General features: G+C 62.6%; 99 protein-coding genes, 1 pseudogene and 2 riboswitches (1 of these 102 running past the window's edge). Of the genes and pseudogenes, 66 read left to right on the top strand and 34 right to left on the bottom strand.

Annotation, left to right across the window (positions count from 1 at the left end; genetic code table 11):
- Positions 1-104, bottom strand: the 5' end (the start) of a protein-coding gene (locus ACS5Q0_RS14315) for a DUF1236 domain-containing protein (protein ID WP_473127317.1). It extends 1,066 nt beyond the left edge of the window; the window shows 104 of its 1,170 coding nt (coding positions 1-104); its start codon is at positions 102-104; the stop codon falls past the left edge of the window.
- 76 nt (positions 105-180) lie between these two features.
- The gene (locus tag ACS5Q0_RS14310) at positions 181-1,209 is read right to left on the bottom strand and encodes a S8 family serine peptidase (RefSeq protein WP_473127316.1); all 1,029 of its coding nucleotides are present in this window, start codon (positions 1,207-1,209) and stop codon (positions 181-183) included.
- A 399-nt stretch (positions 1,210-1,608) separates the two neighbouring features.
- Between ACS5Q0_RS14310 and ACS5Q0_RS14305 the strand changes: the two genes are divergently transcribed.
- Positions 1,609-2,055, top strand: a complete 447-nt coding sequence (locus ACS5Q0_RS14305; RefSeq protein WP_473127315.1) for a hypothetical protein — start codon at positions 1,609-1,611, stop codon at positions 2,053-2,055.
- 858 nt (positions 2,056-2,913) lie between these two features.
- Here the strand turns inward: ACS5Q0_RS14305 and ACS5Q0_RS14300 are convergent.
- The gene (locus ACS5Q0_RS14300; RefSeq protein WP_473127314.1) at positions 2,914-3,561 is read right to left on the bottom strand and encodes a Crp/Fnr family transcriptional regulator; all 648 of its coding nucleotides are present in this window, start codon (positions 3,559-3,561) and stop codon (positions 2,914-2,916) included.
- Between the two features lie 266 nt (positions 3,562-3,827).
- Here ACS5Q0_RS14300 and ACS5Q0_RS14295 point away from each other — a divergent pair, with 266 nt between their 5' ends.
- The 29 genes from ACS5Q0_RS14295 to ACS5Q0_RS14155 all read left to right on the top strand — a co-directional run bounded on the left by ACS5Q0_RS14295 (position 3,828) and on the right by ACS5Q0_RS14155 (position 37,702).
- A complete protein-coding gene (locus ACS5Q0_RS14295) occupies positions 3,828-5,582 on the top strand; it encodes a thiamine pyrophosphate-dependent enzyme (protein WP_473127313.1) in 1,755 nt (584 codons plus the stop codon).
- A gap of 10 nt (positions 5,583-5,592) precedes the next feature.
- Positions 5,593-6,816, top strand: a complete 1,224-nt coding sequence (locus ACS5Q0_RS14290) for an alpha-hydroxy acid oxidase (RefSeq protein WP_473127312.1) — start codon at positions 5,593-5,595, stop codon at positions 6,814-6,816.
- 29 nt (positions 6,817-6,845) lie between these two features.
- Positions 6,846-9,839: an FAD-binding and (Fe-S)-binding domain-containing protein gene (locus tag ACS5Q0_RS14285; RefSeq protein ID WP_473127311.1), complete on the top strand. Its 2,994-nt coding sequence runs from the start codon at positions 6,846-6,848 to the stop codon at positions 9,837-9,839.
- An 11-nt stretch (positions 9,840-9,850) separates the two neighbouring features.
- Positions 9,851-10,225 (top strand): sensory rhodopsin transducer, encoded by a 375-nt coding sequence (locus ACS5Q0_RS14280; protein WP_473127310.1) that lies wholly within the window; start codon positions 9,851-9,853, stop codon positions 10,223-10,225.
- A gap of 32 nt (positions 10,226-10,257) precedes the next feature.
- Positions 10,258-12,048, top strand: a complete 1,791-nt coding sequence (locus ACS5Q0_RS14275; protein WP_473127309.1) for a glycoside hydrolase family 15 protein — start codon at positions 10,258-10,260, stop codon at positions 12,046-12,048.
- A 53-nt stretch (positions 12,049-12,101) separates the two neighbouring features.
- Complete coding sequence (locus ACS5Q0_RS14270) at positions 12,102-13,163, top strand: SDR family oxidoreductase (protein WP_473127308.1); 1,062 nt, start codon at positions 12,102-12,104, stop codon at positions 13,161-13,163.
- A 144-nt stretch (positions 13,164-13,307) separates the two neighbouring features.
- Entirely contained in the window at positions 13,308-13,970 is a 663-nt protein-coding gene (locus tag ACS5Q0_RS14265; RefSeq protein WP_473127307.1) for a cytochrome c3 family protein, read from the top strand.
- The gene (locus ACS5Q0_RS14260; protein WP_473127306.1) at positions 13,967-16,945 is read left to right on the top strand and encodes a TAT-variant-translocated molybdopterin oxidoreductase; all 2,979 of its coding nucleotides are present in this window, start codon (positions 13,967-13,969) and stop codon (positions 16,943-16,945) included. Before ACS5Q0_RS14265 ends, ACS5Q0_RS14260 begins: the two co-directional genes overlap by 4 nt.
- Positions 16,946-16,949: 4 nt before the next feature.
- Positions 16,950-18,350 (top strand): NrfD/PsrC family molybdoenzyme membrane anchor subunit, encoded by a 1,401-nt coding sequence (gene nrfD, locus ACS5Q0_RS14255; RefSeq protein ID WP_473127305.1) that lies wholly within the window; start codon positions 16,950-16,952, stop codon positions 18,348-18,350.
- The gene (locus tag ACS5Q0_RS14250; RefSeq protein ID WP_473127304.1) at positions 18,343-18,915 is read left to right on the top strand and encodes a DUF3341 domain-containing protein; all 573 of its coding nucleotides are present in this window, start codon (positions 18,343-18,345) and stop codon (positions 18,913-18,915) included. Before nrfD ends, ACS5Q0_RS14250 begins: the two co-directional genes overlap by 8 nt.
- Complete coding sequence (locus tag ACS5Q0_RS14245) at positions 18,912-19,496, top strand: c-type cytochrome (protein WP_473127303.1); 585 nt, start codon at positions 18,912-18,914, stop codon at positions 19,494-19,496. The genes ACS5Q0_RS14250 and ACS5Q0_RS14245 overlap by 4 nt, the downstream gene beginning before the upstream one ends.
- Complete coding sequence (locus ACS5Q0_RS14240; protein WP_473127327.1) at positions 19,493-20,608, top strand: hypothetical protein; 1,116 nt, start codon at positions 19,493-19,495, stop codon at positions 20,606-20,608. Before ACS5Q0_RS14245 ends, ACS5Q0_RS14240 begins: the two co-directional genes overlap by 4 nt.
- Positions 20,592-21,233: a hypothetical protein gene (locus tag ACS5Q0_RS14235; protein WP_473127302.1), complete on the top strand. Its 642-nt coding sequence runs from the start codon at positions 20,592-20,594 to the stop codon at positions 21,231-21,233. The genes ACS5Q0_RS14240 and ACS5Q0_RS14235 overlap by 17 nt, the downstream gene beginning before the upstream one ends.
- Entirely contained in the window at positions 21,230-22,027 is a 798-nt protein-coding gene (locus ACS5Q0_RS14230; RefSeq protein ID WP_473127301.1) for an SCO family protein, read from the top strand. Before ACS5Q0_RS14235 ends, ACS5Q0_RS14230 begins: the two co-directional genes overlap by 4 nt.
- On the top strand, positions 22,024-22,971 hold the full coding sequence (gene coxB, locus ACS5Q0_RS14225; protein ID WP_473127300.1) for a cytochrome c oxidase subunit II: 948 nt from the start codon (positions 22,024-22,026) through the stop codon (positions 22,969-22,971). The genes ACS5Q0_RS14230 and coxB overlap by 4 nt, the downstream gene beginning before the upstream one ends.
- Positions 22,968-24,599: a cytochrome c oxidase subunit I gene (gene ctaD / locus ACS5Q0_RS14220; protein WP_473127299.1), complete on the top strand. Its 1,632-nt coding sequence runs from the start codon at positions 22,968-22,970 to the stop codon at positions 24,597-24,599. Before coxB ends, ctaD begins: the two co-directional genes overlap by 4 nt.
- On the top strand, positions 24,592-25,227 hold the full coding sequence (locus ACS5Q0_RS14215) for a cytochrome c oxidase subunit 3 (RefSeq protein ID WP_473127298.1): 636 nt from the start codon (positions 24,592-24,594) through the stop codon (positions 25,225-25,227). The genes ctaD and ACS5Q0_RS14215 overlap by 8 nt, the downstream gene beginning before the upstream one ends.
- 5 nt (positions 25,228-25,232) lie before the next feature.
- On the top strand, positions 25,233-25,520 hold the full coding sequence (locus ACS5Q0_RS14210; RefSeq protein ID WP_473127297.1) for a cytochrome C oxidase subunit IV family protein: 288 nt from the start codon (positions 25,233-25,235) through the stop codon (positions 25,518-25,520).
- A gap of 515 nt (positions 25,521-26,035) precedes the next feature.
- Positions 26,036-26,686, top strand: a complete 651-nt coding sequence (locus tag ACS5Q0_RS14205) for a TRAP transporter small permease (RefSeq protein ID WP_473127296.1) — start codon at positions 26,036-26,038, stop codon at positions 26,684-26,686.
- 14 nt (positions 26,687-26,700) lie between these two features.
- The gene (locus tag ACS5Q0_RS14200; RefSeq protein WP_473127295.1) at positions 26,701-28,005 is read left to right on the top strand and encodes a TRAP transporter large permease; all 1,305 of its coding nucleotides are present in this window, start codon (positions 26,701-26,703) and stop codon (positions 28,003-28,005) included.
- A 31-nt stretch (positions 28,006-28,036) separates the two neighbouring features.
- The gene (locus tag ACS5Q0_RS14195) at positions 28,037-29,014 is read left to right on the top strand and encodes a TRAP transporter substrate-binding protein (RefSeq protein WP_473127294.1); all 978 of its coding nucleotides are present in this window, start codon (positions 28,037-28,039) and stop codon (positions 29,012-29,014) included.
- A 251-nt stretch (positions 29,015-29,265) separates the two neighbouring features.
- Positions 29,266-30,006: an aspartate/glutamate racemase family protein gene (locus tag ACS5Q0_RS14190; RefSeq protein WP_473127293.1), complete on the top strand. Its 741-nt coding sequence runs from the start codon at positions 29,266-29,268 to the stop codon at positions 30,004-30,006.
- 82 nt (positions 30,007-30,088) lie between these two features.
- The gene (locus ACS5Q0_RS14185) at positions 30,089-31,360 is read left to right on the top strand and encodes an NAD(P)/FAD-dependent oxidoreductase (RefSeq protein ID WP_473127292.1); all 1,272 of its coding nucleotides are present in this window, start codon (positions 30,089-30,091) and stop codon (positions 31,358-31,360) included.
- Between the two features lie 221 nt (positions 31,361-31,581).
- Positions 31,582-32,151, top strand: a complete 570-nt coding sequence (locus ACS5Q0_RS14180; RefSeq protein ID WP_473127291.1) for a pyridoxamine 5'-phosphate oxidase family protein — start codon at positions 31,582-31,584, stop codon at positions 32,149-32,151.
- 537 nt (positions 32,152-32,688) lie between these two features.
- Positions 32,689-33,462, top strand: a complete 774-nt coding sequence (locus ACS5Q0_RS14175; protein WP_473127290.1) for a glucosamine-6-phosphate deaminase — start codon at positions 32,689-32,691, stop codon at positions 33,460-33,462.
- 52 nt (positions 33,463-33,514) lie between these two features.
- Complete coding sequence (locus ACS5Q0_RS14170; RefSeq protein WP_473127289.1) at positions 33,515-34,705, top strand: extracellular solute-binding protein; 1,191 nt, start codon at positions 33,515-33,517, stop codon at positions 34,703-34,705.
- Between the two features lie 81 nt (positions 34,706-34,786).
- Positions 34,787-35,830 (top strand): N-acetylglucosamine-6-phosphate deacetylase, encoded by a 1,044-nt coding sequence (locus ACS5Q0_RS14165; protein ID WP_473127288.1) that lies wholly within the window; start codon positions 34,787-34,789, stop codon positions 35,828-35,830.
- Between the two features lie 71 nt (positions 35,831-35,901).
- Positions 35,902-37,098 (top strand): ABC transporter substrate-binding protein, encoded by a 1,197-nt coding sequence (locus tag ACS5Q0_RS14160; RefSeq protein ID WP_473127287.1) that lies wholly within the window; start codon positions 35,902-35,904, stop codon positions 37,096-37,098.
- A 343-nt stretch (positions 37,099-37,441) separates the two neighbouring features.
- Positions 37,442-37,702: a hypothetical protein gene (locus ACS5Q0_RS14155; RefSeq protein WP_473127286.1), complete on the top strand. Its 261-nt coding sequence runs from the start codon at positions 37,442-37,444 to the stop codon at positions 37,700-37,702.
- A 262-nt stretch (positions 37,703-37,964) separates the two neighbouring features.
- On the opposite strand, the gene ACS5Q0_RS14150 is transcribed toward ACS5Q0_RS14155, so the two are convergent.
- Positions 37,965-39,356 (bottom strand): amidase, encoded by a 1,392-nt coding sequence (locus ACS5Q0_RS14150; protein WP_473127285.1) that lies wholly within the window; start codon positions 39,354-39,356, stop codon positions 37,965-37,967.
- 220 nt (positions 39,357-39,576) lie between these two features.
- Here ACS5Q0_RS14150 and ACS5Q0_RS14145 point away from each other — a divergent pair, with 220 nt between their 5' ends.
- From ACS5Q0_RS14145 to ACS5Q0_RS14125, 5 genes are all read left to right on the top strand, one after another.
- Positions 39,577-40,767 carry an ABC transporter substrate-binding protein gene (locus tag ACS5Q0_RS14145; RefSeq protein ID WP_473127284.1) on the top strand — a complete coding sequence of 397 codons (1,191 nt, stop codon included), beginning with the start codon at positions 39,577-39,579 and terminating at the stop codon, positions 40,765-40,767.
- Positions 40,768-40,888: 121 nt separating this feature from the next.
- Complete coding sequence (locus ACS5Q0_RS14140; protein ID WP_473127283.1) at positions 40,889-41,773, top strand: branched-chain amino acid ABC transporter permease; 885 nt, start codon at positions 40,889-40,891, stop codon at positions 41,771-41,773.
- Entirely contained in the window at positions 41,770-42,723 is a 954-nt protein-coding gene (locus tag ACS5Q0_RS14135; protein WP_473127282.1) for a branched-chain amino acid ABC transporter permease, read from the top strand. The genes ACS5Q0_RS14140 and ACS5Q0_RS14135 overlap by 4 nt, the downstream gene beginning before the upstream one ends.
- Positions 42,701-43,417, top strand: coding sequence for an ABC transporter ATP-binding protein (locus tag ACS5Q0_RS14130; protein WP_473127281.1), 717 nt, complete (start codon positions 42,701-42,703; stop codon positions 43,415-43,417). The genes ACS5Q0_RS14135 and ACS5Q0_RS14130 overlap by 23 nt, the downstream gene beginning before the upstream one ends.
- Positions 43,417-44,133 carry an ABC transporter ATP-binding protein gene (locus ACS5Q0_RS14125; RefSeq protein ID WP_473127280.1) on the top strand — a complete coding sequence of 239 codons (717 nt, stop codon included), beginning with the start codon at positions 43,417-43,419 and terminating at the stop codon, positions 44,131-44,133. Before ACS5Q0_RS14130 ends, ACS5Q0_RS14125 begins: the two co-directional genes overlap by 1 nt.
- 377 nt (positions 44,134-44,510) lie before the next feature.
- On the opposite strand, the gene ACS5Q0_RS14120 is transcribed toward ACS5Q0_RS14125, so the two are convergent.
- Complete coding sequence (locus ACS5Q0_RS14120) at positions 44,511-45,836, bottom strand: serine hydrolase domain-containing protein (protein WP_473127279.1); 1,326 nt, start codon at positions 45,834-45,836, stop codon at positions 44,511-44,513.
- 183 nt (positions 45,837-46,019) lie between these two features.
- On the opposite strand from ACS5Q0_RS14120, the gene hdhA reads away from it, so the two are divergent.
- Positions 46,020-46,787: a 7-alpha-hydroxysteroid dehydrogenase gene (gene hdhA / locus ACS5Q0_RS14115; protein ID WP_473127278.1), complete on the top strand. Its 768-nt coding sequence runs from the start codon at positions 46,020-46,022 to the stop codon at positions 46,785-46,787.
- A gap of 151 nt (positions 46,788-46,938) precedes the next feature.
- On the opposite strand, the gene recD2 is transcribed toward hdhA, so the two are convergent.
- Positions 46,939-49,137 (bottom strand): SF1B family DNA helicase RecD2, encoded by a 2,199-nt coding sequence (recD2, locus tag ACS5Q0_RS14110; protein ID WP_473127277.1) that lies wholly within the window; start codon positions 49,135-49,137, stop codon positions 46,939-46,941.
- A gap of 301 nt (positions 49,138-49,438) precedes the next feature.
- On the opposite strand from recD2, the gene ACS5Q0_RS14105 reads away from it, so the two are divergent.
- On the top strand, positions 49,439-50,536 hold the full coding sequence (locus ACS5Q0_RS14105; protein ID WP_473127276.1) for an NAD(P)H-dependent flavin oxidoreductase: 1,098 nt from the start codon (positions 49,439-49,441) through the stop codon (positions 50,534-50,536).
- A gap of 128 nt (positions 50,537-50,664) precedes the next feature.
- Here the strand turns inward: ACS5Q0_RS14105 and ACS5Q0_RS14100 are convergent, their stop codons facing one another.
- On the bottom strand, positions 50,665-50,802 hold the full coding sequence (locus ACS5Q0_RS14100) for a hypothetical protein (RefSeq protein ID WP_473127275.1): 138 nt from the start codon (positions 50,800-50,802) through the stop codon (positions 50,665-50,667).
- A 147-nt stretch (positions 50,803-50,949) separates the two neighbouring features.
- Here ACS5Q0_RS14100 and ACS5Q0_RS14095 point away from each other — a divergent pair, with 147 nt between their 5' ends.
- The gene (locus tag ACS5Q0_RS14095; RefSeq protein ID WP_473127274.1) at positions 50,950-51,378 is read left to right on the top strand and encodes a YybH family protein; all 429 of its coding nucleotides are present in this window, start codon (positions 50,950-50,952) and stop codon (positions 51,376-51,378) included.
- A gap of 93 nt (positions 51,379-51,471) precedes the next feature.
- Here ACS5Q0_RS14095 and ACS5Q0_RS14090 read toward each other — a convergent pair whose 3' ends face one another.
- From ACS5Q0_RS14090 to ACS5Q0_RS14065, 6 genes are all read right to left on the bottom strand, one after another.
- Complete coding sequence (locus tag ACS5Q0_RS14090; RefSeq protein ID WP_473127273.1) at positions 51,472-52,194, bottom strand: L,D-transpeptidase; 723 nt, start codon at positions 52,192-52,194, stop codon at positions 51,472-51,474.
- A 351-nt stretch (positions 52,195-52,545) separates the two neighbouring features.
- Positions 52,546-52,634: riboswitch (glycine riboswitch) on the bottom strand.
- A 227-nt stretch (positions 52,635-52,861) separates the two neighbouring features.
- On the bottom strand, positions 52,862-53,002 hold the full coding sequence (locus ACS5Q0_RS14085) for a hypothetical protein (protein ID WP_473127272.1): 141 nt from the start codon (positions 53,000-53,002) through the stop codon (positions 52,862-52,864).
- Between the two features lie 186 nt (positions 53,003-53,188).
- Positions 53,189-53,530, bottom strand: coding sequence for a cupin domain-containing protein (locus ACS5Q0_RS14080; protein WP_473127271.1), 342 nt, complete (start codon positions 53,528-53,530; stop codon positions 53,189-53,191).
- Positions 53,531-53,667: 137 nt separating this feature from the next.
- Positions 53,668-54,312: a trimeric intracellular cation channel family protein gene (locus ACS5Q0_RS14075; protein ID WP_473127270.1), complete on the bottom strand. Its 645-nt coding sequence runs from the start codon at positions 54,310-54,312 to the stop codon at positions 53,668-53,670.
- A 28-nt stretch (positions 54,313-54,340) separates the two neighbouring features.
- Positions 54,341-55,978: a peptidoglycan D,D-transpeptidase FtsI family protein gene (locus ACS5Q0_RS14070; protein ID WP_473127269.1), complete on the bottom strand. Its 1,638-nt coding sequence runs from the start codon at positions 55,976-55,978 to the stop codon at positions 54,341-54,343.
- 16 nt (positions 55,979-55,994) lie between these two features.
- Positions 55,995-58,412 carry a penicillin-binding protein 1A gene (locus ACS5Q0_RS14065; RefSeq protein WP_473127268.1) on the bottom strand — a complete coding sequence of 806 codons (2,418 nt, stop codon included), beginning with the start codon at positions 58,410-58,412 and terminating at the stop codon, positions 55,995-55,997.
- Between the two features lie 480 nt (positions 58,413-58,892).
- Positions 58,893-58,981, bottom strand: a riboswitch (glycine riboswitch).
- Positions 58,982-59,252: 271 nt separating this feature from the next.
- On the opposite strand from ACS5Q0_RS14065, the gene ACS5Q0_RS14060 reads away from it, so the two are divergent.
- Positions 59,253-59,483, top strand: coding sequence for a hypothetical protein (locus tag ACS5Q0_RS14060; protein ID WP_473127267.1), 231 nt, complete (start codon positions 59,253-59,255; stop codon positions 59,481-59,483).
- Positions 59,484-59,584: 101 nt separating this feature from the next.
- Here the strand turns inward: ACS5Q0_RS14060 and ACS5Q0_RS14055 are convergent, their stop codons facing one another.
- The 3 genes from ACS5Q0_RS14055 to acnA all read right to left on the bottom strand — a co-directional run bounded on the left by ACS5Q0_RS14055 (position 59,585) and on the right by acnA (position 64,312).
- Positions 59,585-60,505, bottom strand: a complete 921-nt coding sequence (locus tag ACS5Q0_RS14055; RefSeq protein ID WP_473127266.1) for a GntR family transcriptional regulator — start codon at positions 60,503-60,505, stop codon at positions 59,585-59,587.
- A gap of 121 nt (positions 60,506-60,626) precedes the next feature.
- A complete protein-coding gene (locus ACS5Q0_RS14050; protein WP_473127265.1) occupies positions 60,627-61,592 on the bottom strand; it encodes a Bug family tripartite tricarboxylate transporter substrate binding protein in 966 nt (321 codons plus the stop codon).
- The gene (gene acnA, locus ACS5Q0_RS14045) at positions 61,589-64,312 is read right to left on the bottom strand and encodes an aconitate hydratase AcnA (RefSeq protein ID WP_473127264.1); all 2,724 of its coding nucleotides are present in this window, start codon (positions 64,310-64,312) and stop codon (positions 61,589-61,591) included. Before acnA ends, ACS5Q0_RS14050 begins: the two co-directional genes overlap by 4 nt.
- 367 nt (positions 64,313-64,679) lie before the next feature.
- Here acnA and ACS5Q0_RS14040 point away from each other — a divergent pair, with 367 nt between their 5' ends.
- A complete protein-coding gene (locus tag ACS5Q0_RS14040) occupies positions 64,680-65,123 on the top strand; it encodes a nuclear transport factor 2 family protein (protein ID WP_473127263.1) in 444 nt (147 codons plus the stop codon).
- Positions 65,124-65,213: 90 nt separating this feature from the next.
- On the opposite strand, the gene ACS5Q0_RS14035 is transcribed toward ACS5Q0_RS14040, so the two are convergent.
- The 8 genes from ACS5Q0_RS14035 to ACS5Q0_RS14000 all read right to left on the bottom strand — a co-directional run bounded on the left by ACS5Q0_RS14035 (position 65,214) and on the right by ACS5Q0_RS14000 (position 72,374).
- Positions 65,214-65,759 carry a hypothetical protein gene (locus ACS5Q0_RS14035; RefSeq protein WP_473127262.1) on the bottom strand — a complete coding sequence of 182 codons (546 nt, stop codon included), beginning with the start codon at positions 65,757-65,759 and terminating at the stop codon, positions 65,214-65,216.
- A gap of 106 nt (positions 65,760-65,865) precedes the next feature.
- Entirely contained in the window at positions 65,866-66,465 is a 600-nt protein-coding gene (locus ACS5Q0_RS14030; protein ID WP_473127261.1) for a hypothetical protein, read from the bottom strand.
- 136 nt (positions 66,466-66,601) lie between these two features.
- Entirely contained in the window at positions 66,602-67,309 is a 708-nt protein-coding gene (locus tag ACS5Q0_RS14025; RefSeq protein WP_473127260.1) for a hypothetical protein, read from the bottom strand.
- An 885-nt stretch (positions 67,310-68,194) separates the two neighbouring features.
- Positions 68,195-68,506 (bottom strand): SorB family sulfite dehydrogenase c-type cytochrome subunit, encoded by a 312-nt coding sequence (sorB, locus tag ACS5Q0_RS14020; RefSeq protein WP_473127259.1) that lies wholly within the window; start codon positions 68,504-68,506, stop codon positions 68,195-68,197.
- A gap of 14 nt (positions 68,507-68,520) precedes the next feature.
- On the bottom strand, positions 68,521-69,735 hold the full coding sequence (sorA, locus tag ACS5Q0_RS14015) for a SorA family sulfite dehydrogenase catalytic subunit (RefSeq protein ID WP_473127258.1): 1,215 nt from the start codon (positions 69,733-69,735) through the stop codon (positions 68,521-68,523).
- Between the two features lie 214 nt (positions 69,736-69,949).
- The gene (locus tag ACS5Q0_RS14010; protein ID WP_473127257.1) at positions 69,950-70,678 is read right to left on the bottom strand and encodes an anti-sigma factor family protein; all 729 of its coding nucleotides are present in this window, start codon (positions 70,676-70,678) and stop codon (positions 69,950-69,952) included.
- On the bottom strand, positions 70,678-71,157 hold the full coding sequence (locus ACS5Q0_RS14005) for an RNA polymerase sigma factor (protein WP_473127326.1): 480 nt from the start codon (positions 71,155-71,157) through the stop codon (positions 70,678-70,680). Before ACS5Q0_RS14005 ends, ACS5Q0_RS14010 begins: the two co-directional genes overlap by 1 nt.
- Before the next feature lie 206 nt (positions 71,158-71,363).
- The gene (locus ACS5Q0_RS14000; RefSeq protein ID WP_473127256.1) at positions 71,364-72,374 is read right to left on the bottom strand and encodes a YeiH family protein; all 1,011 of its coding nucleotides are present in this window, start codon (positions 72,372-72,374) and stop codon (positions 71,364-71,366) included.
- Between the two features lie 400 nt (positions 72,375-72,774).
- Here ACS5Q0_RS14000 and ACS5Q0_RS13995 point away from each other — a divergent pair, with 400 nt between their 5' ends.
- From ACS5Q0_RS13995 to ACS5Q0_RS13925, 15 genes are all read left to right on the top strand, one after another.
- On the top strand, positions 72,775-74,721 hold the full coding sequence (locus tag ACS5Q0_RS13995) for a methyl-accepting chemotaxis protein (protein WP_473127255.1): 1,947 nt from the start codon (positions 72,775-72,777) through the stop codon (positions 74,719-74,721).
- A gap of 4 nt (positions 74,722-74,725) precedes the next feature.
- Complete coding sequence (locus ACS5Q0_RS13990) at positions 74,726-76,195, top strand: chemotaxis protein CheW (protein WP_473127254.1); 1,470 nt, start codon at positions 74,726-74,728, stop codon at positions 76,193-76,195.
- On the top strand, positions 76,192-77,289 hold the full coding sequence (gene cheB, locus ACS5Q0_RS13985; RefSeq protein WP_473127253.1) for a chemotaxis-specific protein-glutamate methyltransferase CheB: 1,098 nt from the start codon (positions 76,192-76,194) through the stop codon (positions 77,287-77,289). The genes ACS5Q0_RS13990 and cheB overlap by 4 nt, the downstream gene beginning before the upstream one ends.
- A complete protein-coding gene (locus tag ACS5Q0_RS13980) occupies positions 77,286-78,143 on the top strand; it encodes a CheR family methyltransferase (RefSeq protein WP_473127252.1) in 858 nt (285 codons plus the stop codon). The genes cheB and ACS5Q0_RS13980 overlap by 4 nt, the downstream gene beginning before the upstream one ends.
- Positions 78,136-80,130 (top strand): chemotaxis protein CheA, encoded by a 1,995-nt coding sequence (locus ACS5Q0_RS13975; RefSeq protein WP_473127251.1) that lies wholly within the window; start codon positions 78,136-78,138, stop codon positions 80,128-80,130. The genes ACS5Q0_RS13980 and ACS5Q0_RS13975 overlap by 8 nt, the downstream gene beginning before the upstream one ends.
- A complete protein-coding gene (locus ACS5Q0_RS13970; protein ID WP_473127250.1) occupies positions 80,127-80,396 on the top strand; it encodes a hypothetical protein in 270 nt (89 codons plus the stop codon). The genes ACS5Q0_RS13975 and ACS5Q0_RS13970 overlap by 4 nt, the downstream gene beginning before the upstream one ends.
- A gap of 100 nt (positions 80,397-80,496) precedes the next feature.
- Positions 80,497-80,880, top strand: coding sequence for a response regulator transcription factor (locus tag ACS5Q0_RS13965; RefSeq protein ID WP_473127249.1), 384 nt, complete (start codon positions 80,497-80,499; stop codon positions 80,878-80,880).
- A gap of 4 nt (positions 80,881-80,884) precedes the next feature.
- On the top strand, positions 80,885-81,520 hold the full coding sequence (locus ACS5Q0_RS13960) for a chemotaxis protein CheX (protein WP_473127248.1): 636 nt from the start codon (positions 80,885-80,887) through the stop codon (positions 81,518-81,520).
- Positions 81,521-81,568: 48 nt separating this feature from the next.
- A complete protein-coding gene (locus tag ACS5Q0_RS13955; protein WP_473127247.1) occupies positions 81,569-84,334 on the top strand; it encodes a hybrid sensor histidine kinase/response regulator in 2,766 nt (921 codons plus the stop codon).
- A gap of 577 nt (positions 84,335-84,911) precedes the next feature.
- Complete coding sequence (locus ACS5Q0_RS13950; protein ID WP_473127246.1) at positions 84,912-85,403, top strand: (2Fe-2S)-binding protein; 492 nt, start codon at positions 84,912-84,914, stop codon at positions 85,401-85,403.
- Positions 85,403-86,428: an FAD binding domain-containing protein gene (locus ACS5Q0_RS13945; protein ID WP_473127245.1), complete on the top strand. Its 1,026-nt coding sequence runs from the start codon at positions 85,403-85,405 to the stop codon at positions 86,426-86,428. Before ACS5Q0_RS13950 ends, ACS5Q0_RS13945 begins: the two co-directional genes overlap by 1 nt.
- Position 86,429: 1 nt before the next feature.
- Entirely contained in the window at positions 86,430-88,706 is a 2,277-nt protein-coding gene (locus tag ACS5Q0_RS13940) for a xanthine dehydrogenase family protein molybdopterin-binding subunit (protein ID WP_473127325.1), read from the top strand.
- A gap of 237 nt (positions 88,707-88,943) precedes the next feature.
- Positions 88,944-89,186 (top strand): hypothetical protein, encoded by a 243-nt coding sequence (locus tag ACS5Q0_RS13935; protein ID WP_473127244.1) that lies wholly within the window; start codon positions 88,944-88,946, stop codon positions 89,184-89,186.
- Between the two features lie 205 nt (positions 89,187-89,391).
- Positions 89,392-90,489: a carboxynorspermidine decarboxylase gene (locus ACS5Q0_RS13930; RefSeq protein ID WP_473127243.1), complete on the top strand. Its 1,098-nt coding sequence runs from the start codon at positions 89,392-89,394 to the stop codon at positions 90,487-90,489.
- 42 nt (positions 90,490-90,531) lie between these two features.
- Positions 90,532-91,824 carry a saccharopine dehydrogenase family protein gene (locus ACS5Q0_RS13925; RefSeq protein ID WP_473127242.1) on the top strand — a complete coding sequence of 431 codons (1,293 nt, stop codon included), beginning with the start codon at positions 90,532-90,534 and terminating at the stop codon, positions 91,822-91,824.
- Positions 91,825-92,077: 253 nt separating this feature from the next.
- On the opposite strand, the gene ACS5Q0_RS13920 is transcribed toward ACS5Q0_RS13925, so the two are convergent.
- Together ACS5Q0_RS13920 and ACS5Q0_RS13915 are read right to left on the bottom strand one after the other, a co-directional pair.
- Complete coding sequence (locus ACS5Q0_RS13920) at positions 92,078-92,509, bottom strand: DUF1801 domain-containing protein (protein ID WP_473127241.1); 432 nt, start codon at positions 92,507-92,509, stop codon at positions 92,078-92,080.
- A 126-nt stretch (positions 92,510-92,635) separates the two neighbouring features.
- Complete coding sequence (locus ACS5Q0_RS13915; RefSeq protein ID WP_473127240.1) at positions 92,636-93,118, bottom strand: nucleoside deaminase; 483 nt, start codon at positions 93,116-93,118, stop codon at positions 92,636-92,638.
- 572 nt (positions 93,119-93,690) lie between these two features.
- Between ACS5Q0_RS13915 and ACS5Q0_RS13910 the strand changes: the two genes are divergently transcribed.
- Both ACS5Q0_RS13910 and ACS5Q0_RS13905 read left to right on the top strand, forming a co-directional pair.
- Positions 93,691-94,128 (top strand): GreA/GreB family elongation factor, encoded by a 438-nt coding sequence (locus ACS5Q0_RS13910; RefSeq protein ID WP_473127239.1) that lies wholly within the window; start codon positions 93,691-93,693, stop codon positions 94,126-94,128.
- Positions 94,129-94,510: 382 nt separating this feature from the next.
- Entirely contained in the window at positions 94,511-95,320 is an 810-nt protein-coding gene (locus ACS5Q0_RS13905; protein WP_473127324.1) for a bestrophin-like domain, read from the top strand.
- A gap of 125 nt (positions 95,321-95,445) precedes the next feature.
- Here the strand turns inward: ACS5Q0_RS13905 and ACS5Q0_RS13900 are convergent, their stop codons facing one another.
- Positions 95,446-96,384: a LysR substrate-binding domain-containing protein gene (locus ACS5Q0_RS13900; RefSeq protein WP_473127238.1), complete on the bottom strand. Its 939-nt coding sequence runs from the start codon at positions 96,382-96,384 to the stop codon at positions 95,446-95,448.
- Positions 96,385-96,540: 156 nt separating this feature from the next.
- On the opposite strand from ACS5Q0_RS13900, the gene ACS5Q0_RS13895 reads away from it, so the two are divergent.
- From ACS5Q0_RS13895 to ACS5Q0_RS13865, 7 genes are all read left to right on the top strand, one after another.
- The gene (locus tag ACS5Q0_RS13895; RefSeq protein ID WP_473127323.1) at positions 96,541-97,578 is read left to right on the top strand and encodes an aromatic ring-hydroxylating dioxygenase subunit alpha; all 1,038 of its coding nucleotides are present in this window, start codon (positions 96,541-96,543) and stop codon (positions 97,576-97,578) included.
- 88 nt (positions 97,579-97,666) lie between these two features.
- Positions 97,667-98,815, top strand: coding sequence for a 2Fe-2S iron-sulfur cluster-binding protein (locus ACS5Q0_RS13890; protein ID WP_473127237.1), 1,149 nt, complete (start codon positions 97,667-97,669; stop codon positions 98,813-98,815).
- Positions 98,816-98,967: 152 nt separating this feature from the next.
- Positions 98,968-100,518, top strand: coding sequence for an ABC transporter substrate-binding protein (locus ACS5Q0_RS13885; RefSeq protein WP_473127236.1), 1,551 nt, complete (start codon positions 98,968-98,970; stop codon positions 100,516-100,518).
- A gap of 9 nt (positions 100,519-100,527) precedes the next feature.
- Positions 100,528-101,589, top strand: a complete 1,062-nt coding sequence (locus tag ACS5Q0_RS13880) for an ABC transporter permease (protein ID WP_473127235.1) — start codon at positions 100,528-100,530, stop codon at positions 101,587-101,589.
- A gap of 1 nt (position 101,590) precedes the next feature.
- Positions 101,591-102,448: an ABC transporter permease gene (locus ACS5Q0_RS13875; RefSeq protein WP_473127234.1), complete on the top strand. Its 858-nt coding sequence runs from the start codon at positions 101,591-101,593 to the stop codon at positions 102,446-102,448.
- 28 nt (positions 102,449-102,476) lie between these two features.
- Positions 102,477-104,099: an ABC transporter ATP-binding protein gene (locus tag ACS5Q0_RS13870; RefSeq protein ID WP_473127233.1), complete on the top strand. Its 1,623-nt coding sequence runs from the start codon at positions 102,477-102,479 to the stop codon at positions 104,097-104,099.
- Positions 104,100-104,136: 37 nt separating this feature from the next.
- Complete coding sequence (locus ACS5Q0_RS13865; protein WP_473127232.1) at positions 104,137-105,531, top strand: FAD-binding oxidoreductase; 1,395 nt, start codon at positions 104,137-104,139, stop codon at positions 105,529-105,531.
- A 25-nt stretch (positions 105,532-105,556) separates the two neighbouring features.
- On the opposite strand, the gene hutC is transcribed toward ACS5Q0_RS13865, so the two are convergent.
- The 7 genes from hutC to hutI all read right to left on the bottom strand — a co-directional run bounded on the left by hutC (position 105,557) and on the right by hutI (position 113,434).
- Positions 105,557-106,291 carry a histidine utilization repressor gene (gene hutC, locus ACS5Q0_RS13860; protein ID WP_473127231.1) on the bottom strand — a complete coding sequence of 245 codons (735 nt, stop codon included), beginning with the start codon at positions 106,289-106,291 and terminating at the stop codon, positions 105,557-105,559.
- Between the two features lie 139 nt (positions 106,292-106,430).
- Positions 106,431-107,552 carry an aminotransferase class I/II-fold pyridoxal phosphate-dependent enzyme gene (locus ACS5Q0_RS13855; protein ID WP_473127230.1) on the bottom strand — a complete coding sequence of 374 codons (1,122 nt, stop codon included), beginning with the start codon at positions 107,550-107,552 and terminating at the stop codon, positions 106,431-106,433.
- A gap of 1 nt (position 107,553) precedes the next feature.
- A complete protein-coding gene (locus ACS5Q0_RS13850; protein ID WP_473127229.1) occupies positions 107,554-108,138 on the bottom strand; it encodes a HutD/Ves family protein in 585 nt (194 codons plus the stop codon).
- A gap of 10 nt (positions 108,139-108,148) precedes the next feature.
- Positions 108,149-109,813 carry a urocanate hydratase gene (gene hutU, locus ACS5Q0_RS13845; protein ID WP_473127228.1) on the bottom strand — a complete coding sequence of 555 codons (1,665 nt, stop codon included), beginning with the start codon at positions 109,811-109,813 and terminating at the stop codon, positions 108,149-108,151.
- The gene (hutG, locus tag ACS5Q0_RS13840) at positions 109,810-110,664 is read right to left on the bottom strand and encodes an N-formylglutamate deformylase (RefSeq protein ID WP_473127227.1); all 855 of its coding nucleotides are present in this window, start codon (positions 110,662-110,664) and stop codon (positions 109,810-109,812) included. Before hutG ends, hutU begins: the two co-directional genes overlap by 4 nt.
- Before the next feature lie 17 nt (positions 110,665-110,681).
- Positions 110,682-112,229 carry a histidine ammonia-lyase gene (gene hutH, locus ACS5Q0_RS13835; protein WP_473127226.1) on the bottom strand — a complete coding sequence of 516 codons (1,548 nt, stop codon included), beginning with the start codon at positions 112,227-112,229 and terminating at the stop codon, positions 110,682-110,684.
- Entirely contained in the window at positions 112,226-113,434 is a 1,209-nt protein-coding gene (gene hutI / locus ACS5Q0_RS13830; RefSeq protein WP_473127225.1) for an imidazolonepropionase, read from the bottom strand. The genes hutH and hutI overlap by 4 nt, the downstream gene beginning before the upstream one ends.
- 279 nt (positions 113,435-113,713) lie before the next feature.
- Between hutI and ACS5Q0_RS13825 the strand changes: the two genes are divergently transcribed.
- Positions 113,714-115,084 (top strand): formimidoylglutamate deiminase, encoded by a 1,371-nt coding sequence (locus ACS5Q0_RS13825; protein WP_473127224.1) that lies wholly within the window; start codon positions 113,714-113,716, stop codon positions 115,082-115,084.
- A gap of 124 nt (positions 115,085-115,208) precedes the next feature.
- Positions 115,209-115,343: pseudogene (locus ACS5Q0_RS13820) on the top strand (S-(hydroxymethyl)glutathione dehydrogenase); the annotation flags it as partial.

The raw sequence follows: 115,343 nt of genomic DNA, 5'->3' as shown, positions 1-115,343 counted from the left end.
GTGGTCGTGCCTGAGGAGCCGGATTCCTGAGTTTGCGCGAGGACGGGGGCAGCCCCAAGGCTCAGGGCAATCGCGGCAGCCGTCGAAAGCAGGGTTATACGCACTGAACATGCTCCTTTAGATCGATTCCGATGTGGAAAGGTCTAACGGAGCTTGACGGCTTCCGTTCCCTGATAACCGTCAAGGTGCTGCACCCGCTTGCGCGCCCACGGGTGAAACACCCAAGGTCTCGCGGACAGTCGCCATGGCTGGCGGTTCGGCCGGCTGTGCGCACAGGCCAGCCATCTGGATGAGGCCGTAGCCGAAGGTCGGATCCCGCCCCGGCTGGCCCAGATCGCGGGCACTCTCCTCCAGGCGGGCTCGGACGGCTTCGGCATCCAGTTCCGGGTTGGACGCAAGCACAAGACTCGCTGCCGCTGATACGAAGGGAACTGCGTAGGAGGTTCCTGTCCTCAACAGGCCCGCACCCTGAGACGCCGCCGTCCAGACACTCACCCCGGGAGCAGACAAATCGATATACGAACCACGGGTGGCGCGTCTGTACACGTTCAGGTCGCGATCGACAGCTGTGACCGCGATAACACCAGGGTAAGCTGCCGGGTAGGAGGGTTCGGCCCCTGCACCATTGTTGCCCGCAGCGGCAACGATCACGATGCCCTTGGCCTGGGCCGCTGCAACGGCCTTCTGGAGAACCTCGTTGGAGGGTCCCGACAGGCTCATGTTTATGATCCTTACCCCGCGCTCCGCCAAGGCCTCGACGGCAGCCACGAGCGTCATCACGTCGGTCCGGTCGGCTGTGCCACCGTCGCGATAGAATGCATCAACCGCGATGATCTTGGCCTGCGGCAGGAGGCCCGGCGTTCGGCTTGCAGGGCGGCCGACAAGCAAAGCCGCAACGGCCGTGCCGTGCTCCTGCAGCGAGACGACGGTATGACGAACGGGCAGGGGTATGATCTCGACCGCTTGCCCTTTCAGGGCTGCATGCTCGACATTCACGCCTGTGTCGATCAGGCCGATGAGCGGAGGCGGGCCGCATTGCAGGGGGTGGGCCTCGGTCCAATTCACGAGGGCGGACCAGTCGATCGGGGAAGGATCCTTGCATGCGGCGCCCGTGCAGGCCGTCGGGGCTTCATCAAGGTAGTAGAACTGGTCGAAATCCACTGAGGCCTGTGCATCGATGAGGCGGACTTCTCGCCGGGCCCGTGCCACTGAAGTGCCACTTGGGATCCGAAGCCGGACCACCTGGGGTGCTATGCGACCCTGCGAGCGAGCCTCGAGGCGAAAGCCCTGGGCCGTCAGCCTCGCCAGATTCTCTTGAGACAGTCCCGAGGCTACGATAAAGCGCGTGGAGCGTCGCGGCCTGGGACGGCGGTCGATTTCTTCGGCGGCCGAAGCAGCCCCCGTGGGCTGCGTTCCGACGGAAGCCGCTGGTTCTGCCCCTGGCGTCCGTGCGGGAGCCTTGCCGGTGCGTGCTTGCGCCGTGCCTTTCGCGCGCTGGCCTTTGCCGCTTGATGCTTTTCCGGAATGGCCCGCGTTTGCTCCGTGGCTGGAACCGGCCTTCCCGCTCTTGCCAGAGCTGGCCTTGCTGCGGCCGCCTCCAGCATTGTCATGGCTGTGTCCAGCTCCAGCGCTGGTCCCGCGGCCAGCTCCGCCCCTGCCGCCGCCGAGGCCGCCAGCGTCGGAATTGCCTCTGCCGCCGTTGGCATTCCCGTTTCCTGTACCCCCACCGGCCGCTCCACCGCTCCTTCCGCCGCCATGCCCGTTGCCGCCTCCATTCCCGTGCCCCCCATTGTTGCCATTGCCGTTCGCGCCACCACCTCCCTTGGCAAGCGCGGACCCATTGGTAATGGGCAGAGTGGATCCATAGCCGAGATCAAGTTGAATCCGGACGGGAACGGCGGCCGCAAGGCCCGCCAGCGCGATGAGGATATGTCGCAACCCCTGTGCCATGGTTTCCTCTCGAGCCGGCAACTCGCCCGTGAACTCGACCGTTGCAGCGTGGTCGAATCGTCAAAGCAGCACCCGGCCTGGATGGCTGATCGCACAATGTCCTGAAACACAGGTCTCCAGCGTATCCGAGATGAGCCCTGGCGGGCCAATCACGAAATGTGTCCGATCTTAAGCCTGGCAATGACGGGAGGTTATTCTCGAAAACGCGACAGTATCGTCTTCGTTGCGCCGGAGGTGAATGCCCTGAATGCGGGAAGCTCAAGACCAGGAAAACCGTTCTCGATCAGACAGATTTGATCTGCGTTTCAAGGACGACGACTTCAGCGCCGCACGAGAGGCCCCAAATCCGGTACTGAGGTTCATGGGAGTTCTCGGACAGGATCTGCACAATCCGGTATGTATCTGGATGGGTCCGCCGAGGGTGGGCCGGTTGAACGATCTGGCCCAGCTGATACTTGGCTCTCATCGAAAGCCTCCACTCACTCTTTATCGGGCTCGCCCAGGCGAGCGCCTCCGACGCAAGGGGCATCTCTCCGTCCCGCTTGGGAACGGGAATAATCCGTTTTGTCTGGGCATAATGGCATAGCAGGATCTCCGAACAGTCCGGTGGAGACGATCATCTGGTGCAGACGGGCTAGGTGTCGCACGTCAAGCTGAGGGTCTTGGGGAGCGGCCCCAAGATCCGAACCTGTTATTCTGCTCTGCTCTTGCATCGCACAGTTCAGCCTATGTCCGGTCGATGCGCGACATCTTCAAAGTATCACATACGATCGGCTGCAGTCTTTCACAGTCACCGATTGGCGAAACTTGGTACGGCTCCGAGCCAAGTTGTGGTGGACGGCCCCGAGCAGCACCGCCACTTTCGACGTTCTTTCAGAAGGGTCGGTGTGACGAGCATTCCAAGCGGCCTGATCCCTTCACCCGGGCCAACCCTCTGCGCAAGGCGGCCAGCCATATGCTGATCTACCTGATCAGACGCCGATACTCGCTTCTGATGAGGGCATGGCAGCCGCACGCCAAGCTCTCCAATCTCCCTTGGTCGATCACACAAATCAGCGCCCGAGCGTTTTCGAGGGCTCCCTCCTCTTCGAGCGAGCGCAGGCAATCCGTTATACTTGCGCGCCTGACCCCGAGCAGCCGTGCGAGCATCTGGTGGGTGAGGGGGATATCTTCACCGTCCAACGCATCATGGGCCAACAGAAGCCATCGGCACAGCCGTTGCCTCAAGGAGTGGTGAGCCTCGCAAATAGCGGATTGGGATGTCTGCAGCAGAACGAACTGGGTATATTTGAGCAGCGTGGCGCGCAGCGAGGGCGCGTTCTCGATTGCATCCAGAAAATCGGCTCGAGAGATCCGATAGGCACTGCCGCCGACCTGGACTACGCGACGGAACGGAGGCTCATCAGGATCGCCCAGCAGGGCCGGGATGCCAGTCATTCCCTCGGAGCCGATCAGCCAGACTTCAACCCATTTGCCGGGCGATGCCTTTGCCGAGACCGCAACAAGCCCGCTTTCGAGAAAGTAAATCGCCTCCATCGGCGTGCCGGAGTGATGGATCATTTGCCGCGGCTTCAGTTCGACCCGCGCCAGACGAGGCCAGAGCGTCTGCATATCACGGGGCGAAATGGCCTGTAGGAGTCGGTTCCGGACCGGAACCTGTCGCAGCTCGGCTGCGCTACGGCTTTCAGTCAAGGTGACACTCCAGCTTCACCATGTCCAATCTTATGCCGCCTCAGTTCGTCCCACAACCTTGGTACGGCAGCGGACAAACCTTTACCGGTTCTGGAACCGTGGGGCTGCACCTCCTTTTAGTCATCAGCGTCCGACGAGCAGGAAGGCTGCTACTGGCCAGTCCTTGTCCGGCAAAGGAGACGATCATGCCGATGACTGCGGGTGACATCCTGGTTGAAACATTGATCGACTGGGATGTCGACACGGTGTTCGGGATCCCAGGCGATGGGATCAACGGCATCATCGAGTCGCTCCGCAAAGCCGAGGATCGGATCCGATTCATCCAAGTCCGGCACGAAGAGGCCGCCGCCTTCATGGCCTGTGCCCATGCCAAATGGACCGGAAGGCTCGGCGTCTGCCTCGCCACCTCCGGGCCGGGGGGAATTCATCTTCTCAACGGGCTCTACGATGCCAAGCTCGACGGTCAGCCGGTGCTCGCCGTGACAGGCCTCCAGTTTCATGACCTCCTGCATACCTACACGCAGCAGGATGTCGAGCTGGACAAGCTCTTTATGGATGTCTGTGTCTACAACTCACGGATCATGGGCGCAGCCCATGTGCAGAACGTAACCGAGCTGGCCTGCCGCACGGCTCTGGCCTATCGAGGCGTCGCTCATATCACGGTGCCGGTGGATCTGCAGGATCAGACCGTAAAGGAAGATCTGAGGTCGAAGCGCAATCGCCCGGATCACGTCTCGTCACTGATGGCCGAAAGCGCTCATGTGCCGACCGAAGATCAACTCGCACAGGCTGCAGCGATCCTGAACGAAGGCCGCAAGATCGTGGTCATGGCAGGGCGGGGTGCCCTCGGCGCGCGAGGTGAGGTCGAGGCCGTGGCAGAGCGGCTCGGCGCTCCTGTCGTGAAGCCGCTTCTCGGGAAGGGCGTCCTGCCGGACGAGCATCCCCATAGCACGGGTGGTACCGGCCTGCTGGGGACGCGGCCTTCACAGGAAGCCCTGGAGGATTGCGATACGCTTTTGATCGTCGGCTCCAGCTTCCCGTATATCGAGTATTATCCGAAGCCGGGCGAGGCCAAGTGCGTCCAGGTCGAGCTCGATCCTAAGCGCATTGCTCTGCGCTATCCCGTCGACGCGGCCCTTGTCGGCGATTCTGCGCGGGTTCTCCGGGCACTTCTGCCCAAGCTCGACCATCATCAGGACCGCTCGTTCCTGGAAAAGGCGCAGGCCGGAATGGCCGAATGGCGCGACCTCATGCGGGAGCGTGGAACCCGAACCGACACACCCATGAAGCCGCAGGTCGTTGCCCACGAACTCAACAAGCTCCTGTCCGATGACGCGATCGTCGCCACCGATTCCGGAACGATCACGAGCTGGGCCGCACGGCACATCGACATGCGCGGCAACATGATGTTCTCGTGCTCCGGAAATCTCGCCACCATGGCATGCGGCTTGCCCTATGCGAACGCCGCGGCCCTTGCCTATCCCGGTCGGCAGGTTATCGCCTTCGTGGGAGACGGCGGGCTCACGATGCTGATCGGAGAGCTTGCAACGGCCGTGAAGTATAATCTCGACGTGAAGATCGTCGTGATCAAGAACAATACGCTCGGCCAGATCAAATGGGAGCAGATGGTCTTCCTGGGCAATCCGGAATACGCGTGCGAGCTTCAGCCGATCGACTTCGCCACCATCGCCAAGGGCTTCGGCTGCACCGGATTTACCATCGAGGATCCTGCGACCTGCGCCGACATCCTGCGCCAAGCGCTCGCTGCGCCCGGACCCGTCGTGATTCAGGCGGTTGTCGATCCGAACGAACCTCCCATGCCACCGAAGGTCGATCTCAAGCAGACGGCCCGTCTCGCCGAGGCGCTTGCGCGCGGCACACCGAATGCCGCCTCCATCGCGCTCACGATTGCATCGGACAAAGTGCGGGAGATCATCTGAGAGGTCCATCATGGCACTCGCCCATTCTACCCTCGATTCGAAGGAGATCGGGGCGGCGACGGCATCCAGGACAGAGGCCGTTCCGGGATGGGACACGATTGCCAATATCGAAGACCTTCGCGAGATTGCCAGGAAGCGGGTTCCGAGAACATTCTTCGAATATGTCGAAGCCGGCTCCTACGAGGAGCTGACCCTGCAGGCGAACAGGGCTGCTCTCGATGCGCTGGAATTGCGTCAGAGGGTGATGGTGGACGTTTCCGCCCGCGTCCAAGCGACCACCATCGTCGGCGAGCCGGTCTCGATGCCCGTCGCGCTCGCACCCGCAGGCTTGACGGGAGCCGTCTATCCGAATGGCGAAATCCATGCTGCACGGGCAGCGGAGGCGTTCGGCGTTCCCTTCTGTCTGAGCACGATGTCCGTCTGCTCAATCGAGGATGTGGCGGCTGCTGTCGCGAAGCCGTTCTGGTTTCAGCTCTACCTGATGAAGGACCGAGGTTTCAGCCAGTCGCTCATCGAGAGAGCCCACGCGGCGCGGTGTCCTGTGCTGGTCCTGACCATGGATCTGCACGTGGAGGGGCAGCGCACGGTCGATGTGCATAATGGCCTTGGCATTCCGCCACGGCTGACGCTCGGCAATGTCCTCGATGTCGCCATGCATCCGCGCTGGGCACTGGGAATGCTGCGGAGCAAGGAATATACGTTCGGCAATCTGAAGGACGCGATCCGGAATTCGGGCAATCTCGGCATCCTATCGGAATGGGTGAAGCAGCAGTTCGACCCGTCTTTCGACCGGCGCGACGTGGAATGGGTGCGCAAGCTCTGGCCGGGCAAGCTCATCGTGAAGGGGATCCTCGATCCGCAGGATGCCGAAATCGCGGTCGCCGCAGGCGCGGACACGATCCTCGTTTCGAACCATGGCGGGCGTCAGCTCGACGGTGCTCCCTCCACGGTAGAGGCATTCCCTGCAATACGAGACGCCATGGGAGATCGGACAGAGCTCCTGTTCGATAGTGGGATCCGCTCGGGACTCGACCTTTTGAAGGCGCTCGCCCTGGGGGCACGGGCGTGCTTCATCGGGCGGGCCTATCTCTATGGACTCGGAGCCCGCGGAGAGGCAGGCGTCCGCAAGGCTCTGTCACTGATATCGGAAGAACTCGACACCGGAATGGCGCTCACGGGCGTGACGGATGTGAAGGCAGTACCGCGCGACGTCATCATACAGCCTGCCGGATAGTGTGAGACCGGCAATCGGAGGAACCTGAGATGGCCAATGTGGCCGTAACCGAGGCCGAGAAGCTGTCATTGGAAAATCGCAGAAGGCATCCTGACCGACGTATCGAACTGGCGCCGGATGGACGCATCAGAACTGCCTACACGGAGGTTCCCGATCTCGATGCGAATGCGCTGTTTAAGGAACTCGAGGCTGCACTCGATGGCGAGGTCCGCTTCGACGATGGCAGCCGGGCACTCTATGCGACGGATTCCTCCAATTACCGGCAGGTGCCGATCGGGGTGGTCATTCCGAAGACGCGCAGCGACGTCGTCAAGGCTGTTGAAATCTGCCGGCGACATCGCGCGCCTGTTCTGCCGCGCGGCGGCGGAACGAGCCTTGCTGGCGAATGCTGCAATACCGCCGTCGTCATCGACTTTTCGAAATACCTGAACAAGGTGCTCGACATCGATCCCGAGCGCCGCTTGGCCCGTGTCGAGCCGGGCTGCATCCTCGATCACCTGCGGGAGGAGGCCGCTAAGTACGGTCTCACCTTCGGTCCCGATCCGGCCACGCACGACCACAACACCCTCGGCGGCATGATCGGCAACGATTCCGGCGGCGTTCATGCGGTGATGAACGGGATCACGGTGCATAACGTGCATGCGCTGGACGTTCTGACCTATGACGGCCTGCAGCTGAGCGTCGGGCCGACGGACGACAAGGCGTTCCGCTCGATTCTGCGTTCAGGCGGACGTCCCGCCGAGATCTATCGCCGGCTCGACGAACTGCGCCAACGATACGGCGACCTCATCCGGGCGAAATTTCCGGATATCCCGCGCCGGGTATCCGGTTATGAGAACCTTGATCAGCTTCTATCCGAGAAGGGCATGAACGTCGCCCGCGCGCTCGTCGGAACCGAGGGCACGTGCGTGACTGTCCTCGACGCGACCCTCAACCTAATTCACAATCCACCTGAACGGGTCATCGTGATCATCGGTTTCCCAGACATCTATCAGGCGGCCGATGCCGTGCCCCGCGTTCTGGGACACCGTCCGGTCGGTCTCGAGGGCTTCGACGAGACCCTGGTCGACCGGTACAGAACGAAAGGGCTGCATGCCGACGATCTGAAGGTCCTGCCAGGAGGCCAGGGATGGCTCCTGGTGGAATTCGGCGGCGAGACGGAGGACGATGCTGCTGCGAGAGCACAGAGGCTCGTGGACGAGTTCAAGAGCATGAAGGGTGTCGACCCGAAGCTCATCCGTGACAAGGAGCAGCAGAAGCGAATCTGGAATGTGCGCGACGATTCTCTCGGGGCGGAATCCTACGTGCCGAACCATCCCGATACTTGGCCGGGATGGGAGGACAGCGCGGTCGCGCCCGACCGGCTCGGCGATTATCTCCGGCAGCTGAAGGCGCTCTTTCGCAAATATGGGTATGATCCCGTCATTTATGGTCACTTCGGCGGGGGCGTCGTTCATTGCGCCATCGCGTTCGATCTCTACGATGAGCCGGGAATCGAGCATTGGCGCCGGTTCCTGGATGAGGCGGCGGAGCTCGTCGTGAGCCATGACGGCTCTCTGTCCGGCGAGCATGGGGACGGTCAGGCGCGGGGAGCCCTTCTCGAGAAGATGTACGGGCCGGAATTGGTCCAGGCATTCCGTGAGTTCAAGGAAATCTGGGATCCCCAATGGCGCATGAATCCCGGCAAGGTGATCGACCCTTATCCGATCACCTCGGATCTTCGACTCGGGCCGGGCTATCATCCCCGCAAGCTCAAGACCTATTTCCGCTTCCCGAACGAAGGAGGCTTCGAGCGCGCGGTTCAGCGCTGCGTCGGCGTGGGAAAGTGCCGCCGGCACGACAGCCATGATGAGGTGATGTGCCCGAGCTACCTTGTGACCCATGAGGAGGAATACACGACGCGCGGGCGCGCCAGGCTGCCCTTCGAGATGCTGCATGGGGGGCCACTCAAGGGCGGTTGGCGCAACAAGTCCGTCGAGGATGCGCTCGGCCTCTGCCTTGCCTGCAAGGGATGCAAGAGCGATTGTCCGGTCGGTGTCGACATGGCGAGCTACAAGGCCGAGTTCCGCGCTCATCATTATGCCTGGCGTCTGCGGCCGCGACATGCCTATGCCATGGGGCGGATCCATTGGATCGCTCGCGAAGCGTCGCGCATGCCCGCGCTCGCCAACCTGATCACGCAGACGCCGGTTCTGCGCAGCCTCGCCAAGGCGGTCGGCGGAATTGCGCAGCAGCGTTCGATCCCTCCCTTCCCTCGTGAGACCTTTACCGATTGGTTCCATCGTCGCGAGCCGCCGCGGACAACAGGGCAGCGGGTCCTCCTGTGGCCCGATACCTTCAACAATTACTTCCGACCCGACACAGCCATCGCCGCAACGAAGGTTCTCGAAGAACTCGGCTTCCAGGTCGTCATTCCGGATCAGCCATTGTGCTGCGGGCGTCCCCTTTATGATTGGGGATGGCTCGGAACCGCCCAGAGGCTGTGGCGGCAGATCATGACCACGCTGTATGACGAGATCCGGGCCGGCACGCCGATCATCGGGCTCGAACCCGCCTGCGCGTCCGCGTTCAAAGATGAACTTCTCAACCTCTTTCCAGAGGATGACCTTGCCAGGCGTCTCTCTGATCAGAGCGTCTTCTTCAGCGATTTCGTGAGCCGGCACATCGATGACATTGCGCTGCCAACGAACGGGCAGGGCAAGGCGCTGGTGCAGATCCACTGCCATCAGCATGCGGTTATCAAGGCCGATGGCGAGCGCAAGCTGCTCGACCGGACCGAGATTCCCTACGATATCGTTCCATCAGGCTGCTGCGGCATGGCGGGCGCCTTTGGTTTCAACACTGAGACCTATGATGTCGCGGTCGCCGTCGGCGAACGGGTGTTGCTGCCAGCGGTGCGGGCGGCGGATCCCGAGACCCTCATCCTGGCGAACGGCTACAGCTGCCGGGAACAGATCGAGCAAGGCACGGGACGGGGCACGCTCCATGTTGCTGAGTTCTTGGCCCGGCGCATGGGCCTGTAAGGAGACGGTCGATGCGCTCGGTGGGAAAGACGATCTGGGCCATTGCGGAAGGGTATATTCCATCCCACAGCACGAGCCAGGACAGGGCTCTCGTGTCCCATGAGACGGCCTGCATCCTCAATGCCGGGCCATCCGATGCACAAGTCAGGATCACCGTGTTCTTTTCGGATCGGGATGCGATCGGCCCTTACCGCGTGAGGGTGCCGGCGGGGCGCACGTTGCACCTGCGCTTCAATGATCTCGACGATCCCGAACCCATACCGCGGGATACGGACTACTCGTCGCTGTTTGAATCCGATGTGCCCGTCGTCATTCAGCACACGCGGCTCGATTCGAGAAAGGCAGAGCTCGCCCTCCTCACCACCACTGCCTACGGCCAGGACTGAGCGAGGGCGAGAGGGAACAGAATGGTAGCGGCATGCGGCGGATCGAGGATTACGCCCTGATCGGTGATTGCGAGACGGCGGCGCTCGTTGCAAAGGACGGCTCGATTGACTGGCTGTGCTGGCCTCGGTTCGATTCGGAGGCGTGTTTCGCAGCCATCCTGGGAACGCCCGAGCATGGGCGCTGGCTCATTGCCCCCTCCTGCACCGTTCGTCGGGTTTGGCGGCGTTATCGGGAATCCACACTCATTCTCGAAACGATGTTCGAAACAGACCAAGGCGTCGTCACGCTCACCGACTTCATGCCCATCCGAGACTCAGGATCGGATCTCGTCCGCATCGTCGGTTGCGAAAAGGGTGAAGTATCGATGAGAGCAGAGTTCGCCCTCCGTTTCGATTATGGTCGGTTCGTGCCCTGGATGGAACGACACGATGAACGGTGCTGGCAGGCCATCGCGGGACCGCATTCGGCGGTTCTTCGCACGGACGTTCCGCTCAACGGGCATCATTGTGGATTGGCGGCCGAGTTCACGATCCGGGAGGGGCAAAGCATCCCGTTCGTACTGACCTATCACGCATCTCACCTGCCAATCCCTGAACCTGTGGATGCCGAAGACGCTTTCCGTCGGACAGAGAAATGGTGGCGTAGCTGGATAAGCCAGTGCTCATACTGCGGAGACTGGCTGGAGGCGGTCAGGCGCTCTCTCATCACGATCAAGGCCATGACCTATCGTCCCACAGGAGGGATCGTTGCTGCCCCGACTGCGTCGCTTCCAGAGTGTCAAGGTGGAAAGCGAAACTGGGATTATCGTTACTGCTGGCTGAGGGATGCCACCTTCATGGTGGCCTGTCTGCTCAAGGCCGGCTTCCGCGACGAGGCGCGCGCCTGGCGCGCGTGGCTGCTGCGTGCCGTTGCCGGCATGCCGTCGCAGATCCAACCAATATACGGCATTGGCGGTGAGCACAGGATGAACGAGTGGGAGGCATCATGGCTGCCGGGCTTTGACGGCGCCAAGCCGGTTCGGGTCGGAAACGCGGCGTTCACGCAGTTTCAGCTCGATGTTTTCGGCGAGGTGATGAATGCGCTGCATCTCGCCCGACAGGCGAAGATCGATCCGAGCGAAGTCGGGTGGAATCTTCAGAAGGCTCTTCTCGATCATCTCGGCAAGGTCTGGGATGAGCCGGACGAAGGAATCTGGGAGGTCCGAGCAGGGCGACAGCATTTCGTGCACTCAAAGGTCATGGCCTGGGTGGGGCTCGATCGTGCGATAAAGGCGACCAGGACCTTCGGGCTTGACGGGCCGGTCGAGCAGTGGGAGTCGCTGCGCGACAGGATCCACGCGGAGATCTGCGAGCGCGGATTTGATCGCCAGAGGGGAGCGTTCGTTCAGGCGTTCGGGTCGAAGCATCTGGACGCGAGCACGCTCATCATTCCGATCGTCGGCTTTCTCCCGGCGACGGATCCGAGAATGCAAGGAACGGTCGCGGCAATTGAGCGCGAGCTCATGCGGGATTGTTTCGTACTCCGTTACGACACGAGCAAGATGGATGACGGTTTGCCGCCTGGCGAGGGAGCTTTCCTCGTCTGCAGCTTCTGGCTTGCGGAGAACTACTCTCTTCAGGGACGGCATAGCGAAGCAAGGGACCTGTTCGAGCGCCTCCTCGCCTTGCGCAACGATGTCGGCCTTCTGGCCGAGGAATATGAACCGGAAGCGAAGACATTCCTGGGAAACTTTCCACAGGCGCTGTCTCACCTCGCCTTGGTCAACATGGCTCATAGGCTTTCGTGCGAACCCCATGCGACGCGTGCGAGCCTCAATCCCTAAGAGCTGGGTCAAAGATTCCGGGGCGCGCGGTTTATGATTGGGAGAACGGATTGATGAGTGGACCGAAAGCACAGGATCCAGGCAGGAACGGAGGCGGTTACAAAGCGAAACCGGTCGCCGTCGTGACCGGCGCTTCCGCCGGCGTCGGGCGCGCGACAGCGATCGAATTCGGCCGGCGCGGTTACGCTGTCGCCCTTCTGGCGCGCGGACAGGAGGGTCTGGAAGGCGCCCGCAGGGACGTGGAGGAAGCCGGTGGCGAGGCGCTCGTCATCCCGGTCGATACGGCGGATGGTGCCGCCATGTTTTCGGCCGCCGATACCGTTGTAGCGCGCTGGAAGCGGATCGACGTCTGGGTCAATAACGCCATGGCGACCGTCGTCGCTCCGGTGGACCGGATTCCACCATCCGAATACAAGCGGGTGACGGAGGTGACGTATCTCGGTGCCATCCATGGCACGCTGGCTGCTCTCCGGCATATGCGCTCGCACGACCACGGGGCCATCGTCCAGATTGGCTCGGCCCTTGCCTACCGGTCGATCCCTCTGCAATCGGCCTATTGCGGGGCGAAGGCGGCTATTCGAGGCTTTACGGATTCCCTCCGAACCGAGTTGCTGCACGATCACAGCGCCGTCCGTCTGACAATGGTGCAACTCCCCGGCGTCAATACTCCCCAGTTCGACTGGTCCCATACTCACGAGAAATATCATCATCAGCCGGTCGGGCCCTGCTATGAGCCCGATGTCGTCGCACAATCCATCGTCGATGCGGCGGAGCAGGGGCCACGTGAACTCTGGATCGGAACTCCGGCCATCATGGCAATTCTGGGTAATATGGTCGCTCCCGGCCTGCTCGATCGGTATCTCGCAAGAACAGCTTACGACCAGCAGCTCTCGTCGAAGCCCGTGCGTCCCGGCGATCCGGATATTCTCTTCGAGCCAGCCCACGAAGACCATGGAGCACGCGGGCGGTTCGGCTCCCGTGCCAGGTCCCGCCTGATCGACGCCGACCCGGCCCATCTGCATGCCGGTCTCGCGGTGGCAGCCTTTGGCATCGCAGCCACCCTGGTCCTGTTGGGCGCCCGCTCCGCCGGGAGGCATCTGCAGCGTGCAGCCTGATGGTCAGCCAACAGCTTTCGACGGAACTTCGGTATGGCGGCTGCCCAAGCTTGGCGGAACGTTAGATAGCTGAAGCCGTTGATCTAGGCTCTTCGCGTGAGGGCATCTCGCGCCACACGGAGCAGCCAGACTTGGCGGGATGCGATGCCTCAAATTTTCACGGCGAGCGCGGACACCTGGTTGAGGATAGCGGCTCTCATGCTCGGCGTTGGTACCGCGGGCGCGCTCCTGCTCGGAGGAGGGTACGTCAACTCCGCTTATGTCACCCGCGTCGGGTGGACACGTCACCAGCCGGTTCCGTTCAGCCATAAGCACCACGTCGGTGATGACGGCATCGATTGCCGCTATTGTCACGATAAAGTCGAGGTGAGCTCCGAAGCAGGACTGCCCCCGACCCATACCTGCATGACATGCCATTCACAGCTCTACACCGGGGCACCGGTTCTCGCCCCGGTGCGCCAGAGCTTCGCAAGCGGCGAGCCGATCCGTTGGAACCGGGTGGCGAAGGTCCCGGACTATGTCTTTTTCAATCACGCGATTCATATCAATCGTGGCGTTCCATGCGTCACATGTCATGGCCGAGTCGATCAAATGGCTCTCACGTACCAGGCTCAGCCCTTCCAGATGCAGTGGTGCCTTGATTGTCATCGCGACCCGGCACCGCACCTTCGCCCGCCCGAGATGGTCACACGCATGGACTGGTCGGATTGGGATCCCGAGGCGCACAAGGATTTTGGTCGCTTGGCCGTAAAGGCCTACGGCATCGACCCGAAGCGCCTCGATACCTGCACGGTGTGCCACCGATGAGATCGCGCGAGTCTTATACCGATGGTGCGGATTGGATTCGTCGGCGTCTGGACGGCAAAAGCGGCCGTGCATTTTGGCGCGGGCTCGAGGAGCTGAGCGAAACTCCTGAATTCAAGCGCCTGCTGGGGAACGAGTTTCCTTCCCTGGCCCGAGGGTCGATGGATTTCGCTCGGCGCGACATTTTGAAGTGCCTTGGCGCCTCTCTCGCTCTCGCGGGACTTGCCGGGTGCTCGGAAGACTTGACCTACAGCGTTCCCTATGTGGAAGCGCCCGAAACCGTCGTTCCCGGACGACCGAAATACTATGCGACGGCAGCGCTGATGGGGGGCTATGCGCAACCCGTTCTGGGAGAAACTCATGTGGGGCGCCCGACGAAGCTCGAGGGGAATCCGGACCATCCCGCGTGCCTCGGCGCGACGGATGCCTTCACCCAGGCGGCGGTCATCGGCCTCTACGACCCGGATCGCTCGCGCTCTCCACGCTACATGGGACGCCCCACGGCCTGGTCCGGGCTCGATGCGATGCTGGTCTCCCAGGCCGCTCGCCTCGACGCGACGGAAGGACAGGGATTCTGCCTGCTGACCGGGGCTACAAGTTCGCCGACCATGGGCCGTCAGTTGGCAGCGCTGACGCAGCGCTGGCCCAAGGCCCGCTGGTACATCCATGAACCCGCGGGGGAGGAGCGTCGTATCGAGGCGGCGCGGCTCATCTTCGGCCGAAGGCTGGAACAACGCCTCCATCTCGAGAAAGTCGAGGTCCTCGTCTGCCTCGACGACGATGTCTTGGGCCCGGGGCCGAAGCAGACCTATCACGGGCGCGGCTGGGCGGCGCGACGTCAGTCGGCGCAGCGTGGCGAAGGGCGCTGCATGGTCTGGGTGGCCGAGCCCACGCCCTCCTTGACGGGCGTCATGGCGAGCCGGCGTATCATCGTCGCGCCTGAGAGGATCTCCAGGCTGGTTGCGGCGCTTGCCACGAAGTTGGATGTTTCTTCCGGATCGGCGCCCTCACTCACCGAAGACGAGCACAGGTGGATCGAGCACGTCGTGACGGCTCTCGAATCCTATCGCGGGCGGTGCCTCCTGGCCGTCGGGCATCAGCACGATCCAGCCGTGCAGGCCTTAGGACTGCTCATCAACGCAAAGCTCGGGAATATCGGAGCGACTCTCGCTCTTGCCGAACCGAGCCTCTTTCAGCCGCCGGACGAAGCAGCAACCTTCCAAGATCTCGTCCGGAGAATGAATTCCGGAGAGATCTCGTCTCTTGCGGTCCTCGATTGCAACCCGGTCTATACGGCTCCGGCCGATTTGGATTTCGCAGGAGCCATCAATCGGGTCGAGATGCGCTTCCATGCAGGTCTCTATTTCGACGAGACTGCGGGTCTGTGCCAGTGGCATGCCCCGCTGCAGCATGAGCTTGAGACCTGGAGCGATGCGCGTGCGGCCAACGGGCTCGCCACGATCCTCCAGCCGCTGATCGGTTCCCTCTTCGGCGGGCGTTCCCGGCACGTCATCCTGCAGAACTGCCTCGGCGATGTTTTCGCCGAGGACCGCGAGGTGGTGGCCGAGACCTGGCGCAAGGCATGGGGTGAAGCGTTCGAGGACCGCTGGTACTCCGCGCTGGTCGCCGGGTTCATTCCGGACAGCGCCCCGCCGGAGACTGCGCCTCAGCCTGTCCTCGAAACCGCTCCATCGATGGCGGATATCTCCGGAGGCGAGGGCCTGACGGTCGTCGTCAGGCCCGACCCCACCATCTGGGACGGACGCTTCACAAATCTGGCTTGGCTTCAGGAACTGCCGAAGCCTCTGACGAAGGTAACATGGGACAACGTGATCCTGGTGAGCCCGGCGCTCGCGAAGGAACTCCATATCGAGACCGCGGACGAGGTCAGGCTCGAGGTCTCAGGCCGCTCGGTGACCGGCCCTGCATGGGTCATGCCCGGACAGGAGCCGCGAACAGTCACCGTTTTCCTCGGCTACGGCCGTGGGCCGATCGGGCGCGTGATGGAGGAGGCAGGCTACGATGCTTACCGGATTCGCACGGCCACGGAGCCATGGCAACTGAGCGGGGCAAGGCTCGTGCGGACCGGCAAGGCGCTGCTGCTGGCGTCCACGCAGCTCCACTTTGCGCTCGAAGGCCGCGACATGGTGCGCTTCGTGACCTTGGAGGACGTGATCGCCAGCGAGCTCCATAGTGAAAGACCGAAGCCGAGAGAGGCGCGCAACGAGACCATCTACCCGGTCTATCCCCCTGAAAGTCCATCCTGGGGCATGTCGATCGACACGGATCTGTGCATCGGTTGCAATGCCTGTGTCGTGGCCTGCGTGGCGGAAAACAACATACCGATGGTCGGGAAGGAGCAGATCGCCAAGGGCCGGGAAATGTTTTGGCTGCGGGTCGACCGCTATTATGAGGGTTCACCCGAAGATCCAAGAACCGTCTTCCAGCCGGTGCCGTGCATGCATTGCGAGAAGGCGCCTTGCGAAATGGGCTGTCCCGTCAACGCGACCACCCACAGTCCCGATGGCCTCAACCAACAGGTCTACAACCGCTGCATCGGCACGAGGACATGTTCGTCGTTCTGTCCTTACAAGGTGCGCCGGTTCAACTGGTTCGACCTGACCGGCAGCGATCCGCCGGAGATCCAGGCCCAGCGCAATCCCAACGTGACCGTCCGCGACCGGGGCGTCATGGAAAAGTGCACCTACTGCGTCCAGCGGATCCGGTCCGCCGAGATTCAGGCCAAGATCGAAGGGCGTCCCATCCGCGAAGGGGAGGTTCAGACCGCCTGCCAGCAGGCCTGTCCGACGAGCGCCATCGTCTTCGGCGACGTGGCGGGGTCCGAAACGGCCGTGAGCCGGCGCAAGGCATCGTCCCGCGACTACAGCCTGCTCGAGGAGGTCAACACATGGCCGAGAACGACCTACCTGGCCCGGATCGAAGACGAGCCGCCGGGTGATGGCTCCGGGAAGGGGTAGGGCCATGGCCCAGGATGTCTCCATCCGAACGGCAGCGCCGCACAGCCGCTACGCCGAAATCACCCAGGAGGTCGTCGGCATCCCGCTGGACAACCGGCGCTGGCGCAACTGGTGGATCGCCTTCGGCATCGCCTCCGCGCTTCTGCTCCTGTTCTTCATCTCGGCCGGCGTGCTCTTCTGGAATGGCGTCGGAGTCTGGGGCAACAACATCCCGGTCAATTGGGGCATCGCGATCTCGAATTACGTCTGGTGGCTCGGGATCGGACATGCCGGCACGCTGATCTCCGCCATGCTGCTTCTGCTGAACCAGCCCTGGCGCAACGCCCTGAACCGGTTCGCCGAGGCCATGACCCTGTTCGCCGTTACCTGCGCGGGGCTGTATCCGATCCTTCACCTCGGACGCCCCTGGCGGTTCTACTGGATGGCGCCTTATCCGAACACGATGAACATCTGGCCACAGTTCAGGAGTCCCTTGACCTGGGACTTCTTTGCGGTGCTCACCTATCTCACGGTGTCAATCCTGTTCTGGTACATCGGGACCATTCCGGATCTCGCGGCGTCCCGAGATCGGGCCAGGACCCGCTTCTGGCAGGTGTTCTATGGCCTTCTGGCGCTCGGCTGGCGCGGATCGGCGATCCATTGGGCCCGGTGGCGCCAGACCTACCGGCTGACCGCGGCCATTGCGGTTCCGCTCGTCGTTTCCGTGCACTCGGAGATCTCTCTCCTGTTCGCGGCCGGACCGATCCCCGGCTGGAACTCGACGGTATTCCCCCCCTATTTCGTTCTTGGTGCCGCCTTCTCGGGCTTTGCGGTCGTATCGATGATTGCGGTCGTTCTGCGGCACGCATTCCACCTGCAGAACCTGGTGACCGACCGGCATCTGGATCTTCTGGGCAAGCTCTTGCTCATGACGGGTCTGATGACCGCCTATGGCTATGTGGTCGAGATCTATGCCGCGTATTACGGCGGAGAGCGTTATGAAATGGAAACGCTCTGGGACCGCTTCACGGGCGTGTACGCGTTCAGCTACTGGGGGGCTGTCGCCTGCAACTTCGTCCCCTTGCAGCTTCTCTGGCTGCGCGGTGCGCGCACGAGTCCGTTGCTTCTCTTTCTCGTCAGTTTGTCGGTTGCAGTCGGCATGTGGTTCGAGCGTTACATGTTGCTCGTGACGGCGCTCTATAAGGATTACCTGCCGTCCTCCTGGGGCATTTACGACGTCAGCGTCTGGGAGTGGACGCTCTATGCGGGTATGATGGGCGTGTTCTTCGTGCCTTTCCTGCTTCTGGTCCGGCTTCTCCCGATGATCTCGGCCTTCGAGGTCAAGGAAGCGCTTTACGAAACTCGGGCCGAGGATCGCCGGGCCGCCGTCCAGGCCGATGTGGAAGGGAGCTCGCGCCATGCGTGAACCTCCATCATCCCGCGAGACATCACGAAACCTCTACGGGGTCATGGCGGAATTCAAGAATCCGGACGCGCTCAAGCAGGCCGTGCGACAGGCGCGCAGGTGCGGGTATCGTCATCTGGATGCGTTCACGCCCTTTCCAGTGGAAGGCCTCGCGGAAGAGATCGGCTTCACGGATCGGCGCGTTCCGCTCGCCACCCTTGCGGGCGGCATTTTCGGGGCGGCCTTGGGATATGGCATGCAGGTCTACACGAATCTGGACTATCCCTTGAACGTCGGCGGACGTCCGATCGTGGCTTCCACGGCGTTCATGCTGATCACGTTCGAGCTGCTCGTATTGTTCGCGGTCCTGTTCGGCATCGGCGCGATGCTCATCCTCAACCGGCTGCCGCGCCTGCACCACCCGCTGTTCGGTGCCGACCGGTTCGACACGGCATCCCTGGACCGCTTCTTTCTCGTCATCTTCAGCACCGACGAGCAATTCGATGTCCGCCGCACGCAGGATTTCCTCCGGGGGCTCGACCCCGAGCGGGTTCAAGACGTTCCTTTCACGGGAGCGCCCGAATGAGAAATCTCCGCACTCTTGTCATCCTTGGCCTATATGCGGGTTTCGCCGGCCTGATAACCGGATGCCGGGACGAGATGGCCGATCAGCCGCGCTACGACCCCTATGGCGAAGCGAAGCTGTTTCCGGATGATAAGGTGATGCAGACGCCGCCTTCCGGGGTGGTCGCGCGGGACGATCCTGCGTGGCGTCTCCCGTACCGGGAACGGCCGCCGCTGACAGCTGCGTTGCTCACGCGCGGACAGGAGAGATTCGATATCTATTGCTCGCCCTGTCACGGCTATGCCGGAGACGGGCGCGGCTTGGTGCCGAGCCGCGGCTTTCCTCAGCCGCCGAGCTTTCATTCCGAACGCCTGCGCAGCCTGCCTTCCCGACATGTCTTCGACGTTGTCACCAATGGATACGGCGTGATGTACGCCTATGCCGATCGCATCCCTCCGGCGGACCGATGGGCGATTGCCGCTTATGTTCGCGCTCTGCAGGTGAGCCAGGGTGCCCGCGCCGATCAGCTTCCGCCCGAGGATCGCGAGGCGTTGAGGCGGCGCTCTCAGACAATGCCCGCGGGGCCGGGAGGCGCAGGATGAGTCATGCGGTGCCCCATATGTCCCCTCATCGGCCCGGCGGCGGCCCGGCTACCCGCGTGCTGGCCATAGCGGGCGGCCTGATCTGCATTCTTGTCTTGGCCGTTTCCTGGTTCGCTCCCGAGACCGCAATGCGCGCGTGGCTGGCAGCGGCATTCTTCTGGACGAGTGTGCCGGTGGCTGCTCTGATGCTTCTGATGATGATGCGTCTCATTCCAGGCGCATGGGATATCGAGATGACGGTCGCAACCGAGGCCGCCTGTCTGTTGGCCCCTCTTGCCGCGCTCGCATTCGTCCCTGTTCTCATTGGCCTGCCTAACCTTTACCCTTGGATGGGCCAGGAACAGGAGACGGCATTCCGGGCTGTCTATCTCTCGCCCGTGTTTTTCATTGGAAGGACCGTGCTGTGGTTCGCACTCCTCTGCGGCTTGACGGCTCTGCTCATCCTTCGGCGAACCTGGTCCGTCCCCGTATCCTGTCTCGGGCTGATTTTCTTCACGCTGGGCGCGACCATCGTCACGACCGATTGGCTGATGACGCTCGAGCCGGGTTTCCGCTCATCCGGCTTCGGTCTGTATGCCTTGTCCGTCCAGGCGTGCATCGCCGTCGCCGGCATCGTCGTCGCGACGCTGGTTTCCGCAGATGATCGGGTTCGTACGCCTGCGATCCTGGGTGGCGTTCTGCTCACGGCTGTCCTGCTGTGGGCCTATCTCTCGTACATGCAGTACGTCATCATCTGGTCGAGCGATTTCCCGCCACTGATCCACTGGTATCTCGAACGGGCGAAGGGCTTCTGGGGTGGCGTGCTCTGGAGTTTCGCCCTCGTTCATGGGCTCGCCGCGGCGCTTCTGATTCTGCCTCCGATCCTGCGGCGACCCCGCATCCTGCGTGTCCTTGCGTTTGGGATCCTCGGGGGCAAGGCTCTCGAATGTGCTTGGCTCGTTCTTCCGGCCGGCGGCCGAGGGGCAAGCCTCCTTGCTTGCAGCCTGTTCCTGGTTGCAGTTGGCGGACTCGGCGCCATCTTCGTGGTTGCGTGGTCTGCGGCACTCCGCCTGCGGATCGTTGGGAGAATGCCGAAGGGATCTTGGAGCAGGCGCCATGCAAGAGCCTCCTGATCGCGCCTTCAACCCAGGTGACGCCATCCGAACCCGCGATGAGGAACGTCACGGGGTGTCGTCCGATCAGAGCGAGCGCCGAACCGAGGTCGGACGGGTCAGAACGCAACGGGGCGCGCCGGACGAGATCCCCGAAGATGTGCGCCGTCACGGATACGAGCCGACGGACGTCCGTGTTCGGAGCATCGCCTACGCGATTCTCGGTCTGATCGCAGCGATTGCTGTATCGGGCGCCTTCGTTGGGGGTGTCCTGTCCGCAATCCAGGATCACGAAGACACAATGCCTGCTCCGGCGGTTTCGCGCGCAACCCTGCTCCCGCCCGAACCTCGCCTGGAGATTGCCCCGCAGGCTGATCGAAAGGCCCTGGAGGAGGGGGCGCGCGCGAAACTCGGCGGCTATGACTGGACGCAGGAGCATGGGCGGGCCCGGATCCCGATCCAGCGCGCCATGGAGTTGCTGGCCGGTCACGGATGGCCCGATCCCGATGAACCGGAGTCAGGCGTCCATGATCGAACAGGCGACGGGTTATCTCAGCGATCTGGATCGCAGCCTCGGATATTGCGACAGGCGCCGCCGCAGGAGCCTTCCGAGCCTGGCGCTCCTTCATTCAAAGCACCACCATGAGACAGTGGACCGGCCTTCTCGTCATCCTTCTCGTCGTCTGTCTCGCGCCCTCGGCCGGAGGGGCCGCACCGTTCGATCCGTTCACCGCCGTGGCAATCGATTCCGAGCCGGGCACGCCGGTGCCGCTCGATCTGACCTTTCAGGATGAGGGAGGACGCACCAAGAGCCTGCGCGCCCTCGGAGGCGGACGCCCCATCGTCCTCGCTCCCGTGCTGCATAAATGCCCCAACCTTTGCGGTGTCACGCTGGGAGGATTGGCCGATGCGGTTGCAGCTCAGCCGCATGATCCCGATTTCGTCGTGATCGCTCTGAGCATCGACCCGCATGAAACCCCGTCCGACGCTGCAGCCTCCCTCGCAGCGCTCGAAGCGCGGCAGACAGGCGGCTGGTCGAGGAGCGTCCACGCCCTGACGGGCACGGCGGAGGCGGTTGCGTCACTGACGAATGCACTGGAATATCGCTATGCCTATGATCCCGGCATCCGCCAGTTCGCTCATGCGGCCGCCACTGCCGTGTTGACTCGGGACGGGCGCCTTGTGCGATGGATCTACGGTCTCGCACCTGATTCCGATGAACTCGGAGCGGCCATCGTTTCCGCGCAGAGCAACAGGATCGACAGCCTTGGAGAGCGGCTGATCCTCCTCTGCTATCACTACGACCCGCGCACGGGGCGTTATACGCTCCTGGTGAATCGCCTCGTGCAGGTGGCGGGAGCCGCAACCGCGCTGGTTCTGGCTGCCTTCATCGCGGCTGCATACCGCCGCGAGCGGACGAATCCGAGGGGAGGTCCATGAACGGCTCCCTGCAATTCTGGCCGCAACAGGCCTCAGGCCATGCCGTACAGCTCGACACATTCATCGCAGCTTTCACAGTCTTTGTGATCTTGCTCGCCGTCCCGGTCGGGCTCTTGATCTTCGTATTCGCTGTCAAGTACCGGCGCGGCAAGCCGGTGGATCGCCGTCATGCGCCGAACCGCAAGGTTTGGCTCGAAGTCTCCTGGTCGGCTCTGCCGTTCCTGGCTGCGCTGGGTTTTTACATCTGGTCAACCGCGCTCTTCTTCGGCCTCAATCATCCTCCACCCGGGACCCTCGACATTTACATCGTTGCCAAGCAATGGATGTGGAAGGCGCAGCATCCCGGCGGCGAGCGCGAGATCGACGAGCTGCATGTTCCGGTCGGCCAGCCCGTGCGGCTGGTCATGAATTCGCAGGACGTGATCCACAGTTTCTATGTCCCGGCCCTGCGCGTCAAACGGGACGTCGTACCAGGCAGGGTCGCATCGCTGTGGTTCGAGGCGGAAAAGCCGGGGGTCTACTGGATGACCTGTGCGGAATTCTGCGGCACCGACCATTCGGTGATGGGCGGCAAGTTCTACGTGCTGACCGCAGACGAATATGCCGCCTGGCTCGCGCGTTCCGGTGTCGACGCCTCGCTTGCCGCGTCAGGGGAGATCCTCTTTCGCAAATACGGCTGCAGTGGTTGCCATGCGGCTTCATCAAAGGTTCACGCACCCGATCTCGCCGGGCTCTACGGCCGCGCCGTCGCGCTCGCGAATGGCGAGACGGTCATCGCCGACGAGCAATATATCCAGGACAGCATTCTCCTGCCTCAGAAGCAGATTGCTGCCGGATACGAGCCCATCATGCCGACGTTCAAGAACATTGTGGGAGAGGATGAGGTGATCCAGCTGGTGGCCTACATCAAATCCCTTCGGCAAGCCTCGGGGAGAGTGAAGTGACTGCGGACGCCATTCTGGAGACATCGCATGAGCGGACCAGCTACTTGAGGGCTGGATACACTCTGCGGTCCTGGCTGACCACGACCGATCACAAGCGGATCGCCGTTCTCTATCTTTTCTCGATCACGTTCTTCTTCTTTATCGGAGGTCTCGCGGCCGCTCTGATGAGGCTCGATCTCGCGACCCCGGGTGGGGATCTGCTGTCGAACGATGGCTATAACCGTGCTTTCACGCTGCACGGTATCGTCATGGTGTGGTTCTTTCTCATTCCATCGATCCCGGCCACGTTCGGCAATTTCCTTATCCCGCTCATGATCGGCGCTCAGGACCTTGCCTTTCCCAGGATCAACCTGGCGAGCTGGTACCTGTATGTTCTGGCCGGCCTGTTTACGCTCTATGCCCTGATCGCAGGAGGCGTGGATACGGGCTGGACATTCTATACGCCGCTCTCGACTCTCTTTGCCAACGGCTACGTCGTTGCCGCTCTCCTGGCTGTCATCGTGGTCGGATTCTCGTCGATCTTCACGGGCCTGAACTTCATTGTCACGGTGCACAAGCTGCGCTGCCCGGGGATGACGTGGTCGCGCCTTCCGCTCTTTGTCTGGTCTCTATACGCGACGGCTATGATCCTGGTCCTGGCGACGCCCGTGCTGACCATGCTGCTGATCCTGGTCTGCGTGGAACGCGTCTTCGGGATCGGAATCTTCAACCCGGATTTAGGGGGCGATCCGCTTCTCTATCAGCACCTCTTCTGGTTCTACAGTCATCCGGCCGTCTATATCATGGTGTTGCCGGCATTCGGGGTGTTGAGCGAACTCGTGACTGCCGCTGCCCACAAGCGCATCTTCGGATATTGGTTTATCGCCTATTCGAGCGTGGCGATCGCGGTCATCGGGTTCCTCGTCTGGGGGCACCACATGTTCGTTGCCGGCGAGTCGATGTATGCGAGTGCAGTGTTCTCCTTCCTGAGCATCGCGGTTGCGGTGCCATCCGGAATCAAGGTCTACAACTGGATCGCAACGCTCTACAAAGGGTCGATTTCCCTCGACCCGGCTTTTCTCTTCGCCATGGGCTTCATCGGCCTGTTCGTGATCGGCGGCCTCACCGGCCTGATGCTCTCCATGCTTGCCGTCGACGTGCATGTTCACGACACCTATTTCGTGGTGGCCCATTTTCACTACATCATGGTTGGTGGAGCGGTCACGGCGTTCTTTGGCGCTCTGCACTTCTGGTGGCCCAAGATCACGGGGCGGATGTACAACATTACCTGGGGCAGGATCACGGCGGCGCTGATTTTTCTCGGCTTCAACCTGACATTCTTCCCGCAGTTCATTCTTGGTTATCTTGGAATGCCACGGCGCTACCACGTGTATCCGCCGGAGTTTCAGGTTCTCAACGTGCTCTCGTCGGCAGGGGCGAGCATCCTTGCCATAGGCTACCTGATACCCTTCATTTATCTTCTCTATTCCCTCCGGCACGGTCAGCCCGCAGGTCCAAATCCCTGGGGCGCGACCGGTCTCGAGTGGACGGTTCCGTCGCCGCCACCGAAGCAGAATTTCACCGAGATGCCCGTTGTGACGAGACCACCCTACGATTATCCGATCAGGGACCCGATGAGTCGTGAGTGACCACGCATCTGCCCATTCTCCCTACGCTGAGGCCGCACAGCGGCGCGAGGCCGATTTTCTCGGCATGTACATCTTTCTCGTAACGGAGATCATGCTGTTCGGCGGCTTCCTGACCACCGTGTACGTGGTGCGGGTCCTGCACCCTCAGGAGGCCTCGTCAACGGCGCACCATCTGAACTTGTGGCTTGGGAGCATCAACACCGCCGTGCTCCTGACGTCCAGTCTTTCGATGGCGCTGGCCGTTCTGCTCTCCCGCGAAGGAGAGCAGCGCAGGGCCGTCGTTCGGCTCTGCCTGACAGCCGCTCTCGGCATCGTGTTTCTGATGATAAAGGGTACCGAGTACTATCAAGAGTACCGCGAGGGTCTCATGCCGTTCGCCGGCGGGCCGAAGTCGCTGTCGAAGCTGGGCGAGCAGCTTTTCTTCAACCTCTACCTCGTGGGCACAAGCCTGCATGCGCTCCACCTTACGATCGGAATCGTCCTTGTTTCCGGGTTGGCGTGGCGCATCGCGCACTCAGAAACACCTCTTCCGCGAAGAGCCGTGACTGTAGAGCTCGTGGGACTCTACTGGCATCTCGTCGATGTGGTTTGGGTCTTCATCTACCCGATCTTCTACCTTGCCCGGTGACTGCGATGCGCGCTGATACTCGCACCCTCGTTCTCGTATGGATTGCGCTCATGGGGCTTCTGGGGCTTACGCTCGGCGTGAGCTTTCTGCCGCTCGGCGCGTTCAAGCCTTTCGCTAATATCGGCATCGGGTTTGCCAAGGCAATTCTCATCTTCTGGTTCTTCATGCACCTGAGAGAGGTGAGCGGAGTGATTCGGCTCGCTGCGTTCGCAGGAGCAGTCGGGATTATCATCATGATCGCCTTGATTTCGAGCGATTACCTGACGCGGGTCCGGTTCACTTTGGCGCCTTAAGCGATCCTGCCGCGCGTTATGGACAGGACCTTCAGAGCATGAGGACCACCTGAAACGCGACCGCACATTATGCAACTTTGTGACCGCTGAAGACCCCGCTGAGCAGGGCCCTTCTCAGGCGCGGTCTGTGCTTCCTGTCGTTCAATGCCGCTGAGGTCGAGCAGGAGTTCGTGCCATTGATCGAACCGATCCTCGAGGTTTTGGTGCGGACCAGCGTGGTGACATCAGACTCAGCCCCTCGTCATCCTCAGCAATGCTCGCAGCGGTGTCGGCGAATTGGGATCTGTCGCGAATTCGGACACGCGCCGACGACATGGGAGCGGCCCCCAAGAGCCCTCAAGGCACTCAGCGGTCGGGGGCGTTTCGTTCACGCAGACCGGAGCCACCCAATTGATAGATTGACAGTCAACGCACCTCTGACTTAGCCACGGGAAGGTGGGTGGCGAGATATGAAGAAGAGAGCGGGGAATGCTCCTGTCTAAGCCTAAACCATCTCGAAGAGGGAACGCGACAGCATGACCAAATTTTCTGATGGCCCCGAAGAAGATCAGCGAGGGTCCAGCTTTCCCAAAGCCAGAGGACATTCCTTGAGTGGACAAGTAATTTCAGCCAAGAAGTCACACATCCGGTCTTTCCTTGATGGCATTTACCTTCTTTCAGGATGGCTCGCCGGATTTTTCCTGTTCCTCATCTTCCTCATCATGATGAGTTTGTCACTCGGACGGTATGTCGGGGTCAACATCCCCGCGGGCGACGACTTCGCCGCATGGTCGATGGCGGCGTTGGGTTTCCTGGGCCTCGCCCACACTTTCAAGTCGGGTGATTTGATCCGCGTTGGGCTCATTCTCGATCGGCTTTCTCCCTCTGCGCGGCGCCTGATCGAGATTCTTTGCCTCGGCATCGGCACCGCCGTCGTCGGCTTCTTTGCGTGGCACGCAGTTCAGATGACTTATGACAGCTACCTCTTCAATGATATCTCCGGCGGCGTTGTCGCTGTCCCGCTTTGGATACCGCAGATCGGATATTCCCTCGGATTGACGATCCTCACCATCGCCTTCGTCGACGAACTCGTCCATGTGCTGAAAGGTTACCAGCCGCGGTATGAGAAGCCGAAGGCTGAAACTCCTGAGGAGATCGTTGATCGCGCAGCAGAAGGCGGGCTTTGACGATGTTCGCAGACATGAATCTTGTCACCGTCGCCGCCCTGCTCCTGGGGCTTCTGATCTTTCTGCTCGCCCTGGGCAACTGGATCGGCATTGCGCTGCTGATCGTGGGCTTTGCTGCCGTCACCATCAGCGCCTCCGTGCCTATCGGATCCGTCCTGGCGACGACGGTGTGGGCAAGTTCCGCCTCTTGGACGCTGGCCGCCTTGCCACTCTTCATCTGGATGGGCGAAATTCTGTTCCGGACGCGCCTGTCGGAGCAGATGTTCCTTGGCCTTGCGCCTTGGCTCAACTGGCTTCCCGGGCGATTGCTCCACGTGAATGTGGTCGGGTCAGGACTATTCGCTGCAGTGTCGGGCTCATCCGCAGCGACATGTGCGACCGTCGGCAAGATTGCGCTGCCGGAGCTGAGGAAACGCGGGTACAACGAGTCTATGAGCCTGGGAAGTCTCTCCGGCGCCAGCACGCTCGGCCTGCTTATTCCCCCGTCGATTCCGCTCGTGGTCTATGCCGTCGCAGCGAACGTCTCAGTCATTCAGGTCTTCCTCGCGGGCTTTCTTCCCGGGCTCCTCGTCATAGCACTGTATTCCGGTTACATTGTGATCTGGTCGCTTCTCAATCCGATCAAGTCACCCCTGCCTGAGCCGAGAACGAGTTTCATCTTCAAATTGCGGCAATCGTCCAAACTGCTGCCGGTGCTAATCCTCGTGGTCGCGATCTTCTCGGCGCTGATCTTCGGCTTGGCGACGGCCACAGAATGTGCGGCCTGGGGCGTGACAGGCGCTCTCGTCCTCGCCTGGTGGTCCGGCACCCTGACCTGGAAGACGTTCGTGGAAAGCCTGATGAGCGCGGCCCGCTTGTCGGCAACTATCATGTTGATCCTTGCCGGCGCCGCGTTCACGACCGCCGCCATGGCTTACACCGGCATTCCGGCGGCACTTGCCGCCTGGGTGGAGGCGCTGCACCTGTCGCCCTACGTGCTGGTCGCGGCGCTCGCTGTCATGTACATCATATTGGGATGCCTGATCGACGGCATCTCGATGATCGTGCTCACCACCGTCGTGGTCCTGCCGATGGTGAAGCAGGCGGGTTTCGACCTCGTCTGGTTCGGGATCTTCCTTGTCATCCTGGTGGAGATGGCGCAGATTACGCCACCGGTCGGATTCAACCTGTTTGTTCTTCAGAACATGAGCGGACGCGACAGCTTAGTCATAGCGAAGGCATCCTTCCCGTTCTTTCTGCTGCTTGTGGCGGCGCTGGCCATTATCACAGCTTTCCCGGATATCGCGCTGTACCTGCCAAGGCTCGCTTTCCCGGAATAGAACCCATCGAAAACCAGAGGGAGAAATATCGATGAAGTATCTGACTCGAGTTGGCCTCGGACTTGCGGGTGCGCTGATTGTGAGTGTCACGGCGCAGGCGCAGACGAAGTGGAATCTGCCCGCGGCCTATCCGACCGACAATTATCACACCGAGAACCTGAACCAGTTTGCCAAGGACATCTCGGAGGCCACCGGCGGGAAGCTGCAGATCACCGTGCATCCGAACGCATCCCTGTTCAAGGCGCCCGAGATCAAGCGCGCAGTGGCGACGGGCCAAGCGCAGATCGGCGAAGTGCTGATGTCGATCCATGAGAATGAGGATCCGCTGTTCGGGATCGACATCATCCCCTTCGTCGCGACGAGTTTCGATGCATCGGTGAAGTTGTGGAACGCCGCCAAGCCGCATCTCGAGAAGAAGCTCGAGAGCCAGCGTCTGAAGCTGCTCTACGCGGTTCCATGGGGGCCGCAGGGACTTTACTCCTCGAAGGAGCTGAAGTCCGTCGAGGACATGAAAGGCCTCAAGTTCCGTGCATACAACGTCGGAACCGCACGCATCGGTGAAGCCGTGGGCGCTCAGGCGGTGACCGTTCAGGCGGCGGAGCTGCCCCAGGCGCTTGCGACGGGCGTCGTCAATGCCTGGATGTCGTCCGGCTCCACCGGATATGACTCGAAGGTCTGGGAATCGCAAAAGTACTTCTATGATGTCCAGGCCTGGTTGCCGCGCAACATCGTCATGGTCAACAAGGCCGCCTTCGATGCGCTCGACAAGGGCACCCAGGACGCCGTGCTGAAGGCCGCTACCGCCGCGGAGGAGCGCGGTCTGAAGATCGCGAAGGAGAAGTCCACCTGGTATCTCGATCAGTTCAAGGCGAAGGGCATGACGGTCTCTCCGCCCTCGCCCGAACTCGAAGCCGGTCTCAAGAAAATCGGCGAACAGCTCGCGGCGGATTGGGTCAAGAGAGCCGGCCCCGCTGGTGAGGCCATCATGAACGATTACAAGAAGATGTAATCCTCCGGATGGGGACCGCCCCGTCCAGAGCGAAACCGACACGGAGGGGATGCAAAACTCCCCTCCGTGGTCGCATGATAGATTATGTGCGCTTTACCCTCTGTCGAGTATCACGGAATGCCGCAACCGGAGAGCCTCGTCGGGTTGTTCTTGCCGATCCTGGTCCTGCGGAATGAAATGGAGGAAAAGCTGGTGAGTGCCTATGACCGCGCAGCGGTGTCCTCCCTCTCGGTGCCCCGATGACGCGAAGAATGGCAAAGGGAGGTCGCGCCATATATGGAGAGGCGATCGGCGTCCTCGTGCTTGACACCTCGTTCCCTCGTATTCCGGGCGATGTCGCCAACGCCACGACGTTTGATTTTCCTGTCCGGTATCACGTCATCGACGCCGCAACGCCGGAGAAGATCGTCTCGGAGGCCGATCGCGCACGTGCCCTGCTCCCTGCCTTCATCGAGGGCGCGCGGCTGCTGGAGAAGCAGGGGGTGCGGGCCATAACGACGACCTGCGGCTTTCTCACGATCATGCAGAAGGAAATCGCGGCGGCAGTGAGTGTTCCGGTTGTGACCTCAAGCCTGTTTCTCGTTCCCCTGTTGCATGCGATGTTTGCGGCCGGACGGCCGATCGGTGTTCTGACCGCTCACTCCGTGAGGTTGTCCCCGGAGCATCTGATTGCCGCTGGCGTGAAGCCGGATTGGGCCATCCATGTGCGAGGGCTGGAGGAAAGCCCTGCCTTCAGACGTGCCATCTTCGGTAAGGGAGAGGAGTGCATCGCGATGGATGTCGATCAAGTGGAGACGGAGGTCGTCGCCGCCTGCCGAAAGCTGGTCGACGATGTTCCGGACATCGGGTGCATCGTCTTCGAGTGTACCAACCTGCAACCATACGCGGCCGCTGTTCAGGCAGAGATCAGCCTGCCGATCTTCGGTATCTATCACTTGGTCAACCTTCTTCAGAGCGGGATCGTCAGCCCGAGATTCTCGGGCTACATGTGATATGATGAGTTTAGAGCTGCCGCGTCCGTTTCCTGGGCGCGACTTTTCATCCATGAGTTCCTTACGTTAATTCGGTCATTCCATGAGCTTACATGTCGTCGTGATAGGAGCTGGCATCGTCGGAGCCACGACTGCCGTTCATCTGCTGCGGGAAGGCCATAGGGTGACCATCCTCGATCCCGACGAGCCGGGGAGGGAGCAGGCTGCGAGCTACGGCAACGGCGCATGGATCAGCCCTGCATCAGTGGTTCCGATGTCCATGCCGGGCCTCTGGAGGAAGGTGCCTGGCTATCTGCTCGACTCTCTTGGACCGCTGACGATCCGATGGACCGCATTGCCGAGACTGTCTCCCTGGTTGGTACGCTTTCTCTATGCGGGAGCAGCGGTCCACCGGGTGGAGGCGACCGCTCGTGCTTTGTCGGCTCTTCTGGGGGATGCCCCGCACCGGCATGCGGAGCTTGCGGCCGAAGCCGGGATTCCAGAGTTCATCAAGCAAAGCGGGCTGCTCTACGTCTACCCCGATCGCGCGGCCTTCGAAGTTGAGGCTTTGTCGTGGCGGTTGAGGCGGGATAATGGGGTGCGGTGGGTCGAGCTGGACGCAGACGAATTGCGTCGAAGAGAGCCTGCTCTCGACCGGCGATACATGTTCGGGGCCTTGGTGGAAGCCGGAGCTCATTGCACGGATCCGGGAGGCTATGTCGCAGCCCTCGTTCATTACGCTCATGGCAAGGGAGCAAATGTCGTCCGGGCAAGGGCGACGGGATTCGACACTGAGTCAGGCCGCCTGCGTGCCGTTCAAACGGACGCGGGCACAATCGAATGCGACCGTGCCATCGTCTCCGCAGGAATTCACTCGAAAGCACTGGCTCGGGCCGCGGGCGACCGGATCTGCCTGGAGAGCGAGCGCGGCTATCATGTCATGATCTCCGATCCAGAAGCTGCTCCTAGCATTCCCTTGATGCCCAGCGATGGAAAAATGGCAAACACCCTGACGAGGCAAGGTCTGCGCGTCTCCGGGCAGGTAGAGCTGGCGAGTGTGGTTGCCGCGCCGAACTGGAAGCGTGCGGCCATCCTTCTGGACCATGCCCGCCGCACGTATCCAGGGCTTCCCGGCCACATTCCAGAGGAGCGGATTTCGCGCTGGATGGGCCATCGGCCTTCAACGCCTGATGGGCTTCCCGTGATCGGCCCAGCCTCTGCGTCCCGTGACATCATCTATGCGTTTGGTCACGGGCATGTCGGACTTGCCTCGGGCCCTGCCACGGCGAGCGCCGTTGCCGACATCCTCGCGGGGAGGCAATCCCCGCTTCCGTTGACCGCCTACGCACCCGCACGATTTCGAACCTGGGCATGAGTGGAGGCCGCTTCAACGCAGCTCCAGATTATCCGGTACCGCTTACAGGCTTTTTTGAAGGCACCATTCCTTGACAAGGCCGGATTCCCGGCCGGTTCGCCGCTCACGAATGCGGCGAGCCCAAGCAGAGCGATGATCTCACGTGAGTGGAAACGGCTCTAGGTTCCTTCCCCCTCCAGGTGCTATGCGTCGGCAGACGGATCTACGTGCAGGCGGCTCACATGATGGACACCATTTATCACAAGCTCTGGCGCAGCCTCGACCCTGCGACGAGGGGCCGATCCACTTTCGCCATGATGCAGTTGGCCACCATCGGACTGGATGGCGCTCCGAGGGTCCGCACCGTCGTCGTCAGACAGGCGAGCGAGGCGCATTCCACGCTCTCCTTCGTCACGGATGTTCGTTCCCCGAAGATTGCCGAGATCCGCCGCGACCCGCGTGTCTCGCTCGCGGGCTTCAATCCTGATGAAGGTCTTCAGATCAGGCTCGAAGGCGACGCGTCGATCATCGATCGGGTGGCGGACAAGAAGCCGTTCTGGGACATGTGCCGGTCCCACACACGCGCTCTTTTCCGGATGCCCTTGGTGCCCGGCGTCGACATCGCTTCACCTCATGATGCGTACGACGCCATGAAGCATCCCGACGGCGACGAGAACGCGTTTCTCAACTTCTGCGCGGTCACCGTCGAACTCTCGCGGCTGGAGTGGCTCGACCTTTCACAGGAGCGGCATCAACGCTGCTCCTTCCGGCGTACCGGCGCTTCATGGGCAGGCACCTGGATCGCACCCTAGAGCATCGTGCAGATCCAGGGGGCCGCGTCGAACGATGCTCTCGTCTCAGGAGAAAGCATCGGATGGGTCCCTGCTCCCCATGACTGCGCCAGCGGGCCGGCTGCCGCGGAAGGGTACGAAAATCGGCTTGTAGCCGAACTCTCGGCATCGGCAAAAGCCGATCCGGATCCGGTCCATGTTCGTGTTCAAGCAACGAACATCGCTCGGGTGATTCTGAGCAACATTGAAACGGTGCACATGCTTCAGCACCGGCCACGTTGTGCGTTATGGCGGCTTGATCGGGCTTTGAATCCTAGAAGTTCACTTGACAAGCTCCTTCTGCAACCGATTACATAGAGGCTTAGTCCAGGAGCTGCGGTTTGACAGGCCCCCAAAGGGAATGCCTACGATCAGCCAAGTGGCGAAAGCTGCTAGCGTTTTTCCGTGCACCGGTTTCTCGGACCTTTTCCCCACCAGAACTCTTGAGTGCAGAGACAATGGAACGTGTCCGCACCACGGCCGAAAGCTCGCAACAAAAGCTGAACGGATAGGACGCCCATGGAACTTCACCTTTGGTCGACAAAGTCCGCCCTCGGAGAAGCCGCCGCCGCGATGGGCGCCCAGGCGATCCGCGATGCGATCGCAGCAAAGGGCCGAGCACACATCATCGTCGCAACCGGCGCAAGTCAGTTTGAAATGCTCGATGCCCTCGTGCGGGAGCCAGGTATCGACTGGTCGAAGGTCACAGGATTCCACCTCGACGAGTATATCGGCATGTCGGATACCCATCCGGCGAGCTTCCGGCGCTATCTGCGGGAGCGGTTCACGTCGAAGCTCCCGACCCTCGGCGCCTTTTATTTTATCGAAGGGGATGCGCCTGATCTCAAGGCGGAGATCTCACGGATCAGTGACTTGATCAAAGCGAACCCAATCGACGTGACCTTCGCCGGCATAGGCGAGAACGGACACCTCGCTTTTAACGACCCGCCGGCCGATTTCGATGTGAATGATCCCTATATCGTCGTTGAACTCGATGAGGTCTGCCGACGGCAGCAATTCGGGGAGGGGTGGTTCCCAACGTTCGAGGATGTGCCGCAGACCGCTATTTCCATGAGCATTCGCCAGATCATGGCAAGCCGCCTCGTCATTCTGTCCGTGCCCGACGCACGTAAGGCCGATGCGGTTCAAGAGGCGTTGGAGGGGCCGGTCTCGCCTGCGTGCCCAGCTTCCATCCTGCAAAGGCATCCGGCCTGCCATGTGTTTCTCGACACGGCATCTGCCAGCCAGCTCTCGTCGACTTCTCTTCGTGGGGTAGATCGGGAGGGCGAGTGAGGCGGACCTAGACGGGTCCGGAGAGAGCAACCAGAGGAAGGAGCAGGGTCTCATGAGCGCAAGACTGAGCAACATGTTGAGTGCAGCCGCGTGCCTGGCGGCAGGAGTCACTCTGGCCACCGGCAGCTTTGCCCAAACTCCATCGGCCAAACCGAAAGCCCCTCTCGCCATTAACGTCATCGACGTGGCTGGTGATCTGCAGGTCAGCCAGCCGGCTATCGAGAAGTTCAGGAAGGACCATCCGGATCTCGTCTCGCGTTTCGTGTTCACGAAGGCGACGGCGCCGGAGCTTGCAGCGAAGCTGAAGGCGCAGCAGGATGCCGGCCGCGTCGACATCGACTTCGTCCTCACCGGCAACGATGCCTTGGCTGCCGGCATGGAACAGGGCATCTGGCTCGAGATCCTGCCGAAATATCAGGATCGCTTTCCGGACCTGGAAAAGCTCTATCTGCCCGGTGCCTATGCGATGCAGAAGATGGGCCGCGGTCAGGCCTTCGTGATCGACTGGTATCCGTCAGGCCCGCTGCTCGAGTATGCGCCGGACCGCGTCAAGGACGTTCCCGATACCGCAGAAGGGCTGCTTGCCTGGTGCAAGGCGCATCCGGGAAAGTTCATGTACGCGCGTCCATCCAATTCCGGACCGGGCCGCACGTTCGTGATGGGGCTGCCCTACCTCCTGGGTGACAAGGATCCTCTCGACCCCGTCAACGGCTGGGAGAAGACGTGGGCTTATCTCAAGCAACTCGACAGCTGCATCGACTACTATCCAGGCGGCACGACGGCGACGATGAAGGAACTCGGCGAGGGGTCGCGCGACATCATCGCGACCACGACGGGATGGGACATCAACCCGCGCTACCTCGGCATCGTGCCCGAGGAATTCAAGGTCGCGACCCTCAAGGGGTTCCACTGGGTGGGCGACGCCAACTACATGGCGATTCCCAAAGGCGTTTCCCAGGAGAAGATAGACGTCCTTCTTCAGATGATTGCATACCTCCTCAAGCCGGAGCAGCAGGCGTACATGTACGATCACGGCTACATGTATCCGGGACCCGCCATTCATGGCGTGTCGCTCGAAATGGCCCCCAAGGAGAGCCAGGACACCATCAAGAGGTACGGGCGGCCCGAATATGAGAGCATGATCGCCGACAATCCTGTCGAGCCGCCGCTCGACGCCAAGCCTCTGGTGGCGATGTTCGACAAGTGGGACCGCGAGATCGGCAGCGCGAAGATGAAGCAGTAGCGGTCATTCCAGCAACCACTTTTCCATGAATTCATGGGCGGTGCATGCCGCCCATGAGAAACGGCAAGGGCGGATTTCGCGATGCAGAGCAGGGGGCTCTTCGACCTTCAGGTGAACGGCTTCGCCGGAATCGACTTCAATGCGACAGATCTGAACGCAGCTGCGCTGGATCGGGCTCTTGCGGCGATGCTCGACACGGGCGTGACGACTTGCCTGCCGACGATCATCACGGCCTCGGCGGAGGATCTAGCCAGCCGCTTTGCCGCGCTGGACCGCGCAGTGGCCGAGAGCCGTCTCGGCCGGATCATGGTTCCAGGATACCATCTGGAGGGCCCCTTCTTGAATCCGGCGGAGGGTTATGCGGGTTGTCATCCGCCGCAGGCTATGATCGCGCCTGACGCTGAACTTGTCTTCGGGCTCGAAGCGAACCTGTCGCGACCGATTCTCCTCGTGACACTCGCGCCGGAACTGCCTGGCAGCGAAGCCGCCATCCGCAGGCTGAGCGGGGCTGGGAAGATCGTCGCGGTCGGTCATTCTTCCGCCGATGCGGATACAATTGCGATGGCCGTGGAGGCGGGCGCACGCATGTCCACGCATCTCGGCAATGGTGTTCCGCAGACATTGCATAAACTCGACAACACGATCTTCGCCCAGCTCGCGGAGGAGGGGTTGCACGCGAGCTTCATCGCCGATGGCATTCATATTCCGCGACCGGCCCTGAAGACGATGCTTCGTGCGAAAGGGATCGAGCAATCCATTCTGGTATCGGACGCGGTTTCCGCCGCGGCCGCCCGCCCCGGGCGCTATTCCTTCGCCGGAATGGAGATTGAGCACGGGTCTGACGGCAGTGTCCGGTTGCCGGGAAGCCGCTATCTCGCCGGCTCCGCGCTCACCTTGGACAAGGCCGTGAGCAACATCGTGCGATGGAAACTCGCAAATCCCGAAGAGGCGCTTCGGATGGCCTGCGATAACCCTCGCGCATTGATGGCGCCGGCATTCAAGGCCCATGGATTGGCCGCGCCCACGGCAGGTCATGTCAGTTGGTCCGATGATGGGGAGGCTTTGCAGGTCGAGGTCGAGGACGTCGTACACCGTGCCCACAAAGGCGAGCATGATGATGCCTGACGGAGCCCGGTGAGGGGACGTCATCCTTGAGGATACGTTCTACGCTTAACAATCCAGAAGGGGAAGAAGAGATGGAAGGTCGTCAGAAGCACATTGATCGGCGCGGGCTCCTTGGTGGCGCCGCCTGCATGGCAGCCCTGACCGCCACGGGTGTTCGCGCACAGAGCCTTGCTCTTCCGAAATCACCCGTAGCACTCAACGTGATTGACGTGGGCGGCGCGCTTGCGCTGATGCAGAAGGCCTTCGAGGAATATCGCAAGGCTAAGCCGGAACTCGTATCCCGCATCACCTACGTCAAGGCGCCGGCACCCGAGCTGGCGTCGAAGGTCAAGGCCCAGCAGAATGCGGGTCGCGTCGATATCGACATGGTGCTGACGGGAAGCGATGGCCTTGCGGCCGGGCTCGACCAGGGCCTCTGGATCAAGCTTCTTCCCACCTATGCCGACAAGTTCCCGAGGATCGAGGAGAATTATGAGCCTGCCGCCTTGAACCTGCATCGGGCCCAAGGTCAGGGCTATGGCGTGGTGATTAACTATTATCCGTCCGGTCCGCTTCTCGAATATGCGCCCGAGCGCGTCAAAGACGTGCCGAAGACTGCCGAGGAACTGCTCGCGTGGGCCAAGGCGCATCCCAACCGCTTCATGTACGCCCGGCCTGCAAATTCAGGTCCGGGCCGCACCTTCATGATGGGGTTGCCCTATATTCTCGGGGACAAGGACCCGATGGACCCCGTCAATGGCTGGGAGAAAACCTGGTCGTATCTGCGGGAATTGAACGCCTATGTCGAATATTATCCCTCGGGAACCGGGGCCACGATGAAGGAGTTCGGGGAGGGCTCCCGCGACATCATCGTCTCGACGACAGGCTGGGACATCAACCCGCGCGCGCTCGGGATCGTGCCGAAGAGCGCGCAGATCGGAACTCTCAAAGGGTTTCACTGGGTTTCCGATGCATTCTTCATGGTCGTTCCGAAGGGTGTCGCGGATGAGAAGCTGGCCGTCCTTCTCGATCTGATGGCCTTTCTGCTTAAGCCCGAACAGCAGGCGTACTCCTACGACGAGGGATACCTCTATCCGGGGCCAGCCGTGAAGAACGTACCGCTGTCCATGGCGCCTAAGGAGAGCCAGGACATCATCAAGGAGTTCGGACGGCCTGAATATGCGGATCTGATCAGTGGAAATCCGATCGTGCTGCCCCTGCCTCCCGAAAAAATGGTCATCGCATTCCGCCGCTGGGATGAGGAAATCGGCTCCAAGAAGGGCAGGTGAGGCGTGCCGGCTTAGCATCGGCGATGGGGTCTCTTGTGACGGTGACGGAAGCGCTCGAAAGATTGGCGATCCGGCCAGGACTAGGGCAATGTCGCGAGAGGCCCCATCCAGATCGCTCGGTACCCGCCACCGCACGCTGTCGAGATCTATCATGTCCTCTCCAGATTGCTGCAACAGAGTTGTTTTTCCGCCATTCCGCAGGATGGACATCGGCTACCTCGTAATTGATCGGGCCGCACGCTCAAACACTAGCAGGAATGGGACACCCCGCAGTCCTTCGTTAACCATGTTGGGCCAATGATGCTCTGATCGATTCAGTACAGGCACCTGTAGAGGCGTGGGAATGGGCCAGATGAAGTACGTTGCAGCAGGACTCACTGCCGTCGTTGTTTTCCTCCTGTCGTATTTTCTCTTCGTTATTGTTGAGGAGCCGGCGCTCAATCTCATGGGATGGCAGAATCTCGATCTGCGACCAGACATAAGGTGGTGGCGCACAGGCGCAGGATTGGCGATCGCCGCTTGCGTCTTCCGGATCGTCGTCGAATGGCGCAACAACGCTGCACTGAAGTGGCGTAAAACATTGGCCGCACGGGCGAGGGCATAATCGCTGCTAAAAGTAAGGGCCGTCGGAAACCTCTTTCCTGAAGCCAGATTTGTGCTTCTTCCCGGCCCAGGTTTTCTGTCGTCCGTCGTCTCCGTCTCTGAAGAGACTTTGTCATTCGCGGCCGCAGCCTGTTGGTCGTCTTGTGGGCTGCGGCTGCAATCTCGACGCCACGGTTGTTCTTCGCAGGCGCGAGGTTTGGCCTGCGAGCCAGCCCTGAAGGGCCTCCAATCGAGGGGAGGGCCCTCCGGGCGTTCTGTGGTGATCAGTTCAGGAAGTGGGCCAGGTCCGGAGCCGGGGACGTGCCGAGCACCTCCTCGATTGCCAGGGCCACGGAAAGGGCCCGCACATCGGCCCCTTCCGGACAGATGATCTGCAGCCCGATCGGGAGACTTCCAGGCTTCTGCGGCAAGGGGACACTGACGGCGGGACATGCGAAGTAATTCGCAGGCTGAGTGTTGCGTGTCATGCCCAGGGCGAGGTCAAGAGCTTTCCGCTCGTCCTCCAGGTCCGCTACGGGAGGCGCAGGCGTCGTGGTCACCGGAGTGACCCAGCCGTGAAAGCCGGAGAACTTTTCGGATACGCTCTGGCGCGATCTGGTTCGCTGCGCCTCGAGCGTTAAGTAATCTGCTGCCGTCACATCGAGGCCGGACGTCGCGCGCTTCGCGACAATCGGATCCATCTGGTCGCGACCGGCAAGAAAACGATCACGGCCGAGCGTTGCGATGAGGCAGGCCGGAAGAACAGCGGGGAAATAGCGCTCGCGTTCGCTCGCCTCGGGAACGGAAACAGGGCTCAACCGGCACCCTGCGGCCGACAGGGCCTCCAGCGCATGCTTGATCTGCGCTTCGACGGCCGGATCGAGATTGTCAAAAAAGTACTCCTGAGGAACACCAAGCCGGAGCGCTTCGACAGGAAGAGCGCGGGCTTCGGGCGTGCCGGTGAGCGCAGCCACCGCAATCGCTGCATCTCGTGCGCTGCGGGTCAGCAGGCCGGGCGTATCCAGATGAGGCGCCAGAGGGAACGCCCCGTCGGTCGAGAAGAAGCCGGGTGTCGTCTTGAGCCCGAATATCCCGTTGAAGGCGGCTGGAACGCGAACGGAACCGCCCGTGTCAGAGCCAATGGCAAACGCACATAAGCCGGCAGCAACTGCAACCCCCGAACCGGAGCTCGAGCCGCCAGGCAGGCGGGGCGTTTGTGCGTCCCAGGGATTCACCGGCGTCCCCTGGGCGCTGGAGACGCCGGTGATGCCAAGGGCGAACTCGACGGTCTTCGTCTTGCCGAGGATGACGCAGCCGGCTTGACGCAAGCTCTTGACCAGAGGGCCCTCTTCGCCAGCGATATCGTCGATGTTCATCTTGGAGCCTGCTGTCGTCGGCATACCTTCGACGACGAACAGATCCTTGACTGCGACCGGAACGCCCATCAACGGACCGAGGTCCGTGCCGGCCGAATAGAGCGCGTCCATCGCGCGTGCGGTTTCAAGCGCCTGTTCGGCGGCAACGTGCTGGAATGCACCGAGCCGGGGATCGAGCGCTTCGATGCGGGAGAGGTACGCCCGAGTCGCTTGCTCCGATGAGATCTCGCCGTTTCGAAACCGCCGGGCGAATTCCGGCAGTCCATTGTGCCCAAGGGGATCATTTTCCAGCGCGGCCATGCAGCATTCCTCGTTCTGTCAAACTCAACGGCTTTTCGCAGTTGATGCATGTGAACCGTGGAAGAGGTCAATTTGCAACGGGGGATAATATCCGGCCATCCGCTGTCGACAAAAAGTGTTTGGCAAGGCTCTTGCACGCGCACTAGGGTGACGCGCTGCAGGACGGACTCGTCCGCAGCTAACGGATTCCACGTAAAGCAGGCAAAAGGTGAGGAAACAAATGAGGATTGCTATCGCTGCTGCGTTGGCAGCCGCTCTGTCTGTGGTCAGCGTTCCGGCTCAGGCGCAGGTCGAAGTCGGCGTTATCAACAGCCTTTCAGGTAACTTCGCTGCATTCGGCGAACGTTATCGCACTGGTCTTCAGGTCGCGCTCGACGAAATCAATGCAAATGGGGGCATCAAGGGACAGCAGCTGACCCTGACGATCCAGGACGATCGGTCTGAAGCGAAGAGCGCGCTCGCCGCCGCGGAGAGCTTTGCAAGCAAGGGTGTTCCGCTTGTCATTGGCTCCTACGCTTCCTCGATCACAGGCCCGCTTGCGCAGTTCCTGACGCGCCAGAAGGTGCCGATGATCGTTCTGGGCAGCGCCGACGATAGCATTACGAAGCCAGGTTCACCGTGGGTATTCCGCGCGAAGCACAATTCCACGATCGTTGCGAAAGCCTATTTTGACTATTTCGATCATCTCAAGAGCACGAAGAAGGACGTGCCTCTCGAGACGGTCGCTATGCTGTACGGTAACGGCGCGTGGCCGACCTCTCTTGCCAAGGAAGGCAAACGCCTTGCGTCTGAACGCGGGTACAAGGTTGTGGGCGATCAAGCCTATGATCAGGGCGTTACCGACTTTCGGCCGATCCTGAACCGCTTCCGCGGCGCCAATCCGGACGTTCTCTATATCGTCTCCTATGCGGAGGACGGCGTCGCGATTACCCGCCAGATGCGTGAAGTTGGCCTGAACGCGAAGGTGATTGCAATTGATACGTCCGCGGCTCTCCCGAGCTTCGTTCAGCAGGTCGGAAAATCGGCTGACTACATTGCAACGGCCGTCAGCTGGAGCCAGGACGTGAAGTACCCCGGCGCTCAGGATCTCTACCAGCGCCTGAAGGCCAAGGCCGGCGGGGAACCCTCGTTCTATGAGGCAGAGGGTTATCTCGCCCTGATGGTCGCCGCCGACGCGCTGCGCCGCGCCGATCCGAAGTCGCGTGACTCCGTGCGCGAGGCGCTGGCTGCGACGGACATCACGACTCCTGTAACCACGGTGAACTTCAAGAGCGCCGACGGATTCCAGGGACAAAACCCGATCCGAAGCCTCATCCTGCAGATCCAAGACGGCAAGCACGTCACGGTGTTCCCGGACGATCTTTCTGCGAACCCGCCGCAGCATCCCACGCCGGAATGGTCAACCCGCTGATGCAATCGCACCGGCGGCTGTGCCGCCGGTGCGCTCGGAGCGGTAATAACATTTAAAGACTGGCTCGCCGCTGCGCATTACCGCGTAGCGGATCGATGCGCGACAGCAATCAGGAACAAGAATGGCCGGTTTAGATATTCTTCTGCAGAACGTCGCTAATGGCGTTCTGATGGGAGGCGTTTATGCCCTCATCGGAATTGGCCTGACCCTTGTGTTCGGGGTCATGCGAACGATCAACTTCGCGCACGGCGATTTCGTCGTGCTCGGCATGTACAGTGCCGTTCTCTTCAATGCCCTGCTCGGATGGGACCCGTATCTGTCCCTGCTTCTTGCGATGCCGATCGGCTTTTTCGTCGGTGTCGTCGTCGAGCGCTTCATCCTCTCGCGGGTCGTCGATGCACCGCCGGAATCGGCGCTTTTGGCAACGCTCGGAATTTCATTGATTATCGGCAACGCGATCCTGCTCACCTTCGGGGGCGAGCCGCGTTCCGTGCAGGTGTCGTATGCCTCGTCGACCTTCTCGATCGCCGGGGTCAACGTTTCCATGGTCCTGCTCCTCGCCGGTATCGCCACGGTGATCATGATCGCGGCGCTCTATACGCTGCTGAATCGGACTGAGATTGGCCGCGCCATTCGCGGCACTGCGGAAAACCGGCTCGGCGCCGAACTCGTCGGCATCGACACGCGGCGGATTCACAGCATCGTCTTCGGCCTCGGAGTAATGCTGGCGGTCATGGCCGGCGTCACGCTTATTCCGCTCCTGTTTGCGACCCCGACCAATACGGGGGCCGTGTTTACGCTGAAGGCCTTCGTCGTGACGGTCCTCGGCGGCTTGGGGAACGTCGGTGCGGCCATCGCCGGAGGCATCCTGCTGGGAGTGGTCGAGGTTCTGGGCGCATCTTACTTTTTGTCCGAGTACCGCGAGGCTTATGGATTGATTGCATTCCTGCTGATCTTGCTTTTCCGGCCTGAGGGCCTGTTTGGACGGACGGTGAAGCGCGTATGATAAAGCATCTCATTGGTCTGGGCGTGCTGCTCGCTGTCGGCATCGCCTATCCGGCCATCTTCCCCAACAACCTGATGATTGCGATCTCTGTCCTGCTGTTCGCGGGCTGGGCCACGTCCTGGGACCTGCTCGGCGGATGGAATGGTCAGGTGAGCCTTGGTCACGCATCGTTCGTGGGCCTCGGAGCCTATTTCGTTGCGATCGGGCAAAGCGAGTTCGGCCTTGCGCCCTGGTGGACGATGGCCATGGCGGCCGCTTTTGCAGCGGTCCTCGGCTACTTCTGGGGACGGCTGACCTTCAGCCTGCGCGGACCGTACTTTTCGCTCTCGACGATTGCGGTGGCGGAGATCCTCCGCTTGGTCGCCATCAACGAAGAATGGTTGACGGGAGGCGCGACGGGCGTCTTCATCGCGACGCTCCCGGAGCCTTTCGGCATCGATCTCTTCTCGCGAACGGCCCAATACTATATGGCGCTCGCTTTCGCGGCCGTGGTGATCGCTACGGTCATCGTGATCTCCCGGTCCCGGTTCGGCTATCAGCTGAGGGCTGTCCGTGAGGACGAGGATTCAGCCATGGCGTCGGGCATCGATCCGACGGCGACGAAGCTGAAGGCCTTCATGCTGTCGGCTGCACTCACGTCCATCGGCGGCGGCATTTACGGAATCGTGCTGGCTTTCATCGAGCCGCACGTCATTTTCGCCCTTCTCCTATCCGTTCAGATCGCCCTCACGGCCATTATCGGCGGGCGTGGCACGATCTGGGGACCAGCGGTCGGCGCCATTGTGCTGATAGGCGCTGGAGAGATGTTCCGCACCACATTCGCCGAGGCGAACATGCTGATCTACGGGATCCTGATTCTCGTGGTCGTGCTTTTCGTCCCCCGCGGCATCGTCGGGGAGTTTGCCCGCAGACATATTCGGAGGCTCTATGCCAAACGTGCTCAGGGCTGACGGCATCACCGTCAAATTCGGCGGGGTCACGGCCGTCAACAACGTGTCACTGTCTCTCGGCTCCGGCGAGATCCTCGGGCTGATCGGCCCGAACGGCGCCGGCAAGACGACCCTGTTCAATGCAGTGACGGGTTTTGCCCCCATGCATTCCGGCAAGATTACGTTGCTCGACAGGGACATCACGGCGTTACCGGCATTCAAGCGGACCCGTTTGGGCTTCGGCCGGACATTCCAGACCGAACGGCCCTTCGAGGAGCTGACGGTTCTGGAGAACGTGCTCGTCGCCGCTTTCCTGACGGTCGGCCGGCGGAGCGAGGCCGAGCGCCTCGCCATGAGCGTCCTCGAGCAGGTAGGACTGGCGGATCGCGCTCACCAGCCGGCGCTCGACCTCAACCTTGCCCGCCGCCGGCGGCTGGAACTGGCGAAGGCGCTCGCCGTGAAACCGAAGGTGATCTTTCTCGATGAAATCATGGCGGGTCTGAATCCCCCCGCGCTTCGCGAGATGATCGCCTTCGTGAGATCTTTGAGCGCGCAGGGTCTCGCGGTCCTGATGGTCGAGCACATCATGGAGGCGATCATCGAACTGTCCGATCATGTCATCGTGCTCGCCAGCGGCGAGAAGATCGCGGAGGGCACTCCGCAGCAGGTCACGAGCGATGAGCGCGTGATCGAAGCATATTTGGGGACCGATTGATGGGGGACACCATTCTGCAGGTCGACAAGGTCGACCTTGGCTACGGCGCGCTGAAGGTCGTATTCGGTGCGTCCCTTCATGTGAACCGCGGCGAACTGATTGGCCTCGTCGGAGGAAATGGCAGCGGCAAATCAACGATCCTCAGGGCGATCTCAGGCATGATTGCTCCCTGGAGCGGACGCATCCTGTTCGACGGTGAGGAGATCAAGGGTGCGCGGCCTCACCAGATGGCCCGTAAGGGGTTGGCCCATGTCCCGATGGGCCGTCAGTTGTTCCCGAACATGACGGTGCGGGAAAACCTGATGCTGGGGGCGTATCTGCCTGAAGCGAAGGCTGCGCGGCACGAGAATATGGCAAAGGTCGAGGCTCTCTTCCCGGACCTCATCCGTTACGCCGGCGCCATGGCGGGGCAATTGTCCGGCGGCCAGCAGCAAATGGTGGCAATCGCACGTGCGCTTATGCTCGGCCCCAAGATGTTGATCATGGATGAGCCAAGCCTCGGCCTGTCGCCGCTTTTCGTCAAAGAGGTGATGGCGGCCATCAGGCGAGTCGCGGAGACCGGTCTTCCTATCCTGTTGGTGGAGCAGAACGTGAAGCAAGTGCTGACTGTCAGCCATCGCGTTTACGTGCTCGAAAATGGCAAGCAGGTGCTCGATGGTCCCTCGGAGGAGCTACAGGGACACCCGATGATCCGGAAGGCTTATCTTGGCCTTTAACGCATCGTGCGGAAAAGTGGATTCGGTTTTCCGCTCCGAACGATGCGCCAGCATGAAGTGTAAGCATCGGATCAATCCCAAAAGTGGGTTCCGCTTTTGGGCCCGATGCTCTAGCCAGTGAGTGAGAAGTGCAGCGAGCCCGGCGCCCATGTGAGCCGGGCTCGTGAATACGAAGGCCGCAATGACCTCGCGGCCTTACCCTCATCACCGTCATAACGGAGTGGGGCAAACGAGGCCTCACCTAGAGCATCGTGCGGACCCGGCGGGCCGCGCAGCGAAAAGTGGACCCGGTTTTCCGCATTCAACGATGCTCTCGTCTCAGGCGAAAGCATTGGATGGGTCCCAAAAGTGCAAGTCCACTTTTCACGTCCGATGCTTTAGCGAGCCGAGCCCAGCAGGCGGTCGGCGATGGCTTGGTAAAGGGGCAATGTGGTTGGGTCGTTGGCGGCGTTCCCCGCTTCTGGATGCGAGGCAAACCGGGCAATGACAGCACGGGCGGCGGGGTCCACATAGAGGGATTGGCCGTACACGCCGCGTGCCATGAAAGCACCATTCTTGTTGTGGGTTACCCACCACATGCTCCGGTAGCTCCACCCGGCGAGCTGGGAATATCCAGCCTGTGCAAACGCGCTCTGGCTGCCGCCGCGACGGATGCTGTTCAATGCCGCTTCCGGGACGACTCGATTGCCGTCGACCATGCCTCCGTCGAGGAACAATTGCCCGATGCGTGCGAGGTCTCGGAGGCCTGCGTTGAAGCCGCCTCCGGCAAACGGTGTCCCGATGGAATCCACCGTGAAATAGGCTTCCAGATCGGCGCCGATCCGGCGCCAGATCCGCTCCGCCAGGAGATCGCTGACCGGCCGGCCGGTCACTCGGTTGAGGATCCAGCCCATGGCATCGGTATTCACCGTCTTATAGCCGAAGGCGGCACCGTGAGCCCCGCCTCGACGGACTGTGACCAGGTATTCGTAGTAGCTGCGGGCGCCCGCGTAATCAGCGGGCTTCGGCAGTGGATTGCCTGCCATCGCATGTCGCCACACGTCGGCTGTCGGGTCGGCGTAATCCTCGCTGAATTCGAGACTTGTGGTCATATCGAGGACCTGGCGAACGGTGGCATCTCCAAAGGCGCTTGCCGCAAGCTCGGGAACATAGGAATCGACGCGGCGATTCTCGTCGAGAGTGCCCTCGGCAATGAGGATTTCCGCAAGGAGGCCGATGAGCGATTTCGTGACCGACATCGCCGCATGCCTGTTCTGGTCCGAAAGACATCCGGCATAACGTTCGTAGACGATCCGTCCCTCGTGCAGGATGACGATTCCGTCCGTGAAGTTCCGATCGAACGCTTCCATGAACGTCATCGGCTCTGCTGCGCCTGTTGGAGTGAAGCGAACGGTTTCGATATCGTTCCGCTCCGCCCTCTCGAAAGGACGTGGCGCCCCCAGGCCTCGCGAAACCGGTTTCATCGGCATCAGCTGCTGAAAGTGGCACACGCTCCAACGCCATTGCGGGAAGGACTGATAACTGCCATCCGCAAAGCGGATAATCTTGTCCGGAGGCGGTGGAGAGCCTTGCATCCACCTCAAGACAATCGGATTGGACGTCTGCGCCGTCCATGCCGTCTGGGCCAGGGCATAGCCGGAAACGCTCACGTTAACGACCAGAGCGAGAGCGAGCAGGTGCCGCTTGCCCTTGAGAAGAAACATTGCCGCCCATCCTCCGCGCCGCATCCTCGGAATCGAATTGTTGCGGTCCAATATCGCCGGACTCTATGGCCTGAATACGGGTGCCTCAGGCACTGTTCATCAGTTCATGGGCAAAGTCTCTCATTGACGTGACGTTTTCAGGGGTGGCACCCTGAGCGCATACACGTCTGACGGAGCGTTGGCATGTACGATCCCGGACAGTTCCGTCTCGATGGTGATGTGGCTCTGGTCACGGGAGCCGGCGCCGGCATCGGCCGGGCCATTGCCCAGCTCTTCGCCGAGGCTGGCGCGGCCGTCGTGGTCAGCGACCTCGATGCACAGACGGCTCAGGCGGTTGCCGCCGAGATCACCCAGGTAGGCGGCCGAGCTGTGGGGATCGGCTGCAACGTCACGCAGGAGGCCGATCTGCAGGCCGCAATCCAGGCCGCCATCGACCGCTTCGGCGCGCTCACGATCCTCGTCAACAACGCCGGCGGCGGCGGTCCCAAGCCCTTCGACATGCCGATGGCGGATTTCCGCTGGGCATTCGAGCTCAACCTGTTCTCGCTCTTTCGCCTGTCGCAGCTGGCAGCGCCGCACATGGCGGCGAAGGGGCGTGGCGCGATCCTCAACATCTCGTCCATGGCCGGCGAGAACCGGAACATGCGGATGGCCTCCTACGGCTCGTCCAAGGCGGCGGTGAACCACCTGACCCGGAACATCGCCTTCGACCTCGGTCCGCAGGGCATTCGCGTCAATGCCATCGCGCCCGGCGCGATCCGCACCGACGCACTGGCGCGCGTGCTCACGCCGGAGGTCGAGAAGACGATGCTGCGGCACACCCCGCTCGGACGCCTGGGGCGGCCCGAGGACATCGCCAACGCCGCCCTGTTTTTCTGTTCGCCAGCCGCGTCATGGATCAGCGGCCAGGTGCTCACCGTCTCGGGCGGGGGCGTTCAGGAACTGGACTGACATTATGGATGATACCCGTAGGCCGCCGACAATGTCGCAAGTGGAAATGTCACGTCAGCCAGGTAGGTCATGGAGCGGCCGGCGCACCCGAACGGTCGGACGCTCTCCGGGACGTTGTGATGATGTCGGGTGCGCGATCGTCCTGAGCCTCTCAGGCTGCCAATAGCCACTCCCGCAACTTCGTCCAGCGTCTCTTCATCTGGCCGCCTCTGACGGCGATGGCGACGGCCTTCTTCTGCCCCACCAGCACGACCAGGCGCTTGCCTCGGGTAACGCCGGTATAGAGCAGATTGCGGGCCAGCATCGTAAAGTGCTGCGTCACCACCGGGATGATCACGGCGGGATACTCCGAGCCCTGCGACTTGTGGATCGTGGTGGCATAGGCGGGCACCAGCGTGTCGAGTTCGCCGAACGGATATGACACCTCCCGCCCATCGAAGGAGGCGATCAGAGCACCCTCCTCGTCGTCGATCCGGACGACCATTCCGAGGTCACCGTTGAACACCTCCCGGTCGTAGTCGTTCTGGGTTTCCATCACTCGGTCACCGGGCGAGAAGCGCCAGCCGAACCGCTCGACCTTGGCAGGAGGATCGGGGTTGAGCACCTCCTGAAGCCGGATGTTGAGGTTGCGGGCACCAAGCACGCCCCGGTTCATCGGGCAGAGCACCTGTATGTCCTTCATCGGATCGAGCCCGAACCGGCGCGGCATGCGCTCCCTGATCATCTGGATGATCTTCGGCACCCCTTCTTCGGGATCGTCGATCTCGACAAAATAGAAGTCGCTCTCTTCCCCAGCCTTGGGTGACTCGGGCATCTGGCCCTTGTTGATCCGATGGGCGTTCACCACGATGCGGCTCTCTGCGGCTTGCCGGAAGACCTCGGTCAGCCGCGCCACCGGAATTCGCTCAGAGGCAATGATGTCGGCCAGCACCTGCCCCGAACCGACAGAGGGCAACTGGTCCACGTCGCCCACCAGCAGCAATCCCGCATGCGCCGGGATGGCTTTGGTCAGAGCGTTCATCAGCGGCACATCCACCATTGAGGTCTCGTCCACCACCAGCAGGTCGCAGTCGAGTGGGTTTTCCTCATTGCGCGAGAAGCCGCCATGCTTGGGGTCGATCTCCAGCAGCCGGTGGATGGTCTTGGCCTCCAGTCCGGTCTGCTCCGTCATCCGTTTGGCCGCGCGTCCGGTCGGGGCTGCCAGCGCGACCTTGACGCCCTTGGCGACCAGCAGGCGCAGGATCGTGTCGAGCAGCGTCGTCTTGCCGACGCCGGGGCCACCGGTCACCACCGCCACTTTGGACCCGAGCACCAGTTTGAGAGCCTCGCGCTGCGAGGTCGCCAGGATCTTGCCCGTGCGGTCCTCCACCCAGGGAATGGCCTTGTCGAGGTCGATCTCCGGCCAGGGCGGCGGGCCGGAGGCCCGCGCGATCAGCCGGGCAGCGATGGCCTGCTCGGCCAGATAGAGGCCTTTGAGAAACAGGCAGGTCTCGTCACCGATCGTGTCCGAGACGACCTCACCCTTGGCCAGCTCCTCGACGACGGCCGTGCGAATGAGAGCCTCATCCACCTCGAGCAGCTGTTCGGCCAGTCGCGTGAGCGCCTCGACCGGCAGCGCGCAGTGCCCCTCGTCGGTGGCGGTCTGAAGCGCGAATGAAATGCCCGCCCGGATGCGCTGCGGAGCCGTCTTCTCCATTCCGAGCTTGGCCGCAATGGCATCCGCCGTTCGAAAGCCGATGCCGCGCACGTCTTTGGCCAGCCGGTACGGATCCTCGGTCATCACCTGGATGGCCTCGTAGCCGTAGGTCTTGAAGATGCGCACCGCCCGCGCCGTGCCGACCCCATGCGCGTGCAGGAAGATCATGATCTCCCGCACCGCCTTCTGCTCGGCCCAGCCAGAGACGATGCGCGAGGCGCGCATCGGACCGATCCCCGGTACCTCGGTCAATCGCTCGGGCGCGGCTTCGATGATCTCGAAGGTGTCCGCGCCGAAGGCCGCCACGATCCGTTTCGCCATGGCCGGTCCGATGCCGCGCATCTGACCCGAGGCGAGATACTTCTCGATCCCCTCGACGCCAGTCGGCGGGGTGGTCTTGAGCATCGCGGCCTTGAACTGAAGCCCGTGTGTGCGGTCGCTGATCCATGAGCCGCTCGCCGTGATCCACTCCCCCGCCGACACCGCCGGGGTATGGCCGACAATCGTCACATGGTCGCGCTTGCCTCGGACATGGACCTTCAGGACAGCGAAGCCATTCTCCGGATTATGGAAGGTGACGCGCTCGACCGAGCCTGCGAGGGTCTCCGGAACAGGTCGCTGATCAGTTCGTGACGGTTGGAACATCGGGTTCATTGCTGTTGGCGGGACGGTCGAGGCGAGCAGCGGAAGGCCAGGCCATCCCGTGATCTTTGTCTGCGCTCAAATTGTGTTCTTTTGCGACGCTGAACAATGGGCAACGGACATAAAGCGGATGCTCACGAAGCTCCCGAGCGGTCGATCGGGACGCTGTCGGCGAAAGTCGCGATTGGACAATCGCCCCGTGCCAGCCGTGAGCCAGCCGGGAGAAGCGAGGCCCCGGGACGAACTTTGATCTCCTCCACCTTCCATTCCCGCGCTACAAGGGTGAGAGCCCGCATCGGCAAAGGAGCAGATCATGTGGCCGGATCACCGCATTCAGGACCTCTTCGAGATTGAATTACCGATCATCCAGGCTCCCATGGCCGGCTCGGTCGGGTCCGAGATGGTGATTGCCGTTTGTGAAGCAGGAGGACTTGGCTCTCTGCCCTGCGCGATGCTCAATCCGGAGCAGATGCGAGCCGAGATCGGGATTATTCGCCAGAGGACCTCCCGGCCCATCAACCTCAACTTCTTCTGTCATCGCCCGCCGCAGGCCGATGCGGCTCGCGAAGATGCCTGGAAGAGGCGACTGGAGAGCTACTATCTCGAACTTGGACTCGATCCGCGAGCACCTGTGCCGGCAGCGGCCCGTGCCCCTTTCGACAGCGCGATGTGCGACATTGTCGAGGAGTTCAAGCCTCAGGTCGTCAGCTTCCACTTCGGCCTGCCCGAACGCGCTCTCCTGGACCGGGTCAGAGCGAGCGGCGCAAAGATCATCTCGTCGGCCACGACAGTGGATGAGGCGCGGTGGCTGGAGGCTCAGGGGTGTGACGCGATCATCGCCCAGGGCTACGAGGCCGGTGGGCACCGCGGCATCTTCCTGACCAACGACATCTCCACTCAGGCAGGCACGATGGCACTGGTGCCGCAGGTTGCGGATGCTGTGAAAGTCCCGGTGATCGCCGCTGGCGGCATTGCCGATGCGCGCGGCATCATCGCGGCTTTCGTCCTCGGAGCCTCGGCGGTCCAGATCGGAACGGCTTACCTGTTCTGCCCTGAAGCCAAAGTCAGCCCGCTTCATCGTGACGCCCTCAAGCGGGCGAAGGACAACGACACGGTTCTCACGAACGTGTTCACGGGCCGGCCCGCGCGTGGGATCGTCAACCGCGTTGTCCGGGAGGTCGGCCGCATGTCGGAGCTTGCCCCGGAGTTTCCCTTGGCGTCCGGAGCGTTAGCGCCGCTGCGGGCCAAAGCTGAAGCCGCAGGGTCGGAGGACTTCTCGCCCTTATGGTCTGGACAGGCTGCAGCCTTTGGCCGAGCCGTTCCCGCTGGCGATCTGACGCGGCAGCTTGGTCAGGGCTCTCTTACGCTCCTGTCGCGCTTAGCTCCTGCGGGTGTCTCGACATCCGCATGATCATGCCGCGTGCGTTGCGGGGATCCGGAAGCCGAGGGACATTTCCGAGGAGCATTGCCGTCGCCTGTGCGACGACGTGCCGTTCCTGAAGAAGATCGACGTGCTCGCTGTCTGGTATTTGCCTGCTGCTAACCGTGGCGGTTCGCGTAGCGGCGCTTCTTGGTAAGGTTCTTCAGACCCTCAATCGTCTTGGCGGGGGCAATCACCTCCCTGTAGCGGCGCGTATGCTTCTTGAACGATGGTCTCATGCGAGCCTTACCTGCCATCGGGTCCCTCCTTTTCGCTGACCGCAGCATGAAATCATATCGAACCCAAAAGAGATACCTCATCCCAAGTGGGTAGTTCGAGCTTCGATGGCAGCGTCTGACAGCAGTGATATGATGATTTCGGCCCTGACTGCGCGGAGAGACATCATGCGCGCCCACGTCCTTCTGACTATCATCGGTCTATGCCTGCCGGTTTCTGCCATGGCGCAGGACAAGGCGATCATCCAAGGCCTGAACGATCAGTTCATCAGAGCCTTCAACACCGGCGATATCGCGGCAGTTGCCGCCCACTATACCGAGGATGCGACCATCCTTCCGCCCGGAAACGAGATGGTGATGGGCAGGAACGCGATCCTGACGTTCTGGAAAGCTGCCTCCGAGCAGGTCGGCGACATGAAGCTCACAGCGATGGACGTGAAGCCGCTCGGGAGCAACGCAGCCCGCGAGATCGGGACCTTCTCTCTCCGCACGAAAGCGTCGCAATCAAAGGAAGTTATCGGCAAGTATGTCGTCATCTGGGAGAAGGTCGGAGACGACTGGAAAATCGCCACCGACATCTGGAACATGAACAAGTAATCCGGCGATCGATTGCCCGACGACGGCTGAGCCTTAACCCGGCAGATGGCGCCTCTTGACGTTAATGCAACAATGCTTTCAAGGCCGGAGCAGTTAAGTGGATGGCTCCATGCCGGCATCGGCCGTCCGTGTGTCCGGGAGAACGACGACCGGAGTTCCGACGGGGATGCGGCTGTAAAGGTCAAGGATGTCGGGATTGAGCATGCGGATGCAGCCGCTCGATACCGCCTCGCCGATCGTGTCGGGCTCGGTCGTGCCGTGGATCCGGTACAAGGTGTCCCGACCGTCCTGGAAGAGATAGAGCGCCCGCGGCCCAAGGGGGTTGTCCGGTCCCGGAGGCATGCCGTTCGCCCAGGGCTTGTTGCGCTCGGGATCGCGCTTGATCATCGCGGTGGTGGGTGTCCAGCGAGGCCATTCGGCCTTGCGGCCCACCTGTGCCCGTCCGGCCCATTTCATGCCCTCGGCGCCCACGCCGATGCCGTAGCGGATCGCACGTCCGTTCTCCCGCACCAGGTACAGGTGGCGGTTGGCTGTGTCGACCACGACGGTGCCGGGCCGTTCCGGGGTGTCATAGGCGACCTCTTGCCTGAGGAATTGCGGATCGACGGTTGAGATATCCGTGGCGGGTAGGGGAAACTTCTCGTTCGGCAGGGAACCGTACATGGCGACGTAGGTCGGATGTGGCGCCTTGAGATCGGCGTCCTGAGGTGTCTGCGTCGAGACGCAGCCTGCCAGCATCAGCGTCAGTATCGCTGGGCCGATCACCACGAGGCGCGTGGAACGAGCGTGACGGGAGCGGAGACGGAAAGGAGACATGGAATGATTTTGCTTTTGTCAGAAGGTTGAGGAGATGGCATCCGCGCGTGCGGATGTGCAGCCGGAGTTGCACGCAGGCGTGGTGGGGCGGGGTTCGGCGGGTGACCGTTGGCGCCCGCTTACAGAGCGGGCAACAGGCCCGGGAATGCGGGCGCGCAGACCGAGACGGCCGGGCGTCGGCGCGCATGAGGATCGCATGGAGAAGGCATGATCAGGCTCCCAAAGGGCTCCGTACGCGGATTGCGCGCGGGCCCCCTCTGTCATTGGCCTGAGAGCTTCATCGCAGCCGGCTTGATCGGCAGCGACTTACACCGTGGGCGGGAGCGGGATGCTCCGCTTTTCAGAGTGTTTCACCAGCAAGCGGTCCGTGGTGCCTGAGAGTTTCCGGGGCGGTTGCTCCTTCGGCGGCCAGCACGCTGGCTCTCTCCCGCTTGCAGTGGTTCGCAACCTAAGTCCGTTTGGGGCAGAATTGTGAAGCTTGGACGCGGCCCGCGCCCCTTGCTGCCGATCCGCACCAGAAGGCGCGGCCCTGTTGCGGAATGGGCACACGGCGCAGAGCGACATCACCGATTGCGGCCGAGACGATCTCACCCTTGGCCAGCGCCTCGACGAAGGAGCCCGACCAGTTCAGGCTCGACCCGTCACACGATCTCGCGGGACCATGCCTCTAATGCTTGGAGGAATCCGTCCGCGCCTCGACGATTTCACTCACCGCCCATTTGGAGGACTGGGCTGTCCCACCCCCTTTGGGCTTCTCCTTTTTCGGCTTCTTCGCTTCCCGGTTTCCATGCTGTTCGCGGTGTGCCATGACCGTCTCCTTCCACATCCAGGATCGTCTCGGGGACTCAGCGGATCACGCCGCCGAATGGTAGCATATCCGGGGCCGGATGACGTGCCTGATCCGAAGCGCCGAAGCCGCAGGGCCATGACGCACCCCGTCTGTCGGCGGCGATTTCAGAACGCCTGTAACGCTCGCGCCCGATGCTCGTTCGGATCAGCGCTGTTCGCGGCCATGCACCTGCGCCGGCGGAGCGGTGGCTTCGACGGCCGTGAAGGTCTCCAGGATCCGGTAGGTGTGCTCGGCACCGGCAGGGACCACCCACGAGTCGCCCGGCTCGAGCCTGACCGTTTGTCCTTCGACGACCAGTTCAGCTCGTCCTGCGATCACGTAGCCGACCACCTCGTATTCGTGCCTGTGCGCGGGCTTGTCCCGGGTTGGCTCCTCATCGCGCCAGAGCCGCATGGAGACGCGCTTGCCGGACGCGAGATAGACCTCGCCTTGATCGCCTGTGGGCGAGTGGGCACTGCTGACCTTCTTCACGCTCGTGTCGGTCATCCGCTCCTCCTGTCTCTCGCCGGGAAACGGGTCTGGCGCCCGCCGCGTTCCCCCGCCGTCCGCATGAGCGGCCTTTTCGCGTCAGGCAGCGGGAACGAGGCATGGCGAAGGATGAGCCGTCGAGACGCGTTCGGTCGTCAGCGGTCGATTTCACCTCGTGTGCGTCCGGGCCGCGGCCGATAACGCGGCAGGGACCAGTCCCACTGCAAGGCCGCCGCCCGGATCGCGAACGCGACGAGAAAGCCGCTGGCCAGCGCGTATTCCCGCGCGATCCCCGCAAGCGCCAGCGCGACGAAGATCGCCGCTCCCACCAGTGCCGCCGACGCATAGATCTCGCGGCTGAGAATGACCGGGCTTTCGCCGCCGAGGACATCCCTGACGATGCCGCCGAAGGTGGCTGTGATCACGCCCATGGCCACGGCCACGACGGGGCCGGTCTCGGCCAGCAGCGCCTTCTCGGCTCCCGTGACCGCGAACAGGGCCATGCCGATCGCATCGAACCAAAGGAGGAGCTTGAGCCGTGACTGCGGGATATAAGCGAGGAAGAACACCGCGCACGAGACCAATACGCAGGCGATCAGATAGGTCGGCTCCTTCACCCAGAAGACCGGGAGCGCGTTGATGAGGGTGTCGCGGATCGTTCCGCCGCCGATCCCGGTCGCCGTGCCGAGAAGCGCAAAGCCGACCAGGTCCATCTGCTTGCGCGAGGCGACGAGTGCACCGCTCGTCGCAAACACGATGATCCCGAACCAGTCGAGCATGGCGGCGAAGGTATCGAACATCTCTCACGTTTCCAACAAGAAGGGCGGGTCATCGAGCGGTTGTCGTCCAGGGATGGATTCCCAGCAACGGCAGGGTCTCGCTCATGACCTGCCGTGTGACCGGTACGGCATTCCACCCCGAGGTCCGGAAGCCGAAGGTTTCCGGGAGGCCGCGGGGCTCGTCGAGGATCGTCAAGAACAGGTAGCGCGGCACATCGATGGGGGCGACACCGACGAAGAATGTCATGACCTTCTCCTTCGAATAGGCGCCGCCCACAACCTTCTCGGATGTGCCGGTCTTGCCGCCGATCCGCATCGGAACGAGCGCGGCGCGACGGGCCGATCCCGCCTCGACGTTCAGGCGCATCAGGTCGCGCATCGCGTCGGCGGTTTCAGACTTGATCACCTCGTCGGCGCGGAGGCGGTCGCCGACCCCGCGCCCTGCGAGGAAGGTCGGGGTGATCAGGTCGCCGCCGTTGACCAGGGCGGCCACCGCCATGGCGGCCTGGAGCGGCGTGACCGCGATGCCGTGCCCGAACGCGACCGTCGCGGTCGTGACATCGCTCCAACGCGACGGCAGGATGGGCGTGGAGCTCTCGGCGAGCTCCGTCCGGATCTTGTCGAACTGTCCCAACGTCTTCAGGAACGACCGGAATCTCTCCGCGCCGATGGCCAGCGCCATCCGGCCCATGGCGATGTTCGACGAGTAGATGAAGCTCTCGGGCAGCGTCAGGACCCGTTTCTTGCCGCGGAAATCGTCGATGCTGGCGCCGCCGACCGTAAGCGGCCGGCTGACGTCGAAGGTGGAGCCCAGCGTGAACAGCCCGGTGTCTAGCGCGAGTGCCGTGGTGATGGCCTTGTAGATCGATCCCATCTCGTAGCGTCCGACCTGCATCCGGTTGATCCGGTCCGGTCGCAGCGCCAGGCCGGGTTCGTTCGGATCGAAGTCGGGCAGCGACACGAGCGCGAGCACCTCTCCGTTGGTGACGTCGAGGACGAGGCCGGCGGCGGCGATGGCCCCATAGGTCTCGACAGCGGTGCGCAGGTGTTCGGCGTAAACGTGCTGGATGCGAAGGTCGATGCTCAGACGAACGGGTGGCGCGACAGGCTCCGTCCGCGCCAAGCCGGGTGCCGGCTTCGGGATCGCCATCGTGGCGTCGATCCATTTCTCGATGCCCGCCAGGCCCCGGTTGTCGATATCGACCGTGCCGAGAACATGCGCTGCCGCCGCTCCGTTGGGATAGACGCGGGTCGGCTCGTGTCGCAGGTGGATGCCCGCGAGGCCCAGCGACCAGACGCGGTCGGCCACCGAGGGCGTCAGCGAGCGCTTGATCCAGGCGAAGCCCGAACCTGACGTGAGTTTCCGGCGCAGATCGCGAGGGTCGAGGTCATCGAACACTTCGATCAATCCCTCGATCGCCTCGTCCACATCGATGATCCGCCGCGGCTCCGCATAGACCGAGAAGGCCTTCAGCTCCTTGGCGAGCAGAACGCCGTTCCGGTCGACGATATCGGGCCGCGTGCGCTGGACCAGGTCCGGGGAGGCCGTGCGCGGCGCGGCCGGGTCGAGGCCGAACGCGACGAGCCGCACCGCAATGACGGCGAACAGGCCGACGAACCCGAGGGCCGCCAGCCGGATCCGGTCGGGAGCGCGCTCGAGCGCGAGCTTGAACAGAGGCCGAACCATCGCTTCACCTGCCGCGTCAGCGGAAGAAGACGGGAGCGGGAGGCGCATAAGCCTCCCGCGCCGGGAGATCCGCCGGTCCCCATTCAGCGACCGGGGGAGCCTCCGCCGCCGGCGGTTCGGTGCCGGGCTTGAACGCCTCCAGGATCGAGCCGGCCCCGGGAGCGCTGCGCTCGCCGGTGAAAGGGTCGACCGGGATCAGCTTGATGCCCGCCGGGACCCGGAAGGCGGTTCGCGCCTTGCCTGCGAGCGCCTGCTTCAGGAAGGCGCGGACGATCGGCGCGGCATAGGTCGAGCCGTAGGCGGATTTCCCGAGCGAGCGCGGCCGGTCGTAGCCGAGATACACGCCGACGGCGAGCTCCGGCGTGGATCCGACGAACCACAGGTCCTTCGCGTCGTTGGTCGTTCCGGTCTTGCCGGCGATCGGCCGATCCATGCCGGAGAACACCCGCGGCAGCGTGCGCGTGACGACGCCCTCCAGAAGGGAAGTGACCTGGTAAGCGGTCAGAGGATCGATGACCTGCTCCGTCGTGTCGGTCAGCCTGGGAGCGCCCTGATTGCGCCAGGAGGGAGCGGAGCAGCCGGAGCATGCCCGCTGGTCGTGCCGGAAGATGGTCTTCCCGTGCCGGTTCTGGATGTGCTCGATCAGGGTCGGCCGGATATAACGGCCGCCGTTGACGAACATCGCATAGGCGGCGGTCATCCGCATCACCGTCGTCTCGCCGGCCCCGAGCGCCATCGCGAGCAGGGGCGGGAGATCGTCCTGGACACCCAGACGCCGCGTGTATTCGGCGACGAGCGGCATGCCGACGTCGCGGGCCAGCCGCACCGTCATCACGTTCTTGGAGCGCTCCAGGCCCGCGCGGAGCGTCGACGGACCGTCGTAGCGGCCGTTGTGGTTGACCGGGGACCAAGGGGCCTGCCCGGGGCCTTGGCCGATGGAAAGGGGCGCATCGAGAACCAGGCTGGAGGGCGTGTAGCCGCTATCCAGCGCGGCCGCGTAGACAATCGCCTTGAAGGTGGAGCCCGGCTGGCGCCAGGCCTGGGTGACGCGGTTGAACTCGTTCTGGCTGAACGAGAAGCCTCCGACCATGGCCCGGATGCGCCCGGTATCCGGTTCGAGCGCAACCAGGGCTCCGGAGATCTCGGGGATCTGCCGCAGCCGGTACTGGTCCGGCGCTTTCCCGATCGGCTCGACATGGATGACGTCGCCGACCCGCAGGAGGTCGCTCACGCGGCTCTTGCGCGTCCAGCGGAGGCCCTGGTCCGTGATCCGTCCCGTGCGGCGGTCCGCCTCGACGGCGCCGCCGGCGTCCCGGTCCGGCCGCAGGCCGATGCGGGCGCCCTTGGCGTCGACCGCGAGCACCACGGCCTGCCGCCACGGGCGGATGTCCTGAAGCGTCGGCAGTTCGGCGAGCCTCGCGCCCCAATCGCCCTCGACAGAGGCGAGACGCGTCTCGGTTCCGCGCCAGCCCCGGGTTTCGTCGAAGCGGACCAGGCCGTCGACGAGGCTCTTGCGGGCCGCGGCCTGCATCTTCGGGTCGAGGGTCGTGCGCACGGACAGGCCGCCCTCGTAGAGCATCGCCTCGCCATAGCGGTTGGCGAGTTCGCGCCGGACCTCCTCGGCGAAGTAGCCTGCCCGGGCCTCGTGCGGCGAGATCGCGCGCGGATCGACCGCGAAGGCCTCGGCCATCGCTGCGGCGGCCTGGTTCGGCTTGATGTAGCCGTTGGCCATCATCCGCTCCAGGACCCAGTTGCGGCGGGCCAGCGCCGCCTCGGGCTGGCGGAACGGGTGGTAGTTGTTCGGGCCCTTGGGCAGGGCAGCGAGATAGGCGGCCTCCGCCAGGCTCAGCTCGTGCACGGACTTGTCGAAATAGCCCAGCGCGGCTGCGGCGACGCCATAGTGGCCCATGCCGAAATAGATTTCGTTGAGGTAGAGTTCGAGGATGCGATCCTTGCTGAAGGTCTCCTCGATCCGGAAGGCGAGGAGGATCTCCTTGATCTTGCGGCTGTAGGTCTGCTCGCGCGACAGCAGCAGGTTCTTGGCGACCTGCTGGGTGATCGTCGAGGCGCCTTGCGGACGGCTTCCGTCGCTGGCGAGGTTGGCGAGCAGGGCGCGGCCGATGCCCTTGGGATCGATGCCGTTGTGCTCGTAGAAGTGCCGGTCTTCCGCCGACAGGAAGGCGGCGACGAGCCGCTGCGGCATGGCCGCCAGAGGAAGGTACAGCCGGTTCTCGCGCGCGTATTCCGCAATGATCCTGCCATCGGCGGCATGCAGGCGCGTCGTCATCGCGGGCTCGTAGCGGGCGAGCTCCGCGTGATCGGGCAAATCGGTGGAAAGATGCCAGAGCAGAATGCCGACGGCCAGCGAGCCGCTGACGAGGAGGAGGGAGGCCAGGGCCAGGGCAAAGCCGAAGAAGCGGAGGACGAAACGCATCGTGAGCATCCGGGTTCAGGCGAGGCCATCGCGCAGGAAGGCACCCGCTCGATGACGGTCAATGACAATGAGAGTTCTTGGGAGAGCTCTTGGGGGAGCTCTTGGGGATTCTCGCGCCGAACGATCGCATGCGACGCCCGCTCGAACGGGCAGCCGTCATCGGTCACGCATCGAGCGATGAGCGAAGCGTGCTGCGAAGCCGGTCGATTGGCGTTCGGGGATGGATTGCGGCGCGTATCACCGGCTCAGCCACGGCCGGATCCGGCGCACCGGATTCGTCGCCGGCATTGGTGGCGAGGCAGTCGCATCATCGCGTGCGGGTGTTCGGGTAAACGGCATTCATGGGCTCCGTCAAAGGCCGCAGGCAATGCTGCGAAAGGAGCCCCCTCTGTCATTGGCCTGAGAGTTTCGTCGGGTTGCGAGGGCAACCGCGACTTTCACCGTGGGCGGGAGCAGGCTGCTCCACTTTTCAGAGTGTTCGGCAACGAAGCGGTCCAGGGTGCCTGAGAGTTTCCGGGGCAGTTGCTCCTTCGGCGGCCAGCACGCTGGCTCTCTCCCGCTCATTGCTCAGGTCAATCTAGCTTGGTTTGCGGCAGAATTGTGTTCCCCGGACGCGGTGCGGTCGGGTTCCCTCGGGATGGGCCGCCGACAGGGGCGACCAGGACCGGACACTTTCCGATGATTTTCTCTTGGATGTGGAACCTCGGGCACAGGGTGCGACGTCTGCCAGGAGGTCGTTTCTCTCTGCACGATCAAGAAGAAGCCAAGCCCCCTGCACCAAGCCCCCTGCATCGGGCACGGCTCCGCGCCTGATGCCGTCGCGACGATCGGGAGGCAAGGATGTGCCTGCTCTGCTCAAGCGCATCGGATGACCGGGATCAGACCCGGCGGGCCCACGTGCTCCAGCTCCTGGCCCTTGTCGAGCATCCCGATGCGCTCCCCTCGGATGCCGCGCTTCGCCTTGCGCGAGAAATTCTGGCGCTGACGGGACAGGAAGCCTCGTGCCGGAGCGAAGCCGTGGCGCTGCCGGACGCCGATCTCGGAACTGGCTCGGACAGGATGTCATCATGACCGCAGACACGGCTTCACGCGTTTCCTCGCCGGCCCCGAGCCGCCGATGGCCGGAGACGCGCCCTTGGGCTCTCCCCGGCCGGCCGGGCAGGGCAGCTCGTTCACCGCTCCAGGATCGGCCTGATCTTCTGGAGGTTTCCGATGGTGTGCTGCAGGTGGCGGCGCAGAGCCTCCGAGGCTTCTTCGTTTTTCTTCTGCGCGAGCAGATCGAGGATCTGGAGGTGCTCCTCGCATTGCTGGCGGTAGCGCTTGCGGTCGATCATCGAGCGGTAGGACAGCAGGCGGCGGACGCGGTTGATGCGCCGCACCGCCTCCAGGAAGAAGGGATTGCCGGAAGCGCCGATGATCGCCTCGTGGAAGCGCACGCCGCGCTCGTGGAGCGCGTCGGCGCTGTCCGTCTCGATGGCGCCCGCGAGCAGCCGGAGCTCCGCTTCGCGGCAGCGGGCCGCCACGTCGGGATCGAGGCGGTAGGTCGGCTCCAGCAGGGCGGCGGGCTCGAGCGCCAGGCGCACCCGGTAGGTCTGCTCCAGGCTCTCCGGGGTCGTGAGCATGGGCGAGAAGGACCAGCCGTAGCCGGGGCGGCGCTCGGCCCAGCCCTCCTGGGCAATGCGACCCAGGACGGCATTCAGCTGAGCCTTGGTGACCCCATAGGTCTCCTTGAGATAGGTCTCGGAGGCGGGATCCGGCAGATGGCCGTGAAGGTGATCCTCGGCGATCCGGAAGTAGACGCTGGAGGCGTCATCCCGGGTCGTCAGGCCGAGGCTCTCCGGCGAGGCATTCCCGATGTCCGAAACGAAGTAGCCGCGGTTGCGCTGATGGGTGAGGACGCCCTTGGTGGCGAGCAGCTGCAGGGCCTGACCGACGGGGAAGCGGGAGACGCTGAAGCGTTGGGACAATTCCTGCGCCGTCAGGTGCGTGCCGTCGGGCAGCCCGCCGCCGCGGATATGCTCCAGGATCTGCGCGGCGAGACCCTCGGTCAACTCTCGCTTTCCGTTGACCGCACGCTCTCCGGCTGAACTCATGAGCATCCCCTCGCATCGATCCCCAGGACGGCTTGCTCTTCCTTTATCCGATTTGTCGCGCTCGCGGTATCCTCGGGCCCGCAGGCCCGAGGACATCGTGGTCGCCTTCGGGCGCCGGGCGTCAGGACTTCACGAGGCCGACGGATTTCAGCACGTCCCCGACGCGAACCTGCTCCTCCTTGAGGAAGGCCGTGAAGGGATCTCCGGCGAGGTAAAAATCCTCCCAGCCGCGCTGCTGGAGGATCTCGGCCCATTCCTTGGACTTGACGAGCTTGTCGACCGTCTCGGCGAGGGCCTTCTTCTGGTCCGCCGTGATGCCGGGACCCGCCATGATGGCGCGCCAGTTCACGACCTCGACGTCGATCCCCTGCTCCCTGAGGGTCGGGACATCGGCATTGGCAAGCCGCTTGCCGGACGAGATGGCGAGCGCCCGCAGCTTGCCGGCCTTGATCTGGCTTTCGAACTCGCCATAGCCGGAGATGCCGGCCGTCACGCGCCCGCCGAGCATGGCCGCCAGCGCCTCTCCGCCGCCCGAGAACGCGATGTAGTTGACCTTCGCGGGATCGGAGCCGGCCGCCTTGGCGAACAGCGCCGCCAGAATGTGATCCGCGCCGCCCGCTGAGCCGCCGGCCCAGGTCACCTTCGCCGGATCCGCCTTGACGGCGGCGGCCAGTTCCTTGGCCGATTGAATGGGCGAGTTGGCGGGGACGACGATCACGAGCGGATCGCCCGTGAGGCGTGCGATGGGCGTGACCTGATCGAGCGTGACCGGCGCCTTGTTGGTGAGGATCGCGCCGACCATGGTGATGCCGTTGACCATGAGCTGGCTCGGGTCGCCCTTCGCCTGATTGACGAATTGGGCGAGGCCCACGGTGCCGCCCGCGCCGGTGACGTTCACCACCTGGACGCTCTTGGCGAGGCCCGTCTGCGTCAGCACCTGCTGGATCGAGCGAGCGGCCGAGTCCCATCCGCCGCCGGGTCCGGCCGGCGCCATGATCTTGAGCTCCTGCTGCGCGAAGGCCGACGACGCGACGAGCGTCATGGCGGCGACGGCGACACCGCGGATTGTCTTGGTCAATTGGCTCACGATTTCCTCCCTTGGGTTTGCGTGAGGTGTTGAACGCGAAAGCGGACGTTGCCGCTCAGCGTCTGATGCTCGCCGCTGCCGGCGATCCCAGTTGCATGCGTCGCGCGGCTTGTGGCCTCCGCCCTGGTGACGCGATGCAGGATGAGGGGAATGATGCCGCCGCCGCGCAGGATCTCGACTTCGAGCCCCGTCTCGATAGCGGCGGTGGCGCTGAAGGTTTCGCTCGCCCCCGATGCGCGGCGAAGGGTGACGGATACCGCGCCGCGCGGGCTGATCGTCGCGGGGTCGGCATTGATGACGAGCTGATCGCCGGTCCGCAGATGCAGGTGGCTCGGGTGCCGATCGGCCGTAAGGCGAAGGGGCAGGATGCCCATGCCGATCAGGTTCGAGCGATGAATGCGTTCGAAGCTCGAGGCGAGCACGGCGCGTGCGCCGAGCAGGGCGACGCCTTTCGCGGCCCAGTCGCGGGACGAGCCCATGCCATAGCGTTCGCCTGCGACCACGACCACCGGGGCTTTCTCGCGCGCATAGCGTTCGGCGGCGCGCCAGAGTGGAAGCTGCTCGCCCGATCCTGCATGAATCGTGAAGCCCGGTGCGATCTCAGGGCCGAGGAGATTGCGCACGGATTTGTTCGTGAACAGGCCGCGCACCATCGCCTCCCAATTGCCTCGCCGCGATGCGAAGACGTTCAGATCGCGGAGGTCCTCGCCACGCTGAACCAGATACTCGGCGGCTTCGCTCGTTTGCGGAACCTGCCCCGCCGGAGAGATGTGATCGGTCGTGATGTCGTCGCCGAGCACGAGCAGCGGATGCGCCGCATAGGTTCCAAGGCGCGTACCCTTGCCGAAGCCCGCGAAAGGCGGGCGCCGGATATAGGTCGAACTCTCGTCCCAGGGGAACAGAGCCGTCGCGGGCGCGTCGAGCACCCGCCACGCCTCGCTGGCTTCGGCCTCGTCGTACGACGTGGCGTAGTCGTCGGCATCGATGGCCTTGGCCAATGCAGCGTCGATCTCGTCGCCGTCAGGCCAGAGATCCGTCAATCGGACGTCCTCACCCGCGGACGAGCGGCCAATGGGATCGACGAGGATGTCGCGGTGGACGTCGCCCGCGAGAGCAAACGCGACGACCAGCGGCGGTGAGGCGAGGAAGCCCGCCTCGAGCTGCGGGTGGACCCGCCCCGGGAAGTTGCGGTTGCCCGAGAGAACCGCGACGGGAAGGATCCCTCGTTTGGCCATGGCCCGCTCGATGACGGCAGGCAGCGGACCTGAATTGCCGATGCAGGTCGTGCAGCCATAACCGACAATGCCGAAACCGATGGCCTCGAGGTCCTCCAGCAATCCGGCGCGGCGCAGGGTGCGCTCGGCGGTGGGCGATCCGGGTGCGAGAGACGTTTTCACCCAGGCAGGAGGCGTGAGGCCGAAGCGACGCGCCTTGCGGGCGACGAGTCCGGCGGCAATCAGCAGCCTGGGATCGGATGTGTTGGTGCAGCTCGTGATCGCCGCAATCGCCACAGCCCCATCGCCCGGTTGCCCGGCGGACGCAGTGGCGGGCCGCCCCACCAGCATCGGCGCGAGAGCTGCGAGAGTGTCGCTCGCCGGAATGCGGTCCTGCGGCCGCCGGGGACCGGCGAGGCTGACTTCGACCTCGTCGAGATTGATCTCGATCGTGCCGCTGAAGCGCGGAGCCGCCTCCGGATCGAACCAGAGGCCCTGCCGCCGCGCATATTCCTCGACGAGGCGGATTTGCTCCGCGGAACGGCCGGTCTCGCGCAGGTAGCGCAGCGTCTGCTCGTCGATGGGGAAGAAACCCGAATTGGCGCCGAATTCCGGGGTCATGTTGGCGACGACAGCCCGGTCACCGGCGGAGAGCGTCGAGACGCCCTTGCCGTAGAACTCGACGAAGCGATCCGCCAGATCGATGCGACGGAGGCGCTCGGTGACCGTCAGGGCGAGGTCGGTCGCAAGCACGCCCGGCCTCAGGCGTCCGGTCAGGCGAACGCCGACGATCTCCGGCACGCGGATCATCACGGGCATGCCGAAGAAGACGCTCTCCGCCTCCAGCCCGCCGACGCCCCAGCCGAGCACGCCGATCCCATTGATCATGGGCGTGTGGCTGTCGGTGCCGATCAGCGTATCGGGCACGGCCCACGACACCCCGTCGCGCGCGGCAGTGGTGACGACGGTCGCCAACCGCTCCAGATTGAGCGTGTGCATGATGCCGGTGCCCGGCGGATGGACGCGGAGGCCGGTGAGGGCGCGTGTGGCCCATTTCATGAAGCGGTAGCGTTCCGCATTGCGCTCGAACTCGCGTTCCATGTTGCGCCGGAGCGCATCGGGCGTGCCGAATGCATCGACGGCGAGGGAATGGTCCGTCGAGACGTCGACGGGCAGGACAGGATTGAGACGGTCGGGATCGAAGCCCGCCTCCGCCAGGGAGGCACGCATGCCGGCGATGTCCACCAGGGCCGGGCCGCAGGTGGTGTCGTGCATCAGGACGCGTCCCGGCAGGAACGGGATTTCCTCCTCGCTGCGCCCGCTGCCCAGCCAGTCGAGGATCGCCGCCTTGCCCCGCAGCGCGTCCTCGCCCGCGTTGCGCAGCACGTTCTCCAGCATGATCCGCAGGATATGCGGCAGCCGTTCGAGGTTTTCCCCAGCGGCTGCACGGAGGTCGACGATGCGGAGGCTTCGTGCGGCGGTTGTGATCTCGGCGGCGAGGCTCATGATTCAGAATGGGATCCCAGAAGGCGTCGGCTGTGCGGCGAGCACGATAATTGCATAATCCGAAAACTAAATGCAAATGAAATTGCATTTTAAAGTTATGATATGCGCAGGCGGGTGCCTGTGTGGGGAGCATGGACGGGGCTCGTGCGGCAGGAAACATCCAGGCGGGGATAGGCCCGAGCTTGGTTCACAATCTGGCCGGCGGATGCCGCGGAGAGGCCGCCGGGTACCTCTTCATAGTGAGTTAGTCTGCCGGGCCTTCGCTCGTATGATTCCACCCGGCATCGATGTCCCGGTCCGAGCGGGCGCGCTCCGCCGAAGGCGTCGTAGCGGCATCTTGAAATGACGAGGCTGGCAGGAGGCTTTCATGGCAACCGAGAGCGACAACGTCGCGATCCTCAAAGACGCCTATGCCCGATGGTCAGGGCAGAAAGGCGCTGATTGCGCGTGCTGGACAAAGATCATGGCCGACGACATTTCGCTCGGCTCGCTCGCCAACGGCGCACCCGAGATGCCCTTTTCTGCTCCCCGCAGCAGCAAGGAGCAGATCCTCGATTATCTGGAAGGGCTGACGCGGGACTGGGACATGATCTCCTACGACATGAACGAGTTCGTCGCCCAGGATGACCGTGTCGTGGCGATCGGCCGGGCTGTCTGGCGTCATAAGGCGACCGGAGGGATTGCGGACACTCCGAAGGTCGATATATGGCGCTTTCGGGATGGAAAGGCCGTCGACTTCTTCGAGTTCTACGACACGGCTTGTGCATTCGCCGCCGCAACACCCGGAGCGGGTGAGCCGGACCATCCGTGAGGGCTGTCTGGATCAGGTCGTCCGGTGGCCTCATTTCGCCGCCCGCGATGAGGCCGGCTGGGCGACAGGCTTGCGCCCGGCCTATCCCGCCTATCGGCGCAGCCCTCCACCCGTGATGGCAGTAGCATTCGAGGACGAGCTTGAACTGGTTGAAGAGGAGGATGAGTGACCTCCTGTCGAACCGCCGCCGTTGAGCGTTGCCGAGCTTGCGACATGGCCGCTGTTGTATCCCCAGGCGGAGCCGATGCCGTTCTTGGTGATCGCGTCGAACCGCGCATCCCCCCAGATATAGAAATCGTTCTGCCCGCTGTTCGTGACGGACCCCGTTCCGGAGCGCCCGTCGGATCTGCGGGTCATGGTCGTGGTGCTGGTCGTCGATGAACTCGCTGTCGTCCGCATGCTCGCATGGCCGTTCGAGATGGCGTAGGATTGGGTGTTCGGGCCGATCGATTGCTGAGACGCCCTGACACCCTGATCCCATAATTGTCCCGCCACGAGGTTCTGCGCATTCGTCAGCGGCAGATTCCCGAGAAAGACCCCCAAAGTGCTGCTATGAGGTGTGACGCTGGCCGTCTGAGCGTGAGCCGCACAGCTCAAGATCAGCAAACCGAGAGCGGACGGGATGGCGCTTCGCATGGGTAGCCTCCGGTATCGGACAATCGGCAGATCGCCGTATTGCGTCGTGATGTTCCTTTGCAAAGGAAGGGCAGGGGCCGAAGCCCTGCCCTCGCCACGATGCGGATCAGTTCCGGTACGAAATCGCACCGCCTGCGCCGTAGCCGCTCGCGTTGGACTGCGAAGCGCTGTTGTAGTTCACGGAGCCATAGATGGAGCCCGTGTAGGTGTTGGTGTTGGTGTAGCTGCCGCCACCCGAGAAGCCGCCCGAAGTCGAGCCCTGCGCCTGACCCGTGGTGGGCGTCAGAACATTGCCGGCGGCAATGTTGCCGACCTGAGCGAAGCCGCCCTGATCCGTGATCGAGGCGTTGCCGGCGGCAGCGCCCTTCATCATGCCTTCATACGAGGAAGACGCAGCCTGGTTGGCGGCACCCTGCGAGTTCGCAGCAGCGACGCCGTTGTTCGCGGTCGCCTGGAACTGATGAGCGCCGTTCACGCTCCAGGAAGAGCCACCCGACTGAGTGTGGCTGACGGTCGCCTGGAGATACGCTTCGGCATTCAATTGGCGGGCGTTGGTGACTTCGCGGTTGTAGAGATAGCCATAGGCGCGAGCATTGACGTCCGGCTGATTGTTCTGCGGGCCGTTACCCTGGTGGGGCGGCTGCCCGGCCAGGGCGGCGCCGGTCAGAGCAACGAGAGCAACGGAAGAAAGAACGAGCATACGCATCAGATATTCCCTTGAATAAGACGATAGACGATGAATGCGATCGTTTCGATGGCACCGGTGACGGATCTCTTTTCCGCACCCTGAAAGGGTCGCCGGGCATGGTTCGTACACCCGTGCCCTTTCAGGCTGCGCCGCCTTATTGAGGTGTGCCGACGCCAGCGCAGAGTGATGCGTTGTACGTGCGGGGATTGAAGCAGAATGGCGGCGCGGCCTGAGCTGCCATCCCGATGGAACCGGTGGTGGAGGCATATCGCGTCCGAGTGTCCCCGCTGAGCGGGATCAGCGGCGCTCCGCCCTGTCCGTTGGCCGGAATGTAACGCGTTCCAGATGAGCTTCCCGAGCCGTCGCCATAATAGACGAGAGGCTGCCCAGTCGCGGCGGCGAGTGCCTGCGCCTGCTGCATCGCGGCCCGTTGTTGAGGGCAGACCACACCCGTCTGGTTGAGAGCGGTCTGAACCTCGGGATTGTTGCAGACGAGGGCGAGAGCCGCAGCGTTCTGGCCCATTCCCATCAGCGTCGCCGCATAGGCTCGCCGGTTGCATTCCTGCATCTCGTAAGTTGCGCCGGCTCCAAAATTGAAACCGACCCCGCCAACGCCGATCGACGCTGAACCGGCGCATGAATGAACGCCTGCCGCTGTGAGGCCGGGCGCGATGCCTGATGCTGTGGAGGCAATTCGCTGCTTCGTCTTCGCGGGATTGTAGACGGTGTCGCCATTCACGATGGCTGTCGCGCCGGAATTGCTGGTCGAAGCGCCCGATGTCGATGTGCCGGTCGATTGAGCGAGCGCCGGGGTTGCGAGCAGCACAGCGGCTGTCGCAGCGGCAAAGATGATCCGCTTCATATGAGTGTTCCCTACCGTTCAGTCTCGGAACGGTGATGATGTTGAATGGGATTCGGAGTGCTAAAAGTTCTGCTGGGCAGCAGATGATGCAAAGGCAAAAGCCAAGAATGTAGAAACAACAGAAATAGTCACGTCTCCTCCTTTGTAACCCTTATTTCGCCATCATTTTGCCGTGGCGCAGCCAAGTTCGGAGGTTTGATAGCAACAACTCGGCAGATTTTGTCCTTCTAGAAAGGATAATATGCTTGGGGGCTACTTCCACTCGCCAAAATTCGGCAACACCTCTTTCGAGTAGGTCCAACTCGAAATGACGGCCCCGACCGGCACCCGTTTACAGGCCCATCGGTCGATGGCGGAGCAGATGTTGAATCCTGCATCATGATGCGATTGCACGCCATTCCGCGACGAGATGCGCGATGGGCCAAGTGCATTGTGGAAGCGTGACGACGGCGGAAGCAGCTCGCAGACGGTTCTCGTGCACGTGCTCGGAAATTCAGGGAGTACCTCAGAGTCATGAACCGCTTCCTGTTCTCGGAAGGCGATCGCGCCCTGTAACCATTCCGGATCATTCAGGTGTGAGCAGCGCCCTGCGCCCACTGAAATCCCGTCATTTGGTTCGCCGCAAAGAAACGCGGCATACCAAAGAGAAGAGCTGCTTCGACGTCAGCCGAAGCAGCTCTCGTTCGTGCGAGCGCAAACAGCTCTACGGCATCGGGTCAAAAAGTGGGTTTGCACCCTTGGGACAGACCCGATGCTTTCTCCTTGAACAAGAACGTCGCGCGGAAAACCGGATCCACTTTTTCGCGCGATGCTCTGACAGAGGGAAGCCCTGTCGGATCGCGACGAGAGCACCCTTGACGTTGAGGGCTGCCCGGTCTCAGGGCGTCAGTACGTCTGAGCAAGATAGTCGCTGATGACCTTTGCATCCGCCTCGTCGATGGGAGCGTGATAGGTCTTGATCATCTTGGTGACCTCCGCTTCCCAGAACGCCTTGCCCTTCTTGGGCGGCTGCATGGCGATGTAGTCCACCGAATGGCAGGCGAGACAGTTGTTCTGCGCCGCCTCGACCCCGGGACCGGGCTTGAGAGTGGCCGTCTCTTCAGGAAGGACATAGGTGCGGGGCTCCGCGGCTGCTGCACCGGTCGCTACCGTAACAGTGCCGCTCAGGAGGGCGGCGACGAAGATCATTCTGGTCATGTGTCTCGCCTCGCTCATGCTGCGCTCACGCGGATCGTTTCGACGACGTTGCGCATGTATCCGGCCGGGTTCCACAAGGGATCGATCGGCTGCGACTGACCAATGCGGTTGATCGCTCGCACCTTCAGGTGGTGCGTGCCGGCCGGAAGTTTGATCATGGCCTGCCATTCCCGAAACGAGTACCGGCCCAGATCCTGACCGAGTTGCGCGGCAATCCAGGTCTTGCCGCCATCGCCTGAGAGCACGACATCGGTGATGCCGTAGCCGCCGTCGAAAGCGATGCCCCGCACCGGCGTTTCGGCGCCGGCTTTCACCACCGCGCCGTCCGCGAGATTCGTAATGAAGGAGCGGACATCGAAGCGGTTGATCGGCACTGTCGCCGATGGTGTCTTTCCAGGCTCGACGCAGGCGCAGGCGTTGTCCGGGATGCGATAGGCGGTCTTCATCCAGAAACCGTCGTAGATATTGTTCACGACAGTGATTTCGCTGAGATGCTTGACCCAGTAGGTGCCGTAATAGCCGGGCACGACGAGGCGGACTGGGTAGCCGTTGAGCCAAGGCAGGTCTTCGCCGTTCATCGCATAGGCGATCATGACCTCGCCGTCGCGGGCGTGATCGATATCGAGCGCCTTGACGAAGTCGGGTGTCTCCGGGACGACCGGCCCGTCGAGGCCGTTGAAGGTGACCTGCCGCGCCCCGCCCTGCACGCCGGCGCGATCGAGCACGCTCTTCAGCGCCACACCTTTCCAGCGGGCATTGCCCATGGCGCCATTGGCGAGCTGGCCGCCCGCCACGCGAGGCTCGACAAGTCCCCGGCTGTTGCCGGAGCACTGGTTCACGGCCACGAGCTCGACGGCATCCATCCCTTTGAGGTCGGAAAGCGAAAGCGACAGCGGCTTGTCGACCATGCCTTTGATCTCGATGCGGTACGTGTCCGGGTCGATCGAGAGCGGGATGTCCGCGAGATGGTAGCGCACGAAGAAGGCATCGTTGGGCGTGATGATGCCTTCGTTGAAGACGGAGAACGGCGTTTCGAGCTGCGGCGGCCGAGCCGTCATCTGGATCAGCGGGCGCTTGCCCGGATATTGTACGAGGGGACGCTCGCCATTGCCGAACGGCAGCGTGACGGCGTCGGCGGCAAGTGCCTTGAGCGATGTGGCCAGCGTGCCGCTGCCAAGAGCCAGCATGCCGGCTCCCGCCCGCCTGAGGAGTTCTCGTCTATCGAGCATGAGTGCGACCTCCCTTATGTGATCGTTGTTTGGAGCCGAGTATGGCTCGTCCGCCGATGGATTGAGAGAAGAGACGCACGGGAACGCCCGATTATTCGGGGGATCCGAAGAAAAACTTGGCGTTAGGGCATCGGGCGAGCCCGAAGGGCCGGCCCCGCGCTGCACTGCGCAATCGTGGGAGCGTCGGATGGATCCAGCCGTTACGTCCGATGCTCTAGCCTCTGCAGGGCAATCCGATCTCTGCGCTTTGACTGAGCGCGACCCGCACCTGGCCGGAATCGCGATCGCGCGTCAGGTGCTCCACCGCATCGGCCAGCATGGTCAGGCGAACGTGATCCATGCCATGCGCGAGAAGAAGGAAGTCGGTGCCGCCGATCGTCCATCGAACGGTCCGGATGTCCCTGTCTGGCGCATAGGGAGCTTCGGCGGCAGAAGAACGACTGATCCAGAGGCCGGCCCGGCATCCATGCGGCCCCTGATATCCCAGGAGAACCCCCTGGCCAGCATCCTTCCCCGGTGCCAGGAGGACGAGCCGGAGATGGGCCGCTTCGAGGTCGGGGGGAGATCCTCGCCATGTCCCGATCTCAAGCGGACTGGGCGGGGGCACGCCGGCAAGCTCGGCCCCGGCGACCCAGTTGCGGTACACCATGACCCCGGGTTCCATCCGCTCTTGCGACGCAAGGGGAACGAGGAGGGCTCCCGCGGCGATCAGAAACAAGGCCGCACCGGCGGCCATCACTCTCCAGCCGCGCCGGTATGACGGCGCGGCGGCGCGCGCTGACCGAGCGCCCCGCAAGGCGACAGCCGTCGTTTCCTTCAAACGGGAGAAAGTTGCAATACGCGCTTGGAGAGCGGGATCCCGCGCCGCTCGCTCGGCAATGTCCTTCGCCTCTTCCGGAGAGAGCTCTCCGTCGACATAGGCGTTGATCGTTTCCCATCGCATCAACGGGGCTCCTTGTCCGGAGATCGTGCCGGTTCGGCTGCGATGGCCGATAACATGCGGGAGCGCGCCCGGTGCAGGCGGCTCATGATGGTGCCTGTCGGCACCCGCAGGATCATGGCGGCCTCCCGATAGGTGCGTCCCTCGAGATCTACGAGCGTAATCACCTGCCGGTCGGCCGGGCACAGCGCGTCGAGCGCCTGACGCACTGTGAGGGTCGTGATCAGGTCGTCGTCGAAGGACCAGGTCTCCTCGGATTCTGCCCCCAGCACTTCGTGATCTCTCACGGCGCGTCGGCGGGTCTGATCGATCCAGGCATTACGGACGACCTTGAACAACCATGCAAGGGCGGCCTTCTGATCGCGAGGGCTCTCCCTCGAGGACAGCGCCTGCAGAGCCGTCTGCTGCATCAGATCGTGCGCCAGATCCGCCTCGCGGGTCAGCCTCAAGGCATAGCCCATAAGCCGCGGCCAGGCCGAGATGAGGAATGTGTCGATCGGGCGAGACAGGGCGTTACGATCTCCATTTGATTGACACTAACCCGGCCAAGTCTGTTCACCAACCGTTACCGCCCGAGCCGACGAAGCCTGACCGTATCTTGTGGTGAAGAAGAGATCCGCCGCTCCTTCGCAGACCGAATGTCGGAGAAGCCGGCGCCGAGCGTCGTTTGCTGCGGATGGAACCGGGATTAGGCCATATTGAGAAGTCGGATGAGGCCCAGGCTGACCGCAAGCAGGGCGAGGAGCGAGAGAGACACGGCCAGCGTCACCCGCCCGCCGACCCGGCCGAGCACCTTGAGGTCGACGCCGAGCCCCAGCGCCGCCATGGCGATCACGGTGAGGATCGTCGTCAGCGGCATGACTGCGCGCAGCACCATGTCGGGAATCAGGCCTGCGGAGCGCAGGGCCGCGAGGACCAGAAACCCGATGATGAACCAGGGCACGAAGCGGTTGAGGGAAAAGCCCAGCCGGCTCGCTCCATCGCGGCCCATGGCGAGCGAGAGCGCGATCACGACGGGGCCCAGCATGAGCACCCGCACCAGCTTCACCAGGGTGCCGAGTTGAGTGCTGATCAAGCCGACCGGCAGAGTGGCGGCGAGCACCTGCGGCACCGCATAGACGGTCAGGCCTGCAAGGACGCCGTACTGCGTCTCCGACAGGCCGAGGACCGGCACCAGCAGGGGAAGGCTCAGCACCACGATGACGCCGAGGATTGCCGTGAAGGCGATGGAGGAGGCGACGTCCTCCGCCTTGGCGCCAATCACCGGCGCCACCGCCGCGATGGCCGAGTTGCCGCAGATGGAGTTGCCGCAGGCCACCAGCACGGCCATGCGCTTGGGCAGGCCCAATCCACGGCAGAGGCCGTAACTCACCCCGATTGCGATCACCACCACGACGGCGATGCCGAGGACGAGCCCGAGGCCTGCCTGCATCACAGCCTGGAAACTGATCGAGGCGCCGAGCAGCATGACGGCGATTTCGAGCAGCATCTTGGCCGAGAAGCCGATTCCCGGAACGAAGCGGGCATCCGGCGTCCATGCGGTGCGGATCACCGTGCCGAGAAGGATCGCGATGACGAGCGCCTCCAGCCATGGCCGCCCGGTCCAGGCCTCCTCCAGGTGCTGGAGGCCAATGGCTACAAAGGAAATGGCGGCACTCAAAGCAATGCCCGGGAGCAGGCGCATCAATCGGTTGTTCATCGGTCACGGAGCCTTTGTCAGTCGCGTCCCGCTGTCGTGCTCCTCCGATCGAGATAACGCAAATACATAAATTTCATATTTTCATGAATTACGGTTATGGAAATATTTCAGGCGCACCGGAAGATCTTCAATCGGCGCATCCGCTGACAGAACGATGCGGACAGCCGCGGCGCCTTCCCCACCCCGGACGCTGCTGAGGCATGGCGCAGGTGATCCGGCGAAGGCTTCGACGATCGATCACGCTCCTTTATCTAGGATGAATCGATGCGACGCCTTGCTCCGTTAAGATCAGCACCTATAAAAGTAATCTTTCTCTGTCCCGTCTAGACGAAGCCAGCGGGTGGCTTGCCGGTCGACGCGGTGCGGCCGAATTCCGGTTACATCATTTCAAGGGACCTCAATGGCACTGGTCAAGACGTCCGAGCTTCCGGGCAAGGGCAACCCACGTCCGGTCGGCGATGAGCTGCCTGCTCAGAATGGAACTCCTGCCTCCGTGCGGGGAGCGACATCCCAACGCCGGGCCGTCGAGCGCGTAAGGGTCAGGCAGCAACAGGCCGCAGAGCGGATCGGCGCCGCGACCGAGGAGCTCGCCAGCGGCGTTGCCGAGGCGTCATCGGCCGCGGAGGAATTGCGGCGCTCCATGGAACAGATCGCCAGTGGGGCTGAGGAGGCTGCCGGCGCATCGCAGCAATCGCTGACCGCCATCGTCAGCCTCGGCATCCAGTTCTCGGAAGCCCGTAGGCATGCGGAGGCTGCGCGCACGAAGACTGCCAGCCTTCAGGCTCTTCTGATCGAGACCGGCGCCCAGATCGACGCCTCCGTCGGGTCCGTGGAGGCCAACGCCGCCCGCCAGAAAGCGATGATCGATGTGATCGCGCTTCTGGAGAGGCACGCAGCCGATATCGGCGAGATCACCCGCACGGTGGGCGACATCTCCGATCAAACCAATCTGTTGGCCCTCAATGCGGCCATCGAGGCGGCCCGAGCCGGAGAGAACGGTCGCGGTTTTGCGGTGGTGGCCGACGAAGTGCGGGCCCTTGCCGGATCCTCGGAGAAAAGTGCGCAGGACATCAAGACCTTGGTCGACGAGATCGTCGGCGACGTTCGGGTGGTGGCGGACAGGATCAGGAACGCCGCTGAGACGGCCACCGGCGAGGCTCAGATCGGCCGCACCGTCGTGGCGGCCTTGGACAAGATCCGTACGGACGTGTTCCTCCTGGCCGAGGGCAGCCAATCCATTCTCGTGGCCGCCGTCGAGGCGGAGGCTGCGATCGGCGAGGCACAGCGCGGAGCCGAGCAGGTGGCGAGCGCCGCCGAGGAACAGGCTGCGGCAGCCGCCGAGGCCCAGCGAGCCGTGCAGCAGCAGAGTGCATCTCTGGACCAGAGCCAGCAGAGCGCGCAGGCGCTGGCGGTTCTGGCGGACGAGCTGCAGTCGAATGCGAAAGGATTGATGGCGGCCGAGCAAGTCGGATCGGCCGCCGAGGAACTGTCGGCGGCCATTCAGGAGCTGTCTGGAGCCGCCGGCGAAATCATGGCTGCAGTCGAGCAGATCAGCCGGGGGGCACAGATACAGGCTGCGGCCACCTTGCAGGCCAATTCGGCCATGGAGCAGATCGGGCGGGCGACCGATGCCTCGCGCGATGTGGCCAATGCTGCCGTCGAGCGCATCGGGGCCCTGGCGGCCGATCTGCGGGATAACCGCAGCGCGACGTTGCGGCTGGCTGCCGGCGTTGAGGAGGCGCTGAAGGAGACGCGGGCCGTCATCGGGTTGATGGGCGGCCTCGACGAATCCGGCCGACGCATCGAGAAGATCGTCGACAGCATCGCCCTTGTGGCGGTTCAGACCAACATGCTCGCCGTGAGCGGATCCATCGAGGCCGCGCGGACTGGCGAGGCCGGTCGCGGCTTCGCGATCGTCTCCGGCGATATCCGCCATCTGGCGCGGGACGCATCGGAGAACGCCGACCGTATCAAGGAGGTCGTCCGCCAGATCCGCGATCAGATCGCCGGTGTCCGGCGCGATCTGGAGCAGAGCGCCACGGTGGCCGAGGCGGAGATGGCCAGAAACGCAATGACGGCCGAGCGGCTCGGGATCGTCGAGGCGGAGGTCGATGCGATCCGGCAGGGCAGCGCCGCTATCCTGTCAGGGTCCGAGACGATTCTGACAGCCGTGCGCGAGGTGCGGCTCGGCACCGAGCAGATCGCAGCCGTGGCCGAGCAGGCCGGCAGCGCTGCGACGCAGGCTGCGACCGCAGCGCGTCAGCAGGCGCGCGGTGCCGAGGACTTGGCGGCTGCCATCGAGGAGATCGCCTCCCTGGCGGACGAACTCCAGATCACGGAGGCTTGAGACCATGTCCAGGACGGCCCCTTCGGCTGTCGCGCAATCGTTCCTGACGGTGCAGGTGGGGGGCGAGCGCTTTGCTTTGCCCACATCCGATGTCGCCGAGGTGATCCGCCCTCCGGTGGTCACACGCGTGCCGCTCGGGCCCTCAAGCCTCCTGGGCGTCGCCAACCTGCGCGGTGCGGTGATGCCGGTGGTGTCGCTGCACGGTCTTCTCGGGTGCGAGAGCCGCCCATTCGCGACTGCCCGCGTTGTGGTGATCGACCGTGGCGCTCCGGTCGGGCTCGTCATCGACAAGGTGGTGTCCCTGGAAGAAGGCGATGCGGCGTCTGCCGGTACAATCGACGCGGAGCTCGGAGGTCGGTCGCCAGCGCGGCCGATCGACCTCGATGGGCTGCTGGGCAAGGACTTCGGCAACGTCACCCGCCGCGTACAGCACAGGCAGGGCGCGGTCACGCCGGTGCTTCAGGAGCCGAGTGCCGTCGAGCGGGACGAAGTCGCCCTCATCTGCTTTGCCGTCGCTGGGCGGGATTTCGCATTGCCGCTCGCAGCGGTGCATGAGGTCGTGGCGCTTCCCGAAGAAGTCGCGGCCGTCCCGCGGACGGAAGCCGTCATGCTGGGCGTCATGACGCTGCGCGGACAGCTGCTGCCGCTGGTGTCGCTGCGCGGGCTCCTCGACCTGCACGCAGGCGGGCAGGACAATGTCCGATCCCGCGTTGTCGTGACTCAGGTTGGTGCCGGTCTGGTGGGATTGGTCATCGACGGCATGAGAGAGATTCTTCGGGTCCCTGCCTGCATCATCGACCCTGTGCCGGCGATTCTCACCCGTGGGAATACGGAGGCTCAGATCCAGGGCATCTGTCGCCTCGACGGCGGCCAGCGTCTGGTCTCGGTGCTGTCGACGGACCATCTGTTCCGGGATCAGGCTCTGATGGATCGGATCACGCCGCAAACGGAGGCAACCCACGACATGAACATGCCCGATGGAGCCTTCGAGGGTGACGAGCAGTTCATCGTATTCCGGCTGGGTGGCGAGGAATATGGCTTGCCCATTGAATCCGTCGATGAAGTGGTGCGTGTGCCCGACACGCTGACGCGGCTACCCAAGGCTCCTGCCTTTATCGAGGGCGTCATGAACTTGCGTAGCCGCGTCGTTCCGGTGATCGATCAGAGGCGGCGCTTCAAATTCGAGGTCCAGGGCGAGCGGCGGCGGGAGCGCGTCGTCATCGTCAGGATCGACCACATGCAGGCCGGCTTCGTCGTCGACACTGTGTCGGAGGTTCTCAAGATTCTCCGAAGCCAGCTTCGTCCGACACCCGATCTCGCGGCGGATGGGGGCCAAGCGATCGACCGCATCGCCAATATCGAACTCGAAGGGAGAATGATCCTTCTGCTCAATCCGCGTGAGTTGCTGGACAGGGCCGAAAAGGATCTGCTCGCCGCAATGGGCGAGGGCAATCCGGAGCGGCCCGCTTCGTGATCCGGTTGCTCATCGTCGATGACTCCCCTCTGATGCGACGTCTTCTCGGCCGGATCTTCACGGCCCAGGGCGACTTCGAGATTGCCTTCGCTCGCAATGGGGTAGAGGCCCTGGAGCAGCTCGGCGTCTTCGAGCCGGACGTGATCACGCTTGACGTCCACATGCCGGAGATGGACGGCCTTGCATGCCTCGACCGCATCATGCTGGTGCGCCCGTGCCCGGTGGTGATGGTGTCGTCCCTGACGGACGCCGGCGCGGACGTGACGCTTCAAGCTCTCCAGCTTGGAGCAGTCGACTTCATTGCGAAGCCCGAGCGGGCGGTCTCCCTGGAGATCGAGACGCTTGCCCCGAAGCTCGTCGAAAAGGTGCGCGCCGCAGCACGCGCCCGCCTGCCGAGGAGCCTGCGGTTGACCGAGCGGGTGCGCCTGCGCAGCGGTTTGGATCCGGTGCCCGTAACAGCGCCACGGAGGCGCGCGCCCGCGGCGTCGCCGAAGCGGCGGATCAAAGCGGCGACGGCGCATGGGCTCGTTCTCGTCGGCACCTCGACGGGAGGACCGCCAGCGCTGGACGCTCTCCTGTCCCGCCTCCCAGGCGATTTTCCCTGGCCCGTGGTGGTGGCCCAGCATATGCCGGGCTCGTTTACCGGGCCCCTGGCCCGCCGGCTCGACAAGCTCTGCGCTCTCACCGTCATGGAGGCCGCTCATCCGATGCCTCTCGCCTCCGGCCATGTCTATATCGGCAAGGGTGATGCGGATATCATCATCAGTCTTCGGCCAGACGGTTCGATTGTGATGCCGGCGCCTTCGCTGCCGGAATATCGCTGGCATCCGAGCGTCGATCGCTTGGTGGAGAGCGCCATGCAGCATTTCGCGCCCGAGCGTCTGATCGGCGTGCTGATGACCGGGATGGGCAGCGATGGAGTGGAGACCATGGTGCGGCTCCAGGCGCAGGGGGGGCGCACGATTGCGGAGGCGGAGGAGAGCGCCGTCGTTTGGGGGATGCCCGGAGAGCTCGTGCGACGTGGCGGCGCGCAGGTCATCGCGCCTTTGGAGACGATCGCGGACCGGATCATGGACATGGTGGAGCGCTCATGAGCAGGCCCCTCAAGGCGCAGGCGCTCACGGCCGACGAGATCCGCTGTCTGTGCGAATTTCTCTATGGCCGCACCGGGATGATCTTCGGCGAAAGCAAGCGCTACTACATCGAACGGCGCATCGCGGACCGCATGACCGCCACAGGAACGCGCTCCTTTCCGGCCTATTTCGCCCATATCGAATCCAATACGGGTGAAGTCGAGCACCTGATCAACATCTTCACCGTCAATGAAACCTATTTCTATCGCGAAGAGCATCAGCTGCGCTGCTTAAGCGGTGTGCTCCTGCCGGGCATCGTGCAGACGAGGCAGCCGGGCGATCTCGTGCGTATCTGGTCCGTGCCGTGTTCCACGGGAGAGGAGCCCTATTCCATCGCCATCTGGCTGCTCGAGAACTGGCCCTTGGTCGATGCCTATCATATCGAGATCGTCGGTTCGGATATCGATACGCGAGCTCTCTTGGACGCTCAGGCTGGCGATTACGGAGAGCGCGCCCTGTCGCGCCTGCCGCCCGATGTGATCGAGCGCTATTTCGAGCCATCCCGCGACGGACAGCGCCGTCTCATCCAGGACTTGAGGGAATCGGTGACGTTTACCTCGGTCAATCTGGTCGATGCCGCGTCGGTGGCGGAGCAGGGGCAGTTCGATGTCATCTTCTGTCGCAATGTCCTGATCTACTTCAACGATGCCTCCCGCCTTGTGGCGGTCAACAACCTTTATGATGCCCTTCATCCGGGAGGTTACATCTGTCTCGGCCATACCGAGTCGATGACCCGGATCTCGAAGCGATTCGATCTGCGCCGCTTCGAGGAAGCGATCGTCTATCAGCGGCCGGGGAGGGACAGGGATGGATGATCTTCTCCAGCATTTCATCGTCGAGGCGCGCGAGCTGACCCAGCAGGCCACGGACGATCTTCTGGCTCTCGAACGCGAGCCCCATATGGCCATGCATCTGGAGAGCGCGTTCCGGGCCGTTCACACTCTCAAAGGATCCGTGGGACTGTTCGACTTTGCACCGATGGGCCTCGCGCTGCATACTGCCGAGGACGTTCTGGGCGCGCTTCGATCGACTGACGGAAACCCTGGCCGCGACGTGGTCGACAACCTGCTCGAGTGCATTGCTCAAGCGGAGCGCTGGGTCGACGCGATCGCGAAGACAGGGCAGCTCCCGTCCGATGCCGCGGAGAAGGGGTATCGCCTGGCGCGGGTTTTGCGCGCGGAGCTCGATGAAGGACCGGACCGGGCAGCCCCCACGATTCCGGAGTCTGATATCGCGTGGGTCGAGGATTTATTGGACCGAAGCGTCGATCCGGCAGCGGCGAGGGCGCAAAGCACACCTCTGGTGGCCATGCGGTATCTGCCGCGCGCCGACTGCTTTTTCGCAGGCGATGATCCGATGGCGCTTCTGCGCGCGATCCCCGACCTCGTGGCCGCTCGCATCTCGAACCGCGACCCATGGCCGCCTGCGGCACAGATGGACCCCTTCTCCTGCAACCTGGTGATCGAAGCCCTGTCGCGTGCAGGGCTCGAAGCCGTGAAAGCGATCTTCCGCTTCGTCCCGGATCAGGTGACGATTCACGAGATCGCCGGGGTTGCGGAGGGAAACGCTGTCGACGCGGGAACCGATGTCGATACTCCAGGTGTTGCGGCAGGCGCTCCCAAGGGGGCGGACGCGCGGACGCTGCGCGTCGATGCAGCGCGGATCGACCGTCTGGCGGATCTCGTGGGCGAGATGGTCGTCGCCAAGAATGCCCTTGCGCATCTCGCCGGCCGGGCTGGCGACGGATTGGACCGAAAAGAGCTGGCGCAAGGACTTCTGGCAAGCCAGGCTGCCATCGACCGCCTAGTGGCGGAGATGCACATGGCCGTCATGGATGTGCGCATGATGCCCATGCGGGACATCTTCCGCCGTTTCCCGCGCGCCGTGCGCGACATGGCAGGTCAGTTGGGCAAGTCCATCGAATTCTCCATGGAAGGGGAGGATGTGGAGGCGGACAAGGCCGTTGTGGAAGGTCTTTTCGAGCCTCTTCTCCACGTGTTGCGCAACGCGGTCGGCCATGGAGCCGAATCCGAAGAGCGACGCCGCGAACTCGGAAAACCCGCGAGCACCAGGATCGTGCTTCGGGCTCGCCGCGACGGCGACCGGGCCGTGGTCGAGGTAGAGGATGACGGGTGCGGCATCGATCCCGTGGCAATACGCCAAGCGGCTCGCGAGCGCGGAATCGCTTCAGCGGAGGAGATCGACCGCATGGGCGATGCGCAGGCCATCGAGCTGATATTCGCCGCCGGCTTTTCCACCGCTGCCGAGGTGACGGATCTCTCAGGACGCGGCGTCGGCATGGATGCGGTGCGCTCCGCCCTGGGAAGGCTCGGCGGCCAAGCGGGTGTCCGAAGCCGGCTGGGGCAGGGCACGACGATCCGCCTGTCCCTGCCACTATCCATTGTCATGACACGGATCATGGCGGTCCGGGTCGGCTCTGATCTCTACGGCATTCCCATCGACAGCGTCGTCGAGACGGCCTTCGTGCCGACATCCCGCATTCTGCCCGTCGGGGGAGCGGAGGCCTTCGTCCGGCGCGACCGGACGCTTCCGCTGGTCAGGCTTGCCGATCTGCTGGAACTTCCCCGCACGACGGAGCCCCCTTCAGGCATGAGAGTGGTGGTGATGGCGGTCGGTGATGAGCTTGTCGGAATCGCCGTAGATGGATTCGCCGAGCGGATGGATGTTCTGATGCGGCCTCTGACGGGCCTGCTCGCCGGTATGCCCGGCGTTATGGGCACGACCCTCCTCGGCGATGGGAGTGTCCTGATGATCCTCGATGTCCCGGAGCTGATCGGATGAGCGCACGCCTGGATGAGAATGTCATCGTTCTGGAGGGGCTGTGCCGCGTCGAGGATGCGGAGCCTTTGCTAGGCTGGCTGCAGGCGGATCGGAGCCGTATCGTGGACATGACGGAGGTCGAGCACCTTCATGCCGCCGTTCTTCAGGTCCTGATGGCACTGAGGCCTACGCTGAGAGGAAGCGGCAAAAATTCATTCATGCAGGATTGGGTTACCCCAGCTTTGATGACGGCAGGCGCCGAAGACATGGCACCGTCGCGTGGCTGAACGGTTGTTATTCTCCCGGCATCCTCTAAAAGAGCTGATAGCTCTTTCCCTTAAGCCGAGCCGATCGTTCCGGGCAGCTCATCCCTGGCGGAGTACCTGAGTGGCAATAACCGTTCTGATTGTCGACGACAGCAAGCTGGCCCGAATTGTGGCGGCCAAAACCCTGACTACGCTGCAGCCTGAGTGGGAGCGCGTCGAGGCTGGCAATGCCGAGGACGCCTTGAGAATTCTGGGCGAGCGGACAATCGACGTCGCGATGATCGATTTCAACATGCCGGAGAAGGACGGGCTTGAGCTTGCGGCGGAGATCCGCTCCAGTCATCCCGTCATGCCCATCGCGGTGATCACGGCCAATATCCAGGACGAGGTGATCGCCCGGGCCCGCGAGGTGAATGCTACCTTTGTCAGCAAGCCTCTGACCGAGGAAGGCTTGAGAGGGTTCATCTCCGGAGCAGCCCTGCGCCTGCGGTCAGGCGGCATGTGACGTTATGGCCCATGATATTGCTCTCACGGATCTCGAGCGCGACGCTCTCACCGAACTCGTCAATATCGGAGTCAGCCGGGCCGCCTCAAGCCTGCGTAAGATGATTGGAGAGGAAGTGCTCCTCTCCGTGCCCTCTGTCGAGATCATGGCTCCGCAGGATGCCGTCCGGTTGATCGCGCAACGGGAGGCGGATGAACTCGTCGCCATTCAGCAGCAGTTCGAGGGCGCGTTTTCCGGTCGCGCCCTGCTGATCTTTCCGCAGGCGACCAGCCTGGATCTTGTTCGCGCTATCATCGGCGGGGACGTGCCTCCCGACCAGATCGCCGAGATGGAGCAGGAAGCCCTGGCTGAAACCGGGAACGTGATCCTGAACGGCTGCCTCGCCACCATGGCGAACATGCTGAAGCGCTCCCTCAGCATCTCCCTGCCGGAGGTTCTCCGGGGCGATGGAGCCCAATTGTTCACGATGACGCAGGAGCGATTGAACAGCGGACTGGTGCTCTTTCTCTACATCAATTTCTCTGTGCGCAGCAAAGATATCCGAGGTTACATCGCGGTGCTTATGGATCTGCCCTCACTTACAGCCTTGAAGGAGCTTATCGCGAGCTTCATCGATCGGGTGCTGGGAGATGAGGCTTGAGCCTATAGTGCCTGATCAGAAGAGCAGCTCAATCAAAACACGCTTGGCATGAACGCCCGAACTCTTCCATACGACACGGTCGAACAGACTGTCCAAGCGGCGGTAGATGAACTGCGCCAGGTGGCGGGCCCGATCTTCCTAGCGCTGCAGCGATCAGGCCTATCAGTGGTTGCCACGAATCCGCGGCTGCACGACAACCCCATCGTGTTCGTGAATGAAGCCTTCTGCCGGACGACAGGCTATTCCGCCGAGGAAGTTGTCGGCCGCAACTGCCGCTTCCTCCAGCCGCCCGAAGCGAGCGCGGATTCTCGTCGGCAAATCCGCGAGGCCCTCAGTGACGGGCGTGCTGTATCGATCGAGATCCTGAACCGGCGCAAGGATGAAACCCGGTTTTGGAATCATCTCTTCATCACCCCCGTCGGCGGCGAGAACGGTCGACCGCTCTTTTTCCTGTCGACCCAGGTCGACGTCACGCAGGCCCATCAGGCGGAGGAGATGCAGGTCGCTCTGCAGGCAAGCCAGAGAGAGCTCGACCAAACGAACGAGCGGCTGCGCCAGACGCTGACCGTTGCCGGTACGGGTGGCTCCTGGGACTGGGACATCGCCAATCGCCGGTTCATGGCCGATGGGCGTTTTGCAGCGCTCAATGGACTTGATCCAGCAGAGGCCGCGAGGGGCCTGCCGGCTGAGGCCTTCTTCACGGCCATTCACCCGGACGATCGTCTGCGCATTCGTCTCGCCGTTGCAGGCATTCTCAACGGAGCCGAAGTCTTCTCCAAGGAATACCGTCTTCTGGCTTCAGATGGCTCTGTCCGATGGGTCCATGCGCGGGGGCGCTGCCATTTCGGCGACGATGACCGGCCGTTGCGGTTCACCGGGGTTATCGTCGAGATCACCGAGCAGAAGCATGTGGAGGAGCGCCTGCGCATCGCGCAGAGCGCCGGTGGAATCGGAACTTTCGAATACGTGGACGGCTTCGCGACGGTGAGCGTGTCGGACGAGTTCTGCCGTCTGCTCGGGTTTCATCCCACCAGCGATCTGCCGGTCCGAACGATCAATGCCCTTGTCGTTCCAGGCGATCCCGCGGTGGTCGAGCAAGGGGTCGAGGATGAGGGCGCTGCTTACGTAGAGTGCCGGATTCAGCGGCCCGACACAGAGGAGATTCGCTGGCTGGCGCGCAGAGGCGAGTATGTCCGCGATACGGAAACGGCAGGCCTGCGCTTCATCGGTGTCATCTACGACATCACGGCCGCCAAGCAATCGGAAGAGCGGCTGCGGGAGCTCAACGAGCGGCTGGAGAGCCGTGTCGAGGAGCGAACCCGCGAGCGGGACAGGCTCTGGAGCCTGTCGAGCGATCTCTTCAGCGTCTGCGATGCCGATGGTTTTCTCAAAGCCGTCAATCCCGCCTGGACGGATCTGCTCGGCTATGGGGAGAATGAGGTCGTCGGCACCCAGTTCGAGAGCTGGATGCACCCGGAGGATCGGGCTCCAAGCCATCATCTGCTCCAGGTTTTGCAACGCGGTGAACCGCTCAAGGATTTCGATGTCCGCATTCGGGCGAAGGATGGGGCCTATCACTGGATCAGCTGGACCTTCGCGCCGGCCGGGGATGTCTTTTACAGCGTCGGCCGCGATGTCACCCAGCGCAAGCAGCTGGAGGAGCAACTCCGTCAGAGTCAGAAAATGGAGGCTGTCGGGCAGCTCACCGGCGGCATCGCGCATGACTTCAACAATCTCCTGACCGGCATCGTCGGCTCCCTCGATCTTCTGAAGACACGCATCGGGCAGGGCAGGCTCGAGAGCCTCGATCGCTATATTCAGGCGGCCACGACATCGGCCAATCGGGCCGCCGCCTTGACGCATCGCCTTCTCGCCTTCGCGCGGCGTCAGCCGCTCGATCCCAAATCCGTGGACGTCAACCGGCTGATCAAGTCCATGGAGGATCTCCTGCAACGGACGACATCCGAGGCGATTGAGCTCAAGATCGCGGCGTCGGACGATCTGCCGTTGACCCTGTGCGATCCCAACCAGCTGGAAAGCGCCATCCTCAATCTTGTGATCAATGCCCGGGATGCCATGCCTGAAGGCGGCAAGCTTACCATCGAAACCACCCTGACGCATCTCGACAGCGTCTATGCGGCGACCTCGGAGGAGATCACCCCGGGCCCTTATGTGACCCTCCGCGTCTCCGACACCGGAACCGGCATGCCGCCCGATGTGCTGGCCCAGGTCTTCGACCCCTTCTTCACCACCAAGCCGCTCGGGGAGGGCACAGGCCTGGGGCTGTCCATGGTCTACGGCTTCGCCAAACAATCGGAAGGCCATGTCCGGATCACCAGTGAGGTCGGTCGGGGCACGACCGTGAGGATCTACCTTCCATCTCACGAAGGTGAGGTTTCCGAGACCGTTGCAATCCCGAGCCTGAGCGATGCCCATCGGGCGGAGGCGGGTGAGGCCGTTCTCGTGGTGGAGGACGAGCCCGTCGTTCGGGCTCTGATTCTGGAGGTTTTGGCCGATCTCGGCTATCATGCCCTTGAGGCTGTGGACGGGCCGTCCGGGCTCAAGATCCTCGAAACGAAGCAACGCATCGACCTGCTGGTCACGGATGTCGGCCTGCCGGGCCTGAACGGACGCCAGCTGGCAGACCACGCGCGTCTCGTGAGGCCTGACCTCAAGGTGCTTTTCATCACCGGCTATGCAGAACAGGCCACCATGGCGTCCGGCTTCCTGGCGCCCGGGATGGAGATGATCACGAAGCCCTTTGCCATCGAGGATCTAACCGCGCGCATCCGCGAGATCATGGAGCGGGATTAAGCAGACATCGGACGCACGTGGCCGCGCGACGGGATAGCCAAGCGGGAGCGGCCGACGCTCGTCTCGATCTGACGGCTTGATTTAGTCCCACCATTGGGCACAGCCTGTTCCCTCCGGAGGACATTCTCCCAGTTCGTGGACTCGCGGACCGGCGTCGCCGGCGAGACCCGCGCCGGGTTTGGGTTTATCGTCGATTGTTGAATGGCCACGCTGACCGCAGGGCACCATTCTCGGCGGAACAGGGCTTCGTCATCGGAACTACGCTTCGCCGTTGCGGTTGTTCCCCATAATCGGCCAGCACATCATGCGGAAAAGTGGATCCGTCGTTCGCTGACGCGGCCCTGCGGGCCCGCGTAAACGATGCGCTGTTCCGGAGAGTGCACCATCGGGCCTGTCCATCCGGAGAAGGGTCGGGAGAGCGAAGATCCGTATCCGGCAGGCGTCTTCAGGAGGCCCATGACCGTTGCGTGAAACTCTTGGAGCGTCGCTTGCGCGACCTGAAGGTGCCAATCATCAGCCGCCACCCGCAAAGGCGCTCAAGCTAGTGATGTCTCTAGCCTGATACCCGGAGGTCGACATGGATGTCCTATTGAGAATCAACGGGCATGAGCATCGGCTGAATGTCGACGTTCGCATGACCTTGCTTGATGTGCTGCGTGAGACCCTCGGCCTGACAGGAGCGAAGAAAGGCTGCGATCAGGGTCAATGCGGCGCCTGCACGGTTCTCGTTGGTGGCACGCGCGTCCTCTCCTGTTTCGTGCTTGCCGCAGCCGTCAATGATGAGGTCACGACTATCGAGGGGCTCTCCGGAGAGGCGGAGCCGCTTCATCCGATGCAGCAAGCCTTCTGGGACTGCGACGCTTTTCAGTGCGGGTACTGCACGCCAGGCCAGATCATGAGCGCGATAGGCTGTGTCCAGGAAGGTCATGCGGGCAGCGCGGACGACATCCGCGAATACATGAGCGGCAATCTCTGCCGCTGCGCGGCCTATCCTAAAATCGTCGAAGCGATTCAGCAGGCGGCCTCGGAAATGAAGATGCGGTCCGAGCGCGCTCAGGGAGGAGTCTGATGCGCCCCTTTATTCTTGAAGCCGCCCGCGACGCCAATGATGCCCTTCGTCTTGCGGCCTGCGGGAGCGAGGTCGAAACCGATGCGCGCGTACCCGCTCAGTATCTTGCCGGAGGTACGAACCTGCTCGATCTGATGAAGCTTGACGTTATGCAGCCCGAGCGGCTCGTCAACATCAACGGACTCCGCCGGGACTTCGGATCGATTGAGGCAGACGACGGAGAGCTTCGCCTCGGTGCGCTCGTTCGCATGTCGGAAGCGGCCGATCACCCGACCATCCGCCGAGACTACCGTGTCGTGTCGGATGCGCTCTGGATGGCCGCAAGTCCGCAGCTGCGCAACATGGCGAGTCTGGCCGGCAATGTCCTGCAGCGAACGCGCTGCAATTACTTCCGTGACATCAGCTGGGGAGCCTGCAACAAGCGGAAACCCGGCTCCGGATGCGCTGCCATCGATGGCGTGAACCGCCGGCTTGCCATCCTCGGCGTGAGCGAACATTGCATCGCCAATTATCCGGGTGACTTCGCGAACGCACTTGCCGCCCTCGGCGCCAAGGTGGATATCCTGGGCACGGACGGCACATCCCGCAGCATCGACTTTGAGGACTTGCATCGCCTTCCGGGAGACACGCCGCATATCGAGTCTAATCTTGTGCCTGGCGAGCTCGTCACCGGGTTCCGGATTCCTGCAGGACCATGGACCCGCCGTTCGCTCTATCTGAAGATCAGGGATCGGATCTCATACGACTTTGCACTGGCATCCGCTGCGGTAGCGCTCGATCTTGCGCCGGATGCGACGGTCAGGACCGCCCGGATCGGAATCGGAGGGCTCGTCGCGAAACCTTGGCGTTCGCGCGCGGCGGAAGCAGCTCTGGAGGGTCGGGTTCTCGATGAGACGAGCGCCGCTGAAGTTGCCGACGCTGCATTCGCGAACGCCGTCGTTCATGGCGAGACGGGTTTCAAGCCGGAACTTGGGCGCCGCACACTGATCCGTGCTCTGCTCGAAGCCGGCCGAATGGAGATCTGATATGGCTGATGACGCACAATTTACGTCGGCCGGAAGTCTATTCGGTAAGTCGCAGCCGCGGATTGACGGTCGAGCAAAGATAACCGGCCGTGCTGTTTATCCGTCGGATGAGGCTGTTCCCGCACCGGCTTATGCATTCTTGCTGACGAGCGCCATCGCCCGTGGGCGGATCAAGCGTTTCGATCTCGACGAAGCGCGCTCGATGGAGGGTGTTCTCGACATCCTCACCTATGAGAATGTCGGCAGTGAAGCAGAACCTCCTGAACAGATGTCCGGCGGCCAGGCTACCACGACCCTTCAAGGCGACCGGATCTGGCATGATGGTCAGATCATCGGGGTTGTTGTGGCGAACACCTACGAGATTGCCCGCGAAGCGGCGTTCCGGGTGCATGTTCATTACGACAGAGAGTCGCCGTCAGCAACGTTTGGAAGCCTGGGCGTAGAGGAGAAAGTCCGGAAAGCTGGTGAGCACAAGGATTATCGGGTTGGCGATGCCGAAGCGGCCTTTGCGTCCGCCGAGGTAAAGATCGATGCTTGGTACGGCACTCCAACCCAACACCACAACCCGATCGAGCTGTTCACGACGACCTGTGCCTGGGAGAATGGCAAGCTGACGATCTGGGAACCGAGCCAATTCGTCTATGGTCTGCGCGGCAGTGTCGCCAAGCAGCTGAGGATCGACCCGGAGGACGTCCGCGTCATCTCGAAGTTCGTCGGAGGTGCATTCGGATCCAAAGGCGGAGCGACTGCCCGGACGGCCTGGATTGCCGTGGCGGCTCGCCGCGTGAACCGTCCCGTAAAGCTCGTCGCCACGCGCGATCAGGGCTTTACGATTGCAACGTATCGAGCGGAGACTCGGCACCATCTGCAACTCGGTGCAACGCGGGACGGGAGGTTGACCGCGCTCCGGCATGAGGGTTGGGAGGTGACCAGCCGGCCAAGCGAGTATAACGTCTCCGGCACGGAAACCACAGCCCGACTCTATGCCTGCCCGAATATCCTGACCAAGGTGAACCTCGTCCACGCCGACCGCAATACGCCGGGATTCATGCGGGCGCCGCCGGATACGCCTTATATGTTCCCGCTCGAATGCGCGATGGACGAGCTCGCGGTTCAGCTCGGACTGGATCCAATCGAGCTGCGCCGGATCAACGACACGCAGGTCGATCCCGTTACGGGCCTGCCGTTCTCCAGCCGCAGCCTCATGGCGTGTTTCGATCAAGGTGCAGAGCGTTTCGGATGGGCGAGCCGCGATCCCCGACCCGGATCGATGCGCGAGGGCGATTGGCTCATCGGATGGGGCTGCGCCAGTGACGTCTATCCGAGCAATATTGCCGCAACTGCCGCCCAGGTTGCACTCCGTCCAAGCGGTCACGCGCGAGTCCAGATCGCGGGCCACGACATCGGTACCGGAGCCTACACGGTGGTTGCGATCGTGGCGGCGGATCGCCTTGGCCTCGAAATCGGCCAAGTCACTGTGGAGATGGGTGATATCAATCTTCCGCCTGCGGCGCTGGCGGCTGGCTCGAGTCATACCGCAACCGTGACACACGCGGTTGCCAAGGCTTGCAACGCATTGCGCGATAGGATCGCCCGTGCAGCAATCGCCAGCAATGAAGGAGTGTTTGCCGGTCGCGACCCGTCGTCTCTGACCTTCTCGGCTGGTCGGCTGATTGCTCCTGACGGAACAAGCGAACCTCTGGAGGAGGCTCTGAAGCGGCTTAGCCCGGGCGCCTTGGAGGCTTACGTAGAGAATATACCAAAGGGGCTCAAACCAGAGGCGATGGCGAATCTCTATCGGGGAAAACCCCCGATATCGCGCGGACATGGCCGCGATGACGTGACGGCCTATGCGTTTGGCGCTCAGTTCGTCGAGGTTCGGGTGCATTGCCGCACCTGTGAGATCCGCGCGCCTCGCATGGTTGGAGCCTTCGCTTCGGGCAGGATCGTCAATCCTTTGACGGCGCATAGCCAGTACATGGGAGGCATGATCTGGGGGCTTGGCGCGGCTCTCCTTGAAGCAACAGAAATCGATCCGCACCATGCGCGTTACGTCAACGACAACATTTCCGAGTACCACATTCCCGTGAATGCGGATGTCCGCCAAGTCGACGTGATCATGGTTCCGGAGGAGGACGCTGAGGTCAACCCGCTTGGAGTGAAGGGAATTGGCGAAGTTGGCATTGTCGGCGTGAACGCCGCCATTGCCAATGCTGTCTGGCATGCCACAGGACGACGTATCCGTGAATTGCCAATCCGAATCGAAGATCTCCTGTGAGCAGTTGCAGCACGATGTTCCGCATTCGCATCACGCCGCCAGCCTTCATGAGCCATGACAAGATCAAGCAACGCCGATGCTGGCACTTCGTCGGAGGGAACTCCCTTGGTCTTTCCTCCTAACCCTGAAGACGAGGCCACGAACAACGCTCACAATACTATGTTGATTAATCTGCAAAATCATATATGGCATACTTTGACCTGATGCAGGCTTCATCTGCTGGTTGGGGAGGACGCCATGTCTCACGACGCCCTTTTCCAATTGAGGATGGACTCAGTTCTACTGAATGCCGCCCAAAAGGAAGAAATCCTTGCCACACGCGCTGTTCTGACGCGCATTGCGGCAACCGATCCTGCAACGAAAAGCCGTAACATCGGTCTTTTCGCGCTGGCCGCTGCCGATCTGCTGTGTGCAGAGAAGAAGAGCAGGGGTAACAGCGCGAAAGCGCTGATCGAGAGCGCATTCGTCGGCGCACCCTGACCTTACCGAAGCCGCGTCCCTGCCAGCACTGTCGTGAGTGCATCGAGCACAGGGACGGCAGCATCATTATTCCTAGTTCCGTAGCAATCCGGCGCGGGTGGCTGAACCTGTCAATGCAGGCCGGTGCATGCCGCGTTGGATCGTGCGGCTGCCTGCGATCATGTTCGTCGAACGTTATATGGATCGCCGACGGGAGTCAGTATTTATGATCAGTACCCCTTATTACCTCATCGACAAGAATGCCTTGCTTCGCAACATGCGGACAATTTGGCATGTCCGCGAACGATCCGGCGCAAAAGTGCTGCTGGCTCTCAAATGCTTCGCCACATGGTCCGTGTTTGATCTCATGCGCGACTATATGGACGGCACGACTTCCTCGTCCCTTTTCGAGGTGAAGCTGGGCCGCGAGAAGTTCGGCGGCGAGACCCACGCCTACAGCGTCGCCTTTGCCGACACCGAAATTGACGAAGTCGTCGCCAGCGCGGATAAGATCATCTTCAACTCGATCAGCCAGTTCGAGCGATACGCGGAAAAGACGATCGCACTCGACCGCGGGCTGCGGCTCAATCCTCAAGTCAGCTCGTCGGACTTCGACCTTGCCGATCCGGCCCGTCCTCACAGCCGTCTTGGCGAATGGGACGTGTCGAAGGTCTCGGCAATCGTAGACCGCATCGACGGTTTCATGATTCATAACAACTGTGAGAACGGTAACTTTGCTCTATTCAATCAGCTTCTCGCCACCATCGAGGAGCGGTTCGGCTTCCTGCTCGAACAGGTCGAGTGGGTCAGTCTCGGCGGTGGCATCCACTTTACAGGCGAAGGCTATCCCCTCGACGAATTCTGCAGCCGGCTGAGACGATTCTCGGAGAGATTTGGCGTACAGGTCTATCTGGAACCAGGCGAGGCCGCGATCACGAACAGCACGACGCTCGAAGTGACGGTTCTCGATACGCTCTTCAACGGGAAGAATCTGGCGATCGTCGACAGTTCGATTGAGGCGCATATGCTTGATCTTTTGATCTATCGGCAGAGTGCGAAGATCACTCCGAATACCGGGCCATATAGATACATGATCTGCGGCAAGTCCTGTCTCGCGGGAGACATTTTCGGCGAATTCTCCTTCGATCATGAGCTGAAGCCCGGTGACCGGATCTCGATCCAGGATGCCGCCGGCTACACTATGGTGAAGAAGAACTGGTTCAACGGCGTGACGATGCCGTCGATCGTGGTCCGAGAGCTCGACGGCAGTCTGCGAGTCGTTCGAGAGTTCTCATTCGGCGATTACCTCTCCAGCCTTTCATAAGGCTTCCCCTCAACCGGTACAGCAAGGAGCATTCACACCAAAATGAGGAAGAACGTTCTGATCATCGGCGGCGGTGGCGTCGCTCAAGTGGTTGCCCACAAATGCGCTCAGCACAACGACGTGCTCGGAGACATCAATATCGCGTCGCGGAGCATCGACAAGTGTCATGCGATTATCGCCTCGGTCCGCGAGAAGAAGAGCATGAAGGTCGATGGCGTTCTGGAGGCTCATGCTCTTGATGCACTGGATGTCGAAGCAACGAAGCGGCTGATCGATACCACGCGTAGCCAGATCGTCATCAATGTCGGTTCGGCATTCATCAACATGTCCGTGCTCTCGGCATGTATCGGAACGGGCGCTGCCTATATCGATACGGCGATCCATGAGGACCCGCTGAAGATCTGTGAAACTCCGCCGTGGTACGGGAACTACGAGTGGCGGCGGCGCGAGGAATGTGCGGCGGCTGGAGTAACGGCCGTTCTCGGTGCGGGGTTCGACCCCGGCGTCGTCAATGCTTACGCGGCGCTGGCTCGGGACGAGTACTTTGATCGGATCGACTCCATCGACATCGTTGACATCAACGCGGGTGACCATGGGCGCTGGTTTGCCACAAACTTCGACCCAGAAATCAATTTCCGCGAGTTCACAGGCCAAGTCTGGTCTTGGCAGAACAAGGAGTGGACATCGAACAAGATGTTCGAGATCCGCAAGGATTGGGATCTACCGGTTGTCGGCACCCGGACGGCCTACATGACGGGGCATGACGAAATTCATTCCTTGTCTCGGAACCTGGACGTGCCGAACATCCGCTTCTGGATGGGGTTCGGAGAGCGATACATCAATGTTTTCACGGTTCTGAAGAACCTCGGCCTGCTGTCCGAGCAGCCGATCCGCACGGCGGAAGGTCAGGAAGTGGTGCCGCTGAAGGTGGTCAAGGCGGTCCTGCCCGATCCGTCATCTCTCGCGCCGGACTACACCGGGAAGACCTGCATCGGCGACATGATAAAAGGCGTGAAGGACGGAAAGGAGCGCGAGGTATTTATCTATAACGTCGCGGATCACAAGGAGGCTTATCTCGAGGTGGGCAGCCAGGCAATCTCCTATACGGCCGGGGTCCCGGCTGCGGCCGCCGCCATCCTGATCGCCAAGGGCCCATGGGACGTTAGGACGATGGCGAACGTGGAGGAGTTGCCGCCACGTCCTTTCTTGGGGCTGCTGGGTGACATGGGGCTGCCGACGCGGATCAAGATCGGCGACGAAGATCGTGAGTTGGCTTTCGAGGAGAAGAGCGAGAGGTCTGCACAGAGCGCATGTCCGGTTACAGCTGCCGCATAGGCAGCAGCCTCCGACACGCATCGCTCGAACGTGCGAGAGGGGAGTTCCGGTATCCGGCACTCCCCTCGAGCATTGGACAGGAAAGGTTGAACTTACCTTGCATATCCGATGCTCGCTTCCTTCCATGTGCGCATCGCCGGCTTTCGTTCGCTATGATCGTTGCGCTCGGACATTCGTGTCTCGCATTCTCACTGCAACTGCGCTTGCCGTCTCCTACAGCTCGCGTGTCATGATCCAGGGCCCATTGTTTCGATCAATTCGGACTGGAACGTGGCGTGCGTTTCGACCTCCGGGCGGCTGACGACGTGTTCAGCGTCACGGCGGCGCGGATGAGTGCTTTCAACGCCTCTTCATCAATCCTATCGCCCTCATGAAAGTCGATGGCGCGCCGGGTGTTTCCGTCGAGGCTGGAGTTGAAGAGGCCTGAAGGGTCCTCCAATGAGGCGCCTTTGGCAAAGGTCATTTTCACGACGGTCTTATACGTTTCGCCGGTACAGATCATTCCAGCATGAGACCATACCGGAACTCCGCGCCACTTCCACTCCTCGACCACTTCAGGGTCGGCCTGCCTGACCAGTGCACGGATCCGGGTGAGCATCTCGCCTCGCCAGTCGTCCAGTTCCAGGATCCTCTCGTCGATCAGCTGAGGCGGTGACTTTGGTTCATCAGACCCGCTCTTCTCCATGATGTCTTCCCCTTTGGTGGCCCCTCTGTCATGGTTGATAGGGGCTCATATTCAACGAGCCGTAGAACGAGGCTAGCAGATGAATCACAGCCTGCAACCCGTGTATCGTAGCCGACCCAAACCTTATCATTCGCCCGTTACCTGAGACCCAGCAGCGATGCCTCGCCACAATGCATAGAGATCGTCTCCCTTAGGTCGGATAGGCATATAGGCGATCTTGAGCGATTGTTGCGCCAGCGGTCTCTTGAGTTCCGTATAGATGGCCTCAGTGGACAAGCCGTATGATTCACCGTCCTCGTTGGAATAGGCAAAGGTCACTTCGCGGATTCCTGTCAAATGCATGGCGGCAAGGCACATGGGGCATGGTTGCCCGCTGGCATAGACCACGCAGCCGTCGAGGCGCGGACTACCGAGTATCCGGCTTGCCGCGCGGATGGCTTGGAGCTCCGCATGAGCGGTCGGATCGTGCGTGGCGAGAATCTCGTTGACGCCAGTCGCAATGGTGGCGCCATCCTTGACGAGGACGGCACCAAAGGGACGGCCGCCATTGCGGACGTTCTCGCGCGCAAGATCAATGGCCTCACAAAGAAAGTGTTCCGCGGTCGCCATGTCGCTTCTCCCGTTCTTGCATCACTGGAAGGGCGGAGGCCGCCCTTTTTTGCTTTCGGCATTCTGTCATTCTATCCCCCATGAGCATCCAGCCCAAGCCGGGATCGTCATGAACCCAACCGAGTGTTGGAGACTGTGAAGCCGTTTAGAACTCGATCTCTTCCGCGGAAATGCGAGTGGATCGGCGCAACCCGGCCGCGCGCCTGCGGAAACCTTGCATTTGCAGGCAGCGGGGCTATGTTATCAGGGTCATGATCAAGCTCGTGAAACATCTTCGCTTCCTAGCGCACGCGGGCTGCCTCAAAGCAGGCGGGTAGGCCCCGAAGGCCGGCTGGACCCTTGGGTCGCCGGCGCTCGGGGGACATGAATGCCAACTCGGACCATCCGTCAGCCGTGCTTGTCCCGCCGAAGGCTTGGGATGCGCGGTAGCGCATGTCTGTGACGGCGTCGTACAAACCCGCGCGTCTCGGCATGTGCATCGGTGAACCCATGACCCATCTCGCACGCTTGGCGCGATGACGATCCGCGCTTCAAGTGGTCTTGCCTGGGTGTGAGCCCTTGTGGAGGACATCATGATCAAGCAAGAGAATCTTCCGCCCGTGACGATCTCCGCTGGCGATTACGACCGGCTCGCGTTCCTTGCATCGTTCGGCTTGAACAACTCGCAGGACCGCCCCGCGGCGACATTGCTCGCGAACGAGCTGATCCGGGCGACTGTCCTGTCATCGCGGGCCGTTCCGCGCTCCGTTGCCACGATGCACTCGGTCGTGGAGTTCCGTGACGATGTCACGTGGGAGGTCCGATGCGCAGCGCTGGTTTATCCGGACGAGGTCCATGGCGAGGCAGACCGGGTTTCCGTTCTGTCTGCCGAGGGCGCCGCGCTGATCGGCCTTAGTGACGGGCAGTCGATCATGTGGCGGGCGTCGAGCGGGTGGCGCAGCCTGACGCTGGTGCGTGTCCTCCTCCAGCCCCACGGGGGGATCACTCAATCAGAGATGGAGGTCCCATGACGTCCCTCCGGACAACCATGTTCTTTAAGAAAGCTAACAAAGCGGTTCATTCATCAGCCGGGCCGAGAAGGGAGTACCACATATGCTGAGCCAGGTGCTGTTCTCTATTGTGATGATTCTGGGATGCGTCCTCGCGTACCAGGCGGTTATTCGCTCGAACGCGTCACGGCATCCTGACGATCGCGTTCGGCGGTGACGGATGCCATTGACTGGAACCGCGAGAGCGAAGGACCTCGCGGTCTACAGCCTCTGCCGATGGCGCCGGGACGCATCATCCATTAACATCGATCCGGACGCTTCACGGGGCGGCCAGCCCGGCGATAACTCGTGACAACACCTCTATCGCCCAGGCGCATGCTGGACCGCAGAAGGGCAGGTGGACATGCTCTTGTCTCTTCTCGCCACGCAGCCGGTATGGCTGTCCAGCATCCTGCTGGTCGGCGTGATGTCACTGATCGCAATGGCAGGGCCGGTTGTCGTTCGCCGACGCGTCAGCGTAGATCGGCTACGCCGTAACAACGAGGTTGCCGGTTTCCTGTTCGCCACCATCGGCGTGCTTTATGCGGTGCTTTTAGGCTTTGCCGTCATCATCGCGTGGGGAAAGTTCAGCGATGCTGAGAATGTTGTGGCCCAGGAGGCTGCCGCCGTTGCCACACTCTATCGTCTGGCGGAGGGGATCAGTGGCGATTCTGGCGCAGCACTCAGCACCGCTCTGGACCAATATGTCAAAGCGGTCATTGCCGAAGACTGGCCCGCCATGGAGCACGGCGACGGGAGCCACGCCGTCACACAGACACTGAATAGTTCCTACAGGGCGCTGCTGACCTTCGCGCCAGACGATAGTCGCGGGGCAGTCCTGCTGGAGGAGGCGCTCCACCAGCTTGACACCGTAACCCAGACGCGACGCACGAGGCTCGTTCTGGCCCCGGGCATCATTCCCCGCGTGCTTTGGCTCGTGCTGTCCGGCGGTGCGGTCGTGACGATCGGTTTCACACTGTTCTTCGGTACCGAGAGCCTGCGCGCCCAGGTCATCATGACGGGAATCCTATCCTTTCTGATCTTCTCGGGGCTGCTGATCATCACGGCAATCGATCATCCCTTTGCCGGAACGGTGAGGGTTCGGCCGGACGCTCTCGCAGTCCTCCTGGATGACTTCCGCGAGGTGGTTCCACCGCAACCGCCGGCGCAGTAACGTTCGCGTCAGCACCGCGCACCGTCAGGTCCCTTCGCACTGGCACTCGTCCGAGGGCGTGATCGAGCGCATGCTGTCGGGGATCGGTGAACCTGTTAGCCATCCTTAAGGCGTAAGAAGGGACATCACGGCTCTGGCCGCCCGATGAGCTCGTTCAGCATCTCCTGGCGTCGTGCGCGTCCGACGATCCAACGATGAAATTCCCGGGCCCCGTTCTTGTTGAACACCGGACCGTTCCAGGCGAGGAAATAGGGAGACGACAACCGGAGCTTCTGGGGGAAGGGCGCGGCGAGACGGCCGGCGCGCAGATCCTCGGCCACCATCGCGCATTGGCCCAGCGTGAAGCCGCGCCCCTCGACGGCCGCTTCAATGGCAACGCTCGAGAGCGAAAAGACGAACGAATGACGCAATCCGTTGCACTCGACGCCGAAGTGCTTCAACCAGTCCTGCCATGTCGGCGGGGACGGGAATTGAGGCTGCCAATCAATGCTCAGAAGCGGATAGGCCAGAAGATCCGCCGGACTCCTCAGCGGAGGACCGGACTCCAGCAATTTCGGACTGCAGACGGGAATGACGCTATCGGTGAACAGCATGACCGAACTGTCGTAGTTCCTCACGCGATCGCCGTAGGTGATGCGGAAGTCCGTGCAATCCTCTTCCAGCCGTGGCTCGAGGTGCGTTCCCTCCAGATGAATGCTCAGATCCGGGTGGCTGTGCTGCCATTCGAAAATGAGAGTGGCCAGCCACTTGCTGGCGAGAGAAGGCAGGGCGCTGATGACCAGCCCGCTCGACCAGCGGGCACGTTCGATTTCCGCCTGGGCCCGGCGGAACTCGTCAAATCCCTTCGTGATCGTTCTGTAGTACCGTTTCCCGACATCAGTCAGCGTCAAACTTGTCGTGCTCCGGACGACGAGTTGTAGCCCTAACTTATCCTCCAAGAGACGGATCTGCTGGCTGACGGCGCCGGGAGATACGTTCAACTCGCGCGAGGCCTTGGTCATGTTCCCACAACGACCGACAGCCTCGAAAGCCTGGAGCGCACGAAGGGGGGGCAATTCGGCCATTCGCATCACCGGATCGGAGTGCCGCACGGCACCATCGTGACCACTCTAGTCTTTAGATTTTCTAAAAACAATCACAGCGGGCGCCTGATTGTTCATGCGGTTTCCCACGTTCATTCTCGGCGCAGCAAGGGTTCAGTTTGAAGGGAAGGCGTCGTGATGTTTCTTAGGAATTCTTGGTACGTGGCCGCATGGGACCATGAAATCACCCGCTCTTTGCAGCCGATCGAGATGCTCGGCGAGAAGATCGTCCTCTACCGCAAGGAGGACGGGGAGCCGGTGGCGCTCGAGGACGCCTGTCCCCACCGGAAGCTCCCGCTCTCGATGGGGCGGCTGAAGGGTGACCAGGTCGAGTGCGGCTATCACGGGCTTACCTTCGACTGCACCGGCACCTGTACGCGCGTGCCGGGCGCGGAGCGGGTCCCTCACGTGGCGCGGGTCCGCAGCTACCCGATCGTCGAGCGCTATGGATTGCTCTGGGTCTGGATGGGCCAGCCGGAACTCGCCGATCCGGCGACGATCTTCCAGGTCGAGCATTGGGGGGATCCCGACTGGGGAGTCAATCGTGGCGAGTCCATGGTGATCGACTGCAACTATCTCTACATGACCGACAATCTCCTGGATCCGTCCCACGTCGCCTGGGTGCATCAGTCATCGTTCGGTAGCTCCGCCTGCGAAGAGACGCCGCTTCAGACCGAGGTAACGAACGACGGCGTCATCGTCTCGCGCTGGATGATGGACGTGGACGTTGCTCCCTTCTATGCCAAATTCGTGAAGTTCAAGGGGAACTGCGACCGCAAGCAGCATTACGAGGTCCGATATCCGAGCCACGCCATCATCAAGGCGATCTTCACGCCCGCGGGCACCGGCGGCCCCGACGGGACGCTGCACGAGGACGTGTTTCTGATGGACTCGTACAACTTCATGACGCCTGTCGATGAGAACCGGACGCGGTACTTCTGGTTCCAGATGCGCAACTTCGACGCCAACAACGAGGAAACGTCGCGTGAGTTCGCCAAGTCCGTGCGTGGCGCCTTCGAGGAGGACCGGGTCGTCCTGACGGCCGTCCACGAGGGCATGGCGAACAAGCGTACGCCAAACCTCGATCTCCAGATCGATGCGGGGCCGCTGCGCTTCCGCAAGCGCCTGAGCCAGCTCATCAGCGCCGAGGCGGAGCAGCCCATGGCCGCTGAGTAGATTCACCGGCGCTCCGGCCACGGCGGGCGCATCCGCGCCTTCCGTGGTCACTCGGCTCCTGATCGTTCCCCTGTACCTGACTGATCCGATGATTCCTGACCCGGCAGAGAAGTCCTTCTCCAACTACAAGATCGTCGCAAAGCGCCGCGAGAGCGAAACGATCATGTCTCTTGAACTCGCGCCCGCATGCGGGTCGACCATCAACCCTTTCATTCCGGGACAGTTCATCGTCGTGCGCTTGCCGGACCCGAGTGGTTCCCGGGCGATGCTTCGTCACTACAGCATCTCCAGTAGTTGCAGGCTCACGCAAAGCATCCGCATCAGCGTGAAGCGCGAGATGCCGCCGCCGCACCTGGCCGACGTACCGGAGGGCGCGGGATCCAGCTATCTCCACAAGGCGGAAGTCGGCACAATCCTTTCGATCCATGGACCGCGGGGAGAATTCTGCCTCGACCGCACGAGCCTCCGGCCAGTCCTTCTGCTGAGCGGCGGTGTCGGCCTTACGCCGCTGGTCAGCATGCTGCATGATCTTGCTCATGGCACTGAGCGACCGGTCTTCTTCGTTCATGCCTGCGAGAACGGTCGGGTTCATGCTTTGCGAGACGAGGTCCTTGCCCTGGCCTCAAGTCGCCCCGGCATTATGACCCACTTCTGCTACCGTGTCCCGACCGAAACGGATGAAGAAGCCGGAGCCCACGACAGCGCTGGCCTGATCACGAAGGAGAAGCTCCAGGCTCTCCTTCCGCTTGACGACTACGATGTCTACATGTGCGGCCCGACGGGCTTCATGCAGGCGAACTACTCGCTGCTGCGCGGACTCGGAATTCCAAAGCACCGCATCCATTACGAATTCTTCGGGCCGGCCACGTTGCTTGTCGCCGATGAGGAGCGTCCGGCTTCTGTCGAAAGGAGCAGCCGCGATGTGGTGCCCTCTCCTGAACCGAAGTCGGCTCAACGGAAGGACATCGCGGGAGTGACCGTGAGCTTCAACGGATCGGCTCCTCCCGTGCCGTGGCCGGATAACGCCCGATCGCTGCTGGAGCTTGCCGAATCCGTGGGACTCGAACCTCCTTTCAGTTGCCGCGCGGGCGTCTGCAGCACGTGCACAAGCCGACTCATCAGCGGAGAGGTCGAGTATTTCGAGGAGCCGCTGACGCCTCCCGGACCTGGAGAGCTGCTGCTGTGCTGCTCCAGGCCGAGAACATCCGTCGAGATTGCCTTTCCGCGACGGAGATAACCGACCGCGCAAGCGGGCCCGGCATCGCAATCTGGAGCACAGGCGTCTGGAGGAACGAACGCCCCTGCTGTCAACCGCAAATATCAACAAAAAGACAGTTCATACGAAAGAACTGCACAAACGACAAAGTCAAACCAAAGGGAGGAAAGAGAATGCACGACAACTTCAGCATCGACAGGCGTGGATTGCTCCTCGGAGCAGGCACTCTTGGCCTAGCAAGCACGCTTCCGTTCAACGTGAACGCCCAAGTCCCTCGTAAGGGTGGGACGCTGCGCATCGGTATGGCCGACTTCTCGACATCCGAGACGCTCGATCCGACACTAATGGACTCGCAGTTCCAGCAGAACCTGCATTGGCAGCTGCGGAACAATCTGATCGAGGTCGGTCCCGGTGGTGTCTTGATTCCGGAGCTTGCGGAGAGCTGGGAAGGCGCGAAGGATGCCAAGACGTGGACGTTCAAGCTCCGGAAAGGAGTGACGTTCCACAATGGTAAGCCCTTTACCGCGGACGATGTCATCTACTCGTTCAACCTGCACCTCAAGGAAGGATCTAAATCGCAGGCCCGTCCGCTTCTGGCGCAGGTCGCCTCAATGAAGGCTGATGGCTCCAATACTGTCGTCTTCGAGTTGAAGGATGCCAATGTCGGATTCCCGGCCATCACGAGCGCCGTAGGGCTTTACATCGTGCCGAACGGAGAGACGGATTTCGACAAGGGCATCGGCACCGGCGGATACATTCTCGAGAGCTTCCAGCCGGGCGTGAAATCCATCGTGCGGCGTAACCCGAACTACTGGAAATCCGACCGCGCGCATTTCGACGTCGTCGAGATGATCTGCATGAAGGATGCCACGGCCCGGGCCAACGCCCTTCTGACAGGTCAGATCGATGCCTATAACTCGGTCGACGCGAAAACGGTCTCCCTGCTCCAGCGGGGCAAAGCAATTCGCATCAACAGGGTCAAAAGCAAGGCGCATTTCGCCTTCCCGATGATGGTTGATCAGGGGGCGTTCACGAGTAACGACGTCCGCCTGGCGATGAAGCTCGCCATTGATCGTGAGGATATCGTCAAGCGCGTTCTCAACGGCTTCGGCTCGGTCGGAAACGACCACCCATTGTCTCCCGCCTATCAGATGTATAGCGCTGATATCCCGCAGCGCGCGTACGATCCGGACAAGGCGAAGTTCCACCTCAAGAAGGCCGGCGCGTCGGATCTCAAAGTGCAGCTGCACGTCTCCGATACTCCGTTCACAGGGGCGACGGATGTCGCCGTGCTTTATAAGGCCCATGCGGCCAAGGCAGGAATCACGATCGACGTGGTGAAGGAGCCGGAGGACGGATACTGGAGCTCCGTCTGGTCGAAGAAGCCGTTCTGCGCGTCCCGGTGGAGCGGGCGCGTCAACGAGGACGTCATCTTCAGCCTCGTTTATACGGCGGACGGTATCAAGGCAGGCTGGAACGAGACCAGGCTGAACGATGACCGCATCAATCGCCTCGTCGCAGAAGCCCGCCGTGAGTTCGATACGGAAAAGCGTCGTGCGCTTTACGCGGAACTCCAGAAGATCGTGCACGACGACGGCGGATCGAGCATCTTCGCTTTCTCCGATTTCATCGACGCCGTCAGCAGCAAGGTGACGCATGGCGAGTTGTCGGGGGAGTACATGCTCGACGGCAGCCGCGCCGCCGAACGCTGGTGGTTCGCCTGATCGGCACTGATGCTGTTTGCGCCGCCGCATTGGCTCGGCCTGCGGCGGCGCGATCGTCGGGACGTGGCAAGGGTGGATGACACCCGCTCCGAAGGTATGGCGCAGATGCATGTAGTACTCTCCATTTCAGCCAAGCGGCTGGCCCTCGGGCTGGTGACGCTGTTTGCTATTTCACTGATTGTATTCTTTGCCGTGGAGCTTCTGCCTGGCGACCTCGCGGAGGCCGTTCTCGGCCAGGGCGCGACGCCGGAGGCCGTAGCTGCGCTGCGTCAGGAACTCGGCTTGGACCGTCCTGCGGCGGTGCGCTATGTGGCGTGGGTGGTCGACCTGCTCCACGGTGATCTCGGCCGCTCTCTAGCGACTGGCCGGTCCGTGGCCGAGCTGGTGGCCGATCGGCTGGGGAACACGGTCGTGCTCGCTCTTGCCGCTGCGGTGATTGCGATGCCGATCGGCGTCGGGCTCGGCATTCTGTCGACGGTCTATCGCGGCCGTGCCTTCGATCGCGTCGCATCGACGGCATCGCTGGCCGGTATTTCCTTCCCGGAGTTCTTTACCGCCTACATGCTCGTGGCGGTCTTTTCGGTCAAGCTCGGCTGGCTGCCGGCCGTCGCATTGGTCGGGGCTGGGGAGAGCTGGCTGCAGAGGCTCGTGATCCTGACCTTGCCGGCGCTGACCCTGGCCCTGGCCGTGATCGCCTACGTGCTGCGCATGACCCGGGCCGCCATCATCGGCGTCATGGCTGCGCCGTATATCGAGATGGCTCATCTGAAAGGGGTTCCCCCAGTCTCCATCGTCATCCGGCATGCACTTCCGAATGCACTTTCGCCAATCATCAATGTCGTCATCCTCAACCTGGCCTACCTCGTCGTCGGGGTCGTCGTCGTCGAGGTGGTCTTCGTTTATCCGGGACTGGGGCAGCTTCTGGTCGACTCGGTCTCCAAGCGGGACATCCCTGTTGTCCAGGCCTGCTGCATCATCTTCGCGGCGACGTATGTCCTTCTGAATCTGCTCGCCGACGTTCTGTCGGTCCTGTCCAACCCCAGGCTGAAGCGGCCCCGACAGCAGGTGTGAGATGAACATTCTTGGTACGCTCAATCGTGCGCCGTTATCGGCCAAAATCGGCATCGGCATATTGGCCGTCAACCTGCTCTGCGTCCTGTTTGCGCCATGGATTGCTCCTTACACGGAGGGGCAGATCGTGGGCGATCCATGGGCGCCGGGTCTCATGGAAGCATCGGCGGGGGATCCCGCTCCGACCACATGGCTCGGTACCGACCATCTCGGGCGCGACGTGCTGACTCGGCTGATCTTCGGCGCCCGAAACTCGATCCTGATTGCCCTCCTGACGACGATGATCTCGTTCTCGATCGGGATTACCTCTGGCCTTCTCGCCGCAGCGATGCGCGGTATCGTCGATCAGGTCCTCAGCCGGGTCGTCGACGTGATGATGGGCTTTCCGACCCTGATTTTCGCCTTGATGGTCCTGGCTGTGCTCGGATCGTCAATTCCCGTCCTCATCGGAGTCATCGCTCTCCTTGACGCCACACGTGTCTTTCGCATCACGCGGGCCGTCGCCATGGATCTCGAGGCGCAGGATTTCGTCGAGGTCGCAAGGCTGCGGGGCGAAAGCATCGGCTGGATCATGCGCCGGGAACTTCTGCCAAACGCCATTGCTCCATTGGCCGCGGAATTTGGCCTGCGGTTCTGCTTCGTGTTCCTTTTCATTGCGACACTGAGCTTCGTCGGATTGGGAATTCAGCCGCCGACGGCAGATTGGGGATCGATGGTGCGGGAGAACGCGGCTGCGATCTCCTTCGGCATCCTCATGCCGCTGTTCCCCGCTTCCGCGATCGCGCTGCTGACGGTCGCCGTCAACTTGATCGTGGACTGGGCCGTGGCGTCGACGGGCGGAGCGCGTGATGAGCATTGAACAACGAGTCGTTCCCATGAAAGCAGCAATGAATCGCGAAGTCATTCTTCAGATGCGCGGGCTCGAAATGGAGGGCTTCAGCGGCGGTTCGTGGCACAAGATCGTGCATGGCCTCGACCTGACGCTGCACCGGGGCGAAGTCCTCGGGCTCATCGGCGAGTCGGGCGCGGGAAAGTCGACGGTCGGTCTCGCGGCCATGGGCTATGCCCGCGCGGGCTGCCGCGTCACGGGCGGTACGGTCCGCTTCGAGGGACAAGACCTCCTGCAGATGCCTGCGACGGAGCGTCGTGCGCTGCGAGGCTCGAAGATTGCATACGTTGCCCAAAGCGCGGCGGCGTCCTTCAATCCCGCACGGCAGCTCATGGATCAGGTCATCGAAGTTGCCGTGACCAGGGGAGGGCGCTCCCGGGAGGAGGCCATTCGGGACGCTCAGGATCTGCTCAGCCGCCTGGCCCTGCCGAATCCCGAAACGATCGGCTTCCGGTATCCCCACGAAGTTTCGGGCGGCCAGCTCCAGCGGGTCATGACCGCGATGGCGATGGTATGCCGTCCGGATATCATCGTTTTCGATGAGCCTACGACAGCCCTGGATGTGACGACGCAGGTCGAGGTCTTGGCTGCGATCCGCAGGATCGTTGAGGAGTTTCGGACGGCGGCGGTCTACATTACACACGATCTCGCGGTCGTCGCTCAGCTCGCCCACAGGATCATGGTGCTGCGGCAAGGCCGCCTGATCGAGGAGGCTCCTACGCGGGTTATGCTGACGCATCCGCAGCATGACTATACCCGGTCTCTGTGGGCCGTGAGGAAGCTGGCGAAGGATCCCGAGCCGAGCGGCGACGAGCTTCTGAAGGTGAAGGGACTGACGGCCCATTACAGCATGGTGCCAGCGCTCGAGGGTGTGACAGTGGAGGTCGAGCGCGGCCGAACGGTCGCAGTGGTCGGGGAGTCCGGCTCCGGAAAATCAACGCTTGCCCGCGTCATCACGGGCCTCCTCAGGCCCAGCTCGGGCGAGATCACGTTTCTTGGCGAGCGGCTTCCGCGTGCCGTCAAGGAGCGAAGCAAGGAGCAATTGCGCCGCCTGCAGATGATTCATCAGAGCCCGGACGCATCGCTCAATCCCCGTCACACGGTTCGCGAGATCATCGGCCGGCCTCTGGAGTTCTATTTCGGGCTGAGCGGACAAAGGCGCGATCAGCGCATCGTTCAACTGCTCGAGATGATCGAGCTGAATGCGAAGTACCTCGATCGCTTGCCTACTGCGCTTTCCGGCGGGCAGAAGCAGCGCGTCTGCATCGCTCGTGCGCTCGCAGCCAATCCGGAGCTGATCATCTGTGACGAGGTGACCTCCGCGCTTGATCAGCTCGTCCAGGAGGAAATCCTGAAGCTCCTCCTGAGATTGCAGAGGGAGCTGTCGATCTCCTATCTTTTCATCACTCACGACATCGCGACGGTCAAAGCCATCGCTGACCGGGTCGTCGTGATGCACAAGGGGAGGGTTGTCCAGCAAGGCACGAAGGCCGAAGTCCTCACGCCGCCCCACCCCGCCTATACGAAGCTCCTTTTGTCGTCGGTTCCGGATGTCGACCCGGATTGGCTCAACCGACTGCTGGCGGCTCGCCAGCCCGATATCTCCAGCGCCGCGTCGTAACAAGATTGTCGCACAACAGAAGATTTGGAGCTCCCGCATGAGACAGCCACAAGAGATCGATGAACTGCGCGGCATGCCCGGCTTGCGCTCTGTCCAGGAGCGCAACGAATTCGCCGAGCGGGATCCGGGCTGGGATGCCGGAAACCTCAAAGCATTCGCTGCGGTTCGTCCGGATTCGCCCAGTGCGGTCGCGGCGCTCCTGCGCTGGTGCTATGCGAAGGGTATCTCGGTCGTGCCTCAGGGTGGCCGAACAGGTCTTGTCGGCGGCGTCGTCACGGCTCCCGACGCGCTGATCTGCGACCTGGGCGCACTCGATCGTATCGAAGAGATCGACCCCGTATCGGGCATCGCCGTGGTCCAGGCGGGTGTGACCCTGGGCGCGTTGCAGGAAGCCGCACGGACGTTCGGGCTTGATCCGGCTATCGACCTTGCGGCGCGCGGCTCGGCAACGGTGGGCGGCCTCATCTCGACCAATGCCGGGGGAATCATGGCCTTCCGGGCCGGCGTCATGCGTCATCGCGTGCTCGGGCTCGAAGCCGTGCTGCCGGACGGAAGCATCTTCAGCGATCTGACACGGGTCATGAAGACGAGCGCCGGATACGATCTCAAGCACCTGTTCATCGGCGCGGAGGGAACGCTGGGAATCGTGACCCGCGCGGTGATCAAGCTGGAACCGCTGGTCACTGCACGTGCGACCGCCCTGGTCGGCGTCGACAATGCGGCTGCAGCCCGACAGGTCGTGAAACATTTCTTGTCACGTGGCGGCATGAACCTGCGCGCCGCGGAGATCATGTGGCGCCATTACGCCCAGATCACCAGCGCGGCCTTGGGCTTCGAGCCCGGGCAACTTCCCCTCGACGCCCATTGCCTTCTGGCGCTCGAACTCGGCGGGAATAACTTCGATGACGCCTCCGCCGCTTTGGAAAGTGGGCTGGCGGAAATTTACGAGGAAGCCGGAATCAAAGACGGCGTTGTCGCCAGTTCCATGCAGCAGGCCGACCGGATCTGGCGGGTGCGCGAGGATACCGAGATCCTCTATCGCCTCCACCCGCAAGCACCGTCATTCGACGTCTCCGTTCCAGCGGGCGCGATCGACAACTATGTCGAACGTCTCGGGCCGGCGCTCAAGACCATCGACCCTCGACTGGATCCGTATATTTTCGGGCACCTCGCCGATGGCAATATCCACATTGTTCTCAATGTCGAGGGTCCGTTGCTGACATCCGTCCAGCAGTGCGTCGAGGACACTCTGTATGCTCCTCTCGAGAAGATCGGTGGGTGCTTCTCGGCGGAGCATGGAATCGGGCTCAAAAAACGACCGGCCTTCGAACGCTATGCGGATCCGGTCAAGCAGAGGCTTTCGCGAGCCGTCAAAGGCCTCCTCGATCCGAAAGGCCTGCTCAACTCCGGGAAGGTGGTCGACCCGCTTTGAAGACTGCCGCACCGGCGCGTTATGGTCATACAGGATTCGATTGGTTCGGAAACTGGCCCGCTCCGGCAGGAGAGAACCGTCCAACCAGCCGGTGACGTTCACCAGGATAGGTAATGCGCGCTTCCGTCATGAAGATGCCTGCCTGCCACGTTCGCCGCTCCAGGAGCAGGCACGCTGTGCCGGAAGGAACCTGCAGATGCTTGTGGAGCTTGGCGTCGGCATTCAACGCCCGGATCACGTGTTCCGCGTCCGTCCAGGGCACGCGGTTCAACAACCATGTCCCCGGGGGCATCTGTTCGAACGGCTCCTTCCTGGCTTCCGGCACGGCTGCGAGATTAATGATGCGTTCCTCGTAGGCTTCCGGCTGTCCTTCCACGAGGTGCAGAGTCGTGACGCAGAGAACTTTCGACCCGGCCCGGGCGCCGGTCCGCGCGGCGGTCGCCGCATCGATCGCCTCGACGGCGCGGTGCAAGACCCGGTGTTCATAGGTTTTGCCGGCGCGCTTGGCTTCGAGGGCAAAATCCTGGATCTCGAGAACGGCCCGATCGGCCCTTGGGGCGGCCACGACGGAGCCGGCGCGGCGCTTCCTGATAATCAGCCCCTGATTGGCGAGGGCCGAGAGAACCTTGTTCACGGTCATGCGTGAGCAGCCGTACTGCTCCGCCAGTTCGGTTTCGAAGGGCACGCGGTCTCCCGGCGCCCATTCGCCCGACATGATCCGTTTCTCGATATCGTCCCGGATCCGCTCATAGATATGCATAAAAACTCGTCCTGTACGCCGGATTGACCCTGGAAATCCTTCTTTACTCGCGAATCCGGCGTCGGGATATAGTGTCCGGCCGCGCAGTCCATATCAGGCGCGAATGCCTTATGCTTGGGTGGTTTCCTATATCGGAGGCTCAGACAGGAGAAACCGTATCGACCCTCAGGGTCCGTAAGGCGCTCAGCAGCCAGTCGTTCTCTTCAGGATGACCAATCGTGACGCGCATGAAGCGCTCATACCCCTCTTCCCGCCACGGCTTGACGATGACGCCCTCCTTGAGCAGGTGATCGGCCGCGATGGTGCTGTCGCAATGACACTGGAAGAACAGGAAATTGGTCTGCGACGCCGCAGGTGCATAACCCATGTCGCGCAGGGCCGATGCAACACGCTCCCGCTCGGCACGGGTGCGCGCCACCGACGCTTTCATCCAGGCCTGGTCGCTCAAGGCCGCGAGGGCGGCCGTCTGGGCGGCAATGTTGACGTTGAAGGGTGTCTTGGCCTTACGGATTCCATCCGCGATCTGTCCGTCGGAGCACACGGCGTAACCGACTCTCAGGCCTGCCAGACCATAGGCTTTCGAGAAGGTTCTTAGAACGACGTGACGGAAATCCGTCGCGGCGAGGCGTGCAACGCCGTCTACGCGCGTTGCCTCGTCGGCATATTCGAAATACGCCTCATCGAAGACGAGCACAGTGTCGCGGCTCATGGACGCGAGAATGGTATCTAGGGCTTCCCGCGACAAGGCGGGGCCGACCGGATTCCAGGGAGAGCTGAGCATCAGGAGCTTGGGCCGCCGTGACAAGGCTTCGAGGATGCCTGGCAGGTCGAAGTCCAGATCTGAGGTCATGGAGATCTTGAGGACCGGAGCACCCATCGCGCGCGGCTCGATTTCATGAAGGCCGAAGCTCGGCGCCACGGTCACCACATGGTCGTCCGGCAGCAGAAGGGCGCGCGAGAGGGCCGCGATCATCTCCTCCGATCCATTCCCGACGACGATATGGTCGGGAGGAGTGGCAAGATGCTCGCCCAGGGCCTCACGGAGAATGGTGCATGCCGGGTCCGAGTAGCGCCACGGCTCCAGTACGGTCGGAGCAAGAGCGTCCAGAACCGCCGGGGAACAGCCATCCGGATTTTCGTTGCTGGCCAGCCTCGCGATCGAGTGATGGCCGCTGGCGCGGCGCGCCGCACCGATGCTCATGCCGGCATTGTATGGCGGCAGGACGGCAATATGAGGGTTGAGTCTGATCGATTCCGTCACGTTACACCCGCCATATATCGATGATGTGGAGTTTGAGAATTCCCTGCGGAATGATGCGCACGAGTGCCTCCTCCGCAGCTTCGGGAACAATGATCGTATCGCCATCCTTGGCGTCGATCGTGGCGCCGGTCGCACGTGCCGTCGCGCCAGCGCCGGTGACGAGTATGAGCGTGACGTCCCCGCGGCATGTCACGTCGGTACCCTCCGTGACGGTCTTCCTTGTCATGGCATGCCCGAAGCGGCCCCGCCGGGTCATGACGTTCAAATCCATGATGGGTTCGTTCAGCAGAGCCGCGTCGATGGCGACATCGCCCGGGAACGAAACGGGCGCAGTATCAGGGCTGACTAGGGACTCGCCCCGTCCTGCAATGGACAGCCGGATCCCGGCGCCATCGAGCACGGCGAGCGTGCGGTCGATCTCTGGGAACAGGGAGAAGGGGCCGGACGAGGCCACCTTCGCCATGCTGACCCGCCACTCGAAGGTGTCGAGGGTCGAGCCCTCGGGAGAGGCGGTGATCTCGATGGTCTCGCCGCCGCCGTTCTTCCACGGCATGCGGCGATAGCTTGTCGAAGGAACGAGGCGCATCGCCGATGTCCTAGCGGAGGCTCGGGAGGTTGAGCCCATGTTCGCGGGCGCAGTCGATCGCGATGTCGTATCCCGCGTCGGCATGGCGCATGACGCCGGTGGCAGGATCATTCCAGAGCACGCGCTCTATGCGCTTGGCGGCTTCGGGCGTGCCGTCGCAGACGATCACCATGCCCGAATGCTGAGAGAAGCCCATGCCCACGCCGCCGCCATGGTGCAGTGACACCCAGGTGGCGCCGGACGCGCAATTGAGCAGGGCGTTCAGAAGAGGCCAGTCTGAGACCGCGTCCGAACCGTCCTGCATGGCCTCCGTCTCGCGATTGGGGCTCGCGACCGAACCGGAATCGAGATGGTCGCGGCCGATCACGACAGGCGCCTTCAACTCTCCCTTGGCGACCATTTCGTTGAAAGCGAGGCCCAGACGATGGCGGTCGCCGAGGCCGACCCAGCAGATGCGGGCGGGCAAGCCCTGGAAGTGGATGCGCTCGCGGGCCATGTCGAGCCAGTTGTGGAGGTGCTTGTTGTCCGGGAGCAGCTCCTTCACCTTGGCGTCGGTGCGGTAGATGTCTTCCGGATCACCCGAAAGCGCGGCCCAGCGGAAGGGGCCGATGCCGCGGCAGAAGAGCGGGCGGATATAGGCCGGCACGAAGCCCGGAAATGCGAAGGCATCGTCGACGCCTTCTTCCTTTGCCATCTGGCGAATGTTGTTGCCGTAATCGAGGGTCGGCACCCCGGCTTTATGGAAATCCAGCATGGCGCGCACATGTTCCGCCATGGAGTGCCGGGCAGCGCGCTCGACGGCCTTGGGATCAGTCTCGCGCTTCGATTCCCACTGCGCGAGAGTCCAGCCCTTCGGGAGATAGCCGTTGATCGGATCGTGAGCCGAGGTCTGGTCCGTGACCGCGTCCGGGCGGATGCCGCGCCGGTAGATCTCCGGGAAGATCTCGGCAGCGTTGCCGAGAAGGCCGACCGAGACTGGTTTCTTCTCGTGGCACGATTGCTCGATGATTGCGAGGGCCTCGTCCAGCGTGTCGGCGCGCCGGTCCACATAGCCTGTCCGCAGGCGCATCTCGATGCGGCTCGGCTGGCACTCCACCGCGAGGCAGGAGGCTCCCGCCATGGTTGCCGCGAGCGGCTGTGCGCCGCCCATGCCGCCGAGGCCGGCGGTGAGGATCCAGCGTCCCGACAGATCACCGTCATAGTGCTGGCGGCCGACCTCGACGAAGGTTTCATAGGTGCCCTGCACGATGCCTTGGCTGCCGATATAGATCCAGGATCCCGCCGTCATCTGGCCGTACATCATGAGGCCCTTGCGGTCGAGTTCGTGGAACTTGTCCCAGGTAGCCCAGTGCGGCACCAGGTTAGAGTTGGCGATCAGCACGCGGGGTGCGTCCGGATGCGTGCGGAAGACGCCGACGGGCTTGCCGGATTGCACGAGCAGCGTCTCATCCGCCTCCAGGGTCTTGAGCGCCGCAATGATGTGGTCGAAGCTCTCCCAATCACGTGCCGCCCGGCCGATGCCGCCATAGACCACGAGCTCGCCCGGCTTCTCGGCCACATCGGGATCGAGATTGTTCATCAGCATGCGCAGAGGCGCTTCGGTCAGCCAGCTTTTAGCCGACAGATCGGTGCCGTGTGCGGCGCGGATCACGCGGGTGTTGTCAACGCGGGTCATGGCTTGGTCCTCGATGAGGCTTTGGTTGTGGCGAAGGAAAGACAGGTTTCGAGAATGTGGGTGAGCATGGCGCGCATGGGCGCCGCGTAGGCCTCGTCATAGGGCGTCGGCCAAGCGTCTTCGGTGACGGGGCCGAGCGGCTCGCGCATGTAGCCGCGGCAGGCGAGCTCCATCTGAATGGCGTGAATGCCGGTTTCGGGCTTGCCCAGGTTGCGCGTGATGTAGCCGCCTTTGAAGCGTCCGTTGAGCACGTGGCTGAAGCCGCTCTCCGCGCAGATCGTCTCGACGGCTTTGCTCAACGCAGGGTCGCAGGTGCCACCGCCATTGGTGCCGATGTTGAAATGGGGCAGAGTGCCGTCGAACAGGCGCGGAATGACCGAGCGGATCGAGTGGCAATCATAGACGACGATGTGGTCATGCTGCGCGCGAAGCCGCTCGACCTCTGCCCTCAATGCCGCATGATACGGATCGAAGAAGCGCGCTCGGCGTTCGGCGATCTCCTCCACCGTCGGCTCTGCCCCTGGTTCGTAAAGCGGTTCGCCGTCGAAAGTCGTGGTGGGGCAAAGCCCCGTCGTTGCTTGTCCTGGATAGAGCGAGATGCCGGAAGGATCGCGGTTCACGTCGATCACCGTGCGGGAGATCGACGTGCGGATCACGGTTGCGCCGAGCCCGGGGGCGAAATCGTAAAGCCGCTCGATCCACCAGTCGGCATCCTTGCGCGCGAGCCAGGGTGAGACCAGCCCCGGTTCGTATTCGGTCGGGATCTCCGTGCCCGTATGCGGCAGGCTCACAATCAGGGGAGAGTCTCCGCGAATGACGGAGAGCGGGGACGATTGATCCGAAGCAGTCATGATGGCCGCTCTGCCTTCTACAGGATTTCTTCAGCGACGGACGGCAGGGCGTCCTCGCCGGCGGCGGCCACGAGAGCGCCGGATGTGACGAGCAAGGTCGCCCGCTCCATGTCGGGAGCCATGTGCCGGTCCTCGTCCAGGCGCGGCACGTCCGTCCGCAGGAGCGTGCGGGCACGTTCGAGTCGTTCGCTCGACCGCATCGGCGCATGAAAATCGCAACCCTGCGCGGCGGCGAGCAGCTCGATGCCGATGACGTTGGCGGTGTTCGCCGCCATGCTCAGGAGACGCCGTGCGCCATGGGTCGCCATGGACACGTGGTCTTCCTGGTTGGCTGATGTGGGGATCGAATCGACGCTCGCCGGATAGGCGCGCTGCTTGTTCTCTGACACCAGCGCCGCGGCCGTCACCTGCGGGATCATGAAGCCGGAATTCAAGCCCGGCTTTGGGGTCAGGAAGGCGGGCAGGCCCGACAGGGCAGGGTCGACCAGCATGGCGATGCGCCGCTCGGCGAGAGAGCCGATCTCGCACAGGGCCATGGCGATCATGTCGGCCGCGAAGGCGACGGGCTCCGCATGGAAGTTGCCGCCGGAGATGACCTCTCCGGTTTCCGAGAAGACGAGCGGATTGTCGGAGACGCCGTTTGCTTCCGTGCCGAGCGTTTCGCCAGCCTGGCGCAGCAGGTCGAGCACGGCGCCCATGACCTGCGGCTGGCAGCGCAGGCAATAGGGATCCTGCACGCGGTCGTCGTTGGTGAGGTGCGAGGCACGGATGGCGCTGCCCTGCATCAGCATGCGCAAGGAGGCTGCCACCTCGATCTGTCCCCGGTGACGCCGCAGCGTCTGGATCCTGGCATCGAAGGGGCCATCCGATCCCTTGGCGGCGTCGGTGGCCAAGGCTCCGGTGACGAGGGCGGCCTGGAATATGCGCTCCGCCTCGAAGAGCCCGGCGAGGGCCAGGGCCGTCGAAACCTGCGTGCCGTTGAGGAGCGCGAGGCCCTCTTTGGGGCCGAGCACGAGAGGCGTGAGTCCCGCTCGCGCCAGGGCCGCTTCGGCCGGCACGCGGACGCCGTCCACGAGGATGTCGCCCACGCCCATCAGGGCCGCCGTCATGTGGGAGAGAGGGGCCAGATCGCCGGACGCGCCGACCGAGCCCTGGCCGGGGATGACCGGGACGAGGCCTGCCTTCAGGCAAGCGGACAGATGCTCGATGGTGGACCAGCGCACGCCGGAGGCTCCCTGCGCGAGGCTTGCGAGCTTCAGGGCCATGACCAGCCGGACGATCGCGGCGGGCAGGGGCTCGCCAACGCCCGCCGCATGGGACAGGACGATGTTGCGCTGGAGCGTCGCGAGATCGGACGATCCGATGCGCACGCTTGCGAGCTTCCCGAAGCCGGTGTTGATTCCGTAGACGGGATCGCCCTTGGCCACGATGGCCTCGATGGTCCCGGCTCCCGCCTCGACCTTGGAGCGGCATCCGTCATCGAGGGCGATAGCTGCGCCCCAATAGACGGAGCGCCAATCGGCCAGAGAAACGGAGCCGGGGGTAAGCGTTACGATGTCAGTCACTGTCCTCTCCAGATGCGGGCATGCAGTGGGTTGAAGCCAAGGCGGTAGACGAGCTCTGCAGGACGCTCGATGTTCCAGATGGCGAGATCGCAGGACTTGCCGGGTTCGAGCGTGCCGATATCGTCGAGTTTCCCGAGCGCCCGCGCGGCCTCGCGCGTCACGCCCGCGATGCACTCGTCGACGGTCAGGCGGAACAGGGTGGCGCCCATGTTCATGGCGAGCAGAAGCGAGGTCAGCGGCGAAGTGCCGGGATTGCAATCCGTCGCGAGCGCGATCCGAGTGCCATGACGGCGAAAGGCTTCGACCGGCGGGACTTTCGTTTCCCGCAGCGTGTAGAAGGCGCCGGGCAGCAGAACGGCGACCGTCCCAGCCTTCGCCATCGCACCGGCTCCCTCATCGTCCGTGTATTCGAGATGGTCGGCCGACAGCGCGCCGAACTCCGCCGCGAGCTTCGCGCCGTGCAGGTTGGAGAGCTGGTCCGCATGAAGTTTGATGCTCAGGCTGTGCGCCTTGGCGGCGTCGAACACGCGGGCGGTCTGTTCGGGCGAGAAGGCGATGCCTTCGCAAAAGGCGTCGATCGCATCGGCAAGGCCCTCCCGGGCGATGGCGGGCAGCATCTGCTGGCAGACCGTATCGATGTAGGCATCCTTGTCGCCGTTCGCCTCCGGCGGCAGGGCATGGGCTCCGAGAAATGTCGTGGTGACGGTCACGGCGCGTTCGCGGCCAAGGCATCTGGCTGCGCGCAGCATGCGCATTTCCGTTTCGATGTCGAGGCCATAACCTGATTTGATCTCGACGGTGGTGCAGCCCTCGGCGATCAGGTGGTCGAGGCGGGGCAGGGCACCCGCCGCGAGGTCGTCCTCGCTTGCAGCGCGAGTGGCCCTTACGGTGGAGACGATGCCGCCTCCTGCGCGGGCGATCTCTTCATAACTTGCGCCATTCAGGCGCATTTCGAACTCGGCCGCTCTGTCGCCGCCGAAAACGAGGTGAGTGTGGCAATCGACGAGGCCCGGCGTGATCCAACGGCCGCCGCAGTCGAAGGTCTCGACGGCATCCCAGCCTGTCGGCAGATCACCGGTGGCTCCTACAAATGCTATGCGACCGTTCCGGGCCGCGACAGCGCCATCATGAACAATTCCGAGACCGCCAGCAGACGGAGCCAGCGTCACCAGGCGCGCATTGAACCAGATTTTATCGAAACGCATGGGCTTCCCCATCTTGCCCGCCACTCTCACGGGGGGCAGGCATTAAGTCTATACATATTATGTATGTCATGTCTATACATATTCGGCCAAGTATGTCTATACATAATGCCGAAGGTTGGTAATCTCGAAGAGAGATGGATGACCCGGTGAGTGCCGAGGGCAAAAGCCTTTTGATGAGGCCAAGCCTGATCCATGTTTCCTGAGACAGGGGCATGCGCACTCTCCGGCTCGCATCCTTTCTCGTCGGTTTCATTCGAACGATCCTGCGGTGGCAAGACGATGGCATCATCAACACGCAAACTCACTTTCGATCACGCGCTGCTCCCGACAGGATGGGCCGTGGACGTCGGAGTTGACATCACGGACGGTGTCATCCGTGCCGTGCAGGCGAATGCGCGGTCCGAAGGGCGGGAGCGGATCGCCGGCATTGCGCTGCCGGGTTTGCCCAACCTGCACAGCCACACGTTTCAACGCGGCATGGGCGGCCTTGCCGAGACGCGGGGGCCAAGCGGCGACAGTTTCTGGACGTGGCGCCAGGTCATGTACCGGTTCCTCGGGAGCCTGACCCCAGACGACATCGAGACGATTGCAGCAGCGGCGATGGTGGAGATGCTCGAAGGCGGCTTCACGGCCGTGGCCGAGTTTCACTACGTGCACCACGATGTCGATGGAAAGCCCTATGACAACCCTGCCGAGCTCTCGGCGCGAATCGCGGCGGCCGCGCGTGACACGGGCATGGGCCTTACGCTGCTTCCGGTGCTGTATTCGCACGGCGGATTTGGGGGCGCAGTCCCCACCGACGGCCAGCGGCGTTTCATCAACGATGTCAAAAACTATGCTACGCTCTACGAGAAAGCGAAGGACGCGCTCGCTTACCTCGACGATGCCGCGATCGGCATCGCGTCTCACAGTCTGCGCGCTGTTTCACCGGACGCTCTGAAAGAGCTGTTGACGATGGCGCCCTCTGGACCCGCTCACATCCACATCGCGGAGCAGATTAAGGAAGTCGAGGATTGTCTTGCGTGGTCGGGACAGCGTCCCGTCGAATGGCTGCTCGACCATGCTCCCGTCGACGAGCGGTGGTGTCTCGTCCACGCTACCCATCTGACGCCGGAGGAAACCCGGCGATTGGCCCAAAGCGGTGCCGTCGCCGGCCTTTGCCCGATCACCGAGGCCAATCTCGGGGACGGAATCTTCGAAGGCGTGGACTTCCTCAGGGCCGGGGGAACGTTCGGCGTCGGCTCCGATTCCAATATCGAACTCAGTGCACCGGGCGAGTTGAAGCAGTTCGAGTACAGCCAGCGCCTCAAGCACCGGGCGCGAAACGTGCTGGCAGGGAGCGAGGGAGAATCGACGGGACGCGTTCTCTACCAAGGAGCGCTCACCGGAGGTGCGCGAGCGGTTGGCCGAAGCGTCGGTGCCATCGGCACCGGTCATCGCGCGGACTTCGTCGTGCTCAATCCTGAGCATCCTCATCTGGCGACAGTTTCCGGCGATCGCTGGCTCGATTGCTATGTTTTCACCGCCGGCCCTGCCGTCATCGATCGTGTCATCGTTTCGGGGCGCACGGTCGTGTCGGGAGGCCGCCACGAGAAACGAGACGTCGTCATGGACAGGTACGCCGCCGCCATGAGGCGAATTCTCGGATGACAAGCAGGCCGAATGCAAGGCCCCTGATCCGCCTGGGTGATGACGAACCGCGCGATGGAGCCATTGTCGGCGCCAGCTCACATTCAACACCTGAACTCAAAGCCTATCTGGAGGAAACGATATGATCACGACTCGCGCCGCAGTAGCGTGGGAGGCAGGCAAGCCTCTGACGATCGAGACGATCCGGCTCGCGGGGCCGCAAGCGGGCGAGGTCCTGGTCGAGGTGATGGCCACCGGCGTGTGCCACACCGACGCCTAC

It is taken from the genome of Microvirga sp. HS2 (genome assembly GCF_055792805.1).
This window is presented reverse-complemented; position numbering and strand designations above follow the sequence as displayed.

Coding starts and splice junctions, on each gene's coding strand:
- ACS5Q0_RS14305 (WP_473127315.1), top strand. CDS start 1,609: ATGGCTGTGTCCAGCTCCAGCGCTGGTCCCGCGGCCAGCTCCGCCCCT.
- ACS5Q0_RS14300 (WP_473127314.1), bottom strand. CDS start 3,561: ATGCAGACGCTCTGGCCTCGTCTGGCGCGGGTCGAACTGAAGCCGCGG.
- ACS5Q0_RS14295 (WP_473127313.1), top strand. CDS start 3,828: ATGCCGATGACTGCGGGTGACATCCTGGTTGAAACATTGATCGACTGG.
- ACS5Q0_RS14290 (WP_473127312.1), top strand. CDS start 5,593: ATGGCACTCGCCCATTCTACCCTCGATTCGAAGGAGATCGGGGCGGCG.
- ACS5Q0_RS14285 (WP_473127311.1), top strand. CDS start 6,846: ATGGCCAATGTGGCCGTAACCGAGGCCGAGAAGCTGTCATTGGAAAAT.
- ACS5Q0_RS14280 (WP_473127310.1), top strand. CDS start 9,851: ATGCGCTCGGTGGGAAAGACGATCTGGGCCATTGCGGAAGGGTATATT.
- ACS5Q0_RS14275 (WP_473127309.1), top strand. CDS start 10,258: ATGCGGCGGATCGAGGATTACGCCCTGATCGGTGATTGCGAGACGGCG.
- ACS5Q0_RS14270 (WP_473127308.1), top strand. CDS start 12,102: ATGAGTGGACCGAAAGCACAGGATCCAGGCAGGAACGGAGGCGGTTAC.
- ACS5Q0_RS14265 (WP_473127307.1), top strand. CDS start 13,308: ATGCCTCAAATTTTCACGGCGAGCGCGGACACCTGGTTGAGGATAGCG.
- ACS5Q0_RS14260 (WP_473127306.1), top strand. CDS start 13,967: ATGAGATCGCGCGAGTCTTATACCGATGGTGCGGATTGGATTCGTCGG.
- nrfD (WP_473127305.1), top strand. CDS start 16,950: ATGGCCCAGGATGTCTCCATCCGAACGGCAGCGCCGCACAGCCGCTAC.
- ACS5Q0_RS14250 (WP_473127304.1), top strand. CDS start 18,343: ATGCGTGAACCTCCATCATCCCGCGAGACATCACGAAACCTCTACGGG.
- ACS5Q0_RS14245 (WP_473127303.1), top strand. CDS start 18,912: ATGAGAAATCTCCGCACTCTTGTCATCCTTGGCCTATATGCGGGTTTC.
- ACS5Q0_RS14240 (WP_473127327.1), top strand. CDS start 19,493: ATGAGTCATGCGGTGCCCCATATGTCCCCTCATCGGCCCGGCGGCGGC.
- ACS5Q0_RS14235 (WP_473127302.1), top strand. CDS start 20,592: ATGCAAGAGCCTCCTGATCGCGCCTTCAACCCAGGTGACGCCATCCGA.
- ACS5Q0_RS14230 (WP_473127301.1), top strand. CDS start 21,230: ATGAGACAGTGGACCGGCCTTCTCGTCATCCTTCTCGTCGTCTGTCTC.
- coxB (WP_473127300.1), top strand. CDS start 22,024: ATGAACGGCTCCCTGCAATTCTGGCCGCAACAGGCCTCAGGCCATGCC.
- ACS5Q0_RS14210 (WP_473127297.1), top strand. CDS start 25,233: ATGCGCGCTGATACTCGCACCCTCGTTCTCGTATGGATTGCGCTCATG.
- ACS5Q0_RS14205 (WP_473127296.1), top strand. CDS start 26,036: ATGACCAAATTTTCTGATGGCCCCGAAGAAGATCAGCGAGGGTCCAGC.
- ACS5Q0_RS14200 (WP_473127295.1), top strand. CDS start 26,701: ATGAATCTTGTCACCGTCGCCGCCCTGCTCCTGGGGCTTCTGATCTTT.
- ACS5Q0_RS14195 (WP_473127294.1), top strand. CDS start 28,037: ATGAAGTATCTGACTCGAGTTGGCCTCGGACTTGCGGGTGCGCTGATT.
- ACS5Q0_RS14190 (WP_473127293.1), top strand. CDS start 29,266: ATGGCAAAGGGAGGTCGCGCCATATATGGAGAGGCGATCGGCGTCCTC.
- ACS5Q0_RS14185 (WP_473127292.1), top strand. CDS start 30,089: ATGAGCTTACATGTCGTCGTGATAGGAGCTGGCATCGTCGGAGCCACG.
- ACS5Q0_RS14180 (WP_473127291.1), top strand. CDS start 31,582: ATGATGGACACCATTTATCACAAGCTCTGGCGCAGCCTCGACCCTGCG.
- ACS5Q0_RS14175 (WP_473127290.1), top strand. CDS start 32,689: ATGGAACTTCACCTTTGGTCGACAAAGTCCGCCCTCGGAGAAGCCGCC.
- ACS5Q0_RS14170 (WP_473127289.1), top strand. CDS start 33,515: ATGAGCGCAAGACTGAGCAACATGTTGAGTGCAGCCGCGTGCCTGGCG.
- ACS5Q0_RS14165 (WP_473127288.1), top strand. CDS start 34,787: ATGCAGAGCAGGGGGCTCTTCGACCTTCAGGTGAACGGCTTCGCCGGA.
- ACS5Q0_RS14160 (WP_473127287.1), top strand. CDS start 35,902: ATGGAAGGTCGTCAGAAGCACATTGATCGGCGCGGGCTCCTTGGTGGC.
- ACS5Q0_RS14155 (WP_473127286.1), top strand. CDS start 37,442: ATGGGCCAGATGAAGTACGTTGCAGCAGGACTCACTGCCGTCGTTGTT.
- ACS5Q0_RS14150 (WP_473127285.1), bottom strand. CDS start 39,356: ATGGCCGCGCTGGAAAATGATCCCCTTGGGCACAATGGACTGCCGGAA.
- ACS5Q0_RS14145 (WP_473127284.1), top strand. CDS start 39,577: ATGAGGATTGCTATCGCTGCTGCGTTGGCAGCCGCTCTGTCTGTGGTC.
- ACS5Q0_RS14140 (WP_473127283.1), top strand. CDS start 40,889: ATGGCCGGTTTAGATATTCTTCTGCAGAACGTCGCTAATGGCGTTCTG.
- ACS5Q0_RS14135 (WP_473127282.1), top strand. CDS start 41,770: ATGATAAAGCATCTCATTGGTCTGGGCGTGCTGCTCGCTGTCGGCATC.
- ACS5Q0_RS14130 (WP_473127281.1), top strand. CDS start 42,701: ATGCCAAACGTGCTCAGGGCTGACGGCATCACCGTCAAATTCGGCGGG.
- ACS5Q0_RS14125 (WP_473127280.1), top strand. CDS start 43,417: ATGGGGGACACCATTCTGCAGGTCGACAAGGTCGACCTTGGCTACGGC.
- ACS5Q0_RS14120 (WP_473127279.1), bottom strand. CDS start 45,836: ATGTTTCTTCTCAAGGGCAAGCGGCACCTGCTCGCTCTCGCTCTGGTC.
- hdhA (WP_473127278.1), top strand. CDS start 46,020: ATGTACGATCCCGGACAGTTCCGTCTCGATGGTGATGTGGCTCTGGTC.
- recD2 (WP_473127277.1), bottom strand. CDS start 49,137: ATGAACCCGATGTTCCAACCGTCACGAACTGATCAGCGACCTGTTCCG.
- ACS5Q0_RS14105 (WP_473127276.1), top strand. CDS start 49,439: ATGTGGCCGGATCACCGCATTCAGGACCTCTTCGAGATTGAATTACCG.
- ACS5Q0_RS14100 (WP_473127275.1), bottom strand. CDS start 50,802: ATGGCAGGTAAGGCTCGCATGAGACCATCGTTCAAGAAGCATACGCGC.
- ACS5Q0_RS14095 (WP_473127274.1), top strand. CDS start 50,950: ATGCGCGCCCACGTCCTTCTGACTATCATCGGTCTATGCCTGCCGGTT.
- ACS5Q0_RS14090 (WP_473127273.1), bottom strand. CDS start 52,194: ATGTCTCCTTTCCGTCTCCGCTCCCGTCACGCTCGTTCCACGCGCCTC.
- ACS5Q0_RS14085 (WP_473127272.1), bottom strand. CDS start 53,002: ATGGCACACCGCGAACAGCATGGAAACCGGGAAGCGAAGAAGCCGAAA.
- ACS5Q0_RS14080 (WP_473127271.1), bottom strand. CDS start 53,530: ATGACCGACACGAGCGTGAAGAAGGTCAGCAGTGCCCACTCGCCCACA.
- ACS5Q0_RS14075 (WP_473127270.1), bottom strand. CDS start 54,312: ATGTTCGATACCTTCGCCGCCATGCTCGACTGGTTCGGGATCATCGTG.
- ACS5Q0_RS14070 (WP_473127269.1), bottom strand. CDS start 55,978: ATGGTTCGGCCTCTGTTCAAGCTCGCGCTCGAGCGCGCTCCCGACCGG.
- ACS5Q0_RS14065 (WP_473127268.1), bottom strand. CDS start 58,412: ATGCGTTTCGTCCTCCGCTTCTTCGGCTTTGCCCTGGCCCTGGCCTCC.
- ACS5Q0_RS14060 (WP_473127267.1), top strand. CDS start 59,253: ATGTGCCTGCTCTGCTCAAGCGCATCGGATGACCGGGATCAGACCCGG.
- ACS5Q0_RS14055 (WP_473127266.1), bottom strand. CDS start 60,505: ATGAGTTCAGCCGGAGAGCGTGCGGTCAACGGAAAGCGAGAGTTGACC.
- acnA (WP_473127264.1), bottom strand. CDS start 64,312: ATGAGCCTCGCCGCCGAGATCACAACCGCCGCACGAAGCCTCCGCATC.
- ACS5Q0_RS14040 (WP_473127263.1), top strand. CDS start 64,680: ATGGCAACCGAGAGCGACAACGTCGCGATCCTCAAAGACGCCTATGCC.
- ACS5Q0_RS14035 (WP_473127262.1), bottom strand. CDS start 65,759: ATGCGAAGCGCCATCCCGTCCGCTCTCGGTTTGCTGATCTTGAGCTGT.
- ACS5Q0_RS14030 (WP_473127261.1), bottom strand. CDS start 66,465: ATGCGTATGCTCGTTCTTTCTTCCGTTGCTCTCGTTGCTCTGACCGGC.
- ACS5Q0_RS14025 (WP_473127260.1), bottom strand. CDS start 67,309: ATGAAGCGGATCATCTTTGCCGCTGCGACAGCCGCTGTGCTGCTCGCA.
- sorB (WP_473127259.1), bottom strand. CDS start 68,506: ATGACCAGAATGATCTTCGTCGCCGCCCTCCTGAGCGGCACTGTTACG.
- sorA (WP_473127258.1), bottom strand. CDS start 69,735: ATGCTCGATAGACGAGAACTCCTCAGGCGGGCGGGAGCCGGCATGCTG.
- ACS5Q0_RS14010 (WP_473127257.1), bottom strand. CDS start 70,678: ATGCGATGGGAAACGATCAACGCCTATGTCGACGGAGAGCTCTCTCCG.
- ACS5Q0_RS14000 (WP_473127256.1), bottom strand. CDS start 72,374: ATGAACAACCGATTGATGCGCCTGCTCCCGGGCATTGCTTTGAGTGCC.
- ACS5Q0_RS13995 (WP_473127255.1), top strand. CDS start 72,775: ATGGCACTGGTCAAGACGTCCGAGCTTCCGGGCAAGGGCAACCCACGT.
- ACS5Q0_RS13990 (WP_473127254.1), top strand. CDS start 74,726: ATGTCCAGGACGGCCCCTTCGGCTGTCGCGCAATCGTTCCTGACGGTG.
- ACS5Q0_RS13980 (WP_473127252.1), top strand. CDS start 77,286: ATGAGCAGGCCCCTCAAGGCGCAGGCGCTCACGGCCGACGAGATCCGC.
- ACS5Q0_RS13975 (WP_473127251.1), top strand. CDS start 78,136: ATGGATGATCTTCTCCAGCATTTCATCGTCGAGGCGCGCGAGCTGACC.
- ACS5Q0_RS13970 (WP_473127250.1), top strand. CDS start 80,127: ATGAGCGCACGCCTGGATGAGAATGTCATCGTTCTGGAGGGGCTGTGC.
- ACS5Q0_RS13960 (WP_473127248.1), top strand. CDS start 80,885: ATGGCCCATGATATTGCTCTCACGGATCTCGAGCGCGACGCTCTCACC.
- ACS5Q0_RS13955 (WP_473127247.1), top strand. CDS start 81,569: ATGAACGCCCGAACTCTTCCATACGACACGGTCGAACAGACTGTCCAA.
- ACS5Q0_RS13950 (WP_473127246.1), top strand. CDS start 84,912: ATGGATGTCCTATTGAGAATCAACGGGCATGAGCATCGGCTGAATGTC.
- ACS5Q0_RS13945 (WP_473127245.1), top strand. CDS start 85,403: ATGCGCCCCTTTATTCTTGAAGCCGCCCGCGACGCCAATGATGCCCTT.
- ACS5Q0_RS13940 (WP_473127325.1), top strand. CDS start 86,430: ATGGCTGATGACGCACAATTTACGTCGGCCGGAAGTCTATTCGGTAAG.
- ACS5Q0_RS13935 (WP_473127244.1), top strand. CDS start 88,944: ATGTCTCACGACGCCCTTTTCCAATTGAGGATGGACTCAGTTCTACTG.
- ACS5Q0_RS13930 (WP_473127243.1), top strand. CDS start 89,392: ATGATCAGTACCCCTTATTACCTCATCGACAAGAATGCCTTGCTTCGC.
- ACS5Q0_RS13925 (WP_473127242.1), top strand. CDS start 90,532: ATGAGGAAGAACGTTCTGATCATCGGCGGCGGTGGCGTCGCTCAAGTG.
- ACS5Q0_RS13920 (WP_473127241.1), bottom strand. CDS start 92,509: ATGGAGAAGAGCGGGTCTGATGAACCAAAGTCACCGCCTCAGCTGATC.
- ACS5Q0_RS13915 (WP_473127240.1), bottom strand. CDS start 93,118: ATGGCGACCGCGGAACACTTTCTTTGTGAGGCCATTGATCTTGCGCGC.
- ACS5Q0_RS13910 (WP_473127239.1), top strand. CDS start 93,691: ATGATCAAGCAAGAGAATCTTCCGCCCGTGACGATCTCCGCTGGCGAT.
- ACS5Q0_RS13905 (WP_473127324.1), top strand. CDS start 94,511: ATGCTCTTGTCTCTTCTCGCCACGCAGCCGGTATGGCTGTCCAGCATC.
- ACS5Q0_RS13900 (WP_473127238.1), bottom strand. CDS start 96,384: ATGGCCGAATTGCCCCCCCTTCGTGCGCTCCAGGCTTTCGAGGCTGTC.
- ACS5Q0_RS13895 (WP_473127323.1), top strand. CDS start 96,541: ATGTTTCTTAGGAATTCTTGGTACGTGGCCGCATGGGACCATGAAATC.
- ACS5Q0_RS13890 (WP_473127237.1), top strand. CDS start 97,667: ATGATTCCTGACCCGGCAGAGAAGTCCTTCTCCAACTACAAGATCGTC.
- ACS5Q0_RS13885 (WP_473127236.1), top strand. CDS start 98,968: ATGCACGACAACTTCAGCATCGACAGGCGTGGATTGCTCCTCGGAGCA.
- ACS5Q0_RS13880 (WP_473127235.1), top strand. CDS start 100,528: ATGCTGTTTGCGCCGCCGCATTGGCTCGGCCTGCGGCGGCGCGATCGT.
- ACS5Q0_RS13875 (WP_473127234.1), top strand. CDS start 101,591: ATGAACATTCTTGGTACGCTCAATCGTGCGCCGTTATCGGCCAAAATC.
- ACS5Q0_RS13870 (WP_473127233.1), top strand. CDS start 102,477: ATGAATCGCGAAGTCATTCTTCAGATGCGCGGGCTCGAAATGGAGGGC.
- ACS5Q0_RS13865 (WP_473127232.1), top strand. CDS start 104,137: ATGAGACAGCCACAAGAGATCGATGAACTGCGCGGCATGCCCGGCTTG.
- hutC (WP_473127231.1), bottom strand. CDS start 106,291: ATGCATATCTATGAGCGGATCCGGGACGATATCGAGAAACGGATCATG.
- ACS5Q0_RS13850 (WP_473127229.1), bottom strand. CDS start 108,138: ATGCGCCTCGTTCCTTCGACAAGCTATCGCCGCATGCCGTGGAAGAAC.
- hutU (WP_473127228.1), bottom strand. CDS start 109,813: ATGACCCGCGTTGACAACACCCGCGTGATCCGCGCCGCACACGGCACC.
- hutG (WP_473127227.1), bottom strand. CDS start 110,664: ATGACTGCTTCGGATCAATCGTCCCCGCTCTCCGTCATTCGCGGAGAC.
- hutI (WP_473127225.1), bottom strand. CDS start 113,434: ATGCGTTTCGATAAAATCTGGTTCAATGCGCGCCTGGTGACGCTGGCT.
- ACS5Q0_RS13825 (WP_473127224.1), top strand. CDS start 113,714: ATGGCATCATCAACACGCAAACTCACTTTCGATCACGCGCTGCTCCCG.